Here is a 115,343-nt window from a genome sequence, read left to right on the forward strand (position 1 = left end):
GTACTTCGGGTCTTTGTGGAAACAGGAGGATGCGCTGAATCTGTGCCACGAACAGATAAGCCAATTTGAAAGCAGACTTTGAGCAGAAAGTTGAACATATATCTGGCCGACCTGCGGCATAACTACCTCGGTTATGTCTCTTCTGATGCCATGCCGCTTGGTATCGGCTACATGAAATCGGTCATGGATTATCGGTTGTCTGACCACACCAGTCGCTTATTCGCTTATCCGGATAAACTTGAGGCAGCAATAAATGAGGCTGCTCCAGACGTTCTCATGCTCACCAATTATACATGGAATGAGGCACTATCCATGAGTTTTGCGGAATATGCAAGGCAGAAAAACACAGATTGCCTGATCATTGTCGGTGGGCCGAATATTCCAATTGAAACAGAACGCAGAATTGCCTTTCTGCAATCGCATCCTTACGTTGACCTGTACGCGCTTGGCGAAGGCGATTTCTTTGCCACTGAACTGGTTACCCGATATGTCGAGTGTGGTTTTGACAGGGAAAAACTTTTGTCTCAAGAGATCCATTCATCTGCCTACAAGCAAAATGGCAAATACGTTTGCACGGAAATAAAACCACGTAGCAAGAATTTGGATGACATTCCTTCTCCATGGCTCACGGGCATTTTGGATGAGTTCTTTGATGGAAAACTCGTTCCGCTTTTGGAAACCAACCGTGGTTGTCCTTTCTCCTGTGCTTTCTGTGTTCAAGGAACCAAATGGTATCAGAAGGTGAACGAATTCTGTTTGGAACGGCTTGAAAAGGAGATCCATTATATCGCCAAGAAGATCTCTACCGATTTTCCGCAACAGAAAGTGCTACGCATTGCAGATCCGAACTTCGGCATGTTCAACCGTGATGTGGACATAGCTGGCTACTTGGGCGAAACGCAGATCAAGTACAATTATCCGTTGCTTATCGATGCCACCACAGGCAAGAATCGCGCTGACAACATCATCAAAACCATGGAGAAAGTGAATGGAGCCTTGGTACTTTACCAAGCCGTTCAGTCTTTGGATGATGAGGTTTTGGAGAATATTCAGCGCTCAAACATCAAACTCGAAGCCTACGAGCAGTTACAAGTTTACATCAAAGGTCGCGGCATGAAATCCAGTTCGGATCTCATTCTGGGGCTGCCTGGCGAATCATTGAAAAAGCATCTCAGTTCGTTGGAAAAATTGATCAATGCCAAAACAGACAAGCTGAACAATTTTCAGGCAATGCTGCTTAAGGGATCAAACCTGGAAACCTTTGCTACACGCAGCAAGTACGATTTCCAGACCATGTTCCGCCTGTTGCCAAAAAGCTATGGGAAATATGCTGGCCGATTGGTATTCGATACGGAAGAGATAGTGGTAGCGAACAAGGATTTGACCTTTGATGATTACCTGACCGCCCGCAAGCATCATTTGGTCATCAATATCTTCTGGAATTTCACCCGTTTCGAAGGTTTTATCAAGGTGGCTGAAAGCTTCGGATTTACACCTTGGCAATGGCTCGAAAGTGTTGTCAGAACGGTTAACAATTCAAACTTGCTATCAGAGGTTTACGATGGATTTCTTTCCGAAACCAGATCGGAACTGTTCGAATCGGAGGAAGAATTACAGGAATTCTACAGCGACAAGACCAACTTCGAAAAACTGAACAGAGGCGAGCTTGGTGACAACCTCATTTACAAATACAGAACACTTGCGCTGTTCTACTATTGGAATGAAGTGGTTGAAACTGCATTTACATCAACCCTAAGACTGCTTGAAGATAAAGCGGTTGATCCGCAACTTGCAGAACTTCTCAACCAATACAGAAAGCATATTCGGTTTGCCTATGTTTCAGGCAAATCTCCCGAGCAGATACTGGAAGATCATACCGAAACGTTTGACTTTGACATTGATCATTGGACCAGAGATGACTATAACGTATCCGATGTAAACCTTTATAAACTGAAGCAGCCAAAGGCTATTTCATTCCAACTTTCAACTTCCAATCGGAGTAATTTGGAGGATACATTCAAGATATGGTCGTTCGACCCAAGGTCCTTTTCCATGTTTATCAGACGTATACACAACGATTGGCTGAAACGCGAGGTTACGGACACCAGCACTTGTGAGGTCTGAAAAAGTACGATCTTTACTGACTATGAAAAAGGTGAAAGTGTTCTTGGCCGACCTTCGGCATGTGCGTGATGGCGTTCTGTTTGCCGATACGATGCCGTTGGGAATTGCCTATATGAAAGCGGTAATCGATAGAGACCTTTCAGACCAAGTAGAGTGTCAGATCTTCGCTTATCCGGATGTGTTCCGCGAAGCCGTTATCAACGAGAACCCCGATGTGGTAATGGTTACCAACTACATGTGGAATGAGGCCTTGAGCCTATGGTACTTGAAATTGGTTAAAGAGCGAAATCCCCAGGCGCTAACTGTTATGGGCGGACCCAATATTGCTATTGAGGAAGAACGCCAGATTGAATTCGTTTCCAGCAATCCACAAATAGACATTTATGCCATTGGAGAAGGAGATTTTCTTGCCCGCGACATTGTAAAGCTGTTCATTGAAAATGATTGTAACGCGGATAAATTGAAGGACTCCGGTTCTCTCTCGCATTGTGTTTACCGAAGTTCGGATGGCGTGAAATTGGGAAACGTGAATCCGCGCAGCAAGGAATTGGATGAGATTCCATCGCCTTGGCTCAATGGCATCATGGATAAGTTTTTCGACAATAAACTTTCTCCGCTTTACGAGACAAACCGTGGCTGCCCGTTCACTTGCACGTTCTGCGTACAGGGAACCCGCTACTACACGAAGGTGAGCCATTTTGGACTGAACCGTGTGCGAGAAGAACTATTTTACATTGCCGATAGGATCAAAAGCCACAGCCCGAATGTGAAGATTCTTCGTATTGCCGATCCGAATTTCGGCATGTACGAACGTGATGTTGACATTTCACGCTACATGGGCGAAACGCAGAAGCTTTATGATTATCCGATGTTCATAGATGCCACTACGGGAAAGAACAAGCCCGAACGCATTATTGAGGCAATGGAACAGGTTAGCGGTGCCATGATCATGTGGCAATCGGTTCAGTCGTTGGATGACACGGTTCTTACCAATGTGAAACGCAAGAACATCAAGCTGAGCACATACAACGATATCAATGTTTATCTGAAAGGAAGAGGACTTCGTTCCCAGGCCGATCTGATCTTATGTCTTCCAGGAGAATCGTTGGAATCTCACAGAAAGGCACTGGAAGGGCTTACAAATTCTGGTGTTCTACGGTTCAATAATTTCCAGGCCATGCTTCTGAAGGGTTCAGAAATGGAAACCGTAAAATCCAGAAAGGAATTCGGTTTTGAAGCCAAACACAGATTGATTCAGAAGAACTTCAGCATTCATCATGGAGAAAAGGTTTTTGAAACTGAGGAGATCATCATTTCAAGCGACACGTTCTCTTTTGAAGAGTACATCATTGCCAGAAAGTACCATCTTATCATTAATCTGTTCTTGAATGAACTTCGGTTTGAGAAACTGTTGCATCTATTCGATTCACAGAAAATTCCTCGTTGGAGTTGGATTCAGAGGATGTATGAAATGATCGATGATGATCCGTTCGTAAAGGATGTCTTCGATCAGTTTGCTCAAGATACAGAAAATGAGCTTTTCGACAGCGTTGAAGAGCTGACGGCCTTTTACAGCGAACCAGAAAACTATGCAAAGCTGGAGCGCGGAGAAATTGGTGATAACGTCATTCACAAGTATCGTGTCATTTCCAACTACCATAACTGGAAAGACATCTGTGATTTCGCCTATCGCGCAGCTTACGACCTCATCAACAACCAAGAACAAGGGTTGTCAGAAGAAGAGGGATTCGATGTTTTTTGGAATGACCTTAAAACGTATCAGTACCACTCTAGTGCCCACGGCAAAACCAGAGAAGAAATTCTTAGCGGTTCAACTGCAAGTTTCACTTACGATGTTCACAGATGGATGGTTGATGATATGGAAAAGGCGTTTGGGAAGTATCGTAACGGACTGGCCATCAACTACAACTTTGCGCTTTCTGCCAGCAACAAAAAGAACTTGGAGGCCTCTCTCAACAGATGGAACACCGATCTTGTGGGCATGTCGCTAATGATCAGAAAGATCAAGCAACATTGGCTTGAGAAAGAGCCCAGCAAAGCCTCTTCTGAGATCGAGTCTGAAAACGCATTCGATCATGTGGTTGGTTAAGGCTATTGCCGCATGCTGAAATTTTCGATCAATTCTTAATCCGAGAATCACTATTATGCTCCCATGGAAGTTCTAAACCGACTACGCAACTATGGGACTAAGGATTTCTATGGACTGATTGGGTTTCTCTTCTTTGGGTATTTCCTATTGCTATCCATTGTATTCTACAAGGAGTGTATTGTCCATCAGGATTACGCGTGGGAACTGACCTGGATACTCAACGGAAATGGGCTAACCCCGGTTTACTTCAGATGGGGTGCCATACCATGGAGAATCTTTTTCATAATCGGACCATCCCTGGACTTATCCCTGAAAACAATTCTGATACTCAGTTCAGTCTGGTTCGTTTTCAGCAAATTCCTTACTTGGCTTGTATGCCATTTCTATTTCAGGAATCCAATCGCAGGGTTACTGGTTATAATTAGCATTCTCTTCAGCCATTCGGAAGGATTTTTCGCACAAAACCTACAGGTTTATAACGCTTCAGTCTATTTCTGCCTCCTCTTTGCTGTAGTAACCGATGGTTTCAGAATAAAAAACGGTTGGCTCAAAATCGGTGTCATTTCCCTGTTGTTGATCTTGATAAAAGGAACCCACATTGCCGTCTTGATTGGTAGTGCCCCACTAATGCTGATTTATCTATTGGATGAATTCTCGCTCAAAAAGCTTGTCCCGCTTTTCTGTGTGACCGTATTTGTGGTCATTTCTCAGTTTTGGTTTCCGGCTCCTTATGAAGGAAACCACATGTCATCCATGTTAATGGCGTTCCGAAACGCGAGAATATCTGACATGGGCGGCATCCTCATGTATCTGGGCACACAGACGGTGGGGCTCGTTTATCTGATCCCATTGATGATGCTCATCGACACCGTCAGATTATGCATCGCTTCTCAGAGACTGCTGTTTCTGGTCATCTATCTGATCATAGCGACTACATTTGGGCTGCTCATCATGTACAAACTGATAACATACGATGCAGATTATCCATTATCAAACGAAGTCGAATTTTACATTGAAGGTGCCTTCTACAGTCTGATTTTGATGTTTGCAAGCGTCTTTCTGTACCTCAACCAGACATCGGTCGATCTTTTAAAACTTCCACAAATTCAAGCTGCCGTAGTTTTTTCGGTCCTGTTCTATTCCTCCAATATCACCAAGGCAGGTATTGAACATTACGAATACAACATCTATGAAACCGAACTTATGGAGGAACTTTCGGGAAAATTCGATGAATCAATTTTCATTATTGATGAAAAGTACATACCTGCCAGATTCTCCAAAATCGATATGAACATTGAGTTTGAGACACTTGTCAAAAGCAATGTCGAACTGGGTCACTCTGTAGTTCTAATTGTTACAGCTCATCCGGATACATTCCAATTAAGCGAGGTCGGCCCTGAGTTTATCATAAGCCTATCTTGTCTGGAGAAAGAGAACCAGATCAACCCCAAAATGAATACAGACAAATACTTGTACAAATCTTTTGCACCCAACACACACTTCGAATCTCTGAACACAGATTATTTTCATTTCGAGAACTTCAGACATAGAACCGTACCACAAGAATTTCTTGCACGCTTCAACGCAAACTATGGCTTTGCAATTTCCGAATACTGAAAATGAAAGAAAAATCCATACCTGAAAATACCTGTGTTTGTCTACCAACTTATAACGAAGCTGAAAGTGTTAAGGCAGTAGTGGAGAACATTCGGCAAACCGGTTATTCAAGTCTGCTTTTCATAGTTGACGGGTTCTCCACGGACGGAACGTTGGAAATAGCCCGCAATCTGCAAGTCCCTGTTTTTCACAGACCTCGTTCCGGAAAGGGCTCTGCTCTTCGAATGGCTCTTGAAATTGCCCATGAGCAACAAAAGGAACACCTTATTTATCTCGATTGTGACCAAACCTATGATGCTGCTGACCTCAGAAAATTTCTGGCTGTGGCGGAGGATGCAGATCTAATCATCGGTAAAAGACCTCCCAATCTTATACGTCCTTTCTTCCGAAGACTGGGCAACCGAATCGCAACGTCAATCGTGAATCTTAATGGAATAGATAAAATTGAAGATACTTTAACGGGATTCAAATGCCTTCGGGTAAGTAAATTCAGGACACTGTTAAATGAAGATGGATTTGTTGTGGATGCGTTAATATGCGTCCTTGCTTTACATTACAAAATGCGCATTCTTCATCTTCCAATAAGATTTAGTGAGCGAGTCGGTAAGAGCAAAATAGGGATATGGATTGGACTTAGGGAACTGGTAAAACTGATACACGCAGTTGTGAGGATCAAGCTGGGACTTACCAAACCATGAGCCTCAAATAACAACAGCAGATACTGACGTTCGTCATTCCCAAGGCGGAGTCAAATCATGAACTTCGGCATGAAAGAATTCATTGGCCGTACAACGCACGAACGAGGGAGCATACGTGGTCGGTCATATAAAAGATAGTAGCTTTACAGCTGTACGGGACAACAGTAGGGTCAAGATTTGCCAAACGCGTAGAATTACCATGTTGAATACAAAAAGTTGATTTTCCATGCAATATTACAAATGAGATAGGGAATGACATCCGCCAAACTTAAAAACAACAAACACTTTGACAAGCTGAGTACAAAAGGGGTTGTCAAGATTCCATTTCTTACGGAAAACGAATTGCAACAGCTTACTGAGTTGTACAATCAAACGCATGGTAAAGCTGCCCCTCCTACGCTTTACGATGGTATTCACATGACCATTTGGCATCACGACACCAAGTATAAACTTGATGTCAACAAAGGCATTCGTGAAATTATTGAAGCAGCATGTGAAAGGACCTTTGAAAACTATCGGGCGGTTTCGCAACAATTCATAGTAAAAATGAACGGAAGCGAGACAACATTCCCCGTACATCAGGACTGGAGCATTGTGGATGAGGGTCGATACCGTTCATTCAATCTATGGATTCCCTTGAATGATGTGGATGAGACAAATGGGGCAATGTGGATCATTGAAGGGTCGCATAACATTGAAAGAAAAATCAGAGGGGCGGGCTACCTCTTTCCCAACTATATTCAAATACTTGACCAACTAAAACCCTATATGACGACCTATAGTATGACAGCGGGGGAAGGTCTACTGTTTTATCACAACACAATTCATGGCTCTCCGTTCAACGCAGCTGTTACACCACGGATTGTTGCACAAGTTGCCATCATTCCGAAGGAAGCACCGATGAATATCTACTTTCAAAAAGGCCCTGGTCACCAATTGGAGGTGCATCAACCAGCGGATGATTTCACTTTTTATTATCAAAAGATCAGGGAAGAATCAGAATCTCGTCCTCCAACGGATCATCCGGTCGAGATACGTCAGGGAATTGAAGTTAAACCAGTATTGCTCGAAGAGGTGCTGAATGCGATCGGTGAAACGGTTAAGCATAACGATAGTTAGTTACTGACGCATCATTGGCCACCACATACTGTCATAACGTGTTTCGCGCTGCTGTCTTCAACAGAATCAATGGTGGTTTGATTGCAAGGTGAGTTTGAAGTCGATCGGCAAATAAATACGTTATCCATTTCCAGATTTCAGAAAACCTGCTCATTAAATCTGCCTTTCGCAAATTGCCCGGTTTCTCATCAGTTGCGAGATTCGACAAATCCACGGTCCTTCATGTCAAAAGTCAGGGTTCAGGTAAATCCAAATAGCGACATTCGTCAGTTGGTGTACGGCATCGGAGAAAGAAATGAGAGAGATCATTATAGACAATAAGACGCAAAGAAATCTAAGAGACCTTGGCGTTGGGATTATTGACGGTCCATTACGATTTCCTACGACCGAACTTCGAGCAGCCTTCCAAAGGCTGCATCCAGAATTGAATGAAATGATGCGAAGCACATATTATGTCTCCATGTTCGGTAATGGAAAGACGTACTACCGAACGGTACATAATACGTTCCATGCAATACTGAAACCCTACTTGGATCAAATATTTGAACATTACAAGGTACCTGTCATAGTTGCTCAGGTCAAAGGGGTCGGTTCTTCCTCCGCTGTTAACATTCATCAAGACCTTACCATTGTTGACGAGTCCAATTACCGCAGTTATGTTCTATGGATTCCATTGGAGGATTCATCAGATACTAACGGAACTCTCTCCTTCTTGGAAGGAAGTCATCGGGTATTCCGGAATTACCGGGTACATACGGCCCACTACATGTTCGAAGAATCGGAACATTACATTATTGAACATGCAAGAAAATTTCTGGTCGAAGAGGGCGGTGCACTGCTGTTCGACCCTGCAACAATTCACTTTTCGGGATTGAACACATCTGGTAAACCCAGACTATCATTGGGAATGGAAATTGTGGATAGTTCGGCTCCATTGGAGATACTTTATGACAGCCCAGATGCTGACATTGGCAATATGGACATTTACCGTGTTCCAGAAAACTTTTGGTTGCAGTATGAGTGTTTTGAACGTGAACGCGAACTCCCACCCTCTTTCGGTGAGAAAATTGGAATGAAGACAGGTATCAGGGTGCATCCTTACAGCCATCGTGAGTTCTTAGAACTATACAGCCCCATTAAACCATGAATACCCCGATAGCCATATTGCAGGATGACCGCCTACAGACGCGCCTCAATGAGGATGGTTACATAGTTGTTGATTTATTGAACGAGGGAGAACTCTCACAACTTAGGGAACTCTTCCATTTCCAGAATAGTGGTAGAGATGATATTCCGCTCGACGTTCTTTATACATGCGAACACAACCCTGACCGAGGATACAGGGTGGAGATGAATAACCGCATAAAGGAAATAATCGACCCTACGTTAGCTCGTGTTTTCAAAGATGTCCGCAGTACGGTTTACACCTTTCAGATAAAAGGCATTGGGCCGAATTCGGAACTCATGGTTCATCAGGATTGGAATTTTGCGCGGGCCGATGAAGGCTTCAGAACATATACCTTTTGGGTACCACTTGTCAATAGTACGGAGTCAAATGGCACTCTTTCTGTCCTTCCTGGCTCACACATTAGATTTGACTGTATACGCGGTGCTGGAATAGTTACGCCAATCATGGGACATGAAAAGGAGATCTTACCCAACCTTTTACCGCTAACAGTCCATGCTGGACAGCTGGTTCTATTTGACAGTGCTCTTGTACACGCCTCTGCCTCAAATCTTAGCAGAGACATCCGAGTGTCCGTCATGACCAATATTTTTGCTTCCAAAGCTGAAACGTATCTTTATTTCCCCAACAAGGAAAGGGGAAAAGTAGATGAATACCGGGTTCCCATCGACTTTTTCCTCCGTTACAGTAATTACCGAAATGAGTTTTACCAACCGCCTGTATTCGGAGTACTTGTCCGTACTACTGCAAATCCAATGAGCGAATTCTCAAGTATTATAGCTGCCACAACATTCACCACACCCAACACCGGTTCCAAAGTGATCCGAGTGTTTAAAAAACTGATCAATGAAATTCTTTGAGTATTCGAATTACGATTATGTCGGTTGGAACAGACCTGAGCATACAATCGTACGATCCAAGGAGCTGGGCAAGCAGATATTTGAGCAGGGCTATGCAGTTGTTGAGGATTTCATTGAGGCCGGCCAGCGAAAGGAATTGTTGAATTTTTTCTCAGAGAACCATTCTATCGAGGTTTTGAACGGAGGCTTTTTTGTAAGTATCTACTCAAAAAATCTCGAATACAGGAGCAAAGTACATCATTACCTGCTAGATCAGCTATCCGGTAAATTTGACCTTCTCTTGCACGGACACAAGTACACCTGTTTTAATTACGCAGCCAAATATCGAGGCGAAGCAGGTGAACTATTCGTTCATCAGGACATGGCCCAAGTAGATGAGTCCAAATACTCTCAAGTGGGAATTTGGATCCCATTGGTCGATGTAAATATTGAAAACGGCACATTGGGAATTCTTCCATACAGTCATTTTTCCATTCCCCCACACAGATCACTGTACCATCAGCTTCCATACAGCAAAATTTACGATAGGGTTCACAGCTATATGCAACCGCTTAACATCAAGGCGGGTGACCTTCTGCTTTTTGACATCAGACTTCTGCATAACTCATTCATAAATCTAACAGATAATCCGCGAATCAGTATTGCAGCGAGTGCTGTGCCTGAAAAAGCCCCTTTTTGCATGGCGTACCGAGACGAAAGGCAACCTGAGAACAAGGAGTATGAATTGCTTGAACTGGAAGATGACTTCTATTTGACATTCAAGGATTTCAAAAGTGAGAAGATCGGTAAGCCGGGAAGAAGTACGGGGATTTTTGTAACCATAGATGAAGTTTTTGTGCTACCTGAAGAGTTCGATCTTTTCTGTAATTATCACAACTTAAAACCTACTGGGGCCGACCGTTATAAAAAAGGTATGAACACCTATCCGATTCAGGAACCCGACCACAAAGAACCAATTCGGAAAAAGGATGACCCTGCTTCTGAAAAATTTGGCTTTTTTCAAAAATTGAAACAATTAATCGTAAGATGATAGCATGAAAGAAAGACCACTGATACATGCTCCAATAATGAAGGATCCTGAATTGGAGCGACAACTGAATATTGACGGGGTAGTGGTGATGCGCGATTTCCTGGACAAAAATGCGGTCAAGGAGCTTTTTGATTATAATACTGCCAATCAGCCCGAGTTTACACATAACTCCATCATCAATTCTGTTTGGCATTCTCACGATCAGGAATATAAGGCGAGAACAATAGAAAAAATAATTGATATCTACACCCCGTTCTGCGAAAAGTACTTTGACAACTATAATATTTTCGGTGGTTCGTTTGTCATAAAACTGCCTAATGGTGGCGGGGTAAGCTGTCCTCATGTTGACTTTGGCATTGTGAATGAAGAGGTTTACAGATCGTTCAACCTATGGATTCCCCTTGTTCCGACAACCGATGATAACGGAGCTTTGAAAGTACTCAAGGGAAGTCACAGAATGAAGCAGTTGTTCCGAGGACCCAATATTCCCGATCAGACGGTTGACATCAGAGATTGGCTTTGGCAGAATATGGAGACTTATGAATTGAACCCTGGTGATGCCATTCTTTATGACCATCGGGCCATACATGGTTCAAACCCGAACAACACAGAGATTCCTCGGGTGGCCACCTCCTGTGCCATGACCAATGCGGGGGCTGAAATGGTACTTTACTTTTGGGATGAGACCAAACGGGCGGTTGTGGGTTATGTGACTGAACCGGAATATCTGCTGACACATAACCACGAACAGTTGCCAACAGATCTCGAGATCGTGGGGGAGTGGGGCTATAGCTTAGACCAAGTTACATTGAATGACCTGGGCATTATACCTGCACCTACCGGGTTATTCGATAGGTTGATGGCACTCATCAGGTGAGCCGCGTAAGTTAACTTGAAAGCAAACCCTAAGACCAGACCTGAACTTCCATATCATCATGGGTAAAGCCCATGAAACCACCAACAGTTATCCGTCCAGCGTGGCCTTTCACCTCATCCACCATGTGCCAGATTGGGCCACCGGCAAATGTCAGAAAATCTCCAGGCTCCAATCTGATGGTCATACGGTCAATGCCATACTCGGAACAGTCCACTACCTTGCCATTTTCGTCTGTAAACGTGTACATCTGTTCGAACTCCTTCTTATGTTGCCCCTCGGACCATTCCCTTGCAAACAGAATCAGGTCACTTGACTCGGAGGGCTGAACCACATAAAAGTAGCTGAGTTGATCATAGGAGCCCACGTTATCGTCAATGAATTCATAGAACTTATTGTGCTGACCATGAAACAGATTGCCGCAATGAACCTCCAATGCTCCCGTTAGTGGCTTGAGCAGACGAAGTCCATAAGGTATACAGGAGCCACCGAGTTCTTGCATTTCTGGACAGGAAACCCTGCGCCCTCCGGCCATATTGCTCAAGAGTTGGAATAGACGCTCTTCTATGTCGACACCACATTTCGATTCGAAACCGTCCCGTACTTTCTTGGTCTGCTCAAAATAGGTCTTGGGGTCTGGAATTTCATTTCCCAAACTAGAAAAGGGCTTTGGATAAACATAACCTTTAGAATGGTAGTGCACTTCCTTAACACCGCTCACCATGCTCCTTGTAAAGCTATCTATCTTGGAAACCTCATCAGTAGTGAGAGCTCCCTTCACAATAATACCATCGATTTCCCTTTCCTGTACCTGTTTCAACCCATTAGGGTAATCAGCAACACCATTCAATGTGATGGTTCGGAAATCGTATAGGTCAGGGACTTCACGCCCCTTAATCTTAAACATTCGCCTCATAAATCCGTTCATGCCTGAAATTAAATTATTCTATTCGTATTCTATTCCAATCAAAGTTCTTTATGATCGGTGATGGTATGGTAGACCACCTTTCCTTCAACATCCATTCATCCAACACAACAGTAAATGCCAATATGGAATGATAAGTGCTAATTGGATGCCCGTCTAATCCACATATTACTGAAAGATAATACCTCCCCGTATTCAGGAAATTACCTGGAATGATTGTCGTCTCTTCGTATTTGCCCCTTGGCATTTCCGCCACGCGCATTTTCCTATCGAACAATGGAGAAGAGGCCATAAACATTACATCGTTCAGATCGAACAATTTCCAAATAAAAGTAAGCCTCCCTCTATCCAATAATTTTGTGTAGTTAATTTTTATAACTATCTCATTACTATGAAGAAACTCAGTACTGGATGAACTACCGTTTTTTAGAAGTTGCAAATCATCGATTGAAAAATATTCATTGACCTGAGGAACCAACGGAGCACTATTTTCAATCTTTTGGCCAGGCCTGACAACTATCCAACTATTGTCAATCAACTTTGGTTGATTGGGATAACTGGAAAGATATGAAAGAATCACATTTCGAATATTGAAACTGTCCATTTTCACTTCCTTGTCCAAATAGATAACCCGATCGCAGAAATTTTCAATATCATTGAGATTATGACTGACCAATACTACTGTTTTACTCCTGTTTCGGTACTCTGCCATACGGTCAAGTGACCTCCTTTTAAAGGATGCGTCCCCCACGCTAAGCACCTCATCAAGCAAAAGAATATCTGTTTCCAGCTGCATGTAGATAGAGAAGGCCAATCTCAGATACATGCCGCTACTGTAGTGTTTTACAGGTTTGCTCATGTGTTCACCCAGTTGGCTGAACTCCATAATCTCTGAAACTCCTCGTTCTATTTCCTTCCTTGACTTGCCCATCAACTGTCCAGCGAAAAAGATATTCTCAAACCCTGTCAGGTCAGGATGAAGCCCCATGCCAATTTCCAAAATAGAAGAAACGCTTCCATTCAGAATCACACTTCCCGAATCGGGTCTTAAAACTCCCGAAAGTATTTTGAAAAGGGTGCTTTTTCCAGCACCATTAGGTCCTATTATCCCAACATTCTCACCTTTCCTGATCGTAAAACTGACCGATTTAAACACAGTCGTACCTCCGAAACACTTGGAAAGGTCAACCGCTTCAATGGCCACTGTAGCATCATCATTGTTCGTATTCGTATGCATGAATGCTTGAACCTGTCACCAGTTTGCTTATTCGGAAAAACCATCGCAATATCGCCAAATATTGTAGCCAAACAAAAGCGTTGAACCTATCTCTATCGAACGCTAGTCATCGCAAAAGTCGTTGTATCGCAACTTAACAAATACCAAAGTGCTTTCGGGAACGTGATCATTGAACTCAACCTGATCAGCTGTCATCAAGTAACCGGGTGCATGCAGCGAAGTTGAAGATACACGAACCAAGGCAGGAAGAATTTATCGATTTGCCAAACTGGTCAAAGTGGCTACATTTGAGCAGATTAATCAACCTTGAACTTTATGAAAACTCCTATCACCTCATGTCTGATTCTGGCGGTCATTTTTTCTTCTTGCAATGAACATTCTATGAACAATGGGTCAGATCAGTCGGCCGCAAATGTTGATTCCACGTTAAAGGATTCCCTCTTGGATTTTGAATTCTCTGCTGCACCAGACCTTGTTGATGAACGTGATGGTCGAACTTATAAGACAGTGAAAATCGGAAATCAAGTTTGGATGGCTGAAAATCTTCGATATAATGTTGGAGAAGGAAGCTACTGCTATGACGATAAAGAAGAAAATTGCGAAGAATATGGTCGACTGTATACATGGGCTACTGCAATGGGTGGTAATGCTAAAGAAGGCAGTCAGGGCGTCTGTCCTCACGGCTGGCATATACCAAGCAACCAAGATTGGGATATTCTAATTGCAACGGTAGGTGGTGAAACAGCAGGTAATCTCTTTAAGACGGGTGGCAAATTAGGATTCAATGGTGATCTTACCGGGGGAAGAATGGCTCTGCCTGATGGGGATCACAAATATATCAAGGAGGGAACGGACGTTTGCTTTTGGAGTTCTGAGTCTGACAGCTCCGGTGCGTTCGATAGAAACTTGAGTAATCGAGATGATATTATCTCAAAACGACATTATCCCAAAAACTATGGCTTCTGTGTTCGATGTATACAAGATAAGGAACTTTAGCCTTTTTTGGGTATTTCTCGCTCTGTTATTTACAATTGGCTGTACAAAAAACAGTGAACAAAAGAAAGAAACTACAGTTCATAAGTTTTTTGTGGCCAGATACTCGATAAACAGGGTGAAACTGGATCGCATCTATTGTCAAAAGTTGGAAAAACATGGCTTCTACTTTGATAGTTTGAACTCCGAAAATCTACTTCTGTATGCTGGTCCATTGAATGATTCTACCGGAATGGCCGTTTACAAGGCTGAAAAGGCCGAAACAGTTGAAGAATGGATTCAAAAAGATCCTGCGGTAATTGAACAATTGCTGTTTTACACCTTGCAACCCTGGGACGTGGTCATAGGTCGCACTCAACTTCTTAAAACACATAAAAACTGATGCTGGAATAAATTGTACCCAGCTTCTCGACCTTACTTACGTGAATGAGACAACGTAAGATGTTAGGAAATTATAAGTCCTCTTCCTTCTTTCCATGCACTTTCATGTACATGAGGTTCTGAAGAAAATACTTGTCCAGCCCATTACTCAGGTCAAATTCAGGTTTGATGCAGAACACCTCGAAAAAATCAACTGGAAACACGTAATCATCCCAACTCTCAATCAAGGCTATTCCGGTCAGCTCCTGAAATTCGTTTGAAATCGTCAGGTTTTCAAATTCACCTAATGGAAGGTCGATGGTTTTGAATTTGGAAAGAATCCAGCCTTGCTTGCGTAAATGGGCAAGTACCTCATATAGATCAGCAATATTGTAACGATACGACTCGTTGATCTTCTTGATCTCGCGCTCGATCTTCGCAGCATGTTCGGGCAACAACGGCTCTCTTCTGAACAGATCCTTGATGTAAAGCAGACCTCCATTTTTCAAAACCTTCCAAGCTGAATCGATCGCCTTGTGGTGATACGGAGAGTGACCGAATGATTCAAGAAAGTAAACCACATCGAAACCGTCAGCCCCGATCACGTTTTTCAGGTCGTGATAATCTCCATTGTAGACAAAAACCTTGTCCTCAACACCAGCATCCTTGATTCGCTTTTTGGCAGCGTCAAACTGTTCTTTACTGATGGTTACAGCGTGAACTTCCACGCCTGCGTTCTTTGCAAAGTAAATGGCTGGACCACAAACTCCACAACCCGCATCCACCACCTTCATCCCTTCCTTCAATCCCATAACCTCGATCTGATAATCGAGGAGTTTATCCACGTTATGTGTTCGGAAAGCCTGAATCACATCTCCGTACACCTGAAGGAATTTATCGTTGTATGTGTTATAAAAATCACCCACATCCGTAGCAGAATGGGTAGGTCGGTGTCTTTCAACAGCCGTTGATTCCGTCTTCTTCTTGAATAAATTCTTAAGCATGCATTCAGTTTAACATCCGTCTGAACCAGTTAACTATCCCTTGTTTCTCCTTCGAAGCAAACTGCTCAGCAGGTCTTTCTTCAATACAGGCCAAGGTAAAAAACTCTTCATCGTTCAATTGTTGCGGTTTGAAGTCCAATGTTCGAACTTTCCTTAATGTTCCTGGCCCGACCTTGGCTTCGGGAGTATTATAAAAATCGTTCTCACCAACATATTCTTCCACTACTCCATCATTATTCCAATAAAATCGCATTTCCGGGTCTTTGGAAATGAGGCTGTGCGTGGCAGCAATTCTCACCTTATCCGTTGTGTTAGGTTTTGAAGCGTGCCCCAACGCATGGTCGAAAACAATGGCTTCGCCAGCTTTGAGGTGCACGGGTTTCATGTGTTTCCAGACCGTGTCGTAAATTTTTCCGAACACGCTATCAATGGAAATATGACGGTAGCCGCGAACATATTCATGGCTCTTCGGAAGCACGTACATGCACCCATTTTCCTCAGAAACGTCATCCAGCGGAACCCAAATGGTGAACGAACGGTAGCGTGATTCATCCACAATGCTCCAATCCTGATGCGGCTGGAGCGGTTCAGTCTGATGTGGCGGTTTTGAAATGAACGTTCCGCCAAGCGTCATTCCATTTTCAATGTGCTCATTGATTGCCCGCTTGAAAATCTGCTGAATGGCATCGCTTATCTGATGGATCTGGGCATCATTCTTAAAGTGGGCTGAAACATAAAGCCCCTCCACTTCATCTTGGGAATGATGTTCCCAGAAAAGTTCCTTTAGCTGATCAATTTCCTTCATATTGAGAAAAGGCAAGGTGATGTAGCCTTCTTCAAAAAGCCGCTGATTGAGAACAGAATCTCTGAAAATCGGTTCGTGATCGATCATCAATTGCCTGAAGTGATTCTGAAATGGATCTCGCGAAGGATGTTCATCGGAGTATAGGTTTGCCAGAATGAACGGCTGTCTATTTCCTGTTCAGGCTGAACCAAAACCTCTTCCACAACTGGTTCAGATTTTGGCATTTCCTTTCCAATGAATCGATAGAATTCAGCCTCCTCCACTGTAGGAAAATCATATTCCAACTCAGCCACTTTTTTCAGACCATTCGGGCCTTCGAAAATGTTCTGCGTCATGAAGAATTCCACATTGCTTTCGTACTGCTCGATGGTTCCATCGTTGTTCCAATAGAAGTACATCTGCGCTTCGGCTGGCATTACACCGCTGGCGCAGGCAATACGCTTTTCATCCGTTCTGTTGGCCTTTGAAGCGTGGAGCAATGAGTGGTCGTATATCAATGCTTCGCCCGCTTTCATGTAAAGGGGCTTCATGTTCTCCCAAACAAGGTCATGCACCTTTCGATAAGCACAATCGATGCTTGAGTGGCGATAACCCCGAACCCAATCATGGCTTTTCGGTAGCACCTCAATTGCTCCATTTTCTTCGGTAAGATCAACCAACGGAATCCAAAGGTTGAATGAGCGGAATTCGTTCTCATCCACAATGTTCCAATCCTGATGCGGTTGGAGTTTGCTGTCATCATCTTTCGACTTGGAAATGAACGAAGCACCAAGCAAATTGCAGTTATTGAATACCTCATCGCAATGCGGTTGCAACACGTTCGAAATGGCCGCGCTCATCTTCTTTCTGAAATCCGAATCTTGGTGATGTGCTGTAGCATAAAAAGGAGCGTGCTGTTCGGGATGCGCTTCTTCAAAAACCTGTTTCAGCGAAAGAACCTCCTCATCACTCAGAAATGGAATGACCACATAACCCCGTTCGGCCAACTGTTTGTCCAGTTGGGAATCCTTCAAATATTGGCGATTCTGTTTCACTAATTGGTAAGTCTGCTTTTGATCTCGCTCAGAATATTGCCAGGTGTGTAGGTCTCCCAAAAAGTTCTCGTGTCAACTTCCTCATGAGCTTCTACTGGTACGGACTCCGTTTCCAGAATTTCCTCACCTGCAAACTTGGCCAGCAATCGTTCCATTTCCTTTTTATCTGGCTGCGGAAGTTTGTATTCAATGGTCCTGACCTTCTTTCCGTGTTTTGGTGGAAGGAAAATATCGGTGCCAAAATCATCGAACATGATCAGGAAATTCTCGTCCATTTCATAAACATCCAATTCAGGTCTGGCAGCCGCTCTATCGTAATAATAGAACATCATTGGAGCACCTTTTGTCTTGATGCCCGAAGTAATGGCCTTTCTGATCTTGCCAGAACGGTTCGGTGGCGAGTAATGGATCAGACTCTGATTGAGAATAACAGCCTCGCCAGCCTTCGCATTCATCGGAACCAATTTCTCTCTTACGAGGTCATCATTCCCATTGAAAAAGAAATCCAATGTTGGTGCACGATGAACCGGAAAGTTAGAATACTGTGAACCAGGCAGTACCATCAGCGTACCATTGTTCTCATCCGTATCGCACAGCGGAACCCAACAGTTCAGCGCAACATACTTTTCCTCATCCACAATGGTCCAATCCTGATGAAGAACAAGGTCTGAATTCTCAGATGGCATCTTGAACAGGAACGAACCACCGAAAGGTGTGTAATCCTTAAAGATCCGCTCGTAGCTATCGTGAAAAACACGTTTGAAATAATCGGAGGCTTTCTGCTTGTATTCTATATCTGGCGAGTAGCTGCCAGAAATAAAACCCTCATTTGGAAGTTCGGGATGAAGTTCATCGAACAACTCATCCAACTCTTTGATCTGCGCTTCATTCAGGAATGGAACTTTCACAAAGCCGTTCTCATCAAATTGCTCCTGTAGTTCAGGGTCTTTGAAAATCTCTGGAACCTTTCGCGGTTTGCCGTAAGCTTTCTCCAGGTCTTCTACCGTAAGTCGCTTAAAATGGTAATCGAATTTGCCGAGGCTCTTCCCGATCTTCGGACGGTCGTAAATGTTGTCTCCAAACTGCTCGAAATCGGTCATGAAGGATTCGTCCTGTTCAAACAGTTCGATTTTCTCCGAATCTTCTTCCTTGTTGTAGTAAGCCGTTCTGAACCGTGCATCCTTGTGAGTGAAATAGATGTTGGTCACCACGCGTCTCTCATCAGAAAAATTGGGTGGCGAATAATGAATAATACTCTGATCGAAGATGACCGCTTCGCCCGCTTTGAGGTAAAGTGGCGTCATGAAATCAACGATCTCCTTCGTTACACCCTGATAAATATTCGGCACCGTTGCTCCACGATAGGTCGGATACATCCGATGGCTTTTTGGCAGCGCGTAAATGGCTCCGTTCGTATCGGTAAGATCCACCAACGGACACCAGATATTTATACCCGTGAACTCCGTTTCATCCACCAATGTCATGTCCTGATGCACACACATTTCGCTATCAGGACCTGGATATTTTACAATGAAACTGCCGCAGACCACCTTCTGATCCTGAAGCACATTGGAAATGGTTCTGTTGCCTATTCTGCGTATTTCCTCATCGGCTTTCTGACGGTAATTCTTGTCTTGCGAGAACGTGCTTGGGTAGAATCCTTTCTCATCTACTGGATGCAGATCATCGTACAATTTGTTCAGCTCCGCAATCTCTTCTGGTGTGTAGAACTGAACCGTAACATAACCTCTTTCCTCAAAGGTTTTCTGCATTTCAGGGTCTTTGAAAACCCGCTTCATCTTGTCTGGAAAACTGAACATGGCTATGCTTTTCCCGTCAATCTGAATTTCACTTCTCGAATGATGTTCATGGGAGTGTACATCTCCCAGAACGTTCGACCATCTCCGTTTGAAATCGGCTCTGGTTGGCTTTCAACCACAGGCTCCGGTTCCGGCTGCTTTTCTTCCTGTTGTGGTTGCTGAACAAACAGCTTGGTCATAGTTTCTACCAACGGAGCATTGAACTTATTTCCCGCACTTTCCATCAGTTCCCGCATTTCTGCTTCGGAGAGGTTTTCCCACTCGTACTTCATCTCGCCAAGCAGTTCGTAACCCTCAATGTTCTTGCCTGCATCATACATTTTCGAAAGACCGAGATTATCGTACTTGAGGAAAAACCCAGGATCGATCTTGTATTTGAGAAGCGTATCCTCTGTACCCGGTTTCAGATAATAATGTCGGATTTCTGCTTCCGCTTGCGTGAAACCAAGACCAACCGCCAAGCGTGCCGAATCGGTCGTATTCGGAGGTGAAGCATGGAACGTTCGGTTATCGAAGATCAGCGCCTCTCCAGCCTTCATTTCCAGCAATTCCAAGTACGGGAAAATGGTGTACATGTGGCGTTTTAGCGGTGTCTCCACCTGTGGCGATGGCGAAGGGCGCACGTTCGTAAAAAAACGGTTGCTCCCTTTGATCACACCGATACAGCCGTTTTCCATATTCACATCCTGCAAAGGAATCCAACACGTAACCGAACAATGCTTTTTCTCATCTTCTACAAACGACCAATCTTGATGCGGTGGCACAACGCCTTGCGGATTCGGCTCTTTGATGACGAATGACGCTGTAAACACCTGCGCACCGGTCAGATTGCCCTCCACTTTTGGCATGGCGATCTCCTTGATGCGATTGACCATGTTCGTGACCAATTGCTTGTCCGCATTGTCCATTCCCACATGGAAACCGTAGCCTTTCTCATCCTTGAGGTTGAGTTCTTTGTGCAATGCGATGAGCTGATCGATCTGCTCCTGCTCCAATGCAGGAATCTTCACAAATCCATTCTTCTCAAAATGCTCCTGTAACTCTGGATCTTTGAAAAGTGGAACCATCTGCGATTTCGGTTTGCCGAGTTGTTCTTCTACTTCAGCCATGGTCATATCTTTTATTTGATAATCAAATTCTTCTGCGAACTCACCAATAAGTGGTTCATTTCTAATTTCAGGATACTTGATGAACATGTCATCAGGCATGTTGTACTTCTTCACTTTGCCATCTTCTGTACCGTAATACATGAACAGATCCACAGCTTTTGGCACTAACCCGAACGTAACGGCAACACGCGGATCTTGCGAAAGATTGGCTGGTGATGCATGCATCAGTGCATGATTGAATAGAATCGCTTCTCCGGCTTTTAGCGGAACATCGATCAAATATGCTCTGAGTTCTTTTCTGATTCCCTCAAAATCAACCGGCAAAGAAGGACTTCTCAGTTGGCTGTTCAGTTTATGACTTCCCGGAATGACCTGAAGACAACCGTTTTGAGTGGTCGTGTCTTGAAGCGGCATCCAGAATGTATACGAACCGAATTTCGATTCATCCACAACCGTCCAATCCTGATGAATGGGCATTTCCGAATATTCACCAGGTTGCTTTACCAGAAAACTGGAACCAAGTGGTTTGAATTCAGAGAGTAATTGCTGCAAACTTGAATCGAGAACCTCGCCAACAGAATCACTCAGTTCTTTTTTGAAGTCGGTATCTGAGAGAAACGAAGACGACCAGAAAGGGCTGCTTTCATCCGCAGGAACCCGTTGAAACAGCTTCTGCAATTGTCCTATTTGCTCCGAGGAACATAGAGAAACAACCACATACCCATCCCTTTCGAGACGCGCAGCCAGGTCGCTATCCTTCAAAAAGTCGATCATGAAAAAACGGCTTTCATTCGTTGCATGAATGATGGTTTCTCATCATAGCGCGGTCCGTTCAACTTCTTCTTGAACTCTTCGTAGGTCAGGTCTTTCTGAACATATGGTACTTCTCCGATCTTCTTGAATTCCGTGGGCTGTTTCCATGGATTGAACTCCATGAAGAAATCCTGCTCCACTTCAAGCACATTTACGGTCTTGTTGTCAACTGCTTGGTTCATGTGAAAATGAATGGCTGGCTCTTCTTCCGGAATCAAAATCAATTGTATGGCAATTCGTAGATCGTTGGTGGTGTTCGGATAGGAATAATGAACAATGCTGTCATCGAGAATAATAGCCTCGCCCGCTTTGATGTCGCATGTAACCAGGTCGTTTTTGATGATATCATCTTTGATTCCCTCCAACTCCCATGGCACCATTGGTCCACGATGCTGTCCGAAACGCTTGTGCGAACCGGGCACAACCTCCAATGCTCCGTTTCCTCTATGACTATCCACCAACGGACACCAAATGGAAACGGTACAACACTTTTTCTCATCGGCAAACGCCCAATTCTCATGCAACGGCACTTCGCCCGTTTGTTCTTCCTTGCGGATGTAATTGGCAATGATCGGCTTGTAATCGGCCAGCAGTTTCTCGTAGTGCGGACGGAAAACCTCGTCAATGATCTTCAGCACTTCGCGCTTGTGATCAGGATTTCGGTCAATGAATGTGAAATCGTACGTGATGGTATAATCCATATCCAACCCTGCATCCTTAGGTGAAACGTGACCTCCGCTGGTTTTCAAAACCTCAAAGAACTTATCCCACAGGTATTTCACCTCTTCCTTTTTCAAGAAAGGGACATGAACGTATCCGTTCTTCTGGAATTCCTTTTCCAGATTTTCATCTCTTAGTACAGGTCTCATTATACGAGTTCAGCTATTTTATCTTCGACACGCTTAAAGTATAGTAGGCCAATAAGCAGTACAATGACCGAAATCATCAATCCTGTAAGAGCCATCACATTCATTTCTTCTCCGAACAATGACCATCGCATCATTTCAATGAGCGAAGCCATTGGATTGAGATAAATTAATTCGGAATATTCTGCCGGAATCAGCGACACAGGGTAAAAGACCGGTGTGAACCAGATTCCAAAATTGACAAGGAATGGAATAATGTGGTGAAGATCCCTGTAACGTAACGTGGCAGCCGCAAGTATTAAACTCACACCCAATCCCAAAACGGCTGTAAAGCAAAGGACAAATGGCACGGCTAACATTCGAAGCGAAAACGGTATTCCTGACCAGGCCATCATAGGAATAATGAGCAGCAGTGTGAGCCCTACCTCTACAAATGCCACCAACACCTTTGATGCCGGGAGAATGAGTTTTGGAAACGACAACTTTCTAATAAGATCCTGATTGTTCATCAGACTTGTGCTGCCATGACTGAAAATATAAATGAACAGGTTCCAGCATAGCACTCCACCGAATACGAACAATGCATACGGATAACCAACATTCACATCCAAAAGCAAACCGAAGAATAGACTGAAAACGATAACGGCCGTCAGTGGTTGCAAAAAGGACCAAGCAATGCCCAGCGCGGTCTGCGCGTATTTGATCTTCAGATCGCGCTTGGCCAAGGTCACAATCAATCCTCGATACTTCCATATATTGCGGAAATACTCCGAAAAACTTGGAGCTTCGGCAGTTATTACCGTACGTTTCGACATCTATTCACAAAGAAACGAAACTTAGCCATGCATTTTTTCGGATAAGGTCAAATCGCGTTCTTTGAGTACTCATCAATGCCATTGATAGCTCATATCATCAACATTTTTCACCCATCGGAAAACTCCGACCTTAAACTTGCGCAGGAGGTTACTGTCGCCTCAATGGCAAGGGCTCGAAACATATGTCGCCAACCTAATGCCATTGAACTCCTATCGGCTCAAACAGAGGATGACCGAAAAATGGTCCCTTTTGAATTTAAAGCCACAGCCGATCTGGACCGTGACGTGACGGACATTCATCCGTTTGAGAAGCAGATGCATTTGCCTCTTTTGTTTGACATTCTGAACCGGGCTTATAGCGAATCAGACGCGGATTACATCATCTATTCAAATGTTGATATCGGTGTTCAACCTCATTTCTACGAGACGGTTCTGGAACTCATTGATCAGGGATTCGATGCATTTATGATCAACCGTAGGAGAATACCCGCCAAATTCCATTCGGTGGAAGAAATGGAGCAGATGTTTGCCGAAAAAGGACTGAAACATCCAGGATTCGACTGTTTCGTATTCAAGCGAGAACTGTTCCCAAAATTCTCGCTCGAAAATGTCTGCATCGGAGTTCCGTATGTTGAAATGACCTTATCTCAGAATCTGTTCTGCTTCGCGCAAAATCCTAAGGTTTTCACCGATGAATTTCTCACTTTCCACATCGGGATGGAGATCTTCAAGGGTCGGGCACCAAAGGAATATTTGAAATACAACGGCAACCAGTTTTGGAACGCAATGAGTAAGATCGAGAATCAACTCGATTCAAGAAAATGGACCTTTGGGCGGCTTTGGTTCCCTTTTCGGATAATCTATTGGGGATTGCATCCATGCTTCCCAATACGATTAGCACTGAAATTGGAACCTCGAAGGTGGAAATTCAATCAAGTTTCGGACTGAAGTATCTGCTTTGTTCCAGCAGCCCTTTCAATAAATCGCTTTGGAGCGAATTGAGATCCGCTACATTCTGAACAACGGTACCTGAACCGAACATTTTTGCCGATTGGGCCCGCAAATGCTCCGTAGCCTGTTCAAAATCATTTTCATTGACGGTGTAATACTGAAAATCGGAGGGTTGATCAGGCTGTAGTTTATATCCCAGCTTCAAATTAAATGAGATGGCAAAGCTGTTTCCACTCCGGATCTTCGCCTTCAATCGCTTAAGCCCTAAAGCATAGAATGCCATTTCCATCATGAACAGAATGGCCAGCATGGGCTGAGGCATTTCCAAGTAACTCGGTTCTCCCACAAAAATGCCAGCTTCCCCTTCAGCTAAACTGATATCGATATCTTTTATATGAATAAGTCCAATAGGATATTTGTGGGTTCTGATAACCCAGTAAAGGTTGCGCTCACTGTCCAGTTTGGTGAACCATTGTTCTTGATCCTCACGCGTCAATAATCCTTGGAACTGCATATTATTCCGAACATAATCCTGATTTCGCCACAACCGAACCATTTCCAAATGGTCAGGTCGTAATGATTCAAGTTGTATACCATAACGCTGTAGCCGCATTACAATCGGGTTTTTATGGAATACACAGGTTTTCGAATCCTATCTGCATAGATTCGGCTGATGTATGCACCAAGCACGCTCAAACAGATCATAATGAGTCCAGTTGCAAAGAACAAGGCGGTTATAATGGAGGCAAATCCTGCCTCGGCACCGAAAACCAGTTTCTGATAGATGTAGTAGATGCCGACACCGAAGCACACAAAGGCAATAAGAAATCCTGAGGCGCTCATCACTCTAAGAGGAAAATCCGTGTAGAAGAAAATGAGTTTCAATGCCAAGTAGATCAGACCGAAATAGGAATAGCCAGAACGACCTTCGGACCTTGATTCGTGAATCACTTCCACTTTTTCCACCTCGTCAGTATACCAATGAATGACCTGATTGAGAAAGAGTTGATCGTGGGTCTGCTTGTCCAGTTTACCTTTCAGTTCGGGAGAAATGAGTCGGAAGGAAGAGCCGATATCGGAACCATCCACCCAGTCAAAGATCTTTTTGATCAACCAAGACCCAGCTCTTTTGAATAGAGGATTATTCTGAGATGCCGTCACTCCAAAAACTATGGCAGCTGACGTTTCTTGCGCACAACCGATGAGTTTTTCGATTTCTTCTGGAGGAGTTTGCAGGTCATCGTCAATGGTAATGACCGAAGCCCCTTTGGCATGCGTGATACCACAGACCGTGGCAGCATTTTGTCCATAATTTCTACCCAAGCGAATGAGCGAAACCATTTCAGGATAAGCCGTCTTTATCGATTTCAACTCATTCCAACTCGTTTCCGGACCGCCATCCTCTACAAAAAGCACTTCAAAGCTCTTTCCGAGTTTGGTCAGGGTTTCAGCGGTGCGTTCGTACAGCGGACGCAACGTTTCCACCGAATTGTAAACCGGAACAACTACTGTTATGTCTATCTGTCGGCTCAAACTTGGATCATCGGCAGACAAGCCACCTTGTCTGTTTCCAAAATTACATTTCCCCACGACAGCCCAACACCGAATCCGGAAAGCATCAATCTGAGATGTTTTGATCTGAGCTGATCACTAAGCTGCGAAACCAAGGTGACAGGAACGGTTGCGCAACTTGTATTTCCATAATAGTGAAGTGAACTCGGGGTTTTGTCTTTGGAGAAACCAACCTTACGCGCGATGCTATCATTCAGAAATTGGTTGGCCTGATGAAGCACCAGATAATCGATGTCTTCGGGACTCTTTTCCATGGTGCTCATCAATTTACCGATCTCTGATGCAACCGTTGAAAGCCCGAACGTGAAAACCGCCTGACCGTTCATGGCCAGTTGGTTGAGGTTTCTCTGTACTCCTTCTGAAACTTCCTGCAGTCGCAGAGACTCTTCCGTTGTAGGATTTCTGAATCCACCGAACGGAACATGGATTGCTTCAAAATCCGCACCCTTCGAACCGATTCCGAAAGTCATTTTCGGAGCATTTTCGTCCAATTCAAAAGCAGTCGCACTCCCTGCATCCGCAAAAATCGGATAGATGGAATTGTCCTTCTTCGAAACCATTTTGGTGATCGTATCGCCAACCAGCATCAAGCCTTTTTGGATACCGAAAGAGTTCATCATCCCCACAATCACCGACATTCCATACACATAACCCGCACAGCCTTGATTCAAATCCAAACAGATGGAATTTTGCGGTAATCCAAGCTTGTTCTGTAGCTGTGTGGCAGTTCCTGGAACAATATGATCCGGTGTCTGTGTAACAAAAATCAGAATACCGATCTCAGAAGCACTCCAACCAAGTTCCTTCAACAATGGCTTTGCCGATGCTTCGCACAGATCCGCTGCTGTTACACCATCAGGCGCCACATGACGATAACGGATTCCAACTTGGTTGATGATCTCGTTCTTCGATTTTTCTGACAATGATGTGAGTTCGGCATTATCCTCCCGCTGTTTTGGGACCGCGGCCGCGATTCCCGCAAACCGAACATGATGTCCTTCAAAACCGGACATTTCAACCGTTTTTGGTGAGTTGGTAGAGGTCGCCAACCGTTTTTGCCTCTCTGAATTCCCGTTCAGGAATCGTCACTCCAAAATGCTCATCAATGGCAGCAATAACGATCAGCGCCTGCATGGACGACCACTCTTCCAGTTCTCGGAAAAGTGTATTCTGGTCAATATCACCCGCATCCTGAAAAAGCGAGCTGAAGACCTTTAGAAACTGTTCTGAACTTTCTGGCATCAATGAACTGTTGCTTAACGCGAATGTAGCAAACCGCGAATAGTTTTAGTTCAAGGAGATGTTGAACCGTTCGATATAATCTTTGAATCGTTCTTTGATGGCATCCACATCCAACCCGTAATGGTCAGCAGCGTACTTGTGTTTTCCACGGTCATCAGGCCGATCTGTTGTCAAGTATTCCCTCATCTTTTCCTCATCAACAGGAGTAAGTCCGAAATGCGATGTGATCCGGTTCACGGCTTCTATCGGTTCATTCAACAGGGTTCGGAAATTCACATCCAAAAACCGTTCGTCCCCTACCCGCTCACGAACAGCAAGACCGCGCTCAATTCCCTGCATGAATCGGTCTTCGATGTACGGCCCCATTTCCTTTGGGTCAAATTCTCCGTATAGCAATCGCCAATTCAGCGAAGCCAAACTACAGTAGCTCGGTATACTTCTGCTTGGATCTCGATGGGTCCAAATAATGCAGGCATCGGGGAACACTTCCAACAGCGCATCCAAATGCCACATGTGGTCGGGACACTTCAGAATCAACTGCTTGTCGGGAACGCGTGAAACCATGACCTGCAAGAACTTCTTGTACTCGCGGTATGCAGGCCGTAGGTCATGTTGCAACATCCATTCTCCGTAATCGGGCCAACGCCCCGTCATATCCCAGTTGGGAACCGCAAACTGCGGAATGAACAGCGACCAGCATTCTTCGAGAGAATCATGTCGAACTTCGTGGATGAATTTCATTTCGGGCACCACAAAATTTGCAACTGCAAGACGTGATCTTGTGATCCGCTGACGCTTTTTAACATCGGCCTTCGGGTCTGAATGAACAGGAATCGGGTTGGTGAGTTCCCAGAATTCCAACGCCCGTCTGTCCGCGCTCAAATGAAGCAGATTCTGCAAAAGCGTGGTTCCAGTTCTCGGAAATCCTACAATAAAAACGGGACGCTCGATCTTTACATCCTCCACTTCTGGATGACGCTTCAAGTGTTCTACCAAACGCAACCGATTGGAAAGTGCGTCAACTCCAAAGCCTGTAGATGTGAATTTCCCGAAATCAGTAACTGGCGAACGATTTACGGCCTTCACCAACTGGTGCATTCCCTCAACATGCATTCCCGAACCCGCATCCTTGAAACCAGTTCTTCGTTGGGCTTTCTTTGCAATGGAATCCACATCGAGTTTTCGGGGCGTGACCCCGAAGGGTTGCAGCCAACCGATAAGCACGTTAAGCACGCGCATCACAAAACTGTATGAATTATCTCTTACCCTCCGAGCCAAAATCTGATTGAATGGGCGCGCAAGGTATCGATTATGGCGATTTCAGAGGAATGAAAGAATCAATCGCTATCGGAGCAGCATTACCCTGCCCACATACTGGTGTTCATTGCCTTCCCAATCCGATATGAGGAATTTGTAAATGTACTGTCCAGCCTGCACCTGTTTTCCTTCATACGTTCCGTCCCAATGAAAATCCTTCTGGTTCGACTCAAATATCATATCGCCCCACCGATCGAATATCTGCATGTGATACTTGGTTCCGTAGGTTCCCTGACCGAAAAAGGAATCATTGAATCCATCATCGTTCGGGGTAAAAGCATCAGGAATATAGAAGGTGAAATATGGCTCAACCTTGACCGTATATGAAATGGTATCCAGACACCCAAACGTTGTTTCCACTATCAACCGAACTCTGTAGCTACCACTATCCGCATACGTATGCTGTGGATCTTGCACCGCTGCACCCTGTCCGTCACCGAAGGTCCAGTTCCAATCTACCACGTTGGCCGAACTCTCATCTGTAAATTCAAACAGCGGATTTATCATGGTGGCCAATTTTTCAGGATCGGAACTGAAAGATGCATTCGGTACGGGATGTACCGTGATCATATCTTGAACCAATGAAGAACTGACACACCCATTTGTACTGGTTACGGTCAGACTTACATCATAGATGAACGCCTGAAACGGGTCTGTGAAGTCTGGATCATAAACATAGAAAGGAGAAGGAACTTGAGGATAAGCAGAGGAATCTCCCAGATCCCACTGCCACTGAGAAAGGACATAGGGTGAAGGAATGGAAGAACCATCTGTGAACTGAACCCGAAGCGGTTCGCAACCCTCTTTCGGGTCAGCTTCGAACGAAACTTCTGGCAAAGGATAGACCTCCACGGTCTTGGTCTCGGTATCTGTGCAACCGTGATTGGTGGTCACCTCCAATTCCACTTGGTAAAAACCTGGATCGGAATAGACATATTGATAATTCGGGACCTGCGCGCTACTGCCATCACCGAGATCATAATGCCAAAGCACAAGTGCGTCATCAGAAAGAACAGGGGTTGATGATTCATCCGTCAAGACCAACGTATCATTGAGGCAATGCCCCAAATTGGCTTGATAATCAGCCGTGGGAAGCGGATGAACAAGTGCATCACCCAATGTGATAAGATCTTTACACCCAGCTTGATTGGTTACGGTAAGCGTAGCAGAATATGCTCCATACGATAGGTAGGTTATCTGAGGTGAAGCATTGGTAGAGCTTTGACCATCGCTGAATTGCCATGCCCATTGTGTGATGGGGTAAGCTCCATTTGCATCTGAAAGATCGGTGTATGAAATCGGAAGCAAATAACAGACACTGTCAAAAGCAAAGTTTGCGAGGGGTGAAGGATAGATCTCGATCGTGTCAACCATGGTAACCACACAATTGCTGTCGGAAGTTGTGGTCAATGAAACCTGATAGAAGCCATCCGCAGGATAGGTTTGATACGGTGGATCTGCGCCAGCGTAAATCTGACCATTTCCGAAATCCCATTGCCAGAGGACGATACTTCCCTGTGCAATAGAACTCTGATCGGTGAAGAGTGCGGAGTCCGTTTCACAGATGTTTTGAAATGTAAAATTCGGTTCTGGAAGTGCATGTACATAAACCGTTTCCGAAATCTGATCGGTGCATCCTTGCTGTGTTTCCACATTGAGTTGAACCGTGTACGCACCAAAATCAGCATACTGATAACCTGTCAGAACGGTATCACTCAGCGAATTCCCATCTCCCATTGTCCAATTGGAAGACAAAAGTTGTCCTGGCGATGGAACCGAACTCAACTCTTGAAATGGCATGATCTCATCATCGCACACATTCGACCATTGGAAAGCCGCTGTCGGGTTCGGAAAAACCTCCACCTGAAAGGAAGTGTCTGAATCGCATCCGTACTCACTTTCCATGTAAACCACTACATCGTAAACTCCGTAGTCTGTGTAAATGTGCGTTGGAGCGGAAACAGTGTAGGTGGTACCATCGCCAACATCCCAGTGTACAGAATCGATGATTCCATTGCTGATAGTTGAGTTGTTCTGAAAAGGAAATTGTTCATTTTCACAGTCATCTGCCACAGAAACATCAATGTCGGGTCTTACATGAACGGTAACCGTTTGCTCAATACTGTCAGAACAGCCAAACTGATCGACAACGGTAAGTTGTACCTGATGATCCCCCTCAGTGGCAAACAAATGGTTGACCGAAGATCCTGAAAGTGTACTCCCGTCATCAATATTCCAAGTCCAATTGTTGATATTCCAATCGCCATCTGTAGAAGTGTCAATCAACGGCATCGGGTCGTTTATACAATTGTTGGGAAGAGCAAAACCAGCCTGCGGAAGCACATAAGAATCAACATCCTGTACCAATGTATCTGAACAGCCAAAGTCCGTAGTGACCACCAACTCGACCGAGTAAGTGCTGGCGGCAGCATAGGTGTGGCTTGGATTCTGCTGCGAATCGGTGTTTGAATCACCAAAATCCCAAGAATAGCCGTTTATCGTGCCCTCATTGGCTATACTCTGCTCAATGAAATTGTTGGGTTGCCCGAAGCATGTGTCATTGAAAGAGAACGCTGCGGTCGGCTTATCATGAATTCGAATCTGGTGAGTTACTGTGTCAGAACATTGGAAATAATTGGTGACCACTAACTGAATGTCATAATACCCAGAGTCCGTATAGGTGTGCTGGGCCGATGCTCCGGCAGCTGTACCTCCGTCACCAAAATCCCATTGCCATTGCACGGGATAAATTGCTGAAGTATCATTAACTGTGATCGGCTGTTCATTGACACAGGCGTCTTCAAACTCAAACCCTGGAAGTGGTTTGGGTAGCACAAAAATTGTAACGGTATCAGCGTTGATGATCCCTCCACAATTTGCATTCAGGACAATATTGTAAAATCCAGGCTCACTGAAAGAGTAAACGGCTGTGTCGGCTCCGGCCAGGGAAGACACATTTGAACCCAAACTGTCTTCAATAAACCATTCTTGGGAACAGATCAATCCCACAGATGTCTGATTTATCAGATAAAGGGATTCACCTTGACAGATAACCGAGTCACTGATAATGAACTGAGGTTCGTTGACACAACTGAAACATACAAGCTCGTCATCAGGAACAATATCAATAACTGTAGGAGAATAATTGCCTGTGAATTGATTGACATCGTAAACGGTAAAGTTCAACGCGGCAATGGAGTAGTTGGCATCGACAATGTTTGCAGGTGGCGTTTGAAAGTTCGGGCAATTGACCAATCCTCCGACAGAATCGGTCTTAATGAACATGGGGTCGTAATAGAGCGCACCAAAGCTTGTAGTAAGCGTTGATAGCAAATATCCATTGTCGCTCGTTTGCTGAACCCCCCAACCCTTGTCGATTCCTGTACCACCATAGATCTTTGTCCAAAGCTGATTACCATTAGGATCGAAACGATTTACGATAATGTCATAATCGCCAAATCCCCAACTATTGGTCGTGCCACTCTGAACATAGCCACCATCATCCGTCTGGTTAATGAAATGGCATTTGTCAATTCCTCCGCCATAGATCCGCTTTCTCCAAATAAGGTTGCCCGCTTCAGTAAACTTGCTGATGGTCATATCCTGATCGGTCCCGAAACCACTCATGGTGGCGCTGAGAACAAAATCTCCCGATCCGATCTTTCCTGCAACATCCCAATCGATACCGTCATCTCCAGATGTGCCCAACTGTTTTGCCCACTGCAGGTTCCCATTTCCGTCCAATCGGGCAACAAACACATCTCTTCCACCATATGGTCCGACAAAATCTCCGATTGCGAGTATGTCACCATTTGGGAAGAACTCCACATAATTGCAGATACCATTGTTAAGGTCAAATTCCTTTTGCCAAATGATGTTTCCAGACAGATCGACCCGATACATGACCGGCCGATGAGCATTTCGAAAACCCGAAAAAAGAATATCACCGTTTGGGGCCTGCGCCACGCATCGACCATGATCACCTGCGCCAGCTCCGAACGTTTTGCTCCAAAGTAGATTTCCAGAACCATCGAGCCTCAAAAGCCAGTTATCGTAATCACCGGCACCACTACTTGCGCAGAGTCCGCCAACGGCATAACCACCGTCCGCCAATTGTGTCACGAATTTTCCACCGTCTTCATGTGGCCCACCATAACGTTTGTACCACTGCGTTTCGCCACACTCATCTATTTTGTGGAGGTACAGGTCACAGCTACCATGTCCACCGGCACCATCATCTTGCCCCGTACCGATCATACCTCCATCCGCTGTCTCAGTGAAGGACAGACCGAAATTCAAGCCATCTACTTTGGCCAATCGCATAAACGTTGAATTCTGCGCCAACCCAAATCGGGTCTCAACACACAAAAAGAGAATACATAGAAGGATTCTAATCCTCATTTCGGATGATGGCTTTTATCTCTGGTTCAGGATAACCGACCTTATGTACCACAACATCCCTTATTTGATCATCTCCAAGTTCTCCTCCCGATTTAAGATAGAGTGTACCGATGCTGTTCTCAGAATCAACATACACGCTATCCACACTTTCCAACTCTGTAAATCGCTCCTTGAACTTTGGCCCCAAGTGTGGACAATGAAGACCTCCGTGATCAATATGGATCTGTATCACTTCCTGACCCATTGCAGAGGAAATCATCAGGAAAACAAATAGTAGGGGTTGTATCAATTTCATTGTAGGAATAAAGGTAATAGATTGAAGATTAATCGCAGGCAATAATTGAAGGGCTTATTTTGCAGCCGGATGAAAAACCAGCAGGCCATCGCGGCCGGACATGAGGTAACGCTGGAAGTTGCCAAGGAAATTCTATTGGATGGTGGAAATGCTTTCGATGCCAGCATCGCAGCTGCCGTGGCCATGTTCATTACAGAACCGTGCATGGCCTCGGCAGGTGCCGGAGGATTTGCCATGTGTCATAAGGTCGGTGAGGCTCCGGTGATGCTCGATTTCTTTGCTCAGACACCTCAAGAGAAACCCATTCTCGAAAAACGCGACTTCTACCCTATTCATGTCAACTTTGGGATTGAAACAGAGACATTTCATGTCGGATTGGCCTCAGCTGCGGTTCCCGGAACCATTGCCGGCCTGTACACCATGCACCGGAAATTCGGAACCATGCCGATGGAAGTGCTTCTGCAACCCGCCATGGAACTTGCCAAGAAAGGCGTTGTACTGAACACATTCCAAGGCATCGACCTCGAATTGCTGGAGGTGATTTTCCTAGTAGATCCAACGGTGCGTGATGTCTTTTTCACGAACGACATTATCAAGAAAAAAGGAGAACTACTTCAACTTCCGCACTTTGGAAGTTTCTTGGATTTCCTGAAAGATGAAGGCGAGAAAGGATTCTACCGTGGCGAGATAAGCCAAACAGTAGCCAATGATTCCATTGAACGTGGCGGTTATCTGCGCAGACACGACTTCGAAAACTATTCTGCCAAATGGCGAAAGCCGCTTAATATTCCGTGGCACGATAAGGAGCTTTATCTACCCAACGGCCCCAGTTTGGGCGGTGCCATCATGGCGCTGATCTTCGGTTACTTGGATATTTTTGATGGCGACTGGGTGAAGACCATCTCGAAGGTAAAGAACCGCTACCAGCACCCGCGTGAGATCTCTAAACGGTTGGAAACCCTACACCCCGAACTGGACTTCCACATGGAAGGACCCGAAGTTTCCACCAAAGGCACCTCACACTTCAATGTGGTAGACAAATGGGGAAATGCAGTGAGTCTGACAACTTCGATGGGTGAAGGAAGCGGCTATTTCATTCCGGGAACGGACATGCAGTTGAACAACATGATGGGCGAATCCTTCCTCCTGCCCGGTGGCTTCCATTCTTGGACGCCCAATGTCCGTCTCAATTCCATGATGACACCGACTCTCGTGCTGGATGGAGAAGGGAAATTCCGCTACGCGGGAGGTTCTGGCGGTGCGGGAAGAATTCCATTCATGATCGCACAGGTGGTGAAAGCGCTATTCGATGAAAAGCTCAGTTTGGAAGAGGCCACACAGAAAGCACGCATCCATGTGCAGGAACGTGTACTGCATTTCGAGAAAGGCGCTTCACCGAACACTGAAGGTTTTGAACACATCAAAGAATGGGACTACGAATCGCTGTTTTTCGGTGGCGTTCATTCTATTTTCCGAGGGAATGACGACCACTTGGAAGCCGCTGGAGATTCGCGCAGATATGGCGTAGCCGATGTGTTTTAGACCTTTTACAAACTCAGCAAATGCTGAATATTCCGCTGCTTCTGTTCTTGAAAAAGTGCCTTTGCAGCTTCCGTAAAGTAATTATGTGAGGTCAGGAAATGAACCTGCGATTCGAGCCACTCTTCATCCGTGAACGTAGCCCCCTGAAACAACTCCTGTTCCTTCCGTAACTCATGGCCTTCTTCCATAAAATGGAGACTGCCCAAACCGCTCAGATCGGCATCACAGATAATCTGCTGCATCAGGTTGGAAGGCGTTTGCGGCATTTTAGTGGCCATCAGGCAATTGCAGATGACATCGATCCGTTCGGGCGAAACGCCCTCACCCGAAAGAAACTTTCTGGCAACAGCCGCACTCTTTTCTTCGTGATCATCCTTGCCAGAAACATAACCCGCATCATGAAACCACGCGGCAATAAGCAGTTCTTCCAACTGCGTATCCGTTACACCAGTTTTTTCCGCAATCTCCTTGCACGCTTTTACCACACGGATGGTGTGTCGCAGATCGTGAAACACATAACCATTCACCGACTGGTCTTTCAGAAGGTTGCGTACGTAGCGTTCAACTCTTTGAAGCAGTTCCGTCATTTTATTCGGATAATCCGTCCTTCCAATGGTTTCAAGGCGTTCAATTCAGGTTTGGATGCGGTGGAAAACGCAACTTCTCCATCAATTGTTTCCACCTTTTGTGGTCTTTCTGAAAAATTCAACAGCACAAGGAATTTATCACTACCCAGTTCTCGGTAATAGGCAAGAATGTTTGCCGTGCAGTTCCCTTCATCTATAGAAAGTGTTCCCTCTTTCAGAGCTGGATTTTCGTTTCTGAATTGAATGAGACGCTGGTAGAAATTCATCAACGAATTCGCGTCTTCCGATTCAACCTCCACATTCTTATCCTTAAAATTCTCATTCACAGGAAGCCACGGTTTTCCCGAAGTGAACCCCGCATTGGCTGTTGTGTCCCATTGCATGGGAGTTCTGCATTCATCGCGGTTGAGTGATTGTCCTGTCCAATTGACCATGAACTGCGGGATGCTCTTGTAGCGTTGCGCCAAGGGATCTAACCCCGTTTTGAGCGGAAGTGTGGGTTTCTCAATTCCCAATTCCTCACCGTAATACGTAAATGGTATTCCTCGCACCGTGAATTGCAGCAATGCCATCAGTTTGGCCTTGCGGACATCATTTCCAAGCGGTGTGATGCTTCGCCTTCTATCATGATTACTGAACACATAAGTTGGCACAAACGGTTCGGGAAAATTCTCTTCGAAATGCGCAATGGTCTTCCGCCACTTTTTGGCTTTGAATGGTGTGGAAAGCGTTTGAAAAAGGAAAATGGTGTGCAAACCATTTTTGCCTTCATAAGAGCAGAATTTCTTGGTGGTCTCCACATCTCCGAACACCTCACCGACCATGAAACGTTCTGGGTTCTGGAACGAATCCACCAACGCGCGGAGTTCGGTTGCAAAACGGAAACTTCCCTCTTGGTTCACATTATACTTCATCTTCTGAAAGAACCCATCAGGCGATTCTTCGGACGGAACAATCTTCAAACTCGCAGGGTTTTTCGTAAATGAAGTGTCTTCATAAATGGAGTTGAAAATATCCAGTCGAAAACCGTCAACACCTTTCGAAAGCCAGAAGCGCGCTACATCCAGCATCGCATTTTTCACTTCGAGGTTACTGTAATTCAGATCGGGTTGGAATTCCAAAAACGAAGCCCAATAGAACTGCTTTCTCCCTTCGTGCCAATGCCAACCGCTGCCGCCAATGGTGGCTTTCCAGTTGTTCGGTGGTTTACGACCATCCTTTCCTCTTCCATCCTTCCACACGTACCAATCCGCTTTCGGATTGTCCTTGCTTGAAGCCGATTCCTTGAACCAATCATGCTCCTCAGAGGTGTGATTCATCACCAGATCGAACACGACCTTCATATCTCGTGCATGAATCTCATCAATCAATTTGAGACACGTTTCCATGTCGCCATACTCAGGCGCAATACTCCTATAATCGCTGATGTCGTAGCCAAAATCCCGTTGTGGACTTTTGAAGAAAGGCGAGATCCAGATGGTTTCGAAACCAAGATCCTTTACATGATCCAGTTTCTGCATGATGCCTTTCAGATCGCCCAAACCATCTCCATCGGTATCATAGAATGAACGCGGATAGATCTGGTAAACCGTTGTCGATTTCCACGAAACGGACCCATTGTTCTGTGCGAAGCCCGAATACCAACTGCATGTAAATAACCATAAGGTTGGGAGGAACTGTTTCATCAAACGCAAGAAACAAAAAAGCCCGACCTGTGTGGTCAGGCAATTTGTTCGTGGAGCCGGAGGGATTCACTTCGACCTTGCTCAGTGTAAACTTCTCACCCCTCCGTTCAGTGGAGCCGGAGGGATTCGAACCCTCGTCCAAACAACAGACCTGTGGGCCTTCTACATGTTTATTCTCAACTTAATTGTCGGGGCCGCTCTGGCAAGAGACAACCGAAACGGCCCTTATCCTCTAAGGTTTTCGTCCGTGGGCCGAGAAAACCCTTGGCTTATTCCTACCTGATGATGCCTCATAAGTTGCACTGTAGGACACTGTTGCAACCGAGACAGCTACTGCGTAATTCTAAATTAGGCAGCGAGCGCGAAGTTAGATTCGCCTATTATTGTTTAGAAAGATTGTTCACGGATGGTCTTCCCAACACCCGACATGCTTACCTCACCGACCTTGCTGCTGTCAAAACCTGTCGGCCCCAGAAATAAAGAACGGACCACAAAAGTAGCCATTCCCATCCCTACACATTCCATACCTCAATGCTATAACTGAAATATTGTCAGGTAGGCTTCATCTTACCTCTGGCAATATGTAGTGACTTTTCGCTGGTCACTTATCACTGGTCACTATTTTCGCAGCATGAAATTCGGCATCATCAGAGAAGGCAAAACGCCACCAGACAAACGCACACCATTCATTCCCTCGCATTGCGAGCAATTGGTAGAAGCGTATGGCCATACGCCCCTACAGGTCTTTGTTCAAAGGAGTCCCATCCGTTGCTTTTCCGATGAACTGTACCAAGAAGCGGGAGCAACCTTGGTTGATGATGTCAGCGATTGCGATGTCATTTTTGGGGTGAAGGAAGTTCCGTACGACATACTGGCTGAAGGAAAGACCATGCTGTTCTTCTCCCATACGATCAAGAAACAACCTTACAACCGAACGCTTCTACAGGAAATCTTGAAAAGGAGGGTCCGTCTTATCGATTACGAAACTCTCACCTACTCCAACGGTGTTCGCGTGCTTGGTTTTGGCCGCTATGCGGGAATAGTTGGTGCTTACAATGCACTCATCGCTTACGGAAAACGGAACGCAACTTTTGACATGAAACCCGCTTACCAGTGCGAGGACATGAAGGAAATGGGGCGCGAATTACAGAACGTTCAACTCGGAAATGCCAAGATCATCATTTCAGGTGGCGGAAAAGTGGCCAACGGTGCCAAGGAAACCATGGCACAAGCCAACATTCGCGAAGTTTCCATTTCTGAATTTCTGAATGAGGAATTCAACGAACCTGTTTACTGCAATGCCGACATTCTGGATTACCACGAAAAGGATGGAAAACCACCTGTGGATTTTGCGGAATTCGTGAAAGACAGCACGGTTTGGGAAAACACGTTCATCAAATTTTTGAAGGTGGCTGACATCTTTATTTCAGCACATTTTTGGGACAACAAGAGTGCGCATTTCTTCACTGAAGAGGATGTGAAGCAAGATGATTTCAAAACCCGTGTTATAGCTGATATTACTTGCGACATCAAGGGTTCTGTTCCAACTACGCTTCGCGCCTCCACAATCGAAGATCCCGTGTACGGCTACAACCGATTTTCGGGAGAAGAAGCAAAACCTTACGCTGATGACAGCATTACCATTATGGCTGTTGACAACCTTCCGTGTGAGGTTCCAAAGGATGCATCCTCAGGTTTTGGTCAGGATCTTATTGATAAGGTTGTTCCGTTGTTTTTCGGCAATGACCCTGAGAAAATCCTTGAACGCGCCACAATTGCACGAGACGGAAAACTGACTGAACGGTTCAGCTATTTGCAGGATTACGTTGATGGCAAGTCGTGATGTCATGCTGAACTTGTTTCAGCATCTTACAAGACCCTGAAATAAATTCAGGGTGACGATTACGAATTCTTCAACCCAGCAATAACCGCTTCTGGGTTTTCAGCCTTGAAAACCGAACTACCTGCAACCAACGCATTGGCTCCAGCGGCAACAAGCTTCGGAGCGTTCTCCAAATTCACACCGCCATCAACTTCAATAATAAGGTCAGGATTCAACTCATTGGCCATTTCGCGCAGCTTGCCAACCTTGGCATACGTATGCTCAATGAACTTCTGTCCGCCAAAACCCGGATTTACAGACATGATGAGCACCATATCCAACTCTGGCAGAACGTTTTCCAACGAATTGATGGATGTGTGCGGATTGAGCGAAACAGCCGCTTTCATGCCCAATTCCTTAATGGCTCCGATGGTTCTGTGAAGGTGCGTGCACGCTTCATAATGAACTGTCAATACATCCGCTCCCAGATCCTTGAAATACTGCAGGTAACGGTCTGGATCAACGATCATCAAATGCACATCGAACGGCTTCTTGCAGATCTTCTTCAGCGGCTTCATCACGGGCTCACCGAAGGAAATATTCGGAACGAAAACGCCATCCATCACGTCCACATGAAGCCAATCGGCCTCGCTGCGGTTTATCATTTCAATCTCTTCACCCAATCGGGTAAAATCTGCTGCTAAAAGCGATGGTGCTACAATGGGCATTTCGATGTGTTTGATTGCGAAGTAAAACAAAAAAGCCCCGCAATTGCGGGGCTTTCAGGTTAGTTTTTGCTTGGTTCTTCCTTTCGCTCAGGCTTCGGAAGCAACACCTTTCGAGATAGTTTCAGTTTGCCTGTCTTCTCATCGATCGCGATCAACTTCACGTCAACCATGTCGCCTTCTTTCAGCGCATCTTCCACTTTTTCCAAACGCTTCCACTCAATTTCTGAGATGTGAAGCAATCCGTCTTTCCCTGGCATGATCTCAATGAATGCTCCAAATGGTTGAATGTTCTTCACTTTTCCGTGATAAACCTCGCCTACTTCTGGAACAGCTGTGATGGCTTTGATACGTCCCACAGCAGCATCGATCGATTGCTTATTGTCCGCCATGATCTGGATGTGTCCTTTGCCATCGATCTCTTCGATATTGATCGTGGCGCCAGTAACCTCCTGCATCTCTTGGATGATCTTACCTCCAGGTCCGATCACCGCACCGATCATATCCTTAGGAATGACCATGGAAACGATACGTGGCGCATGATCTTTCATTTCTGGCTTAGCCGCTGCGATGGTCTTGTTCATCTCGTTCAAGATGTGCGCACGACCATCTTTCGCTTGGTGCAATGCCTCGGCAAGCACTTCATAAGGAAGTCCATCCACTTTCATGTCCATCTGAACAGCCGTGATCCCGTCTTTGGTACCAGCTACTTTGAAGTCCATATCTCCTAAGAAATCCTCATCTCCGAGAATGTCTGAAAGGATGGCGTATTTGCCTTCGTCATAGATCAATCCCATGGCGATACCCGAAACACCGCTCTTGATCGGAACACCAGCATCCATCAACGCCAACGAACCAGCGCAAACAGTTGCCATGGAAGACGAACCGTTCGATTCAAGAATCTCCGAAACAACTCTTGTGGTGTAAGGGAAATCAGATGGCATGGCCTTTTTCAATGCGCGCTCTGCCAAGTTTCCGTGACCGATCTCTCTACGTCCAACTCCTCTAAGGAAACGAGCCTCACCCGTTGAGAATGGAGGGAAGTTGTAGTGTAGATAGAAGTTATCGAAACCTTCGTGCGTTACACTATCCACACGCTGTTCATCCAATTTACCACCAAGGGTAACGGTTGTCAATGACTGCGTTTCGCCCCGTGTGAATATGGAAGAACCGTGAGTTGATGGCAAGTAATCGATCTCTGTCCAAATTGGGCGGATATCGGTTGTCTTTCTTCCATCCAAACGAACTCTTTCGTTCAATACGCAATCGCGAACGGCACGCTTCTGCGCGTACTTAAAGTAACCTCCCAACAATGGAAGAAGTGTTTCCTTCTCTTCGTCAGAAAGTGTCTCAACGAATTTCTCTTTGATCTCGCTCAACGCAGCCGAACGCTCCTGCTTGGCAGAACCAGACTTCGCCATTTCGTAGATCAATGGGTAGCAGAAATCGTAAACCTTCTGCTTGAAATCCGCATCGTTGGTCTCGTGATTGTACTCACGCTTCACCTTCGACTTCTCAACTTTAGCAGCAAGGTCAAGCTGTGCTTGGATCTGCTTCTTGATGGCCTCATGACCAACCTTGATGGCTTCCAACATCTGCTCTTCTGAGCATTCGTTCATTTCGCCCTCAACCATGTTGATGTCTGTTGCAGTACCTGCAATGATCATATCCATATCGGCACCAGCAAGCTGCGATTTTGATGGATTTACCACATACTGTCCGTTGATCAACGCAACGCGTACTTCCGAGATCGGACCTCCGAATGGAATGTCAGAAACGGCCAATGCAGCACTTGCAGCAAAACCAGCCAATGCATCAGGCATGATGTTCTCATCGTGCGAGATCAATTGAATGATCATCTGTGTTTCTGAATGGTAATCCGATGGGAACATCGGACGCAAAGCGCGGTCAACCAAACGGCTTACCAAGATCTCTGAGTTCGATGGACGTGCCTCTCTTTTAAAGAATCCGCCTGGGAATTTTCCCGCAGCGTAATATTTCTCAAGATAATCTACCGATAGCGGTAGGAAATCTGTTCCTTCTCTTGCTTCTGTGGCCGATACAACTGTGGCCATCAACATGCAGTTTCCTGCACGGACAATTACCGAACCATCGGCCTGCTTGGCCAACTTTCCGGTTTCAAGGGTAATGGTTACGCCATTACCTACATCTACTGTTTGTTTAATTGCTTCTGGAATCATCTTTTCCTCTTTTTACTTCTGTTTTTATTCTTCTTTTCTCTCTTGTTTACTTACATCTTGTGTTGGTTTCAGAACCAAACCTCCAAATACGCGAAAAGGCAATTCGAGATTGCCTTTTCACATATTCTATCGTTTTCAATACGATTATTTTCTGATGTTCAACTCCTTGATCAGCGCACGATATTTCTCAATATCCTTGTTCTTCAAGTAGTCAAGCAGCTTACGTCTTTTACCTACAAGGTCAAGCAAAGCCTTCTGTGTTCCGAAATCCTTACGGTTGTTTTTCAGGTGATCTGTAAGGTGATTGATGCGGTGCGTGAACAACGCGATCTGCCCTTCTGTGCTACCTGTATTGGTATCAGCACCACCGTGCTTTTTGAAAATATCCTTCTTAACTTCTGATGTCAAATACATCGCTTCTGATTATGGTCGTACAAAATTCGAGGCGCAAAGATAGAAAATGGTTTTGTTTCCACAATCAGCCCCAATGCAAGTTTTTTAGTGTCGATTTTTGGGGCGTTCCCCCGCACATAACGCTTCGCGATCATGTGCGCGGTCGGGCTGTACGCTATATCTTTTTTACCTGCGGACAAAAAAGGATGCCGCTTCCATCCCTAACGCTGGGCGCAGCCTCAATCCCGAAGCAACTGAAGCACATGCACCAGTTTCTCCTTCAAATCTTTGCGCTCAATGATCATATCCAAGAACCCGTGCTCCAATAGGAATTCAGATGTCTGAAACCCTTCAGGCAATTCCTTTCCAATAGTTTCCTTGATCACGCGTGGCCCCGCAAAACCGATCAATGCACCAGGTTCGGCCACGTTCAGATCGCCAAGCATGGCATAAGAAGCAGTAACACCTCCAGTGGTCGGATCCGTCATTAACGAAATGTAAGGCAATTTGGCATCTGCCAATTGCGCCAGTTTCGCAGAGGTTTTTGCCAACTGCATCAAACTCAACGCAGCTTCCATCATCCGTGCACCGCCCGATTTGGAAATGATCAACAGCGGAGCTTTTTCCTCAATGCAGCGGTCAACTGCGCGAGCGATCTTCTCTCCCACAACCGAACCCATCGATCCGCCAATGAAATTGAAATCCATACAGGCAATGATGATCTTCTCGCCTTCCATCAATCCAATAGCTGTTCTGATGGCATCGTTCAATCCTGTCTTTTCCGTGGTCTCCTCCAAGCGGGTGGTGTACGGCTTGCTGTCCACAAACCCCAACGGGTCGGCCGATTTCAACTGTTCGTTGAAAATCTCAAACCGCCCATCATCAAACAGGAGATGGAAATACTCGCGGGAACCGATACGCTGATGATGCCCGCAATTGCTGCAAACCCAAAGATTCTCCTCGTTATCGCTGGCCGAAATAATGGCACCACAGGCCTTCCCAGGACACTTCACCCAAAGTCCTTCAGGAGTCTCCTTCTTGTTCTTGGTAGAAGTGGTTATGCCCTCTTTTATGCGCTTGAACCAGCTCATGCTACGGGAGGATGGATTTAGAGATTGAACGAAGCTACGAGAATTATCGCGTAGCGCGAAAAGAGCGATCAGGCAAGTGTGATCTTATCATCCAAGTAAACATCCTGAATGGTGTTCAGCAATTCAACACCCTCAGTCATCGGTTTTTGGAACGCTTTACGACCAGAGATCAATCCATGGCCGCCAGCACGTTTGTTGATAACGGCCGTTTCAACCGCCTCAGCAAGGTCTGTTGCACCAGAAGATGCACCACCAGAATTGATCAATCCAACTTTGCCCATGTAGCAGTTGGCTGCCTGATAACGACAAAGATCGATCGGATGATCCGAACTCAATTCAGAGTAAACCTTTGGATGTGTTTTACCGAAACCGATGGCGTTGAAACCACCGTTGTTTGTAGGTAGCTTTTGCTTGATGATGTCGGCCTGAATGGTCACACCAATGTGGTTTGCCTGACCAGTAAGATCTGCAGCAGTATGGTAATCCACACCATCTTTCTTAAATGCAGGATTACGCAGGTAGCACCAAAGCACCGTGGCCATTCCCAACTCATGGGCATATTCAAAAGCCTTCGCCACTTCCTGAATCTGACGGTCACTTTCCTCTGAGCCGAAATAGATGGTAGCACCAACGGCTTTCGCGCCCATGTTCCAAGCACTTTCAATGGTCCCAAACATGATCTGATCGAACGTGTTCGGATAGGTCATCAACTCATTGTGGTTGATCTTTACAATGAACGGGATCTGGTGCGCATACTTTCTTGAGCAAGCAGCCAGAACACCATAGGTTGAAGCAACCGCGTTGCAACCTCCTTCAATGGCCAACTTCACAATATTCTCTGGATCGAAATAGATCGGATTTGGCGCGAAACTCGCAGCAGCGGAATGCTCTATTCCCTGATCTACAGGAAGAATGGAAACATATCCTGTTCCGCCCAAACGGCCGTGGCCGTAAATGGACTGCATGCTTCCCAACACCTGATTGCTTCTGTTGGTATCACCGAAAACGCGTCCTACGAAATCGCCACTTGGTTTGGTGAGCATTTCGGCAGGAATCGTTGTGCTTTTGTGGTTCAGCAGGCTGTCCGCCTTATCTCCTAACAGGTCAACAATCTTATCGTAAGCCATGGTATGATTCTTTTTTTGAGCGTGCGAATTTAAGAATTTCTATAGCCCACGAACGGATGCCATCAGAACGGATAACCGATACCCAGATTCAGGTTCACATCCGACCATTTGAAGTACTTGATGGCCCAACGGTCGTTCACAGGGCGGCCAGGATCATGGAACGGGGTGGCCGCATCCAAACGGATGATGAAGAAGCTGAAGTCCAAGCGCAGACCGACACCCGCGCCAAGCGCCAATTCCTTGTAAAAATCCTTGAATTGAAAGAGACCGCCAGGACGGTCCTCGTCCTTCTTGATGAGCCAAACGTTGCCCGCATCGGCAAAGAGAGCACCTTTGAACCAACGGTAAATATCAAAACGATATTCCAAGTTCAATTCGAGCTTGATGTCTCCGAACTGATCCTGAAGGTTCAACGAATCGGGTAGCGCACCTGGACCGAGCGAACGGGCAGACCAAGCACGGATGCCGTTGGCACCACCACCAAAGAAGGCGCTTTCAAAAGGTAACGCTCCGAGGTTCTGTAATGGAAGTCCCAACCCTTGATCGACCCTGAAAACCATCTGACTGAAATTGCTCACCTGCCAATATTTACGGTAATCGACCTCATACTTGAGATACTGCGCAAACGGCACGTTGAAAATTCGGTAGCTGTTATTCGTGTCGGTTTTTGCCTGAACGGCCGCAAATGCACCTCGCAATATGTTTCCCGAACTCTCCAGTTTCAGTCTGAAATAGCTGAAGTTGCCCTTCTTGTTCACCTGCTGATTGGAGAACGTATACGTGTAATTGGTGGTTGTGGTAAGGTGAGAACTGAACGTATTGAGCAGCAGCTTATCCTTGAGGCTATGCAATCGTGTGACGAATGCGTCCGCCTCATTCGAGATCTTCACAAAGTTGACCTCAATGGGGTTCAATGTGTGATTGGCGAACTGATTCTGCCGCCATTGGTAACCGAACTTGGCGTTGAAGATGGAACGGGTGTAGTCAGGTCGCTGCTGGAAGTTGTAACCTACGGAAATCAGCGATTTTGGATCGCCATATCGGATAATACGCGTGGGCTTGAACGGCACCAGCATCTTTGGAAAAATAAGGCTGATCTCAGGTTTCACCTCGATGGTGTTGAAAGGAAGCACACGATTGATGTTGTTGGTCTGGATATTACTTCCCACCACCTGCGTTTCCAAACCTCCCGATAGTTTGAACTGCAGGATCTCCGCTCCACGGAACACATTCTTGTTACTGTAAATAAATGAACCAGAAACACCGAGATTTCCTTCCGTGTTGGTTCCTTGCAACGAGATGGAATAACCCTGTCGCAAGCTTGGCGTCAGATTAATATGAACGTCCAGCACATGGCTGCCATCATCCTCAATATCATCGGTGTAGAGAATATTGATGAATTTGAAGGCACGCAGACTTGAAAGATAGCTGTAGGTCAGTTCTCCCCGCTTCACGCGATACAGGTCACCTGTTTTAAAGAAGATCTTGTCCAACAGCATTTCGGGGCGATGCTTGAATTTTCCCCTGTAAATGAAATGCACACCATTGTAAATGAGCGTGTCATAATCGATGCTGCGCGAAAGTTTCTGATCAAAATCCGTATTCACATAAATATCGCGGATGGTGTACGTATGGTGTCCTTTCGTCTTCTCCCTCGTTGTGTCTGAAACCACCGGATCGGCAATATCCAACTCCACATCCACCTGATGATCGCCTACGGCAGAATCGACCCTGAAACGCACGTATTCATCCGAGAACGCGTAGTAACCGTTGCTCTTGAGATTCCGCTCAATCCGATCCCGCTCTTCCTGAAACTTGTCCACATCATAGGTCATTCCCGAACGTAGCACGCGTTCGCGGCCACGGGTCGGACGGGAAAGTCGCGCCAATCTTGGATCCGTGATGTTGTATTTGATGTCGCGCAGCTTGTAAACTGGGCCACTTTTGATCGTGTAATACACTTTGGCCATTTTCCGCTTATCGTTGAAGATGGTCGTGTCCGTTACCTGCGCTCGGAAATGACCTTTTCCACGAAGAAAGATCTCCAACTGCTCGGAAGATTTCACAACCGAAAGATGGTCATAGATCACAGGCTCCTCGCCTACTTCTTCCAGCCATTCCCAAAAAGACCTGCGTCTGTCTTTCGGTTCCTTTCCCTTTTTCCTGCGCCTCTCGTTCCGCTTTTCGTTCTTCTCTTCGAGGATGGCCACGCGTTCATTCAACTTCTTCTGATTCACGAGGTTGTAAACCTGCAAGTGGAAGCGGTAAAAACGGAAGATCTTTCTGTTAGGCTTCTGGCGCAGAAACCCTTCCAGATCGCTTTTATCCACGGACTTACTGTCGTTGTGAATGACATTCTTCACCAAGAGATACTCGCCATCGGCCAACTTTCGGGTAGGCGAACAGGAGGCTGCCATGACAGCGATGGCCAGAAATAAATACTGTAATTGGCTCTTGATGGTCAATATTATTTTGAATTTCTGACCTTTAGGCAAAGTTAGGATAGCTTCTTTACGAACCGCAAACATCACACCAGCCCTTGGCACTCTCTGCATCTGAAATCAAGCAAATTCGGGCTTTACAGCAGAAAAAATTCAGGAAAGAGACCAACCGATTTGTGGTTGAGGGCGTGAAAACCGTTGCCGAACTGCTGGCTTCCGAATTTGAAGTTGACGCGATCTATACGACTGAACCTGATGTTTATTCGGAGAATGACCACCACGTCATTTCCATTTCTGCAAAGGAACTGGAACGCATTTCTGGATTGAAGTCTCCGAACAAGGTTTTGGCTGTGGCCGAAATTCCACCTTCAAAACCAATGAACTGGGAGCAACCATTGATGGTGATGTTGGACAGTATTCGCGACCCTGGAAACTTGGGAACCACCATTCGCACCGCGCGGTGGTTCGGTGTAAACACCATTGTTTGTTCGGAAGATTGCGCGGATGTCTGGGACCGAAAAGTCGTACAGAGTACGATGGGTGCACTCTTTCACGTTGAAGTTGTCTACACCGATCTTGAACATGCGATGACCGAAGCCCAACAGAACGGATTTGAGATTCTCGGAGCGGCCATGAATGGAAATTCCATTTACGAGGTTGGGAAAATGGACAAAACTGCGCTTCTCATAGGAAGTGAATCACACGGAATCCGAAAAGAGCTCATGGAAAAGTGCAACCAACTGATCACGATTCCGAATAGGGAAGATCATCAGCGCGTGGAATCATTAAATGCGGCTGTGGCCACGTCCATCATTCTTTCGGAGCTGACGCGAAAAGCATGAAAACGGATAAGGTCATATTGGGAATCGACCCTGGAACAGTCGTGATGGGCTATGGTCTCGTTCATATTCAGGGCAATGAAATGAAAGTGCTGAGCATGGGCGTCATCAAACTCGACAAGTTCCAAGATCATCCGACCCGCTTGAAAAAAATCTTTGACCGAACGGTGGAGATCATCCGAGAATACAAACCAGACGAAATGGCCATCGAAGCTCCATTCTTCGGAAAGAATGTTCAGTCGATGCTGAAACTTGGGCGGGCGCAAGGAGTTGCTATCGCTGCAGCATTGTCACTCAACATTCCCATTTCTGAGTATTCTCCACGAAAGATAAAGCAATCGATAACGGGCAACGGAAATGCCAGCAAGGAGCAGGTAAGCGGCATGCTTCAGACCCTGCTCAACACCAAAATGGACGACTTTCCACTGGATGCTACGGACGGGCTGGCAGCAGCAATCTGCCACCATTTCAATTCGAAAGGGCGTTCTTCCAGTTCAAAAAGTTATTCGGGTTGGGCGGCCTTTCTGAAGGAAAACCCAGAGAGAAAGGGTTAGTTAATGGCTGCTGCGATCTTGGAGGCCAATTCTGAGAATTCCTCTTGCGACAGTTGAAGTTTCGGCTTCGCGAAATTCATGTCATTCAAGGCGTTGATGGGAATGAGATGCACGTGCGCATGCGGAACTTCGAGACCTATGACGGTCACTCCCATTCGTTCGCACGGAACAACAGACTCAATGGCCAATGCAACTTTCTTCGCAAATGCCATCAACTCCAAATAGAGTTCATCTTCTACATCAAACAGGTAATCCACTTCCTTTTTCGGAACAACCAACGTGTGTCCTTTTGCAAGCGGATTGATATCGAGAAACGCAAAGCAGGTTTCCGATTCGGCCACTTTGTAGCAGGGAATCTCACCATTGATGATGCGCGTGAAGATGCTGTCCATTATCTACTGATCTCCAGAATCTCGAATTTTACCATTCCGTTTGGAATCTGAATCTCAGCCACTTCATCCTTCTTCTTGCCCAACAGCCCTTTACCGATTGGCGATTCGACCGAGATCTTCTTGGCCTTCAGATCGGCCTCATTCTCTGGTACGATCGTGTATTCCAATTCCATTCCGTTGGCCACGTTCTTCAGTTTTACTTTGCTCAGTATCAGAACCTTATCCGTATCCAATTTCGATTCATCAATGACAACCGCGTCACCTAATGTCGCTTCCATCTTGGAGATCTTCAATTCCAAAAGTCCCTGTGCTTCCTTGGCTGCATCATATTCTGCATTCTCCGATAGGTCACCTTTATCCCGTGCTTCGGCTATCTGTTGCGAAATGGCTGGACGCTCCACTCTTTTCAGGTGATCCAGCTCCTTTTTCAATTTGTCAAGCCCCTCTTGTGTCAAATATGTACTCATGACCGCGTTTTTAATAGCTGTATATAAAACAAAAGAATCCCGAATGCTTCGGGATCCTTTGTTCGAAGGTATGAAATTTTACTTAGAGTGCGAGTCTGATGCCAATGGAATGAACACCAGAGAATGGATTGGTAAGGCGGTATGAATAATCGATACCGAGTTTGGTTTTCTTTTCCGTTCCTTTCTTTCCAATACCAACCTCTACCGTTGCACCAGCTGTTGGGCCGACCAAAGCAGAGGCTGCAATATCCTTTCCTCCACGACCGAACTGCGCTACATACCCGCCACGGAGCATGAAAATCTCCTTAAATGAATACTCCAGACCAACACTTACTTGGTCTTTAGAAAAGCTGTTCGAAGTAAAATTGGCAGCGCCCGTCACTCGGTTCATCAACTTGCTATCTCTCCAATGATAGGTAACGCCAATGTTCAACGAAGATGGCATCTCATACTTTGCAGCACGATATTCCAGCGTCATCGTATTATCGCTTCCTGGAAGACTCCCACGAAGCGAATGTCCATCACCGCTATACTTCATTGGCGGACCAACATTCTTGAGTGAGATACCGAACTGAAGATTGTCTTTGTTCTTTTCCTTGTCGCGATTACCAAGGGTTGTGGTGTAAGAAACACCTGCATCAAAGGCAACACCTGATGCATGAAGGTTTGCGATGTTCTCGTTGATGATTCGAACAGTAATACCTCCATTGATACTATTTGAGAAGTTCTTGGCATACGAAACACCGATGTTCAAATAGTTGGGAGAAAAGGTACCGGCACCACCATCAGGAAGATCGGTGGTTGTGATATCGATCTGACCAAAGCTCATGTTCATGATCCCGATACCAAGCACGCCAGCGTCTCCGACCTTTTGAGAAAGACCGAACGCATTGATCATCGTTCCGGAACCGACCAACCATTGGGTATTGCTGAAAAGCACCTCCGTCTTGGTGGTAAACGCCATACCTGCCACGTTAAGGTATTGTGCTTCCAGCCCTCTAACAGCAGCGGTGTTTGCACTCGCGAAACCTGAACTCCTCGCCCAAGGGTTTATAAGCAGCTCGGTCGCACCTGCCTGACCAGCACGGTCAGCATTCCCTGCAAAAACATGCAAGGAAACCAATCCTGAAAGCAGGGCGATGAAACTTGGTCTTAAAACTCTTCTCATATCTCTTTTCTTCAATAGGATCAATGACAATTTTTAGAATGCGTTGAGGTCCAATTGTCTGATAGAACCGAACCAACGGATAACCTTCTCGCCTATGCCAGGGGCATCGATGTGAATCAGGTAGACACCGCTCGCAACTGGAATACGCTTATGGTTGTTCAAGTCCCAATCAAGCGAAGTGATAGGAGAATCTTTCTTGAACTGACGCACAAGTATTCCGTTTACCGTATAAATGCTTACCGTACACGTTTTAGGCAGATTCACGATCTTGACAATGTTCTGCAATTGTGACTGCTCGTAATCTGAGTGAGCATAATACGGGTTCGGAACTGCACGAATAAGATCCAGCGCACTTTTCGCAGTTGGGTTATCGTCCACAACCGTAGCAAAATCTGCGGTGGAGAATGTATACATCGGCAAATTGTCATTCTCTGGTTGCGCCACAGACCACCCGGGAGAGAAATTCTGACGATAAGGCTTCGTAACCCTTATCTCTATGTTCACCACATTCTCAAACAATGTTGAATTCTGAGCCAACAGCGGCATGCCAACCCACATGGCATCTTTGAACACCCTTCGTTTTGCTGGGTCGCCAGGATTGTAGTCATTCTCGGACAGTTTTCCGAAAATGTATGCTCCTTCATCGTATGCCGGGACATCATCAGTAGGGCTGTCTCCATTATGTCCGAAAACATAGATGTAATGTCCTCCACCGAAGATCGGATTCACGAACGGATTGGCCAGATCGGGATCGAAGTTCCCATCGAACAATTGATCTGTTGGATTCCAAAGCATGTCTGCCCCATTGTTCTGCTGAAGCCATGAGTCTTCACTGAAGGCCATGTTCAAGCGTTCTCCAGTTTCCACATTGATCGCAAATCCTGGGAACCATCCCATACCCTTGGTGCCCGAACCATCAGGTTTTCCATCCTTGTCTACCGATGGGCTCATACGCAGATTGAAACGCTTGGCATCACCAATTGTCGGAACAAAGTCGTCTCCGATCTCCAATACCGGGCAGCGCGTCCACTTAGATTTATCTGACGTGATCTCTATATCAACACTTGCCAAGTTCTCCAACTTGTTCAACGACTTGAATTTGCTCCAAGTTGGCGACATGACACTATCAGCGTGACTGGCCAATTTCCAAGGTGCCCAAGTACCGTTGAGGACTTTCTCATATACCTGATTCTTGTCTCCCAGGTAATCGGTTCCAGAAACACTTCCGCTTCGAATCCAGTTCAGCGGGCTTGTTCCATCCACATCCGAAATTCCTGTGAGCCAGAAATTGGTTCCCGAATAAGATATTCTACCGGCAATCAGTCCATTTCCTGCATCTTCATTTCCGGGATCGATACTCTGCTCAAGGAACACAGAAAGTCCCCATTCTGGAATCAATTGCTCATTTCCATTGGACATGCCGACAGGTTTGTCCGCATAGACAATGGTCGAATTTCCAATTTGCGGACAATCATCTCCTACACATTCCAAAGACCAATAAGCATCCGACAAGTCATCTGTTCCGGTCGTATCAAGCATCTTGAACACAAAGTCTGCATTAGGCAGATTCTTCGGATCGATGACCTTGATGTCAACCGGCCCCTGTCCGGACTCATAGGTTATCTGCTGAACTCGACCTTCAGAACTCTCGACAATGTCAAGTACGCTTTCTCTAATGAGAGACACGTCTCGTCCTCCATTTCCTTGTCCTTCGACACGGGTTAGCCTTGGTCCATCGCCATACTGTGCAGAAAGTACCATACCATTTTCCTCTGGCTCTGTCTTGTGTGGAATACCAACTGCAGCCTCAATGGCACTACCATACGCATTCTTTCTACCCGCCAAGTATGGTTTTTTCTGTCCATCGATCTGAAGCGGATTGTTCTGATCGTAAGGCTTATAGTTATTGTAAGAATAAGCCACGGCCATGTAGTAGTACTTCTTGTGATTGATCAGCTGACGGTCTCCCGTTGCAAACTGGTCTTGTGTGATATTAAACGAATGTTGAATCCCTGCATTTGCCCCATTCACCATTTCAACAGGAATACTTGCATTCAGCTCATCTGAGAATGTGAAATTCACCAGCTGCGCAATTGGCGCACCATTCAATTGTGACTCGTAGTTTTCAATATCGCATTGTGCGACCAACCTCGCAACATCTGGATTTGTCAACTCAGAAGAGGAAACGCTTGCATCCTTCAATTGGAAGATCTGATATCCTTCGAAGTGGTAAACGTTCAATCCCGAATCCGCCCAAACTGGTGGAATGAACGGATCGACCTGGGCATAGTCCTCGTTGGCATTATTGGAAGCTGCAGGATTAGTGAGGGTAAGCACCAATTCACGGTCAAGCTCTACAATTCCTAACTCAGGTGCATCAGGACCATCTATAAGCACAAAACAGTTGTCAAAAAGCGACTGTGCCTTATCGTCTACTACACGTAACTTTTCTACCGATTGGAAGGGGTCGCTTGCATTGGAGGCACGTGCCCAAACAACGCCTACGGTAATATTATTTGAGGCACCAGGTTCCAAAGTAAACGGACCTGCCGATTGCATAAAACGTCTGTCATAGGGAACATTGCCTGCGGTCTGCTCGGTCCAAATAGGTTGAGGCGCACCTCCGGTTCCCCAACCACATGGATCTGAATCGCCAGGGAACATATAACCTGCCAATACCCCTACATCACAACCACCGGAGGGGTGACCAGTCATTCCATAACACATCGGAGCTCCGTCTTTCCAGATACCACGCATGTAATTATAATGGTCAGCAGCAGTCCGTGGATCTTGCTGAGCCGGGTTGCCCTGTCCTGAATTATTATGGTAGATAAACCGTCTCATACCATAGCGTTCGTTATCTACATAACCATCGCCATAACCTACACCAATTCCGCCATAAACGATTCCGCCTTCACTGATGGCCTGATTCACTTCGCAATTGTTGTACAGCGGGTTATCCAAACCATCACGGTCCTGATAAGGTCCTTGAAAGAAATCCACACCAACCGCAGGTGGGTTAGCACCGTACTGCTGTGGGCCACCGGTACCATCAACGGCATAACCATTGTAACAGTAGCCAAGACCACGCTGCACATCGCATCCCACATAATCATCCTGAGCGAAGCCAAGGTCAGGATCCACCCACTGCGCAAAATAGGTATTGGTCAACGTAAAAGAACCGCGGTTGATCAGCTCATAGTTGTAAAAGGTCATGTCATTGATCTCATCATTTGTTGCAAAAGCAAACGCCTGACCTCGGATCTCCATGCCGATAGGATTTGCACCTGTCTCGGTATGAATGTTACCCTTATCATTGAACACCCACCAAAGCGTTTCATCACCGAATAGCTTCACTTGCGGGTCGATAAGACAGTTGAAATTGGTCGGATTCAGATCGTAGTACGGATAGTCACCTCCATCTTCCGGGTTGTAATTACCGCTTCCATCGGCATCGTAATATGGTGCCAAGTTGTAATCCTGCCCCAAGCTGAGATCTCCATGTGCTGGCCAATCAAGGATAGATTGCGGAATGATGTACCCTGCATAATCAGTAGCATCGCAATTCGGGTCATTGGTACACAGATACCATGCGACAAATGCATCAACCTCAGATCTGGTGATCTGGAAGAACTTATCGTATTTGGCACATGTCGCTGGATCCACATCGGCAGTTAGCGTGTTCAGCGGGCCTGGCCAAAAATCGAATCCGTCCTGACGGAAACGCATGGCGGCCACTTTCAACTGACCGTTTACGTCAACTCCACCCATCCAAAGTGAACCTGCGTAAAGTGAGTGAACGCCTCCGCCTTTGGGAACCTCGTAGCGGGCATTACCAATAAGGTCCCACCACATGTCTCCTCCTGTGTGTATCATACACTTGACGTTATTCAGGTCCAGTGTTATTGATGATGCAGGTGGCGCACATTCAGCGGCAACTCCCTCCGAACCGGAGGTCTTGTTACTGGAATTCTCCAGTCCCTTTGTCTTTTCAGCAAACGTCATGCTGGTCGATCCCACGACCAGTACCGCTGCCAATAAAATTCTTACTTGTGTTAACATGACCATAATTTTTTTATCCGAATCAGAAGTTTAATATGAATCCTAAACGCACTCTTCGCGGAAGCGAATAATTGCCTGGATTATTGACTGCCACTGCGTACAGGTCACGGAATGATTGTTCGTTGGTTTGAGCTGCTATGGAAGACTGGAACTCAGCTGCTGCCAAGTATCCGTCATCCTCTGGGTTACCGGTCTTACGATAAACCGAAAGTATGTTCTTGGTGTTGAGCAGGTTCTGGAAGTCAACATACACGTTGAGATTAGAACTTTTTGCCTTCTTACCTACTTTGCCTTTTGTCCAGTTGATAGTTATGTCCTTATCAACACGCATGTCTATCCTGAACTGCCAAGGTTTGTTGGAACCGTTCACAGACCCAGCGAGGAATGGAGTGGATCCACCCAAAACCGCTGCAGTCGTATTGGACTGACGTGAATACGGATTACCTGAACCGGCTCTGATAACCGCGTTAACTCCAAATCCCTGTAACCAGTTAATTGTTTTGCCATTCTTGGTTATCGACTTTGGTCCAGTATACTTATCTCCCATGAAGAAACGATAGTCAAAGTTCAATACTATATTATGCCTTTGATCGAAATCCAACGGTTGAATGACCCTGAGGTTAGGAAAACCAGAGTTGACCAGATTGATGCCTGTGTTCACGTTTGACCCCGTACCATCTGCGAATTGCAAGGTATAGGCTAATGTCAATCTAATATTCTTGGTTCTTCTGAGGTCGTATGATACAGTCAATCCCTTCACCGTTCCAAAATCAATATTTCCGTACGTCAGGTATGTTTTCGGATAAGCCTCCGAAATACGGATCGTAGCGATCTGATTTCGCATCTCACGGTAGAATCCATTCAACTGAATGGCTGAGTTTTTCCCAATCTGCTGCTTGAAACCTACAGAATATTCAATGGTCATCGAAGGTTTCAGATCAGGGTTGTTGATCGGAGTCGTACCGGTCCTGTTCTTCAGGTAGAGGTAATCAATCAAATTTAGTCGGTTTCCGGTCAAAGGTCGTTGGGTCAGCACGTCATAGTTCGCATAGAAAAGTGAGTTGTCAGAAATTGGGAATGAGAACGAGATACGCGGCATCACATTCACCTGCGGTTGGTAATCTTTAAATGCCCCGGATGAAATGGTTTCCTGATTTGGATCCACCAGATACGGGGCAATACCGGTTCCAGCACGCAATGTTGATGGATCTGTGATCTCAACCCCCTGCGCGTTGTACCAGACCGCGCCTTCACGATAGCCGACAATCGCTGTAGGATTCTTGATGTCATTTACATAAACGACCGCGTCACTGGCGATATTACTTGGATGTGTAACCGCCTCGCCATTCATGGTAGTGACCTGTCCAGCCGTGTACGCTTCATAAAGCAGATATGGGTCTTTGAGAACCTTTTGGTTCGCGTCATACCTATCCACACGAACACCAACACGGAAGATAAGATCCTTGAATGTGAACTCATCCTGAATATACCCAGCCATGTAGATCGGGTTGAATGCCGCCACCCTACGGGTAAAGTTTCCGTATTCGTCCTTCTCGTTGAAGAAATCATCGAACGTTGGCTTCGACTTGATCTTCTTACCTGTATAGTCATAACCGTAATATGACACAAGACTGTTGCCGTTGTTTAGGAGTTCGCTTGCGCTGAACCAATTCACCTTGAAGAAATCAGGGTCATAAGAGTCGATATCGATCCAATCTGTTCCTTTCGGGTCCAATCCCAAAGCCTTTCGGATGTTATAATCAACGTAGTACTGCCCAGTATTATGCTCGGGATGGTCAGGATCGGTTACAACCAAATGGTTGTACGAAATCGTATCTGTGTAATTGCCATTGGAATCAAAATGAACAATCGGGTTATTAAGATCCAGAACATCTTGGAAGTGGTTGTTTACATACTGCCTTGCAAGCGTCCACATGGAGTATGGTGCGTATCCAATATACGAATCCGAACGTTGTTCATATTCGAATCCAAGCATAATAGAATGGTTTTTAATATCGAACGACCCTGTTCCCATAACCCGGAACTGCGTTTGATCAAGAATACTGTAACTATTGAACTGCGTACCAGTATTGTCCCAAATGTTATAAACCTGTCGTGGAAAGTCACCATTCCTGATGGCACCTCGGTCTTGCAAAATCTGAGTCAGGTTCTCATACTTTCCTGTCTTTTCAGGATTCTGCGCATAATACTGAGCAGTATAAGCAGAGAGATATGGATTAATGTCCGTTGCTTGGAAAGTCACCATGGTATCACGGTCCGGACCTTGGATGAATCCGGGCAGACCTGTTGTATTATCCACACCGAAACTATAAGCATCTTCTTTGTATGTAGTGAACTTACCTACATATCCATAACGGAAAAGATTGGCTTTATGGTCGGCATCCTGAGTCTTCTGACGAACACTTGAGTAGTCAGCCTGAATGCTGTAATAAGCGTTAGTGATCCCCGTCTTCTTGACCTCTCCGTCTGCGTTTGGCTTGGGAGTGAACCGCTGTGTAAAACGACCATACACCCTCCATGTCTGGTTGATCACCTGTCCATTGTTGTCAGAATTGAACATGGAACCAGAGTAGCTGTAGTTCATGTAATCGTTGAAATCAAGGTTACCACCGACCTTCAACGTTACGTTTCCAGGCAGGTAAAAGTCCAAATTACCGGATGCTACGACACTTCTTCGTGCCACGTTCTTGCGCTGAGCAGTCCATTGGAGATCACTCTTGCGGATCAACTCTGAACGAAGTAATGAGGCTCCCTGTGCCGACTGAACGATCGGATCTGTTCGAAGATCCTTCAAGACGTCATCCTTCACGTAGTACGAACCAATAGCCGATGGACGTGGATCCTTCTGGTAATTGATCTCCGTGGCCAAGAAATACCCCATAATTGGTTTCTTCTTCTTACCTTCTGGATCTGTCTTGTCCTTGATACTTATAAGCGGTCCGGAAATGTTTGCGGCAATCAGATGATACCCTTGAGGGTCGAACAAGTAGTGGTTCTTGTTGTCATACTTTGCTCCAATGGAACTCAACGCTTCAATACCACCATAGGTAACACGCGAAGCACCTTTGGTCGTAATGGAAATCACGCCACCCGTTGCATCACCGTACTGAGCCGGAATACCACCAGTTACCACACTTACCTGTTCGTAAGCTGCCTGAGGCAGATTAACATTGCCACGAACCTTAACCCCATCTATATAGGTGTTGGTTGCACCATCGCGCGAACCTTTGATACTACCCACCTGACCGTCATTGTCCTGCACAGCCGCTGCTGTGGTAACTGCCGCAACATAACCACGATTGGCCATTTTCGTGATTGTTTCTCCACTGATCGTCACAGATGACCCTGCATCTTTTTTAATCAACGGATCTTTGTACTCACTGACCACCACCTGATCTAATTGAACTCCAGTTGTCATGGAAATATTCAAGAAAGTTTGGCCTGCACCAGTAATAGAAATACCACGTTCTTCGTGAGAAGCGTATCCAACCGCTGAGACAATCAAAGTGTAGTTGTTCCCAGGTTTCACCGCCTTAATCTTGTACTTTCCATCAATATCCGCAGAAGTGCCGGCAACCTGTTCTCCGGCTTCCATCAATACCACATTGGCGAACGGAATAGAATTATTCTTTTCGTCCTGCACAATTCCTTCAATACCTCCGGTACCTACCTGGGCCCGAACGATGGTAAATGCACTGACTACGAGTACGCTAAGTAGTAGAAGTCTTTTTGTCATTCCTTTTACATTTCAGTTACGCTCCGCAAAAAGCGCGGCTAAAGTAGCAAAGATCAATTCGTGTGTCAAAATTTGTTAAACAATTGTTAAAGCGTGTTAATCAAACTCATTTCTGAGGTTTTTGGCATGCTGGCAATTGAAGTTTCAAACACCACACTCACGTATTATTCCTTTCTCTTTTTCACCGACCATTTTTTGGGTCTGTTCAGTCGTTTAGATTTCTTTTTCGTTTCCTTCATCCGCTTGCGCGTTTCCTTGTCCTGACCGTTCCAATGCCGCTTCACCGCCTTCTCGTGCGCTTCCTTCTCTTCCTTTTTCAAGGCGTCCTGTTTCTTTTCTGTCTCTTTCTGTGCCTTGGTGGCAGCGGATTGAGCAAAAGCTGCATTGGTAAGTACTGATAAGAAGATGATGACGGCAAGTCGAACAAGAATTTTCATGGTCGGCAAAAATGAATTTCGTGTAATATCTGAATGTATCTGAGTTGACACAAAGCCGCTCTCGCAGAATCGGCAAAGGCCGCCAAGATAATTGAATACAATAAACCCTGCCGAAGGTGGTTTTAACCAATTACCTTTGCAGCATGCGACCGATCAAACAGATCACATTGGTTTTCATCATGCTTTCGGCAGGTCTTTTCTCATGCCAGAAAAACAACCGAAGCGGCATTCCGTATGTGCCTGTTAATTACCAATTGACGGTTTCCAACCCAGAATTTTCCAAACTGCTTGCGGTTGGAGGCTGGGTCTACATCAACGGTGGTTCACGTGGAATTATCGTTTACCGTTATTCTCCAGATGAGTTCCGTGCTTACGACCGCCATTGCACATGGCAGATCCAAGACAATTGCCAAGTTAGCGTTGACAACTCGGATGTGACCATTGTAGACACCGATTGCTGCCATTCAAAGTTCCTCATCATAGATGGAGGTCCCATTGAAGGCAAAGCCGTTATCGGCCTTCAGCAATACAACACCAACTTTGACGGCAACACGCTTTACATCTTCAATTGATGATCGTTGTAACGGGTGCCGCGGGTTTTATCGGAAGTTGTCTTTTGGCAGGCCTTCGCGATGCTGGCTATACTGACCTTGTTGCTGTAGATGATTTCAGCAATGAGGCCAAGAACAAGAACCTTGCAGGCAAAGAACTGAGTGCCAAGGTCGATAGAACTGAATTCTTCGATTGGATCGAAGAGAACCATCGGTTCATTCAGATCATCTTCCATTTGGGAGCACGAACCGATACCACCGAATTCGACCACCGGATCTTCGAAAAGTGGAATGTCAATTACTCAAAGCAGGTCTGGGATCTGTGTGTCGAATTCGGCCTTCCTCTGATATATGCTTCGTCTGCAGCGACCTACGGCTTGGGCGAACTGGGATTTGAGGACAATCATTCCGTGATACAAAACCTCAAGCCCCTGAACCCTTACGGAGAGTCGAAGAACGAATTCGATCGTTGGGCCGTTGACCAGAGAACCAAACCACACTTCTGGGCAGGGCTGAAATTTTTCAACGTTTACGGCCCCAACGAATATCATAAAGGAAGAATGGCATCTGTTGTCTTCCACGCCTTCAACCAGATCGGTCGTACGGGCGGCATGAAACTCTTCCGTTCTCACAACCCCGATTATCGGGATGGTGAGCAACTACGCGACTTCATTTATGTGAAGGACGTAGTTTCTGTTTGCATCTATCTCATGGAAACGAGAAACCATTCGGGCATCTACAACCTTGGTACAGGTGAGGCCAGAACTTTTCTCGACCTGACCAAAGCCACATTCAAGGCCATGGGCAAGGAGGAGAACATCGGTTTCATCGATACGCCTGAGGACATCAGAGACAAGTACCAGTATTTTACGGAAGCCAACATGACCAAACTACGGACCATCGGTTACAACCGCCCCTTCCGAAGTTTGGAAGACGGCATTGCCGATTATGTTGGCAACTATCTGTTACCTGGCAAGTATCTCTGAGTTAGAAGAAACGGGATTACAGTCTATTCTTCTTATCAGTATGTCAAAGAACGAGGTGTACGCAATAATTTATTTCTTGATGACCCTTCTCACCTCCACCCTGTTTCCAAGGTCGAGACGCACCAGGTACATGCCTGTCTGATATTTGGAGAAATCGAGTTTCTGTGAATTGAGACCTGGTTGGAACACTTGCTGATCCACCAATCTTCCGAGCGGATCGTAGATCTGCACAGGAATGGCAGTTCTCACCGTAAATTCAAAATCGAATACCAGATCGGTCTGCACGGGATTCGGTTTGATGACGAAACCTCCATCATCACTCGGTGGAACGCCACCACCTTCTCCTCCGCTGCCTTCTCCACCATCACCGCCATCACCACCATCGCCACCTTTAAACTGTGGAGACTGAATAGTTTGCGGATGAAGTGTCTTGGACACGGAACTGACCTTGGCGGCATTCTGTCCGTAGATGTTTCCCTTATCAATGAGAATCCACACCATTACCATGATGACAACGGCTGAGATCTTCAGCAATCTGCTTACCGCCCGTTCTCCGTCTGAGTCTTTGTAAATCTTGTTCATGACAATTGTTTTAAATGGTTCAACTTCTTGTTTTTCTCATTCGCTGAGCTAAAGTTAGGTAGGCTCTGGAGGCTGGTCAAACCACGTAAGTGGCCATTCTATACACCTCAAAACGACTGTAATCCCGTTTTTCATAATTGTATACTATTCATTATCAATTCGTTACCTCGAATAATCCTTAACAATTCCATTACATTTCTAAGGCATTTCAACAATTCGGCCTTTTATTACACATCAAAGCTCTAAAAGACACTCCCCAAACTCTTTAATTACACGTCTAAAACCTCAGAAATAGACGTTAACTTAAAGTTAGATAAAACAATTGAGCGATGAAAGCATCTTTTTATACTCAACTCAGGGCGTTCTACACAAAAGAACTTGCATGGAGGCACCATCGAAAGAAATGGTCGGTGCGTTATTAATTACGCCTCTAAGCAATTTTCGAGCTACAAATTCATTAATTTAAATTACATGTCTAAGACATCTTCAGATAAGGTTTTTCAACTGATAAAGTCGCTCAGCAAAGCTGAAAAGCGGTACTTTAAAGTTTACACCTCTAAGCAGGCTGGCGACAAGAACAATCACCAACTTCTCTTCGATGCCATTGACAGGTTTGATGAGTATGATGAAGACCAGGTGAAGAAGGTTTTGAAGAACCCGACCTTGGTTCGGTCGCTGCCCATTGCCAAAACACGTCTTTATGATGTGATCCTGCGCGCGCTGGATGCTTACCATTCTAACAGTTCTATCGATGCGCAGCTGAAACGCACATTGCATTGCGCAGAGATCCTCTATAAGAAGAGTTTGTATCAGCAAAGTCAGAAACTATTGGACAGCGCGAAGACGCTCGCCTATAAATATGATAAACACACCTCGCTACTTGAGATCTTCATGTGGGAAAAGCTCCTAATTGAAAAGGACAATTACGAGCACGTGGGCGATGAGGAGCTGGAGGCGATGATGGAAGAGAATACCCGCATCACCAAACTGATTGAGGTTTACAACGATTTCTGGGGAATCAAGAGCCGTCTGTTCAATATTCTGAACAAACGTGGCAAGGCCAGAACCACTGAAGGTTTGGAAAAATTGAAATCAATTATTGATGATACGCTTCTGAACCGTGAGCCCGAACACATCTTCTACCAATCAGAATACCTCTACAATCATATTTATAGTGCATACTATTTTGGAGTGGGTGATTACGCCAATTCGTTCAAGTATCTGAAAGCGAATGTGGATCACATTGAGGCCAACTTGGACAAATTCCAAGAGGAACCGAATATCTATTTCTCTATTCTGACCAATATCGTTTACGTGGCCAGCCAGCTGAAAGACTTTGAGGCCGTTTTCTTCTATCTGAAGAAGCTGCGCGAATTGCCTGAAACGATGGAAATTAAGAACAATGAGGATCTGGAGATCAAACTCTTTTCCAGCGCCAACAGCATTGAGTTGACCATTTACTTCCTAACAGGCGAATTTGAAAAGGGGCTGGATCTGATCCCGCAGATCGAGAACGGACTGATGCTCTACGAGAACAAGTTGAACAGCGTTCGGAAAGCGTTCTTCTACTTCAATATTGCCATCATTTACTTTGGTGCCAAGAAGTACAACGATGCGCTGAAGTGGACAAACCGACTGCTGAATGACATCGACATCAGCAAGAGTTTGGACATCTACTGTTTCGGACAGTTGCTCAATCTGCTCATTCACATTGAGTTGAACAACAAGAATCTGCTACCTTATGCATTGCGTTCTGCCCAGCGTTACCTGAACACGCGTAACCGCTATTTTAAATTCGAATCATCGTTCTTGGACCTGATCGGACGACTGTTGAAATCGCCCGACCGCGTTTCGGAAAATGAACAGTACGAGGTTTTCCTTGAACAGATGAAGGATCTGCAAGATGATCCGCTGGAAAGCAGCGCGTTCGAATACTTCGATTTCATTTCGTGGGCCGAGGCGAAATCAAAAGGAAAGGACTTTGGAGAAATTGTACGCGAGAAGGCCGATCTGCCACAAGTGTGATCAAAGATTGTCGCGAAGCTCAATCAAAAAGCTGCGTATCTCTTTCAATCGCTCCACAATCTCTTCGTTCTGAATCGTGTCACCTTTATTCTCGCGAAGCTTCTTTTTGGCGCCATCAAGCGTAAAACCGCGCTCTTTCACCAAATGATAGATCACCTTCAGGTTGTCCACATCTTTCTGCGTGAACAGGCGGTTTCCCTTCTTGTTCTTCTTGGGTTTGAGAATATCGAACTCTTTCTCCCAAAAACGGATGAGCGATGCATTCACATCGAACATCTTGGCCACTTCGCCAATGGAATAGTACAATTTGGTTATGGGCCGTTCCTTGTAAGGCATAACCGTATCAGTCGAAAGATTGGTTGGCTTTGGACGAAAGTTCGATGACCTTCTCGTACTCTTCAGGGCTTAGATCGTTGAAGAAGAAATTCATCGGATTGATCTTCTCCCCGTTCTTGATCACCTCGTAATGCAAGTGCGGAGCCGTGCTCGTCCCCGTACTTCCTACATAGCCGATAACATCGCCACGCTTCACCTTCTCGCCCTTGCGCACCTTGAACTTGCTCATGTGACCATAAAGCGTTTCATAACCGAAACCATGGTCGATGATGATATGATTTCCGTAGCCGCGGCCTTTGGAAATTACGTCTTCCACAACGCCATCGCCTGTCGCATAGATCTCCGTTCCGCGCGGAGCGGTAAAATCAATTCCTGTATGGAAATGGCGCACCTTATATATGGGATGAATCCGCCAGTTGAAACCAGATGCCACACGCGTCAACTTCTCGTTGGAAACAGGCTGAATGGCAGGAATACTCGCCAGCATCGCCTCCTTGTTCTTCGCCAAGGCGATCACCTCATCGAATGAACGCGACTGCACGACCAATTTCTTGGTGAGTCCGTCCAACCGCTCGGTTGTCGCTATCACAATATCCGAATTGGCCAACTGCTCCAGTTCCTTATAGCGGTTGACGCCACCGAAACCAGCCTCACGGACCGAATGCGGAATCGGCTCCGCTTCGAAGATCACGCGGTAAATGTCATCGTCCTTTTCCTGCAATTCCGCCAGCACTTGATCGACTCGCGCCATGCGGTTATTGAGCAATTTGTACTGCAACTCCAACTGTGCGATCTCACGCTTCAGCTGCTTCTCTTTCGGACTGTCAAAAAAAGTAGTGAAGAGAACGATAACGATGAAGGCAAACACGGAAGCACCGGCCACATAACCCAGCACGCGAAGCAGGATCTGCTTCGTTCCCACCTCTACCTTTCGGTACGTGAGTGTACGTTTATCAAACTGGAATTTGACCTTAGACATTCCCTTCCGATCCTTAATTTTGGCCGCGTTTTCTGCACGCAAGCCGTGCGAATTTAAGAAAATTGCTCAACGCACTATCTTACAAGAACTTAAGGGCAAGAACCTGAAACATAGATCAAACCACGCATGACCAGCAACGAGATCCGCCAGAAATTCCTCGACTTTTTCGAAGCAAAACAGCACCGAATTGTGCCGTCTGCGCCCATGGTTGTGAAGGACGACCCAACGCTGATGTTCACCAATGCGGGCATGAACCAGTTCAAGGATATTTTCCTCGGAAACAGAACTGCGAAAGATGTGCGCGTGGCCGATACACAAAAGTGTCTGCGCGTGTCGGGCAAGCACAACGATCTGGAGGAAGTGGGCGTGGACACCTATCACCACACCATGTTCGAAATGCTCGGCAACTGGAGTTTCGGAGATTACTTCAAGAAGGAAGCAATAGAATGGGCCTGGGAGCTTTTGGTGGATGTTTACGGTCTTGATCCAGAGCGGCTGTACGCCACCGTTTTTGAAGGCGATGCATCGGACAATCTGGAAGCAGACACCGAAGCGGAAGACCTTTGGAAGCAGTTCCTTCCTGCTGATAGAATTCTTCGCGCCAGCAAAAAGGACAATTTCTGGGAAATGGGCGACCAAGGTCCGTGCGGTCCATGCTCCGAAATCCATGTGGATCTGCGCTCAGCCGAAGAACGAAACGCAAAACCTGGAAGAGAATTGGTGAATGCCGATCATCCGCAGGTTGTAGAGATCTGGAACCTGGTTTTCATTCAGTTCAACCGAAAGGCTGATGGCTCGCTGGAAAGCCTTCCCGCCAAACACGTGGACACAGGAATGGGATTTGAACGCCTCTGCATGGCGCTTCAAGGAAAAACATCGAACTATGACACCGATGTTTTCGGACCGATGATCTCGAAAGTTTCGGAATTGAGCGGTGTGAAATACACTTCCTCCAATAGCCAAACAGATATTGCCATCCGTGTCATTTCCGATCACATTCGTGCGGTTTCGTTTGCCATTTGTGATGGGCAGATCCCTGGAAATTCTGGTGCAGGTTACGTCATCAAACGCATTTTGCGTAGAGCCATCCGCTACGGTTACAGCTTTCTCGGTTTCAAAGAAGGGTTCATGCACCAATTGGTCGGAACTTTGGCCGATCAAATGGGCGATGCATTCCCTGAGCTGAAGAAGCAGCAGGAACTTGTAACACGCGTTATCCAAGAAGAAGAAACCTCCTTTCTGCGAACGTTGGAGAAAGGTATCGACCGATTCAACAATTACGTTTCGGGACTGAAAAGTAAAACCATTGATGGTGCTTTCGCCTTCGAACTCTACGATACGTTCGGCTTTCCGATCGATCTTACCGAACTCATGGCACGCGAAAAAGGCCTTTCGGTCGATCTTCAAGGGTTTGAAGCTGGTTTGAACGAGCAGAAAGAGCGTTCGCGTGCGGCAACAGCCACCGAAAGCTCCGATTGGACGGTTCTGCGTCAGGATGACCGCGAGGAATTTGTGGGGTATGATCTTCTGGAAACCGAGGTCTTCATTACACGCTACCGAAAGGTTTCTGCCAAAGGCAAGGAGTTCTACCAACTCGTATTCAATATCACGCCATTTTATGCAGAAAGTGGTGGTCAGGTAGGCGATACTGGTTTCATCGAAGCGAATGGAGAAAAGACCTTCATCTTCGACACGAAGAAAGAAAACGATCTTATCGTTCATTTCTGCGAGAAGCTTCCGACCGATCCGAAAGCAACTTTTAAAGCAGTTGTAAATGCGTCAAAACGAAAAGCGACTGCCCTCAATCATTCGGCCACTCACCTGCTGCATGCTGTGCTCCGCGAAGTGTTGGGTGACCACGTTGAACAGAAAGGTTCGTTGGTGAATGCCGACCACTTACGTTTCGACTTCTCGCATTTCAGTAAAGTTTCTGAGGATGAACTGGCAGCGATTGAAACGAAGATCAACGCCAAGATCCGTGAGAACATTTCGTTGGATGAAAAACGGAATGTGCCCATCAATTCAGCAAAGGAAATGGGCGCAATGGCGCTTTTCGGGGAGAAGTATGGCGACCTGGTCCGTGTCATTACATTCGATAAGGATTTCTCTGTGGAGCTGTGTGGTGGAACCCACGTGAAAGCAACGGGCGATATCGGTCTTCTGAAAATCGTTTCCGAAGGTTCTGTTGCTGCGGGAATCCGAAGAATTGAAGCGGTAACAGGACAAAGAGCGTTTGAGGAATTGAACTCAGCTTACGAACAGGTTAATGAATTGAAGAATCTGCTGAAATCAAAGGACGCGTTGAAGGGAGTTCAGCAACTTCAAACACAGTTAAAAGAACTCCAGCAAAAGATAGAAAGCCTGAATGCGCAGGCTGCAGCTGGACTGAAAGATGAACTTCTTGCTAAAGCGGTGGATAAAGGTGATTTCAGATTGATCGCTGAGAAGATCGATCTGGATGATTCTTCCGCAATCAAAAACCTATGCTTCGACCTGAAAAAGGAAAATGGTCTGGTTGCGCTTCTTGGTGTTATTTCAAACGGAAAACCAGGACTTCACTTGGTGATCAGCCAAGATCTCGTGGACTCGAAAGGTTGGAAAGCAGGAGAACTTATCAGACCGCTGGCCGCGTTGATCAAAGGTGGCGGTGGCGGTCAACCAACGTATGCATCAGCAGGTGGAAGCGATGCGAATGGATTGGCCAAAGCGTTTGACCAAGTGTCAACTATCTTGAAATAAGACAGTCTTACCAACCGATCTCGGAGAACAGAACCTCTTGCTGGTACTTCTGTTTTCCATGCTGGCTGAATTCGGTGAAGGTGAGTTTCTGACCTTCCCAATCAAATTCTATGAAACCGAAATTGTGGCGGCCGTAGCGGGATTTTCCAAGACGATACGGATTCTGGTTCAAACCCATCACGTTATTTCCGTGAGTCAGACCGCTTGAAGTGAAATCGTAGATCGGATAACTGATCTGATCGTATTTGCGTTTTGATGTTTCCGTAAAATGAACATCACCGCTAAGGAAAACCACGCCTTTCACTCCAGTTTCTCCAATGAGTTTGATCATACGTTCATGCGACTTCGGGAACTTGGCCCAGTTCTCAAATGAAGGAACTTCGGCCACAAATTGAATGCTTGACCCAATGACATTGATCTTTGCATCGGAGTTTTTCAATTCATCTTCCAACCACTTCCATTGTTCCTCGCCCAACATATCTGTTTCAGGTCCAGGGTCTTCTCGATTGAAGCGCGTGTCCAACAGAATGAACTTCACTTTTCGTTCACCTGAACTGTATTCGAAACTGTTGTAGATCCCTTGTCGCTTCCAACGGGGGTCATCCTCTTTCGCTCCGAAAAAATCCAGAAAAATTTTTCTGCTCTCCTCTTTCTGAGGAAAATCCTTACCAATATTATTTGCCCCGAAATCATGATCATCCCACGTTCCAATGGTCGGACACGCTTCTTTAAGCAGATTGTAATTCGGGTTGGCCTGCATCATGGCATATCGCTCAGCCAAACTCTTTCCTGAATTGCCAATGTCTCCATAGACAATGTCACCGAGCCACACCCAAAGCTGCGGTTTCTTTGACACCACGCTTTTCCAGATGTTCTGTTTGGTGAACTGAAAGCTGCACGAACCGAAGGCAAAACGATCTATCTCCTGTGCCTTTCCAACAAAAGTGGATAGAAATACTGCGAGAAAAAGGATATTTTTCATGCGAACAAATGTCGATTTAATTGTTTTAAATCACCGTAAAGTTTAGGCTAAATGAAACTCGTTTTTGCTTCCCTGCTGGTTCTCGCCTGTTTTGTTCCGATGGCGCAGAATCTACCGATCGGACATCAATCCATCACTTACAATGATCCTTCGCGAAGCAACCGCGCCATTGCGTGCGAGGTTTATTATCCAGGAACTGCTTCTGGCGACAACGTGGCGGTTGCGGCAGGTGAATTTCCGTTGGTGGTGGTCGGACACGGGTTTTCCATGGCTGTTTCCGCCTATCAGAACTGGTGGGAAGAATTTGTTCCGAAAGGATACATCTTTGTGCTCCCAACAACCGAAGGCGGTCTTTTCACGGTGAGCCATGGGGATTTTGGAATGGATCTCGCTTTCGTGGCGGAACAGATGCAGGCCGCGAACACAAACTCCAATTCGGCTTTCTACGGAAAAGTGAAACCACGGACGGCCATCATGGGCCATAGCATGGGCGGTGGAGCCACCATTCTTGCGGCAGCCAACAATACCAACATCGATTGCATTGTGGGATTGGCACCTGCCGAAACCACGCCTTCAGCAGCCAGCGCAGGAGCGAATGTGAGCGTGCCAGCACTCATTCTTCACGGCAATCAAGATCAGGTTACGCCCGAAGCGGATCACGCGCTGCTCATCTACAACGGACTGGCCTCGTCATGTAAATATTATGCGCGATTGACCGAAGGCTGCCATTGCTTTTATGCCAACTACAATATTTTCTGCGCCACGGGCGAGACGAACATTGGGACGCTTACCAGAGAGCAACAACAGCAATTGAGCTATGGTCTGGTCGGTCCGTGGCTCGATTATTTCCTCATGGACAATTGCCCTGCGTATGATGATTTTCTGACGGAACTGAATACGAATTCTGACCTCGGAACAAACCTGCTCGATTGCGCCAATGATGCCCCAATTATTACGGAAAACAGCGGCACACTTTCGAGCGACAGCCAAACCAATTACCAATGGTATTTGAATGGAACTGCCATCCCGAATGCAGACCAGCAGACCTACTCCTACGCTCAATCTGGCACGTATCAGGTTGGCACCACCAATTTGGGAAATTGCCCAACACTTTCGAACGAAATCCAAGTTCAGATCACAGGAATTGTAGAACCGACCATTGGAATTACCCGACAGGTGAATGACCGGATCTCTTTCCGATCAACGGTCGTTTTGCATAATGCACGGGCTGATTGGTTCGATCTTTCGGGTAGAATAATAGGCAATGAGGCCATTGCAAATGTTGGCAACAATGGGCTGTTCACGTTGACCAAACCACAGGTGGAAGGCGTGAAATTGCTTCGGGTAAGTAGCGATGAGACCATAAAAACGTGGCGACTTTTCTGATCGGAAAAGCGGAATTACCACTTTACGAATTGCTCCACATCATTCTTCATGATCTCTTTCCCTGAAAGGATAATGAGCCGCTCAACCACGTTGCGCAGTTCACGGATGTTTCCTGTCCAATCGTAGTCTTGAAGTTCTTTTAACGCATCTGCTTGAATGCGCTTTTTTGCAACGCCCTGCTCATCGCAGATCACGCCAAGAAAATGGTCAACGAGCAATGGAATATCATTCCTGCGGTCGTTCAATGCAGGAACCTGAATCAGAATCACACCCAAACGGTGGTACAGGTCTTCGCGAAAATTCCCAGCCTCGATCTCTTTTTTCAGGTCCTTGTTGGTGGCTGCAACCACACGAACATCTACCTGAATTTCCTTCTCTCCTCCCACTCTGGTGATCTTGTTCTCCTGCAACGCACGCAGCACTTTAGCTTGCGCTGAAAGACTCATATCACCGATCTCATCCAAGAAGAGCGTTCCACCTGTAGCTGTTTCGAAGTTTCCTTTCTTCTGTTTGATGGCTGATGTGAATGCTCCCTTCTCATGGCCGAATAGTTCACTTTCGATCAACTCAGATGGAATGGCCGCACAGTTCACCTCCACCAACGGCCCATCCGAACGACCGCTTTTCTCATGCAAGGCACGAGCTACCAACTCTTTCCCTGTTCCATTCGGGCCTGTAATAAGAACGCGCGCATCCGTTGGCGCTACCTTCTCGATCATATCCTTCACTTTGGCGATGCCTTCCGACTCACCGATCATCTCGTAGCTTTTGCTCACCTTCTTGCGAAGCTTCTTCGTCTCGGCCACGATCTCAGTTCTGTCCAACGCATTGCGCACAGAAACCAGTAAACGATTCAGATCCAATGGCTTGGGAATGTAATCGTAAGCTCCTTTCTTCAGCAGGTCAACTGCTGTTTCAATATCTCCGTGACCTGAGATCATCACCACTGGCGTATCTGGCGCCAACAGCAGAATTCGATCCAGCACTTCACCACCATCCATCTTCGGCATTTTGATGTCGCAAAGGATTACATCAAACTTGCCGCCTTTCACTTTCACCACACCCGAAAGACCGTCTTCGGCCTCATCTACCTCAAACTTCTCGTATTCAAGAATTTCTCGAATGGCATTGCGGATACTTCTCTCGTCATCAATGATCAGAACCTTAGGCATAGCGGTGAGTTTTAAGTGTCTTCAAAAATAGAAAGCAGCTCGGGTCAGATGCGATCTTCCATCACTTGATGAAGCACGCCTTCTTTCAATGCGTAGCTTGATAGCAACAACCTTTCCAAACCGTTCAATGAAAGAATCCATTGCACCATGTAAGATGCCAAATGAATGGTATCAACACGCATTTCCACAAGGCCTGGAATTGCTTTTCGCGTTTCGTAATCGCAAGTTATCAATCGATCATGCAGTTGTTTCAGTTCATTCAGATCCAACTCTTCGCTTACAACAGAACTGGCCAGTTTTGGTGTTCCCTTTTCCGCCCAGATCATTTCAATGAAACTATCGAAACTGCCAGAAGAACCGATCAAGGTCTTCACGCCAAACTTTCGACAATTCCGTAGAAGTTCTGGAAGTTGTTCCGAAAACAACTCATCCAAATTCCGGAAATCTGATTTCTGCAAAGGATCATTCGGTTCGAGCATTTGCAGCACGCGCGAAATACCCAATCGGTAACTCTTCATCCACAGAACACCCGTTCTGTCGGCTATGATGAATTCGGTACTTCCGCCACCAATGTCCATGATCAGCATCGGCTCATCACCAAAGGGAATTGCCAGATTCACACCTTCATAGATCAGGCGTGCTTCTTCCATTCCATCGATCACCTTGATGTCCAAACCGAGTTCGGATTTCACCTCCGCAACAAACTCAGCCCCGTTGGAAGTACTTCTGACCCCTGATGTAGCGAAGGCCAACGTCTTCTCGCAGTTGTGCTGCTTGATAATTTCCAGATACTCCGCCAACGCGCTTTTGGCACGCTGAATCGGCTCAGGAAGCAGTTTACCCGCGATCATGGCACCTTCCCCGATCTTGACCGCGATTTTGGTATTGAAAACGGTCTGGTAATGACCCGCTGGCAGCACATCCACTATAAGAAGATTGAAGGTGTTCGTACCGAGATCGATGACAGCTACTCGCATATCTACCCCTCCTGACCTCCCCAAGGGAGAGGAAATCCACAATCATTTACCACACCACTATCCGCAAGAGTAACTTCCACGCAGCAGCTGCTCTCCTTTTGGGAAATGCCCTTTGGGCAGAAGGGTTTTAGTGATAACGGATCCATTTCCAAAGTTCTTTGTAGGAGATCTTTTTCCCGTACATCAGAATTCCCGTGCGGTAAATGCGCCCGGCCAACCATGTGGTGGCAACAAAGCCGATGACAAGCAAGCTCATCGAAAGAGCAAGTTCCCCTAATGGTACGCCTCCGAAAGGTATGCGAACCATCATGATGATAGGTGAGGTGAATGGAATCATTGAGAGCCACATAGCCAGTGTTCCATCTGGATTATTGATCACTACCTGAGACATCAAAAATGAAAAAATGATCGGGATGGTGATCGGCAGCATGAACTGCTGGGTATCTGCCTCATTGTCCACGGCCGAACCCACTGCGGCAAAAAGCGCGCTGTAGATCAAGTATCCACCCAAAAAGTAGAAGACGAAGCAACCGATAAGATACGCAAATGGAATGCCATCAACTTTAGACAAAAACTCCTTTGCCGCATTAACATTCAATTCAGCACTTGATTCATCAGTCGCCACATTTGGTGTAAGTGTTTGATTTCTCGAAAGCACTTCCTCTAAATTTACACCCGAATTCTCCTCCATCAGTTGTCTTTCCACAAACACAACGGTTCCCGAATAGAAGGCGGTCGATAACGCGACCCAGAGTACAAATTGAGTTAACCCAACCAGCGCGATTCCAATAATTTTACCCATCATCAACTCAAACGGTTTGACGGATGAGATGATAACCTCAATGATGCGATTGGTCTTTTCCTCAATAACTCCCCGCATTACTTGAACGCCATACAAGAATATGAACATATAGATGAGAATACCGCTGAACATGCCAATGGCCATGCTTCGCTCCCTACTTTGATTCTTCTCCCCTATCTCATCGATTTTCAACGTAGCCAAACTAACGTGAGCTTCTTTCTTGACCCTTTCAATGGTCTCCATGTTCACCCCCAAACCCGAAAGCTTAATCTGTGACAAGGAGTTTTCAAGCGAGTTCTCGATATATCGAATCACCTGCAAACTTGGCTGCTTTTCATAGATCAATTTGACTCCGTTTGTCGTGTTGAGAATCAAAGGATGGATGTACAGCACCGCATCAAAATCATCGGAACCTAATAATTCAGATTTAGCACTATCCAACCTTAACGAAGCCTCTGGTAACTTGAAATGAATGTTCTCTGTGTCCTCCAATTTCATGTGAAGCGGAGGCAGATCACTGAAAAGATGACTCTCATCGATCACAAGAATCGTGGTATCCTCATCTTCATTAAGTGCTATCCAGATGGGTACAATGAACATGGCGGCCATCAACACAGGGCCGAGAATCGTCATGATGACGAATGACTTCTTGCGTACGCGGGTCAGGTATTCGCGCTGAATAATGAGTCCGATCTTGCTCATGCCGCTGCACCTTCTTTATTGTATTTCTCCACCGCCTGAATAAAAATATCGTTCATGCTCGGAATGATCTCGTGGAAACCTCTCACCTCAACTGCCCGCATGATATTTCCGAGCAATTGGTTGGTCGTTCCGCCATTCACCAACTGGACCGTAGCATCCATGTGGTCGCCTTCTGGTCCGTGGCTCAACAGTTCACCGTAGGTACCTAACGAACTTCCAAGTTGCATCATCGAACCTTTGAAATCGATGTTGTAAGTCTGCGTTCGGAAACGGTTTCTGATCTCGCTCACCTCGCCATCCAATATCACACGTGAGTTGTTGATCAACGCAATGTGGTCACACAACTCCTCCACCGAACCCATGTTGTGGGTGGAGAAAATGATGGTTGTGCCTTTCTTTTTCAGTTCGAGGATCTCAGATTTGATGAGATTGGTATTGATCGGGTCGAAACCGCTGAACGGCTCATCAAGAATCAAAAGTTTCGGTTCGTGAAGTACCGTTACAATGAACTGCACCTTTTGGGCCATTCCTTTCGAAAGCTCTTCCACTTTCTTGTTCCACCAAGCCTCGATCTCGAACTTCTCGAACCAATATTTGAGTTTGGTCAGCGCTTCTTTCTTTGAAAGTCCCTTCAGCTGGCAGAGATAAAGTGCCTGTTCCCCCACCTTCATCTTCTTGTAAAGGCCACGCTCTTCAGGCAAGTAACCGATCTCTTGCAGGTGTTTTTGCTGAAGACGTTCGCCACCGAACCAAAGACTTCCCGTATCGGGACCCGTAATTTGGTTGATGATGCGGATAAACGTGGTTTTCCCTGCACCGTTCGGGCCAAGAAGCCCAAAAATGGAACCTTCGGGAACACTGATGCTGATGTCCTCTATGGCCACATGACCTGCGTAGGCCTTGCTTACATTTTCAGCATGAAAAATTGGAGTGTTGCTCAAAACTGTAGTGAGTTCTTAGTTGTGAAAGTAGTCTTTCATTTTGTCAAAGAAACTCTTTTCGCCCTTGGCGGGATCGGGTCTGAAGTTCTCCGAGTTCCGCAACTGTTCAAGCATCGATTTCTCTTCTTTACTGAGTTTTTTCGGAATCCAAACATTGGTATGGACCAGAATATCGCCCTTTGTTCCGTAATCGAGGTCAGGCAACCCTTTTCCTCGCAGACGAAGTAGCTTTCCACTCTGCGTTCCTGCATCCACTTTGATTCGCGCTTTACCGTCAATGGTCGGAACTTCGGCTGTTGTTCCCAAAGCGGCATCAATAAAACTGATGTACAGTTCGTAGTGAAGATTGCTGCCATCGCGTTTCAGCAGTGGATGTTCCTCTTCTTCCACAAGAACGATCAGGTCTCCAGGAACGCCACCTTTTGCACCAGCATTTCCCTTGCCACGCACGGAAAGTTGCATCTCATTTCCGACACCTGCTGGAATTTTCACCTCGATGACCTCTTCGCCTTTCACAATTCCATCTCCGTAGCAAGCGGTACACTTGTGCGCAATCGTACTTCCTTGTCCGTTACACGATGGACAGGTTGATGACGTCTGCATCTGACCCAAAGGCGTGTTCATCACACGCGTAACCTGACCGCGACCACCACATGTTTGACAGGTGCTCATTTGGCCGTCCTCGGCTCCCGTTCCGCTGCACTTTTTACAGCTCACGTACTTGTTCACCTTCAATTTTTTGGTCACACCGTTGGCAACCTCATCCAAGGTCAATTTTACGCGCACGCGAAGATTGGAACCACGGTGAACCCGCGTTCTGCGGCCACCGCCACCACCACCGAATCCGCCTCCGAAGTGCCCTCCAAAAATATCTCCGAACTGGCTAAAGATGTCGTCCATGGACATGCCGCCTCCACCGAAGCCACCACCGAAACCACCACCCGCTGCGCCACCCATTCCGGCATGGCCGAACTGATCGTAGCGGGCTTTCTTGTCGGCATTGCTGAGCACTTCGTACGCCTCAGCAGCTTCCTTGAACTTTTCTTCTGCCTCTGTATCCCCCGGATTTTTATCTGGGTGATACTTCACAGCCATCTTCCGATAGGCCTTTTTTATTTCTGCGGCATCGGCATTCTTGCCAACGCCCAACACTTCGTAATAATCTCTTTTCGCCATTCTTCTTCCTATTACGAACCTACCACCACTTTGGCAAATCGGATCACCTTATCGTTGAGGAAGTAACCCTTCTCCACTTCATCGATCACTTTTCCCTTCATGTCATCGGATGGTGCTGGAAACTGCGTGACGGCCTCATGGAATTCCGGGTCGAATGTCTCTCCTTTGCTCTCCATCGGCTTCAGGCCCTTGTTGCCCAATTCCCTGACCAATTTGTGGTAGATGAGTTCCATTCCTTCTTTCACGCTTGGAACATCCGTGGCATTCTCCATGTTCGCGCGGGCACGCTCAAAATCATCGATGATCGGCAGCATCAGTTTGAAAACATCTTCCCCAGCGGATCTCATCAGATCTAAACGCTCCTTGGCTGTTCTTCTTCGGAAGTTCTCAAACTCCGAATACATCCGAAGATATTTATCATTCAGTTCGTTGTATTTCGCCTGAAGTTCCTGCAACGGATCTTTCGCTTCTTCTGGCTGGTTTTCTTCTAAGGTAGTATCTGAGTTTTCCTCAGCAGCTTTTACTTCCTCATTCTCCAATTCGGTCGCTTCCGTTTCCTTCTTCTTGCTCATAGGTTCAAATTTGTTCAACCGCCTTTATCAAATAGCCTGCCTTGGTTGTTCTTGGGACAAATTGGCAGACAAACCGTCAGTTTACGCGGCCGCAAAAGTAAAAAAGGCAGGATGCTCTCCCGCCTTTGTCAATTTTATTCGATTCAGGAATCAGTTCCCAAGCAGCTTCTGAAGCTCTGCGTGAAGATTGGCACCACGCAGATTCCTGGCGATGATAACGCCTTCCTCATCGAGCAGGAAGTTACCTGGTATGGAGTTCACTCCATAGGTTGCTGCACCCGCGCTGTTCCAACCGCCAAGGTCGCTCACATTCGTCCAATCAAGACCATCTTGCTGAATGGCGTTCACCCACGCTTCTTTATTCTTGTCAAGTGAAACTCCGTAGATCTCGAAACCTTTATGATTGAACTTTTCATAAGCGTTCACCACGTTTGGGTTTTCAATCCTACACGGACGACACCAAGAAGCCCAGAAATCGACCAGAACCACTTTTCCGCGCAGCGAGGAAAGGCTTATTTCTTTCCCATCAGGATTTTTGAATTTTAGTTCAGGGGCAATATCGCCAATGTTCAATCCCACCTTCTTTTCCTGAACAACGGTCTTGCCTTTGTCATCGTTTCCAGCTAATACCATAGCGGTACTGATCAGCAAACCAAAAGCGGCCAAGAATCCTATCTTTTTCATTTTCAATATTTTGTGCAAAGTTAAAATTGGAAATTCATTTTCAGCTTGGTCGGAAGTCAACAACCATACCGAATTTTAGTTGGCTGGTTATGTTAAAGAGCGTACCACATCAACTTGTCAACTTAACAAACGCCACCAACTAAAGTCTTTTAATGTTCGCCCCGATCGCATTCAGTCGCGTATCGATATTCTGATAACCACGATCGATCTGCTCAATATTGTGAATGAGGCTCTTTCCTTCAGCCGACAAGGCCGCAATCAGCAATGAAACCCCTGCGCGGATGTCCGGGCTTGTCATCTGAATTCCGCGCAGCGGAACTTGATGGTCCATACCGATTACCGTAGCACGGTGTGGATCGCAAAGAATGATCTTCGCTCCCATGTCAATCAATTTATCCACGAAGAATAGGCGGCTCTCAAACATCTTCTGATGAATAAGCACGCTTCCTTTTGCCTGCGTAGCAACCACAAGTACGATGCTCAAAAGGTCTGGTGTGAAACCTGGCCAAGGCGCATCTGCAACCGTCAAAATGGAACCATCGATAAAAGATTCGATCTCATAATGTTCCTGCGATGGAATGTACAGGTCATCGCCTTTCAATTCCATCTGAATTCCCAACCGCTCGAAAATGGTCGGGATGATTCCCAGATCGGGATAACTCACATCCTTGATCGTGATCTCGGAACGCGTCATGGCTGCCAAACCGATGAATGAACCGATCTCGATCATATCTGGCAGACAACGATGATCTGTACCTCCTAAAGACTCAACTCCATCAATAACCAGAAGATTGGAACCAACACCCGAGATCTTCGCTCCCATTCTGTTGAGCATTTTGCATAGCTGCTGCAAGTACGGCTCGCAAGCCGCATTGTAAATGGTCGTTCGGCCTTTGGCCAGAACCGCTGCCATTACAATATTGGCCGTTCCAGTTACCGAAGCTTCATCAAGCAGCATATAGCAACCTTGCAAATTGGAAGCTTCTACTTTGTAGAACTGCTCCTCTGCCATGTACACGAACTTGGCTCCCAACTTTTGAAAACCAATGAAATGTGTGTCGAGTCTTCTTCTTCCGATCTTGTCTCCGCCCGGCTGCGGAATATATCCTTTGCCGAAACGCGCCAGCATTGGACCAACTACCATGATGGATCCGCGTAAGCCCGAACCTTTTTTCTTGAAATCCTCCGAATGGAGATATTCAAGGTTCACATCATCTGCCTGAAACTCATAGGTGTCTTCATTCAACTGATTGACCTTCACATTCATATCTCGAAGCAGATCGATCAACTTGTTGACATCCCTAATGTTGGGAATATTGGAAATAGTGACCTTCTCAGGTGTGAGGAGAACAGCACAAAGAATCTGTAAGGCTTCGTTCTTGGCGCCCTGTGGAATCAGTTCACCACTCAGTCTATTACCGCCAATAATCTCAAATGAAGCCATTATCCGTTGCGTCTTCTGTTGTTATTCTTCTTACGCTTGCGCCCTTTGCGCTGTCGATTGTTATTATTGTTGCGCTGAGTGGTATCGATCAATTCTTTGGCCAACGACAGCTCTGTTCCCTCTGGCAACGTGATTTTGCCACCTGAAAGTTCTCGAAGATCTTTGATGATCACTCGGTCATCTACCGAATCGCGGTTCCAGTTGAGATAAGAGCGCTTCATGATGTCTGCGACAGCCACACCCATTTTGATGCGTTCTTCCTCATTTTGCTCCTCGGCAACCTTGGCGATCATGTGCTCCAAAATTCTACCGTAGTGGCGATATGATATCTCACTGTCCGGATATGGAATTCGGTCTGGGCCTGTTTCAAAATCCTCACGAAGTGGTTTTGGGAATGGAGAATCAACATCCAATTGAAAATCCGAAATGATGAACATGTGATCCCATAGCTTATGCGTCAGATCCTCATTCGCTCTCAGGTATGGATTTACCTGTCCCATCACTTTAATAATGGAATTTGCCGCCCGATTCCGTTCCTCACGGTTCTCGATTGTCTTTGCAAACTCGATCATCTTCTGAATGTTGCGGCCATACTCGGGAATCTGCATCGTTTCCCGTGCCGTGTTGTATTCCATCTGCAATCCTTCCTCCAAATTCATGTATGTGCGTTTAATGCGTGCAAATTATAAAAGCCCCCTCAATCCCCCAAAGGGGGAAATTCCTTGCTTATCGCTGACCTTCCGGAAATAGAATTGGAAGGGAACCAATATGAAAAATCCGCGATGTTCTGAACACCACGGATTTTTATTCTGAATAGAAGATCAGAAAACTTCTTAGTAGCGATAGTAATCTGGTTTGTAAGGTCCATCCACCGTTACACCGATGTACTTGGCCTGCTCTTCGCTCAGCTCTTCCAACTCAACACCGATCTTGGCCAAATGCAATCTTGCCACTTTCTCATCCAAATGTTTTGGAAGCATGTAAACCTTGTTTTCGTAAGCCGAAGCGTTTGTCCAAAGCTCCAACTGAGCCAACGTTTGGTTTGTGAATGAGTTTGACATTACGAACGATGGGTGACCAGTAGCGCAACCCAAGTTCACCAAACGACCTTCGGCCAGAACGATGATGTCGTTTCCATCTACATTATAAAGATCGACCTGCGGTTTGATGACATCTTTGGTCTGACCGTAATTCTTGTTCAACCAAGCCATGTCAATTTCGTTATCGAAGTGACCGATGTTGCAAACGATGGTCTTGTCTTTCATCGCTTTGAAACTCTCACCCGTGATGATGTCTTTGTTTCCAGTAGCGGTAACCACAATATCAGCACGAGGAACAGCATTTGCCATGCTCTTCACTTCGTAGCCATCCATTGCCGCTTGAAGCGCACAGATAGGATCGATCTCTGTAACGATAACACGAACGCCTGCTCCACGCAATGAAGCGGCAGAACCTTTACCAACATCTCCGTAACCGGCAACAACGGCAACTTTACCTGCAAGCATAATGTCTGTTGCTCTGCGGATGGCATCTACCAACGACTCTTTACAACCGTATTTGTTATCGAATTTCGACTTGGTAACCGAATCGTTGATGTTGATGGCAGGAAGTGGAAGTGTTCCATTCTTCATTCGCTCATACAATCTGTGAACACCCGTGGTAGTTTCCTCAGAGATTCCACCGATCTCTTTCACCAATTCCGGGTAGCGGTCAAGTACCATGTTGGTAAGGTCGCCACCATCATCAAGTATCATGTTCAATGGCTGTCCATCTTCAAACGCGAAAAGCGTTTGCTCAATACACCAATCGAATTCCTCTTCGTTCATTCCCTTCCATGCAAAAACTGGAATACCGGCAGCAGCAATGGCAGCAGCGGCATGGTCCTGAGTTGAGAAGATGTTGCAAGAAGACCAAGTGACATCCGCACCCAATTCAACCAACGTTTCGATAAGAACTGCTGTTTGGATTGTCATGTGCAGACAACCCGCAATGCGTGCTCCTTTCAATGGTTTGCTTGGGCCATATTCTTCGCGAAGCGACATGAGACCAGGCATTTCTGCCTCAGCCAAACGGATTTCTTTTCTTCCCCACTCTGCGAGGGAAATGTCTCTGACCTTGTACTTCAATTGTTCTGTTGTATTGCTCATTGCGTTTGTTTGCTTTAAAACGGGCGGCAAAGGTACGATATAGCTTAGAATTAGCCAATTACGTCTATTGCTTCACCACCTTTCGTATTGTTGCTCTGCCATCCTCTGTTTTCACTTTCAAAAAGTAATTTCCTGCGGAAAGACCCGACACATCCAATGTAGTGCTTCCAGCGTTCTGCGTAATCTTCATTTCTACCAACTGTCCACGCGAATCGAACATGGAAATGAAAGCATTTGTTCCGCCTGCAACCGTCAAATTATTCGAACACGGATTCGGATAAATATCGATGTTAGCTTCGCCTGAACTGGAAAGACCTGTCACCATGCCTTGCCCTTCCACCACTTCCAGCATCTGATTGGCAGTCACATTACGATAACGGTCCAGCCCGCCACCGTACCAGATCACATCCACAGAATCAACCATTGTGTTCTGTGCCAAACCGAAATGGGCCACTTGCCAATGTTGGGAACTGAAGCTGCTTTCACCACCTATCTCGCGCATGTACGATTGCCCGTTCACATAAATAATCACTTTTGTTCCAATACCGTTGGTGTTGTTCTGCACACCCACTGCTTTTACCTGTAGCCAGTTCTGCTGTGGTGAATCATTCCTGTAAAGAAAACTCTTGCTTGTTCCACCGATGGAATCGGTAATGCCAACGAACACATCGAGGTCGCCATCCTTATCATAGTCGCAATACGCTAATGCCCGGGAAACATACGTATCGGCAACTCCTGTCTCAAAGGAAACATCCGTGAAGTTTCCAAAACCATCATTGATGTACAATTTATTTGAGTCGAGAGCGGGATGCGGATAATCGTAAGAAAGCGATCCATTGGCTATCATCACATCCTCATCCATATCATTGTCAATATCGAGAAATCCGACTCCCCATCCGACCTTCCAATGGCGCATGCTCATGTCCTGTAACCAAACAGAATCGTTATGCAATCCTACATTCACAAGTTCATCTTCGTAGCCTGATAGCGAGCTCACCATGAATTTATCGTCTCGGATATTGGTGGTGTAATAATCGAAAACGCCATCGGCATTCACGTCCGTTCGGGCAACACCCATTCCGTTCATTTCCATGTCGAGACCCAAACTATGGCTCACCTCTACAAATGGAACCGATGGCCCATCGTTTCTGAACATTCGGTTTGGTGATTTACCAACAAAAAAACCGAAGTCATTTGACACAAAAAGGTCGGGATCGTGATCGTTGTCAAAATCGGTAACTATAACCCCAAGGCCACAACCGCTTGTATCATCAATACCGACCAAACTCGCTTTAGAAGTGAACGTTCCATCTGCATTGTTCTCATAGTAGAAATTTGCCTCAGAATCTACTGTTGCCAGACCATTTACCAACGTCATATTCATATAACGTGACCAATTGCAAACAAACAGATCGAGCCAACCGTCCATGTTCAGATCACCGAAGGTTGAAGAAAAACTGTTTGCCGTATCTTCCTTACCAGCCCATTCAATGACGTGTGCAAATGTTCCATCTCCATTATTCATGAAGAGATAGTTTGGATGCGTGCGAAAAGTGGTAACGAAAATGTCATTCCAACCATCCCGATTGAAATCACCTGTAGTGACTCCATCCGTGTTGGCTGAGGCAACGACAGAAATACCAGAAGCAGATGTCTGATCCGAAAAAGTACCATCACCGTTATTTCTGTAAAGTGCATCTGCTCCACTTCCTCCAGTTAGATAGAGGTCGTACCACCCGTCATTATTGTAATCGAACCAGGCCGCGCCACCTTGTCCAGACATATCGTTGTCGCAAAGAACAGCATGATGATAAATGCCAACGCTTTGAGAAACCTCAGTAAGCACCTGTGAATTAACATTTGAACCGACCTGAAGAGCGGTGAGTACGAGTATCAGTTTTTTCATTTAAAGAACCGAAAGACTATCTAAAGATAGTTATCGTTCCCATTTTGGCGAATTCCTTACCTGTGTACCAAGTAAGATGAATTTGATAGGAATATGCACCTTCCTGAACGGGTTTACCAGATTCCCTGTGTGTACCATCCCAATACTCGGTCACATCATTGGTTTCCCAGACAAGTTTGCCCCAACGGTCGAAAATCTGAATATGCCAATCGACTATTCCTTTCTCCTTTATCTCAAAGACATCGTTGATGCCATCGTCATTGGGCGTAAATGCAGTTTGAATGAAGAAGGTCTCCTGTTCCCAAACTCTGAAGGGAATTGTGATGGTATCAGGACATCCGATCTCTCTCATTACGATCAATTGCACGTCAAACAGCCCTGAATCTTGGAAGATGCCCACCGCATCAAGGATACTGTCAACAGTATATCCATTGCCAAAATCCCAGAAGGAGTATTCGGGTACGATATTCAAACTGGTATTCCAGAATTGCATGGTCGTATCCGGTAATTGCAAAGCCACGCTGTCAGGATAGAAGTCTGCGATCGGATGCGCCCTTACCTCAACAAAAACCTTGGCTGAATCCACGCATCCGAACCGATTGGAAACAGTCTGCGTCACCACATACCAACCTGGTTCATCAAACGTGTAATCAAATTCATCATTTATATCTCCTTGCTGCGGAATGGTAACATCCTTGTCTGAGAAGTGATATTCCCAAGCATCAATATTTACATCAAAATGAGATGAATCGTGAATCGTGATGGGAAGATCCGTACAGACTATAGTGTCCATCCCAAACCCAGCAATTGGAGATGCGTGGACCAGAATAGTGACCGGAGTTGCCTGTGCTTGGCAGCCATCTTCCGAGAAAACGGTCAGGTTGACGATATAGGTTCCTGAATCATTGAATGCATGAAATGGGTTTTGAAGATCGCTTGTATTGAAGGTTCCGGAATTCCCATCTCCAAAATCCCATTGCCAAGATGCAGCATTCACAGAATTGTCATAAAACCGAAGATCGGAGGAATCGCAAACCTCTGTAGGCGAAACATTGAAACCTGCAACTGGTATCACCCATGGGGTTATCATGTTAGGTACAACCACTGTATCGGTAAAAACCGTATTCGAAGCGGCTAAGGTCACAGTATACGGGCCAGTTCCAGTGAAGGTGTGCGTAGGATTTTGCAAAGACGAAGTATCGCCATCTCCGAAATCCCAGTACCATGTTACAGGATTCCCCTGAGATGTATCTGTAAATGCGACCTCTGTAGAGCCACATTGTGAATCTTCCGTGTAAGTAAAACCACCATAAACATATGGAGGCAGAATGATGTCTACAGGAACATTGCAGATGGCAGAACAGCCAAAAGTATCTGTAACCTCCACACTTGCGCTGTAGGTTCCCGTACTTCCGTAAAGATGCGAAGGGCTTTGATCGGTAGCCGAGCCACCATCACCGAACTGCCAGAAATACTCAAATGGGGGTGTAGCAGCGGTTACATCTGCATTGAAGCCAGTCTCTGCTCCCAGATAACTGTTAGTGACATTGCTGCAATCGATAACCGGATTGAGATGAACGATGACCGTGATTACATCCGAAGTGACCGTTGGCACGGTCGGGCATGGATATGAGCTGGTCATGGTCACTTTGACCTGATCGCCATCACTAATAAAGTTGGGTGTGAAAGATGTTCCTGTTCCGCTTGATGCCCCATTGACAAACCACTCGAACGTGGGGCTGCTGCCGCCAGCGTAAGGAACTGCTCCGAAGGTGATGGATTCACCCTCACATATCTCTGTAGATGTGGCTGTGATGAAAACATCCGGCTCTACCACAGGCATCACCACAACGTAGTGGGTATCTGGCTTTGCCCAACCGCAACATGGAGACTGGGTCTGCAACGTGACCATGTATGTGCCTACATCGTTGTAGGTGTGCGAAGGAGCACCCTGGCTACTTGTGTTCTGATTCCCTGAGTTCGGATCCCCGAAATCCCATCTAAAACCAAGCACGTTGAAACTTGTAGGCCAAGTGCTTGAAAAATTCACAACGTCACCTGGGCAAATGGTGTCTTGCGCTTGAATTGTTGGAAGATACGGTGTTCCATCAATGAAAATGTTGACAAAACCCGAATGAAAATAAGGCACACCGTTGGAGACCATTGTCAGATCCTGAGCTCCCATGGTTGTGTATTGAACACTTGTACTCTGACCTACGGTGTTCTGTGGAACGGTGGTACCTTCGTAGAACCACTCTATGATTCCATTTGCATTGGTGGTAAAATTGATGTCAGAGTAGGTGCAAGCAGTTGACTCCATCAGAACATCAGGCTCAACGTTGGCCGCCAGACTCGATTGGGTCACCTGTATTCCTATTGGTTCCTGATATAAAGGAAGGCTTTCTCCTGGAGCTCCGTTTCCTCCATTTCCTCCTCTTCCACCTCGAGAACCAACTCCACCGGCCCCACCCCTTGAACACGGTCCGGCATTTCCATCCTGTTGCTCACCTCCTGGTCCTCCTTGTCCCCCTAAACCGCCAAGTCCTCCAGGGTAACCTCCCATTCCTGCAACACCTGGAAGACCGGACTCCAAAACACAATCATTAAGACTTCCCCCAACGCCATTGTTGGTAATGTAAATTCCGAAAGAACCACCTCCGCCACCTCCGCTGGTTGCTCCGTGGCCACCTTCTCCACCTTCACCACCTCCGCCTCCACCAGCACCGGTACCTGGATTAGCGAAAGGCAGCACTCCTACTCCTGCAGAACCTGATCCACCTCCACCTCCGCCTCCGGAACCAGGCTCACCATTCTGACCATAGGTTCCATGGCCTGGCACAAAAAAACCTCCCGCGTGAGAGGAAACACCATCTAGACCATCGGCTCCATCAGCACCATCTTGTGAGGCATTGATACCTGCAGTTCCGTTGGCAGTTCCACCACTGTTGCAATCACCAAATGTGCTACATGGATCGTTTATGAGATATCTGAATCTCAACCCTGGCATTCCTCCAGCTCCTGCATACAGTCCTGTACCTGCTTGTCCTGGAAACCCATCTTTTCCGTTTGCATTGGAAAACAGGGAAAAACCTTCTCCTTCCGGACCTCCATTTCCTCCATCACCGCCAGCAGCAATTCCGCCAGACCATCCGTTCCCGCCAGCTCCCCCTGCATTCGGCTGATTGGAACAATTGGCTCCATTCTGTCCTGGTTGTCCGTCTTGACCGACCAAACCATCTCCCCCTGGCACTCCTTCAATTCCATCACCACCGTTACCTGCCGTAACACGAATCCTATCCAAGGTATATTGAGAACAGCCGTTGAGATAGATTCCGCAGGTTGAACTACTTGGTTCAACTGCATCATCAACAATGACAGAAAGATCATGAAGATGAAAATCCGAAATATCGATGGCCGCCAAGGCGAAGATACTTACCGATGAAGGTGCCGTGGCATCTCTGTGGAAGATGGTCGGTATGTTATTGGATTTGACCCAAGTGGACGGATCATATGAACCATCGATCGTGACCCCATTAACAAGAAACAGCGTATCGGAAAGTGGATAGGTTCCTTGCGCCATACGGATCTGATTGAGCCCGGGACCAACCATTGACATGGCATTTTGAATGTTGGTTGGTGCGGCTTTGGTACCGCTTCCAGAACCATTGGGGGTAACATAAATGATATTGCACTCTTGAGCAGCAGCCCCTAAAGAACCCGCAATCATCAATAACGCTATCAGGAAATTCCTCGCCTTTATCATCTTCTTGAAATCACCAACGGAAGCGAGTGAGTCTCGTCTCCCGAACGTAATTGAATGACGTATGTTCCCGCAGAAAGTTGTTCTATGTCCACGTCAAATCTGTTGGAACCAACGCTAACCTTCAAGACTCGCCCCATGACAACCTTGCCCATAGGGTCGATCACATTGAATGAGACTGTAGACCTTTCCTTTGAGTCTATCAAGATGTTGAACCGCTCTGATGTTGGATTTGGGAAAATCACAGGTCGCAACTGAGACCTCAGTTCTGAAATGCCAACATTTACTGAGGAGGGCAAAGTGATCGAATCGATGCAGCCATAGTTGTTACTTACGACCAAAGTGACATAGTAAGAACCATTGGAGCTGTAAACATGAACAGGGCTTTGATCCGTACTGGTATTATCTGAACCTGAGGATGGATCTCCGAAATCCCAATACCAACTATCCGCAAAAAGTGAATTATCAGAGAAATGTACCGTATCGCTACCTGTTTGCGGATTTACCTCATAGCTATAGAAATTTGCAACCGGTGTGGGGTTTACAACCACTTGGTCATATACCACGGCTGAGTCATTTCCGTTTCCTGCATAGATCCAAAGTGCCACATCGTACGTTCCTGCAGTTTGATACGTATGAACAGGGTTCTCCACAGAAGAACCGCTTCCATCCCCGAAACTCCAAAAATTGGTGACCGCATTCTCACTTTGGTTTGTAAAATGAACTTCCAATGGCGCACAACCGACCAATGTATCGACCGAAAATGCTGCAGAAATACTTGGAGAGATGGTCATAAAAGTTTGACATGAAACCGAGCAGCCCAATGAGTCATAAACATCTACTGTTGCGGTGTAAGTACCTGGGTTCTGATATACGTGCTGAACCGTGTCCCCGAACCCAAGAAGACCGTCTCCGAACGACCAATAGAAACTGAAAGGAGCCAATCCTCCAAATGTAACCTCTGATGTGAAAAATGTAGGCTCCCCTGACAGAAAAGAGTCAGCTGCGCAAGTTATCTGTGGAGCCGGAACAACGGTGACGGGAATGGTATTCGACATGGCCGTTTGACCGGCAGCACAACCTAATGAAGAAGTTACTGTACAAGAGACCACGTCACCGTCAGCAAGTTGATCTGTGGTAAGAACAGGGGCATCAGCTCCTATGGGGCTACCATTCACATTCCACTGATAGGAAGGGGACTGACCAACATTCTGAGCCGAAGCGGTGAAGGTGACCTGTGAACCCACACAAACTGTATTGGTCGTGTCTGCAAACTGCGTCTGTACCGAAATTGCCGGTGGAATGATCGAATCAACAACAATCATGACAGTATCCGTGAATGACTGTCCACAGCATTCGGTTTCTGTGGTAAGTGTAAGCTGATATACACCTGCTGAATCCCAGGAAACTCCTAATAGATCATAATAATTGGGACCGTTGTAAATAACCGTGTCTCCTTCTATATTGACCAATTCCCAGATGTAGTTATTTGCCGAAATGGAGCTATTGAAATCTGACACGTCTCCAACGCATAGCTGGGTAGACCCCGTTTGGATCTGCGGATTGAGAGGAGGCACCTCTGAGTAAATGTCCACAAAATCCGTGTAGGTGAATGCAATTCCGTTTACCAACAGCGTGAATGTCTTGAATCCGGGAGTGGAAAAAGTGGCAACCACTTCCTGTCCAAAGGCCGTTGAAGGATTTGCTCCTGAGCCAAAGAACCACTGAATGGTTCCGGAAATGTCGGTACTGAACCTGACGGGAGAATTCGTGCAGCCTCCAAGTTCCACATTAACTGTAGGTTGAGAAAGACCATAAATATTTTGCAGAACCAACGGTTGACCACCGGGATGCTGATACAATTCACTCGAAATCCCATTGGATCCAGCACCTCCATCACCTCCTTTACCTCCATGGCCTCCTTCACCTCCATCTCCACCAGCTCCTATATGACAAGCGGTAAATTTCGCTCCACCCTCACCTCCATGCCCTCCTTGGCCACCATTTCCACCAATTCCACCAAGACCGCCAACCCCAGGAAATCCACTGGCCAGCTCACAGTCTTTTAACACTCCGTTGAAACCATTGTCCCAAGCAAAAATTGCGAATGAACCACCTCCGCCTTGGCCACCACCACCTGCGGTTCCTCCGCCTCCGCCCTCACCGCCACCACCGCCACCGGCACCGGTTCCATTGCTATTACTTGGAATAGTATCATCAATAGGCCACGGAATGTACGTGTAGAGCTGGCCTCCATAAGAACCACCTCCACCACCGCCTCCGCCTCCGGAGCCGTTTTCACCATCTGTGCCATCAGACCCTACTCCCGGAGTAAAAAATCCTCCTGTGAGACTGTAAGTCCCGACCACACCCGGGATCCCGTCCAGTCCATCCGCTCCATTATCTCCATACTGCCCGTTATTTGAGGGAGTCTGGTCGCAAGAAGTAGAAACTATTGATGTGAAATTACCCATCCCACCGTTTCCACCACTGCCAAATCCGAGACCTGAACCATCCTGCCCCAGATAGCCTGTAAACGCCTGTCCTCCACTCGGCCAAACATAGGTTCCACGTTCTCCACCGTTCCCACCATCTCCGCCAGCAAAGCTCCCTGGAAATGAACAGCAGCCACCGCTGCCGCCCTGTCTATTTCCTGAAGAATGCTCATGGCCAGCCTCTCCCTCTTGGCCGTTCACTCCAATGGCTCCAAGTGTTCCAAAGGAACCTGCCACTCCATTTCCACCATTACCGGAAATGACAGAACACCTCACGATCTGATAGTCTGAGCAATTATTGAGATAAACCCCATAGGTGGTAACACCTTGACCAAAACCATTGTCTGTCCGAATGGTCAGGTCCTGAATCCGGAACCCTGATTTACCAATGCATTCAATAGCTATAAGCCGCGGAGGCGACATTTGAGGGTTTGACGGGTCTCGGTAGATGGTACTAATGGCCGAATTGTCTTTCACCCATTGCGAGTTAAACCCTCCTATGAGCTGCGCGTTATTCGGAATTTGAAGAGCTGCAGTAAGAACATACGTACCACCTTGGATGTAAACCTTATTGGCATTGCCGCCCAACATTCCGATTCCTGTCAGAAGGTCGGTAGGGTCATTCGCAGTTCCTGCGGAAGAAGGAAGCCCTGTAACCGAAACATAGATGACATCGGAGTAGTTGGTACTTCCAAGCCCGCTACAGGTTTGACCCTGTGCAGAGAACGACCAAAGAAACGCCATCAGGATAGGCAGTTTCATCAAGAAACTTTGAAGGCTATTTTTCAAATTCAATCTACGCATAGAAAATGCTGCCGCAAGATCGGCATTGGTTCGAGTTTATCCAAACAATGAATGGAGTGGATTTACAAACCTTTCAACGGCTTAAGAACACAAGGGTTGCTCAACACCCAAGTCAAAGTCCAACATTTGTCTTCCGAGTTCCTTTTGGGCAAATTCCATCAACTTGGTAAGAAACCACCGCCATTCCGTAAGTTTGCAATCCGAAACATGGTACTTGACCGTTTGCATAGCGCCAAAGCCGAAGGAACACGTTTGTTCTCATTGTTGATCGACCCCGACAAAACCGAGGGAACCGATCTTGAGCGAACGGCCATCAATGCTCAACACGCGGGTGTAGATCTACTTTTCGTGGGCGGCAGTCTTCTGGTCAACGACCGATTGTTCGACACCGTTCAGATCATCAAGGCCAACTGCGATATTCCTGTGGTGCTTTTCCCTGGCGATAATATGCAAGTGGTTCCGAATGCAGATGCCATTCTTTTGCTGTCGGTGATTTCTGGAAGAAATGCTGAGATGCTGATCGGCAAACACGTGGTGGCCGCACCAAGATTGAAGAACAGCGGGCTGGAGATCATCCCAACGGGATACATGCTTATTGACAGCGGCAAACCGACCACCGCTTCTTACATGAGCAACACCAATCCGTTGCCACATGACAAGGATGATATTGCAGCCTGCACGGCCATGGCAGGCGAAATGCTCGGCATGAAAACCATTTTCATGGATGGTGGCAGCGGTGCATTCAATGCTGTTTCTGAAAGCATGGTGAAACGCGTGGCACAGCACGTGGATGTTCCGTTAATTATTGGTGGCGGACTGAAAACCCCCGAAATGGCCAAAGCGCGTTTCGATGCAGGTGCAACGGTTGTAGTGGTTGGCAATGCCATCGAACAAAATGGCTCATTGCTTGCCGAAATGGCAAGTGCCAAATTCTGAGAAATGAAAGTTACACTTGAAATTACGATGTATCCGTTGACCGATGGGTATAAAGAACCTATCAAGGATTTTCTGCGGGAACTGAACAAATGCCAACGAATTGAGGTGATCACCAATGGTGTAAGCACGCAGGTTTTCGGAGAATACGATGATGTAATGGCCGCGTATACCTCTTCGCTCAAACCGACCTTCCAATCGGAATTGACCGTTGCGGTGGTCTCAAAGCTCATCAACACACATTTGCCGCCCGACCGCTGGGACACATCGCAATGGACCTGAGCCGTTGAATTCACTCCAACGCATCTTCGAACCGCGTTTTTGGTCCACCGACCGAATTGTTGAAGCCGTTGCGGTCATTGCCAGTTTCCTCTACACCTTCCTGTACATCAAAGAAAGTGCTTGGTGCTGGCCGTTCGCATTCATAGGTTCTGCGCTTTTCACCTACCTGTGCTACGCACGAAGGATTCTGGCGGAAAGCTTTCTCCAGTTCTTTTATGTGCTGATGGCAGTCTACGGCTACATGACCATGGGAAACCAATGGCAGGCCAATGTTTGGAGTTGGCAGAGCCATCTCATTTGGATTGCCATCGGTACGGTCGGCATGTTCATTTCCGCCTTCTTGCTGAAGAGATTCACAACCGCGCAAATGCCGCTCGAAGACAGCTTCACCACGGTTTTCAGCCTGATCGCCACATGGATCATGGTGAATTATGTACACGAGAATTACCTGTATTGGATCGTTATCGACCTTGTTTCGGTGCATCTGTATTGGAAGAGGAAGCTTTACTTCGGTTCCGCGCTTTTTGTAGCATACACCATTTTGGTCACCGCAGGTTATTTCAGATGGATGTGAGGATGGGTGCGAATTACGAATTGATGCGAATATGACGAATCGGGATTCTTTGAGTAGGAAAATCGGTATCGTTGCGCTTGTCGGACCCGAAAGCACAGGTAAAACCACGCTGGCGCAAGAATTAGCGGTTCATTACAATGGAAGTTTCGTGCCTGAATTTTCGCGTGAATTTTTGGAAGCACGGGATGGAAAGTACACTCAGGCCGACCTCCTCACCATTGCCAAAGGACAGCTTGGCCTTGAAAATGAGGCCATCCAAAACGGAAAAGAACCTATTTTCTGCGATACCGATGTCGTAGTGGTAATGGTCTGGCACGAGTTCAAATACAATGAAAAAAGCGCAGCTCTTGAAGCACTTTTCAAGCAACAGCCAAAACGAAAATATCTGCTCACCTATCCCGACCTTCCTTGGCAGAATGATCCGCTGCGCGAAAATCCGAATGACCTCAACGCTCTTTTCGAACTCTATGACGCCACATTGAACAGGCTGGACGTTGATTATTCCGTAGTGAAAGGAACTGGTTCTGCCCGGTTGGAAAATGCAATTGACCTTTCAGAATCAAGTTTCACAGAGATAGATCCATAAACCAAAACTCGCATAAACACCTTCGGAAGCACTTAATCAATCATTTTCCCATTTGGCCAAATAAGGGTCATAGGAACAGCGCAATGGTTTGGACAAGTCATCATCTACATCAGAAACAAATGCACGGCAATCAGTACAGATATAGCGGAACTCACAATCCTTGCACACTAAAATTTGATCTTTGGTCATTTTCCCAAATCGTTTGAACTCCTCAATCTTGAGGATGGAGTCAAAGCGTGTAGAATGGGCATTCCCGAACGAATGCCCCATTGATGGGCAATTCTTAATATTTCCATGTACATCCACGGAAATTTTCCCATTCAAACAGGAGTTAAAGTGTTTTGCTTCTGAAAACAAATCTCTGTTGACCACAAATCCATCTGGATGAATAAATCCGCAATGGTCTGAAGATGTGATCCTATTTGTGATCTGGTAAACAGGACACTCTTCTCGTTCGTTTGATAGCAGTTGGTTTGAGTAAGCCGAATGAATGATGATCTTTACCAATGCTGGAAATTTCCGGGACAACACCCTTCCTATTTGGGTGTTTTCATGACCAATGTTTGCAATTATCAATTCTACATCCGTAAATCCTTCACTCTGGGCATGACCAAGGATCGTTTCAATCTCTACGGTAGGAATCATCTCGAAAAAGCGCAATTGTAACGCTTGACAGTTTAGTTCCGATAACTGCTTTAGAATATATTCAAACGGATGTCGCGAATTGCTGTCCGAGTCTATTATGGCATGAGTGACCGGGCTCGGTGATTCCCATTGAAATTGCATTTGGGGGAACACGCGACTTTCCTCCTCCGTACACCAAAAGCCGTATTCCCGGCTTTCCAAGACCTTCAGTTGCTCCAACAACTTTACTCCATTTGGCTTCTGAGAAATTCGTTGAATGTCATTAGAACTCAAAAACCTTCCGTCCGTTATTTCTTCGAACAATTCATTTGAGATAAACACATATTCGGAACGCTGGAGGTCGCAGACAATGGCGCGAACCGCACCCTTCACAGGAACGCAGCACGCGAACAACCGGAACCCTTTCTGCACTTCATCCTTCATTGTTGAAGGGATTCCAATGCGTAAAATCCAATGTATTTGAGTACCTCCTGATAAATTGTCCTGTCAATTGATTCCTTTTTCCTGAACTGTCACTTTCTATGGTTCGGAACACTGGTTCATCTTTCATGTCGACAGCAAATGAATAGAGCATGCAGTAGGAGACACTTGTCCTGTCTTGTCGTTCGCTCAATATCAATTCAAACTCAGGTATCATTCTCGGTCTATCAGATATTCTGCAATTGTCTTTTCAATCGGGAACTCACAATCTGTACTTAAAGCATCAAACTGACCGATCGGGTTCACTTCCAAGAAGTAGTATTGGTCATCCTCAGACAGAACCATGTCTATCAGCCCGAAATTCAGGTTGAGACCACCCATCAGGTTAAACAACTTTGCAGAAATGGTTTCCGGAAGCTCGAATGGTACAACCCTGTTCGGGAGTGAATGGTCATACTGCCTGAAATCCGTACGTGTCTTTGGATTATTCTGTGAGAAGATGGCACCACAGAAAATCCTGTTTCCAACAACACAGATTCTCAGATCCACTTTTTTCCGAACCTCTTGTTGGAATAGAGACGGGCCAATGTGTTCCGGTAGATTCCCTATTGAATCCGCAGTTACTTTCAGAGTGGGGTGGGCATAATGCTTGTCATCTCGCTTGAAATTGAAACTGTTGTAAATGGCCTTGCTTATCATGCCTTCATGGCATTCCTCAAAAAAGGATGCGATATCCTTCCGTGTGTTCAGTATGCGTGTTTCAGGTATGATTAGTTCAGCAGTTTTTGCTTTTTCAAGTACCATCAATTTGTTGGTCTCGTACCGAAACGGATTGCCCAAGTGTCGTTTGGTCATCAATAGTCCGTTTATCCAACTATTTATGGATGTCCATTCCCATCGTAGAAAAGCTGTGGCAGACCTTCCGAGATCAGTATTCTCGAATTCAGTCTTAGATTGTTGTTCTACATCTACGAGATCTCCGCCACGGAACCATACTGAATGGATTTCAGATAATGTAACCTTTATATTACTGCTTTTAAGAACGATTTCTGAATACCTACCGGCAATGTTGGCGCTGCAAAATCTTAAATTCTTCTCAGCATGAAATGGTATTCTTACATGTTCAGCCCCAAAATGACTGAGCCAATCAATGACCTTGTTGGTGCTATGGTCATACGGTTGGGATAGGAGAACTATCAATGTGCTTATAGTGAGAATTCATTCCAATCACTAATTCCTACTAATTATTTTTTGATTTGGAATAATCAATCCAATCACCTCGATTCCAAATACTGCGTGAAGCCACTTTGCCAGATGTAAATGAGATTACCCTTCTAACTGTTCTCAGATTCTCATCCCAGTAAAACTCAATATAAGTGCGATATGCCATAAACATGTTTTTTCCAAGATATGAGATGTCTCTAAACGTCACGCTTGTCCTAAACTCTTCAACTCTGACAAGCGTATCTATTCGGGCAGAGTGATGTTGAAAGTCGAGATTGGATATTGCTTTTTTAATGTCATCTATATTGGCAAACCTACTATTGATTAAGCGTGAAGTGTCCAACACGAACAACATTAACGTTGAGTCCTCCATATTGCCATATATCAAAGCGTTATGAACTTTAAAGGCTTCTATCCTATGATCTTCAAATAATTCGCTGCTTCTGTAGAAATCAACCAAGTCATTGGGCTGGGTAAAACCTGCACAATTCAACATGAATACAAGTATTATGCAGGTTGAAATGTTCCTAATCATAGCCACAACCTGGTCCTTCAGTAGGAGGCGCGCCTTCGCCTGAAAAGGTTCTACACCAACCATGGGATGTGTAGAACCTTGTGTCACTTCCCTTGTTGGAAGTACCTTCAGTATGCCACTTGGTATTGGGTTTTCGTTCACGTCCGATAGGTCTTCCAATGTGTGACATGTCTCCCCCGCCAATCATCATTTCACTGCCTCCGCCATTACAATTACATTCTTCTATTCGCACCGATGAACCCAAAATTCCAACATTCTTCGGCACCCACCCGAACACCACTTTTCCGGCAACCACAGCCAGACTGCCGATGAGGGCAGAAAGAAACACCAATGACGTGGACATGGAATCGGTCGCGTTGACCTGATAATAGTCGAACTGCGCCCCGAACATGGCCGCATCGACCCAATAGGGAATGTTCGATGTGTCAATGGCCGAATTGGTGGTCAGATAAGGGCTCCAGGACCCGGATGTGGCGATCTGGTCTCCCCAATACTCCGCATCTGCCTCTCCAAGTGCCAATACCATCTGCAGACGGCCGGCATTGCCCTTGAGATGGGAGGCCGCCCCTGATGCATCGAACAGGCGGTCGAACTGATTGCCCAACGACACGGCCGGCACTCTCTGTAGGGAGCTGAGAAAGGGAGAAGAGCCCCCATTGTCGATATAGCCGTTGATGGCATTGGCGATGGAGGCACGTGTGGTATTCTCGCCTTCTGCGCTTGAAAGCTCCGTATAGACAGTTGACATGTAATCATATACGGCATCAATCAGATCATCAATGGTCACACTACCGGGACCTCCGGCACCGATGGATGTGATGATGGCATCAAGCCCGTCCTTATGCTGCTGCGCCAAGGTGGCGTACGGGTTCACGTAATCTATCTTTGAATCGCTCATGGTTGTTTCTGTTTTGTTGAGTGAAGTTCGGGAAATATTTTTCGGAATTCCAACTTTCGGGGGGGGGTAAGTTTTCAACGATCAATCAACAGGTGGCTGTTCATTTCCTGTGATTCCCGAAAGACACAGAACTCTCTGCACAACGCCATCATTCGAAAATTCTCTGTGCAATAAACTCTGCATATTTGATGCATGAGTTTCTCATCAGCTATTGAAAAAGCCTTCCGAGCGCTACTTCCCGCCCCGTTCACCATTGCGGTGGTTCTGACCATTATTACCATGTTGTTGGCATTCGGATTCACATCCTCAGAGGCCACAGGTTTCAATCGGGTTATTGAGGTTTTCGGGTTTTGGGAGAACGGCATTTGGAACAGCGGGCTCATGGTATTTGCTATGCAGATGATGCTGATCCTGGTGCTCGGACATACGCTTGCGTTGACCAAACCTGTCGATGCTATCATCAGCTACGCCACACGATTCTGCACCAACTCGGCCAATGCCGCAGCGATTGTTACGCTGCTTACGGTACTTGTTGCACTGTTCAATTGGGGACTTGGACTGATCTTCGGAGCGATTCTGGCAAGGAAAGTCGGGGAACATGCGGTACAGAAAGACATCGACCTGAACTATCCGTTAATCGGTGCTGCGGGTTATTCTGGGTTGATGGTCTGGCATGGAGGCATTTCGGGATCGGCACCGATTAAAGTGGCTGAGAAAGGGCACATTCATTCATTGATGGAAGGAATCGTCTCACCCGAGCAATTGCAACTCCTTCCCGACCCTGTTTCATTTTCGGAAACCGTTTTTGGGAACATGAATCTCGTTGCCATTCTACTTGTGATCATTGTCCTTCCCACATTCATGTATTGGATGGGAAAACGCGCATCCATCGGTAGTTATCTGCCCATTTCCAAACCCGATCTGAAACTGGAATCGGTGGATGTTTCGGGTGCTGAAAAACTGGATCACTCCAAGTATTTCGGTCTTGCCATCGGTGCGGTCATAACCATTTATTGCATGTATCAGGCTGCTCATATTTTCCCCGAAAAGGGTTTCGGTTTCATCACCCCGAATTACATCAACCTGCTGCTGCTCGGTCTCGGATTGTTGCTGCACAGAAGTTTTTTCCGATTCCTGAAAGCCATTGATCAAGCCATTGGTGGTGCTTCTGGAATACTGATTCAATTCCCGCTCTATTTCGGCATCATGGGCATTATGAACAGTTCCGGGCTGGTGCAGCTGTTCTCAGATTTTTTCGTGAACATTTCCAACCAGACCACCTTCCCGATCTTCACGCTTATCAGCGCGGGAATCGTGAATATTTTCGTTCCGAGCGGTGGCGGACAATGGGGTGTTCAGGGACCGATCATCCTTCAGGCTGCTTCCGAATTGGGTGTGAGCATTCCCAAAAGCATCATGGCATTGGCCTACGGTGATCAACTCACAAACATGCTTCAACCTTTCTGGGCATTGCCTCTCCTCGGAATCACCGGGCTGAAAGCCAAAGAAATACTGCCATATTCCGTTGCATTGATGGGTGTTGGAGGAGTTCTGTTTATCACGGTTTTATTTATTTTTTAATTGCACAGAGATAATATTGAGTTTTGGAGACACACAGAGACAGTTTTCTTTCGGTGATTCATTTCCTCTGCGCATCTCTTTTTCTCAAAGAATCTCTGTGTAAAACCACCATATAATGAGAAGCGAAGATGGACTCACAGGATTGATCATCGGTGCGGCAATTGAAGTTCACCGAGAATTGGGTCCGGGACTTTTGGAGTCCGTTTATCAATCATGTTTGGTGATGGAGTTGAAAGAACTCGGACTCAAAGTGGAAACAGAAATCCCCATGCCTGTTATTTACAAGGGAATGGAATTGGATCAAGGATATAGAATCGACCTATTGGTCGAAAATGAGGTTGTCGTTGAACTGAAAATCGTAGAAAAACTTACCGATGTTCACACCGCCCAGATTCTGACCTACATGCGGCTGGGCAAGTATCCAAAAGGACTTTTGATCAACTTCAACATGAAACTTCTCAAAAACGGAATCAAACGCTTCGTCATCTAAAAACCTCTCTGTGCATCTCTATTTCTCAAACAATCCCTCTGTGTAAGAAATCCTAATTCCGTGCAAGGAAACCGACTCACCAACTTCTTGAAAACCCTTGGCCCGGGGATTCTATTTGCCAGCACGGCCATCGGTGTTTCGCACTTGGTGCAGAGCACGCGGGCGGGAGCCAATTTCGGGTTTGCACTGGTCGGATTCATCATAGCGGCCAACCTATTTAAATACCCGTTTTTCGAATTTGGAAGTCGCTACGCCAATGCCACAGGAGAAAGCCTGATCGATGGCTACAAGCGCATCGGCAAGTGGATGCTTTGGCTCTATTTCCTCATCACCATCATCAGCATGTTGTTTGTTTCAGCAGCCGTTGGAGCGGTCACTTCGGGTTTCCTTCAGAACCTTTTCGGAATCACCTCGTGGGGAATTTACGCCACCATCGCGCTATTTTCCGTGTGCATTCTCATACTCGCCAGCGGACAGTACGGTCTTCTTGACAAACTCACCAAGATCATCGGTTCGGTGCTGTTGCTATCCACGGTTTTTGCATTTGTGCTTGCGCTGAACAAAGGCCCGAATCCGCAACTGCCAGATTTTGTTCCTCCCAGCATTTGGGATGAAGGCAGCATGCTTTTCATAATTGCATTGATGGGCTGGATGCCAACAGCGGTAGACCTCAGCGCCTGGAACAGTCTGTGGACGTTGGAGCGCATCAAGGAAACAGGCTATCGCCCTAGCATGAAGGAAACTCTGGCCGATTTCAATCTCGGTTACATCGTTTCGGCTGTGCTGTCGCTTTGCTTCGTTACGCTTGGTGCGAATATGCTTTACGGAACGGGAACCGAACTACCCGACAGCAGCGGTGCTTTTGCCAATGCGGTTGTTGGGCTTTACACCAATTACATCTGTGGCTGGAGTTATTTGATCATCGCAACCGCAGCGTTCAGCATCATGTTCGGAACATGCATTGCGGTTTTTGATGGCTTCGCCCGTAGTTTTGAACGGACGATCGAATTGCTTTTTCTTCCTGAAAAGAAAAATCTGAGTACGAAAAGAGCTTACAATTTGTCGCTGGCGGTCATCGGAATCGGAGCGTTTCTCATCATCTTCCTCCTTGGCAAACACATTAAAGTATTGGTTGATCTGGCCACGACCATCAGTTTTCTCATCGCACCGCTTATTGCCATCGTCAATTTCCGTTTGGTGACCGGAAATCAGATTCAGAAGAAAGACCAACCTGCTGTGTGGCTCAAAATGCTGAGCTGGGCAGGAATCGTGTTCCTGAGCGGGTTTGCAATATGGTTCTTGGCAATTAAGCTTGGAATCTATAATGTCTGAGATAGCCGACATCCACTGCCGTGATCTCCTTGATGAAGTGTTCTGGCTTTAAAATATTATCGCAGTAGGCGATCTCCACCTCTCTTTCACAATCGTGCACAAAAACATCACCCGACCCGACCAACTGTCTTCCTGCGTAGATGCTTTTCATTCGACCTGTGGTTCCTTCTCCCCAGCCTGTAGGCGCATCAACAAGAACAACATCCCATTTCTGGTCAGCAATATCTGAAGGGAATTGCATTGATAGCTTTTCCTGATTCTGAAGAAGCTCTTTCCATTGTTCGATCTTCGTATCATAGGCCACTAAGTAGGCTTCAATTCCTGCGATACGTTTTTTGATCTTACGTAACCAGAAATCATCGTCCTCAATAAAAACGGTTCTTCCACCAAGATTGGAATTCATCCAAAAAAGGCTGTCGTTTCCTACTCCAAAAATCAGAAGTTTCGAATCCGATTTCTTTCTTATCTCTTTCCGAATGGCCAACATCTGCTCAACTGTCAACTGGGTCCCCGTCAATCTCCTCATCAACTTTATGAGCCATGGCCAACCGGTGCGGCCAGCGAGTTTCGTTACCGTTTGCGCCAACCAGAAACTGAACTTTGCCCGAAACTGTTCCATCCTTCTTTTAACGAATCATTTGTAAGTGGAACGCTAAACTAAGCAGATTCTGAGGTTGCGAACGCATAAACTTTCTTCAGACCAAACTAATCGTAATTTTGCCGCCAATCGGGGGTGTCCGAAAATCGGGCTGAGATCATACCCTACAACTTGATCCAGGTAATGCTGGCGTAAGGAAGATGAAAACACAACTATTTACGGTGGCGCTATGCCTGTGCGCTTTACAAATGCGGGCCCAATCCATATCAGGAACAGTTTATTCTGCGGCTGACAGTTCGGCCATTCCGGGCGTGAATGTTTCGGTGAAGGGAACTTACAGCGGAACGTTTACCGACAGTGAAGGCAAATTCAACTTGCGGTACGGCAAAAGCGATTCGCTTACGCTGCTGCTGAGTTTCATCGGTTACGATGACAAGGAAATAAACACGGCCTCTGGAACGAATGAGCTACAATCGATCTACCTGAAACCGACATCTTACCAGAAAGATGAGGCGGTGGTGCTATCAACTCGCGCCAGCCACAACACGGCAACTGCTTACACGGATGTAGATGAAAAAACCATCAAAGAGCGGAATTATGGTCGCGACATTCCTTATGTGCTGCAACTGGAACCAAGCGTGGTGACCACCTCAGATGCCGGTGCTGGGGTCGGCTACACAGGAATACGAATCCGTGGTACAGATCCAACACGCATCAATGTGACTTTGAACGGTGTTCCTGTCAATGATTCTGAATCGCACGGAACATATTGGGTCGATTTTCCCGACCTCGCATCCAGTCTGAGCAATATTCAGGTGCAGCGGGGCGTGGGAACCAGCAGCAACGGAGGCTCGGCATTCGGTGCCAGCCTCAATATGCAAACAGGAACGCTCCACAAAAAGTGGTATGTCGATATCATCAACGGTTACGGCTCGTTCAACACGTGGCGACATACGATCGCGGGCGGCTCTGGACTGATCGCCAACAAGTTCACCATCGATGCCCGATTGAGCCGGATCTCATCAGACGGCTATGTAGACCGCGGAAGTTCCAGTCTTTGGTCACTCTACGCTTCGGCTGCGTACCATGGCAAAAAGACGTTGATTCGTTTCAACGTGCTTTCGGGGTTGGAAAAAACCTATCAGGCATGGTACGGAACACCCGAAGCGCGCATTACAGGCGACATTGGCCAGCTGAACGCCTACATAGAGCGGAATGACCTGTCTCATGCGGAAGCAGACAATCTCAGAAACAGCGACCGCAGGTACAACTATTACACGTACAAGAACCAGATCGACCATTACCGACAGGATCATTACCAACTGATCCTTTCGCACGAGTTCAACCAGCAATGGAATTTCAACCTGACGGGACATTATACCCGTGGTTACGGCTATTATGAAGAACAGAAATTGGGTGAGAATCTTTCTGATTATGGATTGCCATTTGTGATCCAGGGAAACGATACGACCAAAACTTCGGACATCATCCGCAGGCGTTGGCTCGACAACCATTTTTATGGTGCCACATTCAGTTTGAACTACAATTCTGGCAAACGGTTCTCGGCCACGTTCGGTGGCGGTTTCAATCAATATCTGGGTAAACATTATGGTGAAGTTGTAGGAACGGATTCCGATGCCTACGAGTCCATCCATCATCGTTATTACGAGAACAATGCTCGTAAGAACGACATCAATATTTATGTGAAGGCAACCTACTTCGTACATCCGAAAGTAAGCCTGTTTGCGGACCTTCAGCACCGGACCATTGAATACAGTTTCTATGGACCGTTCGCTTCCATTTTCGGAGATGTATCGATGCAGCAACAACTGTTGAACTGGCATTTCTTCAATCCGAAATTCGGCATCAACTACGAGATGAACAGCCGCAACCGTTTCTACACGTCCATTGCCATGGCCAACCGAGAGCCCGCACGAACCGATCTTGTGGAAAGTACGCAACTCACACGCCCGAAACACGAAACGCTCTACGATTGGGAATTGGGCTATCAGAGACGGTCGCGTACGTATTCGGTCGGCATCAATGCCTTTTGGATGATCTACCACAATCAGTTGGTACTGACAGGTGCCATCAATGATGTGGGTTCGTATACGCACCAGAATGTGGATTGGAGCGACCGCTACGGATTGGAGCTGACGGCCAATTGGAACATCATCAAAAACCTGAATATTTCAGGAAACTTCACTTGGAGTCAGAACAAGATCTGGGATTTCACAGAATATGTGGACGATTATGACAATGGTGGTCAGGTGGCCATTCATCATGGAACAACCGACATTGCCTTCTCACCGAATTATATTGCTGCGGGCAACCTTACCTACGAACCGATCAAGAAGCTCCGCGCATCATTCATCACCAAATATGTAGGCAAGCAGTTCTTGGACAATACATCAAATAGCGACCGCATGCTGAAAGGCTACGTTGTAAATAACGTTCAAGTGAGCTACAGCATCAGTTGGAAATTCTTCAAGGAGATCGGCTTGGGACTACAGTTGAACAACATCTTCAACCAATTGTATTCTTCCAACGGATATACATTCTCGTATATCTACGGAGGTCAAACCACCACGGAGAATTTCTACTATCCGCAAGCGGGTTTCAACTTTATGACGATGCTGACCCTGAAGTTCTGATCAGTACAGAACAATCTTGGAAGACAACTGCTGACCAGCTGAAGAAACCTTCACGAAATAGAGCCCTTCGGACAGACCGAGTGTTTGTTTATCCAAACTGATGCGCTGCCGACCGATCGAACAATTGGCGGACGATCGATAGACCTCTTGCCCCATTTCGTTCAGTAGAACCACCTGAAACTGGTCTCTTTCTGTTACATCAAATGCCAGATTGATGGTTCCATTCGTTGGATTCGGGTAAACCTTGAGCGGGTTCGGTGCTAAGCCATTCTGTTCTTCAATACCAGCGGTGAGCGGCTCCTCCACATACTGAATGTAAGTGACATACATCTCGTCTTCCGTTGTAAGACCGAAATAGATCGTATTCTGTCCTGGATTCGTAAACGTAGCTTCATGAATCAACCCATTGGTAAAATTCACTTCAAGCAGTTCATCATCAAACGTTCTGAAAGGCGGGTGCTGCCAATCGTAATATCCCTGATCGAAACTGTAGGTATCATCGTAATGACCATTATAAATGTTATCGCCCTTCGTTCCATCTGGGTTTCTCATCCAAACTTGAAAATCTTGCCCTGTTTTGTGCGTGTGCGCCATAATGGACCAGATATACCATGTATAGGTTGTATCCGTTTCGTACTGGGTGATCCTGTAAACCGAATCGGTGGTACCTGGAGGAATGACCAAGGCCGAAGGATCGTTACCTCCATAATACACGGGGCTTGATTTCATTTCCTCTTGAGCCGTGCCAGATGGTTGCGTATACACATTCATGTAGAACTCGCCCGCAAGAATGGAATCCGAACTGTAATTCGGCAAGTGATAGTTGAGGTCCAGGACCACATTCGCATTCCAGAAAAACGCTGCCCCTTCCGGAAGCACCACGTCTTGACTATTTGGCCATTGACCGATGATGTCTGCCGTGTAATAAACACCCGCTGCATCAAGAATACTGTTCACCGGTCTGAGGCCGGGAGCAAAATTCGTGTCTTGATTGGGGTAGTATCGATAAAGTGCCGTATGATGTCCGAAATCGTTGATCTCGATATTCACGCGGTTCACCTCGGTCGGATCCGTAAGGTCTGTGCTGTATTTGTAGAAAAACTCCCTCTCTTCAAGCGGAGCCAGAAAGAACGGTCCGTAATGGATCTGAATTCCTTCGGATGGGTCTGGAATGGGAAGCGGCTCCATTCGCGACATACCCATCGTTCCATTGTAGTAATCAGACAACAGCTGCGGATCGACATAATCAGAAACAGTATCAGCCCCAAATAGAATCCATTGACGCACCATTTCAATGTCCTCGTATGCAAGATGCGGGCTGTTCTGTGGCATCTGCGTTCCCATTGCCTGAACCAGATGACTGACCGGGTCAATATCCGCAGCGATCTTGGCGAAAAGGAAACTTCTTTCGGGGTAACCTGGATCTACCAGCTTCAAACCGGCACTTACCGCGGCAGGATTCACGGGTACAACTCCGGCCAGTTCTGCATAGACCTCCGCAACCGTTCCAGACAGGTTCAGCTGTCCGCTGGGATTTGACCCACTGTGACAACCGATCGTACAGTTATTGTTGAATATCGTCTTTACGCGTTCAAAGGACGTTTGCGAGAACGCCCCGTTTGCAAGAAAAAGTAAGCAGACTACGATTGAAACGGTTCGAATTTCAGAAGCAAAACTTCTCATGAAAGAATAATTTTTAATAAACGGAGGTTGAAATTACACTACGAGTAGCAAATGACAAGCAAGAGCAAAACTTTTGCATTACTTTGATTGCAACTAAAAACCATTGATCATGATAAAACATCTACTTCTTTTTTCGGCTTTAGCATTCACTTTTAGTGCAAGCCTTGCTCAAATTACCAATGGCGGTTTTGAAAACTGGACCTCTGGTCCGGGAAGCTGCGAAAGTCTGACGGATTGGGGAACCCTCAACGCAAACACCTACTTGGTCGGAATCTGCACTACTCAAAAAGAATCGTCCAATGTCCACGGAGGCAGTAACGCCCTTAAGTTAGTGACGCAGCACGTACAGATAACTTTGCCTCCAGTTGACGAGATGGCACCTGGAATCTGCACCAACGGTACCATCAACACGCAGACACAGGCCGTGGATGGAGGTGACCCGTTCACAGCAAGACCAACAGCATTTACGGGATGGTATAGGGCCGACCCCGTGAATTCAGATACATATTCGTTTTCTGCATTGTTGATCAACGAGACGACCGGTGATACCGTTGGCTCAGCTGAATGGAGTGGCAATACGGTTGTCTCATCATGGACTCAGTTCAGTGCTCCCGTGACCTACTATTCTGCTGATTCTCCGACTCTTGTTCAAATTCTTTTGCTGTCAAGCAATACGAATAACCCTCAAGAGAATAGCGTTGTGTATTTTGATGACCTTGATTACGAGACCATCACAGTTGGTATTGCCGAGGAGGATATTGCTGCAATTCAAGTTTATCCGAACCCCGTTGTTTCTGATGTCACTTTCAACCTTGGCAAACTCAACGGTGGAAAGCTCATCATCTCAAACATCATGGGACAACGAGTTTATGACCAGCAATTGAATGCATCTCAGAATGTCATCTCAATGGATCGATTCACAAACGGCACGTACATCTACCGTCTTACAGACCTTGATGGTGCTTTCCTCAAAACCGGAAAGATCATTCTGGCGCGATAATTCACACATGTTTGTTTTAAGGATGGGTAACTTGCGGCATGCGGGTTACCCATTTTCTTTCTCCTATAGGGACGCTTGAGATAACGGAAACGAACGGAGCGATTTCCAAGGTTCTTTTCATTGAGGGTGAACCGAGCATCTTTCATTCAAGCGAAATTTTAGACCGATGCGTTCAGCAACTTCAGGAGTATTTTGAAGGAACGAGAACGGTGTTCGATTTAATCCTGAACCCGGAAGGAACCGAATTTCAAAAGGCTGTTTGGATTGAATTGCAATCCATTCCGTTCGGGAAGACCATTTCTTACTTGCAGCTGGCCAAACGCCTCGGTGACCCGAAAGTGATCCGTGCAGCAGGAACAGCCAATGGGAAAAATCCGATCGCCATCATCATTCCGTGTCATCGGGTTATTGGTAGCGATGGAAGCCTGACAGGCTATGCAGGCGGTTTAAAACGGAAGCAATGGTTATTGGAACATGAAAGTTCTCAGGGAAATCTATTCAGTTAAACAAGGTTCTTCCCGCCTTAAGCCAATTTCAATTATCGGCCAATACAGAACTTAGATTTGTGGAATTCCCATTTCCTGTCTATTAAACTTCGTATTCGATTCTATTTCATCAATCAGGTAAGGGAATCCAACTAAATGCATGTGTGCTTTAATTTGCTGATCCTTGCTCCTGATTTTCAGTTCCAGACTGACCTTTCCAAAGGTGACAGACTCAATATCAACCCATTTCATCGTCTTTATCTTGCCGAGCATGGTGGTTTGTTCCAATTGATCCGGAGTAATCACCAATTTAAACACGATGCCTATTAGTAGCAACGGAATTCCAAGGCCGCTGGCCATTAGAAAAAGCATTAGAACAAATATGGTCTCATCAGGTTCACATGTCCATAATCCGTAAACTAAAACCGTGAGCCCGGCAATCGTAGCAAAACCTCCAATAATCGGGTACAAAACAGGAAGTCGAAGTATTTTATTTCCCTTCTTATCTTCCTTTGGCTTTTTCTTGGAAGCTGCGACCAATAACGCCATTACCAGCGTGACCGCTAAAGGAGTTATGGCGCTCGAAATATCCATTTAAAACGCAAGGTTCAAATAACCTTCTTCTTCAGATAGTAGGTATTGAGTTGCATGCCGTCTCCAACAGCTTCTGTGGCTGACTGAATGGTATAGCCATTGCTCAGAAAATCTGACAATGTTTGCTTCAGAACGAAGTCGCCATCACCATGATCGGCATCGGTCACTTCCACCTGATCGATCTTTCCTGCACCTTTCGAAACAAACACCACCGATTTGATATTGAAAAGCTCGTTCACGGGTTTCACCACTCGGATAATGGCCAGACTGTCGCTTTTGGATTCGGGGGCAGGGCCGCCATTCCACGAACCAAGCATCAACCAACCGAAAATCATACTTGAAATGATGAGGAAACTGCGTAATTGAGTTTTCATGACCGTGGAATTTGCGACTGAAATTAGGAAATGTATTTCCCAATATCAACAGCCCATCAATTCCCGCAATTACAATGTTGATCCATTTTCACCTCTACGTTCGGAAGCAGAATCTTAATGTCCTCCTGCTCCGCTGCTGTCATCACAATAACCCGAAGATCGATCTCCTGAAGCGCATACATTTCGGCCATTGAGCCAGGCAAACCCGTGATATTGTTGCTCCACATATCTATGTAGCGCAGCTTTTTCAGGTTCCCGATCTCCATAGGAAGTGTCACCAGTTCATTCTGACTGATGATGAGTTCCCGCAGGTCTTCCAACTGCCCGATCTCCGCTGGAAGCTCTTCAATTTTGTTCTTGTTGAGAATCAGCTTTTTAAGATTTTTTAACAGACCGAGTTCGGGAGGAATGGATTTCAGGCGGTTTCTGCTCAGATCCAACCATTGCAGGTTTGGAAACTCGGTGAACACTTCTGGAGGAACTTCCTTCAAGCGTTCTTTCAGTTTCAGGCTGTAGACGCTATCGTGCGGAGCGGCCAAAGCTTCCTCAAGCGTTGTGTATTGATAGACCTGAGTTTCAAGCGCATCCAACGTGTAATTCTGTCCAAATGAGTATTTGGAAAAAATGACGAATAGGATAAGCGACAAATACCTCATAATATCTTTTCAGCTTCATTCTTATCGATCAGCAATCGTTCCTTCAACTGATCGACCGAATCGAACTTCTGTTCATCTCGGATGCGGTCTTTCAACTGAAGTGTGATCTTCTGACCGTACAATTCTTCATTCAGTTCAAAAATATGAACCTCAATTCTTCTTGCTCCTCCATCAACGGTCGGGCGGGTGCCGATATTGAGCATGCCGTTGAATTTCCTTCCGCCCAATAAGACGTAGCAGGCATACACACCGTTGGCAGGAATGACCTTATTTCTATCCTCCACCTGAACATTTGCCGTTGGATACCCCAAGGTTCTTCCCAGTTTATCGCCATGGATCACCGTTCCAGACAATTCATACATGTACGAAAGGTATTTGGCAGCGGTGGCCACATCGCCATGGCTTAACGCTGCGCGGATCTTGGTGGAACTCACCGCCACATCGTCAACATCTTGAGCCGAAATTTCCTCCACCTGAAAACCATAGAGCGGCCCTGACTCGCGCAAATGCTCAAAGCTTCCTTCCCTGTTCCTTCCGAAATGATGGTCGTAACCGATGACCAGCACACTCGTCCCCAATTTCTCCACCAGAATATCACGGATGAAATCGATGGAAGTTGTCCGCGAAAATTCGCGTGTAAATGGATGAATGATGAGGTTCTGAACTCCAGCCTCTTCCAACAGTTTTATCTTCTCATCCAACGTGGTAATGAGTTCCAAACCGTGGTCATCTGGAAACAGTACCATGCGCGGATGCGGATGGAAGGTCAGCAGCACACTTTCGCCATCGATCTTACGGGCAATCTCATTGATGCGGGCAATGATCTTGCGATGCCCGATGTGTACACCATCAAACGTTCCTGTGGTCACAACAGCACCGTTCACTTTCTCAAACTCCTCAATGGAATGATAGACCTTCACGCGTTTTTCCTCACTTCGATGGGCGACAAAAATATCCATTTACACGGGCTATAGGTGTCATTTTTGTACTCAAAAAGCACATCTCAACATGCTTGTCAACAAATTTTAAACACCCCTTGTCACCCTGATTTAAATGACCTACTTTCGCAGCCGAAAATTTCGAGCATATACCTCTGAATCAAAGCTAAAGTAAATGTCAGTTCAAACCGGTAAAGTAGCCCAGATCATCGGTCCAGTATTGGACGTGAGTTTCACCGAGGGTGGAGAGCTTCCAAAGATCATGGATGCCCTTGAAGTAACACGTCCTGACGGACAAGTAGTAACGCTTGAGTGCCAGCAGCACATCGGTGAAGACACCGTTCGTGCCATTGCGATGGACTCAACAGACGGTTTGAGCCGCGGAACGGAAGTTCGCGCACTTGGCGCACCGATCACCATGCCTATCGGTGATCAGATCTTCGGTCGTCTTTTCAACGTGGTTGGAGACCCGATCGATGGAATGGCCGATTGCGATAAGAAAGGCGGTTACCCGATTCACAAACTTCCACCTAAGTTCGAAGACCTTTCAACTTCTACAGAAGTACTTTTCACAGGTATCAAAGTAATCGACCTTATTGAGCCTTATGCAAAAGGTGGTAAGATCGGTCTTTTCGGTGGTGCCGGTGTTGGTAAAACCGTATTGATCCAGGAGTTGATCAACAACATCGCCAAAGGACACGGAGGTCTTTCTGTATTTGCAGGTGTTGGTGAAAGAACACGTGAAGGAAACGACCTTCTTCGTGAGATGATCGAAGCAGGAATTATCGATTATGGTGATGCATTCCGTCACAGCATGGAAGAAGGCGGTTGGGATCTTTCCAAGGTCGATCATGAGAAATTGAAGAAGTCGAAAGCGACTTTCGTTTTCGGTCAGATGAACGAGCCTCCAGGTGCACGTGCGCGTGTGGCGCTTTCAGGATTGACAATTGCGGAGTACTTCCGTGATGGTGATGAGAAATCAGGAGGTCGTGACATCCTTTTCTTCATCGATAACATCTTCCGATTTACACAGGCAGGTTCTGAGGTATCGGCACTTCTTGGTCGTATGCCATCTGCGGTAGGTTACCAGCCAACATTGGCAACTGAGATGGGATTGATGCAGGAGCGTATTACTTCAACTAAGCGTGGATCGATCACATCTGTACAGGCGGTTTACGTACCTGCGGATGACTTGACCGACCCTGCTCCAGCGACAACTTTCTCGCACTTGGATGCAACAACAGTACTTTCCCGTAAGATCGCTGAGTTGGGTATCTACCCAGCGGTTGACCCATTGGATTCAACTTCTCGAATTCTAACTCCAGCAGTCGTTGGTGCAAACCATTACGATACTGCTCAACGCGTGAAGGAAACGCTTCAGCGATACAAGGAACTTCAGGATATCATCGCCATTCTTGGTATGGACGAACTTTCTGAAGAGGACAAATTGGTTGTACACCGCGCAAGACGAGTTCAGCGTTTCCTTTCTCAGCCGTTCCACGTGGCCGAGCAGTTTACTGGTCTGAAAGGCGTTTTCGTAAGTATCGAAGACACCATCAAAGGCTTCAACATGATCATGGACGGTGAGGTGGATGAATATCCAGAAGCTGCATTCAACCTTGTTGGAACCATCGAAGAAGCGATTGAAAAAGGTAAGAAGTTGATGGCGGAAGCCTAAACGACACAAGTTATAGGTTATTGGTTATTCGTTATCGGTGATTAACTCAATAACTTAATAACGAATAACCCAATAACTATGACACTCGAAATCGTAACACCAGACGAAAAGGTTTTTGAAGGAGAAGCACGTCACGTGCAACTTCCTGGCAAAGAAGGTCTTTTCGGCATCTTGAACAACCACGCACCAATTGTTTCAACCTTGGTAAAAGGAAAGATAAAGGTAGAAGCCGTGGATGGTGATGTTCAGTACTTCGATATCGGTGGTGGTGTTGTGGAGATGAACAACAATAAGGTCATCGTTCTTGCAGAAAAGTAATCTTGCAAACAATAGAATTTCCCGAAACCCTGTTCGTTTGTGCGAACAGGGTTTTTTATTGTTGGTTACTCTGTTCGAAAAATTGGAACATTGATTGATAGAGGTGCGTAAGCAATCGTAATTTTCGAGGATGATGAGATTGAGAGTTCTGAGTTTACTGCTGGTTGTACTGGTCAGCGCTGCAAGTGTTGATGCACAGACCGCCAGACGAGTAAAATTCCCTTCTAAAGATGGTGTAACGATCACGGCCGACATGTATGAGGCCGACCCAAGTTACCCTTGGGTGGTGCTGTTCCATAAGGCACAATCGAGCCGTGGCGAGTTTCAACGCATTGCGCCAAAACTGAACAAACTGGAAGTGAACTGCATTGCCGTGGATCTGCGGTCAGGCAAAGAATCCAACTTCATTGTAAACGAGACCTTCGTGCTTGCCAAGGAAACTGGCTTGGGTACGGAATATCTTGATTCGGAACAGGATATGATCGCGGCCATCCAAAAGGCATTCATCATTGCCCGAAAGCCTGTGATCATTTTCGGCAGTTCGTACACGGCATCGCTTGCTATGAAACTCGGTCAGGAGATGTCACAGGTGGCGGCTGTTATCGCATTCAGTCCAGGAGAATATTTTGGCAACAAGTTGAATGTAATGGATGTGGCGCATCAACTCACCAAGCCAACTTTCATTGCTTGCAGTGCAGATGAGAAGAAGTATGTTAAACCGATTGCGGATGCGGTGCGAACAGACAAGAAGATATTCTTTGCTCCACCGAAGGGAGGCGCTCATGGGGCCGCCTGTTTAGATAAAGGCACCGAGGGTGAAACCGAATACTGGATCCAGATGATCAACTTCATCCAAACGGTGAAGAAAGAATATTGACCCGTAGAGACGCGATTTATCGCGTCTCTATTTATCGCGGCTTCATTCATCCCATCTTTCTAAGACCATCATCACGAGACGCGATGAATTGCGTCTCTACCGCAATTTAGGATTGCTCTGATGACGGTCTGCATCGCGGGCCGTTTTCTTTTCAAGGTTCTTCTTGAGTGCCTCAGTTAGATCTACACCCGTCTGATTGGCCAGACACAACAGCACGAAAAGCACATCAGCCATTTCATCCCCAAGGTCCTTGTCTTTGTCACTTTCCTTTTCCGACTGTTCTCCGTAACGTCTGGCAATGATGCGCGCCACTTCGCCCACCTCCTCGGTGAGCATGGCCATGTTCGTCAATTCATTGAAATAGCGGACACCTGTGGTGTTGATCCATTGGTCAACGGTTCGTTGGGCCTGTTCGATGGTCATGTTTCTGTTATTCTGTTGACAAAGAAAGAAAACAACCCATGATGACTCGATCTGAACCTGTAACTTAGGACTCCTCAATGCGGACACCACGTCAATTCATCCTTTTTTTCGCGCTTGCCGCAATGTTCTTTGGCTGTTCCAAAGACCCGGAACTCGTTCCCGACAATAATGCCCCGTACTATGCTGAGGTTTCGGATCTGCTGATAGAGAATTACATCAACCGTGTGTTTATCGATCAGATCGGGCGCGAACCGCTGGATGCAGAGATGAACTCGAACCGAGAGACCTTGAAAGCTGCCGATCTGAGTTTTGAAGCGCGTGAGGCGATGATCCTGAAACTGCAATCGAACACGGATTTCATTGAAGGCGACATTTCTTACAAGCATGCTTACTACAACCGTTTGTATGAGCAATGCAAGGCGCGTTTCATCGAAGCTGCCTCCAATGCAGAGATCCATGCAGTGATGGGGCCAATAGCCGGTGGAATTCTACCCGATTCATTGAACGGAAACTGGGAAGGTGTTTACGACAGGCACGAACAGGTGGCCAAACTTCAGGCAATACTCGATTCCGAATCCGACTATTTCAATGGTGATATTGAGATCAAAGACATGTGTGCGGCCATGATCAACAATGCTGTTTATGACGAGATCAACATGAACACGTTCAATTTCGTGAACGCCAGTTTCGACAACCTCTTCTTCCGCTATCCTACACAGGCGGAATTCTATGCCGGGTTCAACATGATCGAATACAATCAACCGGCAACCATTCTTGGGAAACCGGGTCAGAACAAGAACGAATATGTTGACATTCTGGTGAACTCCCGCGAGTTCTATGAAGGATTGATCGTGTGGTCGTATAAAGTACTGTTGGCACGCGATCCATCAACCGCAGAAACAAATGATCTGATGGTTGATCTTTTTGTGGATCACGACCTCCAGAAGGTTCAGCGCGCCATTATGGTGACGGATGAGTATGCACACTTTGAGCAGTAGGAAATGATGAAATTTAAACAGTCGATAGTTTATGGTCCATGGTCGGTAGTCCACGGTCTGCGGACTATGGTCTATGGACTATGGACCATGGCACGCAATAGCCGCCTCGATCATTCTGTTTTTCGGCTTGCACTGTTCCTTTTCACCCTTACCACAGCAGGCTGCCAGAAAGACAAACTCTATGAGGTCAACGAAGAGACGATCCTTCCTCCGAATGCGAACAAGACAAAACTGAAGTCCGATCAGCAGTACATCGCCATTCTTTACGCCAACCTTTTTCAGACGGCACTTTCAAGCGACAATCTATTTGAGGCAAGCGAATGCGTACTTGCCTTTGGCGACAAAGACCTGGTGCACGAAGTGCTCATCAGCAATTACATGAATTCGGGTGGCGTGATCCTGCCGAGTGAACAGGAAATGCGTGCGGACCTTGATGGTTTCATCACCGAAACATACAATCGGTTCCTTGTGCGCAACCCGACCGAGGCTGAGCGGCAGTTCTTCAAGAATTACATCAGCACACACCCCAATGTGAAGCCCGAACTGGTTTATTTCTCATTCGCCCTTTCTAACGAATACCAATACTATTGAAAGATGAAGAGTCCACAGTCCATGGTCCACGGACCACAGTACAAGGCGACAGGCCCGTATTCCATGTACATCGGACCATGGTCTATGGACTATCGACCGTGGTCTAACATAATTCGTAACCATATATGAAAAGGAGAGGATTCATCAAAAAAGCAGCAGCGGCCACGGCCGGAGCATTTGCTGCGCCTTACATTCTCCCTTCGGGAAGGTTGTTCGCGGCCACGGGTTCGCAAATGGCGGAACATGTGGTTATGGTGATGTTTGCAGGTGGGGTGCGCCAGCAGGAAAGCATTGAACAGACCTACTTGGCGCAAAGCCAGCAAATTCAGGTGGAAGGAAACATCATGTTCAACATGCTTGACGGAGCACCACCAACGCAGAAGGTCGTGTTCGGAACAAACGGAAATCTGACCGGAGACACGCCCATTCCGCAGATTCTGGGTTCCACCATTCAACAGCAGGGAACGCTTTTCAAGGAAGTGCGCAGCAGCCACGCAGGGCATTACGGAGGCATGAACGCCCTTCTGCAAGGCAATACGCTCTATTCGCAAGGCCTGCGCCAGAAACCGATCAATCCGACCATTTTCGAATACACGCGCAGGCATTTGGGTGCGCCTGCATCAAAAGTTTGGTTCGTGGGCAACGGCATCGGCAATTCCACTCCGCTCATGAATTACAGTCATCATGCAGATTATGGGGCGCAGTATGGTGCCAATTTTCTTGCTCCGAGCATCACATTCGGAAGTCAATCTCCCGGTCAGGAACATCTCTCCAACGCCAAGGTGTATCACCCTGAAGAAGAACTCGACCCGATCTACCAAATGAAGTACTTCCTCGATAACAATTTTGAGAATGTTGGAGGAACGATCGACACCATTTACAACACGGAGGAAGAAAAGCAGAGCATCAAACTCTTCCTTCGGGAGATGTACAATTTGGGAGGAAATATTGCCAAGCCACCTGTTGACGACAACAACGACCTGAACACGGTCGCCTACACGGTGGAAGTGATGAAGTGGTTCAAACCGACCTTGACCGTGGTGAATCTTGGCGTGGTTGACACGTGCCACAGCAATTACACAGGTTATCTGGCTGCGCTCCACCGAGCAGACCATGCGGTCGGTCATCTGTGGAATCAGATACAGCAGATTCCGGAAATGGCCGGAAACACCATTATGCTGGTAACGCCAGAATGCGGTCGCAACCTGACGCCTAATCCGATAAAAGACACGAACGACTGGTATGCTTTTGACCATTCAGATGCCAACACACAGCGGGTTTTCACGCAGATGGTCGGGCCGAACGTACCTGCCAATCTGGTTCGTGGTGGCGTTGGAAACCAAATAGGCGAAACGGCCGACAACTGTCCGACCATTGCGGAAATACTCGGTTTTAAAGATGATGTGATGAACAGCGGATTGATCTCATCCACCGCACAATCATTGTTTGATAGGATATGAGAATGAAGCTCGAAAATAATCCTCCGCCTCGTTCCTCGGCACCTCCTTTAAAAGGAGGATTGGCCCTCTTGTTCCACCTAAGGCGTATGGCTCGAAAGTGGAGCTTGCGGAACATTTGGAGACGGGGGATTTCGCAATTCAGCACCTCCTTGTTTCTTTATCTCTTTTCTCTTCTCATCCTTTCCATCTCCAGTTGCACCAAGGATGAGAAGAATCCGTTCGATGACCCGAACAATCTTCCGCCAGAGGACACCACCAATATCGAGAACATCGACCCGACCAGTTTTGTAGGCTTGCATCAGAACATCTTCAAACCGACCTGTGCCAATTCGGGCTGCCACGATGGAACCTTCGAACCTGATTTCCGCACCATCGAAAGTGCCTACAACACGTTGGTCTATGCACCTGTGGTGAAGAACAATCCGGCAGGAACTTACCAGTACCGCGTGAAACCTGGCAGCCTTTCAGAATCCATCATCTGGCTACGCCTGAATGAGGACATTGACGGCATTTCGGGCATCATGCCGTTGGATGCCTACTACAATCCTGAATCGGAATGGAACGCCACCAAAGCCGAACATCTGAGCAACCTCAGCACATGGATCATGAACGGAGCAAAGGACATGTTCGGAAACGCCCCAACCGTAAATGATCAACAACCGGGTATTTCGGGCATTTATGCGGAGGCTGATGGAGTACCATGCAACGGGGCCGACAGAATTGAAGTGCCTATCGGTTCTCAGAATGTGAACGTTTGGTTCTCCGTTCACGACAAGGAAACAGCCCTTTCCGATTTCCCTTACACCAAGGTAAAGATGAGTGGGAGGATCGATCAGTTCGATTCGACAGCAACCGTGTACGATCTACAGTTACTTGGCTCGCCCGAAACGCATCAGAACTTTCTTGGTGAGGCGGATGACTTCCAACACAAGTTCAGCTTCAATGTCGGTTCGTTCCCCGCCAATCTTGATACGACCTTTTATCTGCGTGTGTACCTGAAAGACCCCGTTCAGCCCGACACGACCGAAATTCCGCAGGACGGCAGCATGCTCTACATCAAAAAGTATTTCTCGTGGAAGTTCGTCAACTGATCATAGCGCTGTTGGCAGTTGCCTTCCTTGCATCTTGCAAGCAGGAACATTCAGACATCCCCGAGATCTCTGACCTGACCGTGGAGCCGATGAATGTGGCGGAATTCACCGATACGGTCATCATCAGTTTCAATTACTACGATTACAACGGTGACCTCGGCCACCCAGATCCCAACGTGGCGTCATTAAGCGTAAAGGACAGTCGCTTGCAATACGAAGACCTCTACCATGTGCAGCCGCTGGCACCTGTGGATGCAAAAGTGCCGATAGAAGGACGGCTTTCCGTTCGGTTGAACAACCTTTTCATTCTGGGAAATGACTCCATTGAAAAACTTCAGTTTGAAGTAAAGATCCAAGACAGGGCTGGCAACTGGAGTAAGTTGGTTGAAAGCGACACCATTACTGTTTACCGCCCTTGAATTCGGAGCGGAAAAGTTCAATTATGAACATGACCTCAGCCACAGATTCTCAGATTTTCGCAGGTCCCTCAGAGCAGGTATCCGAAAAAATGATGTGGTCAGTGTTGAGGCTTCTGCTCGTTTTTTCATTTTTCATCTTTCACCTTTCATCTTTTTCACAGACCACCTACCCGCTTGTTGGCAATATCACTACAAACGATTGCGAAGGTTATTTTACCGATAGCAATGGTGGATTGAACGGGGAAGATTACACGCATGGCGAGGATTACACCTTCACCATCTGCGTACCGAATGCGATCAGCATTGAAATGACCTTTTTCGAGTTCTGCTCTGAGCAGGGATTCGACATCATGACCTTTTATGATGGTCCGAACACGAGTTCGCCACAGAT

96 protein-coding genes, 1 other RNA gene, 1 pseudogene and 1 riboswitch (2 of these 99 cut by a window edge) are annotated in these 115,343 nt (G+C 46.4%); of the genes and pseudogenes, 40 read left to right on the forward strand and 58 right to left on the reverse strand.

The annotated features are described in order from the left end of the window. The 10 genes from rfbG to GC178_03445 all read left to right on the forward strand — a co-directional run. Positions 1–82, forward strand: partial view of a CDP-glucose 4,6-dehydratase gene (rfbG, locus tag GC178_03400; GenBank protein MBI1286603.1) — the end only. 995 nt of this gene lie to the left of the window's left edge; only the last 82 of its 1,077 coding nucleotides appear in the window; its start codon lies beyond the left edge, outside the window; its stop codon occupies positions 80–82. Further along, entirely contained in the window at positions 79–2,124 is a 2,046-nt protein-coding gene (locus GC178_03405; GenBank protein MBI1286604.1) for a hypothetical protein, read from the forward strand. The genes rfbG and GC178_03405 overlap by 4 nt, the downstream gene beginning before the upstream one ends. A gap of 22 nt (positions 2,125–2,146) precedes the next feature. Next, entirely contained in the window at positions 2,147–4,234 is a 2,088-nt protein-coding gene (locus GC178_03410) for a hypothetical protein (GenBank protein ID MBI1286605.1), read from the forward strand. A gap of 63 nt (positions 4,235–4,297) precedes the next feature. After that, positions 4,298–5,851, forward strand: a complete 1,554-nt coding sequence (locus tag GC178_03415) for a hypothetical protein (protein ID MBI1286606.1) — start codon at positions 4,298–4,300, stop codon at positions 5,849–5,851. Between the two features lie 2 nt (positions 5,852–5,853). Next, positions 5,854–6,549: a glycosyltransferase gene (locus GC178_03420; protein MBI1286607.1), complete on the forward strand. Its 696-nt coding sequence runs from the start codon at positions 5,854–5,856 to the stop codon at positions 6,547–6,549. A gap of 252 nt (positions 6,550–6,801) precedes the next feature. Beyond that, positions 6,802–7,668 (forward strand): hypothetical protein, encoded by an 867-nt coding sequence (locus GC178_03425; protein MBI1286608.1) that lies wholly within the window; start codon positions 6,802–6,804, stop codon positions 7,666–7,668. A 295-nt stretch (positions 7,669–7,963) separates the two neighbouring features. Beyond that, positions 7,964–8,815 carry a hypothetical protein gene (locus tag GC178_03430; protein MBI1286609.1) on the forward strand — a complete coding sequence of 284 codons (852 nt, stop codon included), beginning with the start codon at positions 7,964–7,966 and terminating at the stop codon, positions 8,813–8,815. Next, positions 8,812–9,714, forward strand: a complete 903-nt coding sequence (locus GC178_03435; GenBank protein MBI1286610.1) for a hypothetical protein — start codon at positions 8,812–8,814, stop codon at positions 9,712–9,714. Before GC178_03430 ends, GC178_03435 begins: the two co-directional genes overlap by 4 nt. Beyond that, positions 9,701–10,744 carry a hypothetical protein gene (locus GC178_03440; GenBank protein MBI1286611.1) on the forward strand — a complete coding sequence of 348 codons (1,044 nt, stop codon included), beginning with the start codon at positions 9,701–9,703 and terminating at the stop codon, positions 10,742–10,744. Before GC178_03435 ends, GC178_03440 begins: the two co-directional genes overlap by 14 nt. A 4-nt stretch (positions 10,745–10,748) precedes the next feature. After that, positions 10,749–11,621, forward strand: coding sequence for a hypothetical protein (locus GC178_03445; GenBank protein ID MBI1286612.1), 873 nt, complete (start codon positions 10,749–10,751; stop codon positions 11,619–11,621). Positions 11,622–11,649: 28 nt separating this feature from the next. On the opposite strand, the gene GC178_03450 is transcribed toward GC178_03445, so the two are convergent. Beyond that, positions 11,650–12,525, reverse strand: a complete 876-nt coding sequence (locus GC178_03450) for a hypothetical protein (protein ID MBI1286613.1) — start codon at positions 12,523–12,525, stop codon at positions 11,650–11,652. A 34-nt stretch (positions 12,526–12,559) separates the two neighbouring features. Then, complete coding sequence (locus GC178_03455; GenBank protein MBI1286614.1) at positions 12,560–13,780, reverse strand: ATP-binding cassette domain-containing protein; 1,221 nt, start codon at positions 13,778–13,780, stop codon at positions 12,560–12,562. A gap of 315 nt (positions 13,781–14,095) precedes the next feature. Here GC178_03455 and GC178_03460 point away from each other — a divergent pair, with 315 nt between their 5' ends. Then, on the forward strand, positions 14,096–14,776 hold the full coding sequence (locus tag GC178_03460) for a hypothetical protein (GenBank protein ID MBI1286615.1): 681 nt from the start codon (positions 14,096–14,098) through the stop codon (positions 14,774–14,776). A 449-nt stretch (positions 14,777–15,225) separates the two neighbouring features. On the opposite strand, the gene GC178_03465 is transcribed toward GC178_03460, so the two are convergent. The 7 genes from GC178_03465 to GC178_03495 are packed head-to-tail and all read right to left on the reverse strand — an operon-like array spanning position 15,226 to position 23,399. Further along, the gene (locus tag GC178_03465; protein MBI1286616.1) at positions 15,226–16,137 is read right to left on the reverse strand and encodes a methyltransferase domain-containing protein; all 912 of its coding nucleotides are present in this window, start codon (positions 16,135–16,137) and stop codon (positions 15,226–15,228) included. 4 nt (positions 16,138–16,141) lie between these two features. After that, a complete protein-coding gene (locus GC178_03470; protein MBI1286617.1) occupies positions 16,142–17,029 on the reverse strand; it encodes a hypothetical protein in 888 nt (295 codons plus the stop codon). Beyond that, entirely contained in the window at positions 17,029–18,036 is a 1,008-nt protein-coding gene (locus GC178_03475) for a hypothetical protein (protein ID MBI1286618.1), read from the reverse strand. Before GC178_03475 ends, GC178_03470 begins: the two co-directional genes overlap by 1 nt. Beyond that, on the reverse strand, positions 17,976–19,796 hold the full coding sequence (locus GC178_03480) for a hypothetical protein (GenBank protein ID MBI1286619.1): 1,821 nt from the start codon (positions 19,794–19,796) through the stop codon (positions 17,976–17,978). Before GC178_03480 ends, GC178_03475 begins: the two co-directional genes overlap by 61 nt. A gap of 2 nt (positions 19,797–19,798) precedes the next feature. Then, positions 19,799–21,679 (reverse strand): hypothetical protein, encoded by a 1,881-nt coding sequence (locus GC178_03485; GenBank protein ID MBI1286620.1) that lies wholly within the window; start codon positions 21,677–21,679, stop codon positions 19,799–19,801. Further along, on the reverse strand, positions 21,676–22,587 hold the full coding sequence (locus GC178_03490; protein ID MBI1286621.1) for a hypothetical protein: 912 nt from the start codon (positions 22,585–22,587) through the stop codon (positions 21,676–21,678). The genes GC178_03485 and GC178_03490 overlap by 4 nt, the downstream gene beginning before the upstream one ends. After that, positions 22,587–23,399, reverse strand: coding sequence for an ABC transporter permease (locus tag GC178_03495; GenBank protein MBI1286622.1), 813 nt, complete (start codon positions 23,397–23,399; stop codon positions 22,587–22,589). The genes GC178_03490 and GC178_03495 overlap by 1 nt, the downstream gene beginning before the upstream one ends. 240 nt (positions 23,400–23,639) lie before the next feature. Here GC178_03495 and GC178_03500 point away from each other — a divergent pair, with 240 nt between their 5' ends. Beyond that, positions 23,640–24,347 carry a hypothetical protein gene (locus GC178_03500; GenBank protein MBI1286623.1) on the forward strand — a complete coding sequence of 236 codons (708 nt, stop codon included), beginning with the start codon at positions 23,640–23,642 and terminating at the stop codon, positions 24,345–24,347. Here the strand turns inward: GC178_03500 and GC178_03505 are convergent. The 7 genes from GC178_03505 to GC178_03535 all read right to left on the reverse strand — a co-directional run bounded on the left by GC178_03505 (position 24,328) and on the right by GC178_03535 (position 33,141). Further along, entirely contained in the window at positions 24,328–24,963 is a 636-nt protein-coding gene (locus GC178_03505; protein ID MBI1286624.1) for a GNAT family N-acetyltransferase, read from the reverse strand. The two genes, GC178_03500 and GC178_03505, sit on opposite strands and share 20 nt — an antisense overlap. Continuing rightward, on the reverse strand, positions 24,963–25,988 hold the full coding sequence (locus tag GC178_03510) for a glycosyltransferase (GenBank protein ID MBI1286625.1): 1,026 nt from the start codon (positions 25,986–25,988) through the stop codon (positions 24,963–24,965). The genes GC178_03505 and GC178_03510 overlap by 1 nt, the downstream gene beginning before the upstream one ends. Beyond that, entirely contained in the window at positions 25,880–26,935 is a 1,056-nt protein-coding gene (locus GC178_03515; protein MBI1286626.1) for a ketoacyl-ACP synthase III, read from the reverse strand. The genes GC178_03510 and GC178_03515 overlap by 109 nt, the downstream gene beginning before the upstream one ends. A 1-nt stretch (position 26,936) precedes the next feature. Next, complete coding sequence (locus GC178_03520) at positions 26,937–27,164, reverse strand: acyl carrier protein (protein MBI1286627.1); 228 nt, start codon at positions 27,162–27,164, stop codon at positions 26,937–26,939. A gap of 45 nt (positions 27,165–27,209) precedes the next feature. Continuing rightward, complete coding sequence (locus GC178_03525) at positions 27,210–28,403, reverse strand: hypothetical protein (GenBank protein MBI1286628.1); 1,194 nt, start codon at positions 28,401–28,403, stop codon at positions 27,210–27,212. Between the two features lie 105 nt (positions 28,404–28,508). After that, on the reverse strand, positions 28,509–32,882 hold the full coding sequence (locus GC178_03530) for a PKD domain-containing protein (protein MBI1286629.1): 4,374 nt from the start codon (positions 32,880–32,882) through the stop codon (positions 28,509–28,511). Beyond that, complete coding sequence (locus GC178_03535) at positions 32,872–33,141, reverse strand: hypothetical protein (GenBank protein MBI1286630.1); 270 nt, start codon at positions 33,139–33,141, stop codon at positions 32,872–32,874. Before GC178_03535 ends, GC178_03530 begins: the two co-directional genes overlap by 11 nt. A gap of 105 nt (positions 33,142–33,246) precedes the next feature. Between GC178_03535 and GC178_03540 the strand changes: the two genes are divergently transcribed. Next, positions 33,247–34,719 carry a gamma-glutamyltranspeptidase gene (locus tag GC178_03540; GenBank protein ID MBI1286631.1) on the forward strand — a complete coding sequence of 491 codons (1,473 nt, stop codon included), beginning with the start codon at positions 33,247–33,249 and terminating at the stop codon, positions 34,717–34,719. A 5-nt stretch (positions 34,720–34,724) separates the two neighbouring features. Here the strand turns inward: GC178_03540 and GC178_03545 are convergent, their stop codons facing one another. The 3 genes from GC178_03545 to ssrA all read right to left on the reverse strand — a co-directional run bounded on the left by GC178_03545 (position 34,725) and on the right by ssrA (position 37,463). Further along, positions 34,725–35,306, reverse strand: coding sequence for an HD domain-containing protein (locus GC178_03545; protein ID MBI1286632.1), 582 nt, complete (start codon positions 35,304–35,306; stop codon positions 34,725–34,727). After that, positions 35,303–36,991, reverse strand: coding sequence for a DUF3459 domain-containing protein (locus tag GC178_03550; protein ID MBI1286633.1), 1,689 nt, complete (start codon positions 36,989–36,991; stop codon positions 35,303–35,305). Before GC178_03550 ends, GC178_03545 begins: the two co-directional genes overlap by 4 nt. 108 nt (positions 36,992–37,099) lie before the next feature. Continuing rightward, positions 37,100–37,463: a transfer-messenger RNA gene (gene ssrA, locus GC178_03555) on the reverse strand. 159 nt (positions 37,464–37,622) lie between these two features. Between ssrA and GC178_03560 the strand changes: the two genes are divergently transcribed. Next, positions 37,623–38,834 carry an alanine dehydrogenase gene (locus GC178_03560; protein ID MBI1286634.1) on the forward strand — a complete coding sequence of 404 codons (1,212 nt, stop codon included), beginning with the start codon at positions 37,623–37,625 and terminating at the stop codon, positions 38,832–38,834. Between the two features lie 59 nt (positions 38,835–38,893). On the opposite strand, the gene GC178_03565 is transcribed toward GC178_03560, so the two are convergent. From GC178_03565 to GC178_03590, 6 genes are all read right to left on the reverse strand, one after another. Beyond that, positions 38,894–39,541 carry a ribulose-phosphate 3-epimerase gene (locus tag GC178_03565; protein ID MBI1286635.1) on the reverse strand — a complete coding sequence of 216 codons (648 nt, stop codon included), beginning with the start codon at positions 39,539–39,541 and terminating at the stop codon, positions 38,894–38,896. Positions 39,542–39,600: 59 nt separating this feature from the next. After that, positions 39,601–41,739, reverse strand: coding sequence for a polyribonucleotide nucleotidyltransferase (locus GC178_03570; protein ID MBI1286636.1), 2,139 nt, complete (start codon positions 41,737–41,739; stop codon positions 39,601–39,603). Between the two features lie 144 nt (positions 41,740–41,883). Then, the gene (rpsO, locus tag GC178_03575) at positions 41,884–42,153 is read right to left on the reverse strand and encodes a 30S ribosomal protein S15 (GenBank protein ID MBI1286637.1); all 270 of its coding nucleotides are present in this window, start codon (positions 42,151–42,153) and stop codon (positions 41,884–41,886) included. Positions 42,154–42,371: 218 nt separating this feature from the next. Further along, complete coding sequence (locus GC178_03580; GenBank protein MBI1286638.1) at positions 42,372–43,223, reverse strand: acetyl-CoA carboxylase carboxyltransferase subunit beta; 852 nt, start codon at positions 43,221–43,223, stop codon at positions 42,372–42,374. A gap of 68 nt (positions 43,224–43,291) precedes the next feature. Then, positions 43,292–44,350 carry a class I fructose-bisphosphate aldolase gene (locus GC178_03585; GenBank protein MBI1286639.1) on the reverse strand — a complete coding sequence of 353 codons (1,059 nt, stop codon included), beginning with the start codon at positions 44,348–44,350 and terminating at the stop codon, positions 43,292–43,294. A gap of 62 nt (positions 44,351–44,412) precedes the next feature. Next, the gene (locus GC178_03590; protein ID MBI1286640.1) at positions 44,413–46,905 is read right to left on the reverse strand and encodes a BamA/TamA family outer membrane protein; all 2,493 of its coding nucleotides are present in this window, start codon (positions 46,903–46,905) and stop codon (positions 44,413–44,415) included. Between GC178_03590 and GC178_03595 the strand changes: the two genes are divergently transcribed. Beyond that, complete coding sequence (locus GC178_03595) at positions 46,890–47,633, forward strand: RNA methyltransferase (protein MBI1286641.1); 744 nt, start codon at positions 46,890–46,892, stop codon at positions 47,631–47,633. The genes GC178_03590 and GC178_03595 overlap by 16 nt on opposite strands. Beyond that, on the forward strand, positions 47,630–48,184 hold the full coding sequence (gene ruvC / locus GC178_03600; protein MBI1286642.1) for a crossover junction endodeoxyribonuclease RuvC: 555 nt from the start codon (positions 47,630–47,632) through the stop codon (positions 48,182–48,184). Before GC178_03595 ends, ruvC begins: the two co-directional genes overlap by 4 nt. Here the strand turns inward: ruvC and GC178_03605 are convergent. The 6 genes from GC178_03605 to GC178_03630 all read right to left on the reverse strand — a co-directional run bounded on the left by GC178_03605 (position 48,181) and on the right by GC178_03630 (position 58,467). Further along, on the reverse strand, positions 48,181–48,576 hold the full coding sequence (locus tag GC178_03605; GenBank protein MBI1286643.1) for an HIT domain-containing protein: 396 nt from the start codon (positions 48,574–48,576) through the stop codon (positions 48,181–48,183). The genes ruvC and GC178_03605 overlap by 4 nt on opposite strands. Beyond that, positions 48,576–49,043 (reverse strand): transcription elongation factor GreA, encoded by a 468-nt coding sequence (gene greA / locus GC178_03610; GenBank protein ID MBI1286644.1) that lies wholly within the window; start codon positions 49,041–49,043, stop codon positions 48,576–48,578. Before greA ends, GC178_03605 begins: the two co-directional genes overlap by 1 nt. Positions 49,044–49,125: 82 nt before the next feature. Next, positions 49,126–50,211 carry a PorV/PorQ family protein gene (locus tag GC178_03615; GenBank protein MBI1286645.1) on the reverse strand — a complete coding sequence of 362 codons (1,086 nt, stop codon included), beginning with the start codon at positions 50,209–50,211 and terminating at the stop codon, positions 49,126–49,128. 33 nt (positions 50,212–50,244) lie between these two features. Next, on the reverse strand, positions 50,245–54,273 hold the full coding sequence (locus tag GC178_03620; GenBank protein ID MBI1286646.1) for a T9SS C-terminal target domain-containing protein: 4,029 nt from the start codon (positions 54,271–54,273) through the stop codon (positions 50,245–50,247). Positions 54,274–54,295: 22 nt separating this feature from the next. Beyond that, positions 54,296–58,030 carry a TonB-dependent receptor plug domain-containing protein gene (locus GC178_03625; GenBank protein MBI1286647.1) on the reverse strand — a complete coding sequence of 1,245 codons (3,735 nt, stop codon included), beginning with the start codon at positions 58,028–58,030 and terminating at the stop codon, positions 54,296–54,298. Positions 58,031–58,194: 164 nt separating this feature from the next. Further along, positions 58,195–58,467, reverse strand: coding sequence for a hypothetical protein (locus GC178_03630; GenBank protein ID MBI1286648.1), 273 nt, complete (start codon positions 58,465–58,467; stop codon positions 58,195–58,197). A 143-nt stretch (positions 58,468–58,610) separates the two neighbouring features. On the opposite strand from GC178_03630, the gene GC178_03635 reads away from it, so the two are divergent. Further along, positions 58,611–59,039: a hypothetical protein gene (locus tag GC178_03635; protein MBI1286649.1), complete on the forward strand. Its 429-nt coding sequence runs from the start codon at positions 58,611–58,613 to the stop codon at positions 59,037–59,039. Next, complete coding sequence (rfaD, locus tag GC178_03640; protein MBI1286650.1) at positions 59,039–60,004, forward strand: ADP-glyceromanno-heptose 6-epimerase; 966 nt, start codon at positions 59,039–59,041, stop codon at positions 60,002–60,004. Before GC178_03635 ends, rfaD begins: the two co-directional genes overlap by 1 nt. 69 nt (positions 60,005–60,073) lie before the next feature. On the opposite strand, the gene GC178_03645 is transcribed toward rfaD, so the two are convergent. Further along, positions 60,074–60,586: a T9SS type A sorting domain-containing protein gene (locus tag GC178_03645; GenBank protein MBI1286651.1), complete on the reverse strand. Its 513-nt coding sequence runs from the start codon at positions 60,584–60,586 to the stop codon at positions 60,074–60,076. Between the two features lie 471 nt (positions 60,587–61,057). Here GC178_03645 and GC178_03650 point away from each other — a divergent pair, with 471 nt between their 5' ends. Further along, complete coding sequence (locus GC178_03650; GenBank protein MBI1286652.1) at positions 61,058–62,611, forward strand: hypothetical protein; 1,554 nt, start codon at positions 61,058–61,060, stop codon at positions 62,609–62,611. On the opposite strand, the gene GC178_03655 is transcribed toward GC178_03650, so the two are convergent. Both GC178_03655 and GC178_03660 read right to left on the reverse strand, forming a co-directional pair. After that, positions 62,612–62,947, reverse strand: a complete 336-nt coding sequence (locus GC178_03655; protein ID MBI1286653.1) for a MerR family transcriptional regulator — start codon at positions 62,945–62,947, stop codon at positions 62,612–62,614. Positions 62,948–62,954: 7 nt separating this feature from the next. After that, positions 62,955–63,926, reverse strand: a complete 972-nt coding sequence (locus tag GC178_03660; protein MBI1286654.1) for a peptidoglycan DD-metalloendopeptidase family protein — start codon at positions 63,924–63,926, stop codon at positions 62,955–62,957. Positions 63,927–64,052: 126 nt separating this feature from the next. On the opposite strand from GC178_03660, the gene alaS reads away from it, so the two are divergent. Continuing rightward, entirely contained in the window at positions 64,053–66,665 is a 2,613-nt protein-coding gene (gene alaS, locus GC178_03665) for an alanine--tRNA ligase (protein ID MBI1286655.1), read from the forward strand. A gap of 7 nt (positions 66,666–66,672) precedes the next feature. On the opposite strand, the gene GC178_03670 is transcribed toward alaS, so the two are convergent. Continuing rightward, positions 66,673–67,647 (reverse strand): alkaline phosphatase family protein, encoded by a 975-nt coding sequence (locus GC178_03670; protein ID MBI1286656.1) that lies wholly within the window; start codon positions 67,645–67,647, stop codon positions 66,673–66,675. Between the two features lie 51 nt (positions 67,648–67,698). On the opposite strand from GC178_03670, the gene GC178_03675 reads away from it, so the two are divergent. Next, positions 67,699–69,033: a hypothetical protein gene (locus GC178_03675; GenBank protein MBI1286657.1), complete on the forward strand. Its 1,335-nt coding sequence runs from the start codon at positions 67,699–67,701 to the stop codon at positions 69,031–69,033. 14 nt (positions 69,034–69,047) lie between these two features. On the opposite strand, the gene GC178_03680 is transcribed toward GC178_03675, so the two are convergent. From GC178_03680 to GC178_03740, 13 genes are all read right to left on the reverse strand, one after another. Next, positions 69,048–70,205, reverse strand: coding sequence for a response regulator (locus GC178_03680; protein ID MBI1286658.1), 1,158 nt, complete (start codon positions 70,203–70,205; stop codon positions 69,048–69,050). Positions 70,206–70,249: 44 nt separating this feature from the next. After that, entirely contained in the window at positions 70,250–71,182 is a 933-nt protein-coding gene (locus GC178_03685) for a phosphatase (GenBank protein ID MBI1286659.1), read from the reverse strand. 127 nt (positions 71,183–71,309) lie between these two features. Next, positions 71,310–72,686, reverse strand: coding sequence for an ABC transporter permease (locus GC178_03690; GenBank protein MBI1286660.1), 1,377 nt, complete (start codon positions 72,684–72,686; stop codon positions 71,310–71,312). Then, positions 72,683–73,612 (reverse strand): ATP-binding cassette domain-containing protein, encoded by a 930-nt coding sequence (locus GC178_03695; protein ID MBI1286661.1) that lies wholly within the window; start codon positions 73,610–73,612, stop codon positions 72,683–72,685. The genes GC178_03690 and GC178_03695 overlap by 4 nt, the downstream gene beginning before the upstream one ends. 30 nt (positions 73,613–73,642) lie before the next feature. Further along, positions 73,643–74,803: a molecular chaperone DnaJ gene (gene dnaJ, locus GC178_03700; protein ID MBI1286662.1), complete on the reverse strand. Its 1,161-nt coding sequence runs from the start codon at positions 74,801–74,803 to the stop codon at positions 73,643–73,645. A gap of 11 nt (positions 74,804–74,814) precedes the next feature. Continuing rightward, on the reverse strand, positions 74,815–75,375 hold the full coding sequence (gene grpE, locus GC178_03705; protein MBI1286663.1) for a nucleotide exchange factor GrpE: 561 nt from the start codon (positions 75,373–75,375) through the stop codon (positions 74,815–74,817). 150 nt (positions 75,376–75,525) lie between these two features. Further along, positions 75,526–76,059 carry a redoxin domain-containing protein gene (locus GC178_03710; GenBank protein ID MBI1286664.1) on the reverse strand — a complete coding sequence of 178 codons (534 nt, stop codon included), beginning with the start codon at positions 76,057–76,059 and terminating at the stop codon, positions 75,526–75,528. A 139-nt stretch (positions 76,060–76,198) separates the two neighbouring features. Next, entirely contained in the window at positions 76,199–77,503 is a 1,305-nt protein-coding gene (gene murA, locus GC178_03715) for a UDP-N-acetylglucosamine 1-carboxyvinyltransferase (GenBank protein ID MBI1286665.1), read from the reverse strand. Further along, the gene (locus GC178_03720) at positions 77,503–78,138 is read right to left on the reverse strand and encodes a DUF4290 domain-containing protein (protein MBI1286666.1); all 636 of its coding nucleotides are present in this window, start codon (positions 78,136–78,138) and stop codon (positions 77,503–77,505) included. The genes murA and GC178_03720 overlap by 1 nt, the downstream gene beginning before the upstream one ends. Positions 78,139–78,336: 198 nt before the next feature. Beyond that, positions 78,337–79,650, reverse strand: coding sequence for an adenosylhomocysteinase (locus tag GC178_03725; GenBank protein ID MBI1286667.1), 1,314 nt, complete (start codon positions 79,648–79,650; stop codon positions 78,337–78,339). Positions 79,651–79,714: 64 nt separating this feature from the next. Continuing rightward, the gene (locus tag GC178_03730; GenBank protein MBI1286668.1) at positions 79,715–81,556 is read right to left on the reverse strand and encodes a T9SS type A sorting domain-containing protein; all 1,842 of its coding nucleotides are present in this window, start codon (positions 81,554–81,556) and stop codon (positions 79,715–79,717) included. A gap of 16 nt (positions 81,557–81,572) precedes the next feature. Then, positions 81,573–85,319 carry a PKD domain-containing protein gene (locus GC178_03735; protein MBI1286669.1) on the reverse strand — a complete coding sequence of 1,249 codons (3,747 nt, stop codon included), beginning with the start codon at positions 85,317–85,319 and terminating at the stop codon, positions 81,573–81,575. Further along, complete coding sequence (locus GC178_03740; protein MBI1286670.1) at positions 85,316–88,573, reverse strand: PKD domain-containing protein; 3,258 nt, start codon at positions 88,571–88,573, stop codon at positions 85,316–85,318. The genes GC178_03735 and GC178_03740 overlap by 4 nt, the downstream gene beginning before the upstream one ends. Before the next feature lie 249 nt (positions 88,574–88,822). Here GC178_03740 and GC178_03745 point away from each other — a divergent pair, with 249 nt between their 5' ends. From GC178_03745 to GC178_03760, 4 genes and pseudogenes are all read left to right on the forward strand, one after another. Next, positions 88,823–89,551, forward strand: a complete 729-nt coding sequence (locus GC178_03745; GenBank protein MBI1286671.1) for a geranylgeranylglyceryl/heptaprenylglyceryl phosphate synthase — start codon at positions 88,823–88,825, stop codon at positions 89,549–89,551. A 3-nt stretch (positions 89,552–89,554) separates the two neighbouring features. Continuing rightward, positions 89,555–89,743, forward strand: a pseudogene (locus GC178_03750) (hypothetical protein). 16 nt (positions 89,744–89,759) lie between these two features. Then, the gene (locus GC178_03755; GenBank protein ID MBI1286672.1) at positions 89,760–90,404 is read left to right on the forward strand and encodes a nicotinamide riboside transporter PnuC; all 645 of its coding nucleotides are present in this window, start codon (positions 89,760–89,762) and stop codon (positions 90,402–90,404) included. A 31-nt stretch (positions 90,405–90,435) separates the two neighbouring features. Then, positions 90,436–90,990, forward strand: a complete 555-nt coding sequence (locus GC178_03760) for an AAA family ATPase (protein MBI1286673.1) — start codon at positions 90,436–90,438, stop codon at positions 90,988–90,990. A 36-nt stretch (positions 90,991–91,026) separates the two neighbouring features. On the opposite strand, the gene gwsS is transcribed toward GC178_03760, so the two are convergent. The 3 genes from gwsS to GC178_03775 all read right to left on the reverse strand — a co-directional run bounded on the left by gwsS (position 91,027) and on the right by GC178_03775 (position 94,712). Continuing rightward, the gene (gwsS, locus tag GC178_03765) at positions 91,027–92,058 is read right to left on the reverse strand and encodes a grasp-with-spasm system SPASM domain peptide maturase (GenBank protein MBI1286674.1); all 1,032 of its coding nucleotides are present in this window, start codon (positions 92,056–92,058) and stop codon (positions 91,027–91,029) included. Positions 92,059–92,268: 210 nt separating this feature from the next. Next, positions 92,269–93,273, reverse strand: coding sequence for a grasp-with-spasm system ATP-grasp peptide maturase (gene gwsG, locus GC178_03770; GenBank protein ID MBI1286675.1), 1,005 nt, complete (start codon positions 93,271–93,273; stop codon positions 92,269–92,271). A gap of 533 nt (positions 93,274–93,806) precedes the next feature. Further along, entirely contained in the window at positions 93,807–94,712 is a 906-nt protein-coding gene (locus tag GC178_03775) for a hypothetical protein (GenBank protein ID MBI1286676.1), read from the reverse strand. Between the two features lie 192 nt (positions 94,713–94,904). Here GC178_03775 and GC178_03780 point away from each other — a divergent pair, with 192 nt between their 5' ends. The 3 genes from GC178_03780 to GC178_03790 all read left to right on the forward strand — a co-directional run bounded on the left by GC178_03780 (position 94,905) and on the right by GC178_03790 (position 98,115). Next, positions 94,905–96,293 carry a short-chain fatty acid transporter gene (locus GC178_03780; protein ID MBI1286677.1) on the forward strand — a complete coding sequence of 463 codons (1,389 nt, stop codon included), beginning with the start codon at positions 94,905–94,907 and terminating at the stop codon, positions 96,291–96,293. Positions 96,294–96,408: 115 nt separating this feature from the next. Continuing rightward, positions 96,409–96,783, forward strand: coding sequence for a GxxExxY protein (locus GC178_03785; GenBank protein ID MBI1286678.1), 375 nt, complete (start codon positions 96,409–96,411; stop codon positions 96,781–96,783). Between the two features lie 60 nt (positions 96,784–96,843). After that, positions 96,844–98,115 carry a divalent metal cation transporter gene (locus GC178_03790; protein MBI1286679.1) on the forward strand — a complete coding sequence of 424 codons (1,272 nt, stop codon included), beginning with the start codon at positions 96,844–96,846 and terminating at the stop codon, positions 98,113–98,115. On the opposite strand, the gene GC178_03795 is transcribed toward GC178_03790, so the two are convergent. Further along, positions 98,090–98,734, reverse strand: a complete 645-nt coding sequence (locus GC178_03795) for a hypothetical protein (protein ID MBI1286680.1) — start codon at positions 98,732–98,734, stop codon at positions 98,090–98,092. The genes GC178_03790 and GC178_03795 overlap by 26 nt on opposite strands. A 100-nt stretch (positions 98,735–98,834) precedes the next feature. After that, positions 98,835–98,928, forward strand: a riboswitch (TPP riboswitch). Between GC178_03795 and GC178_03800 the strand changes: the two genes are divergently transcribed. Next, positions 98,914–101,367 (forward strand): TonB-dependent receptor plug domain-containing protein, encoded by a 2,454-nt coding sequence (locus GC178_03800; protein ID MBI1286681.1) that lies wholly within the window; start codon positions 98,914–98,916, stop codon positions 101,365–101,367. (Overlaps the previous riboswitch by 15 nt.) On the opposite strand, the gene GC178_03805 is transcribed toward GC178_03800, so the two are convergent. Then, complete coding sequence (locus GC178_03805; GenBank protein ID MBI1286682.1) at positions 101,368–103,050, reverse strand: T9SS type A sorting domain-containing protein; 1,683 nt, start codon at positions 103,048–103,050, stop codon at positions 101,368–101,370. A gap of 109 nt (positions 103,051–103,159) precedes the next feature. Here GC178_03805 and GC178_03810 point away from each other — a divergent pair, with 109 nt between their 5' ends. After that, the gene (locus GC178_03810) at positions 103,160–104,050 is read left to right on the forward strand and encodes a T9SS type A sorting domain-containing protein (protein MBI1286683.1); all 891 of its coding nucleotides are present in this window, start codon (positions 103,160–103,162) and stop codon (positions 104,048–104,050) included. Between the two features lie 38 nt (positions 104,051–104,088). Continuing rightward, positions 104,089–104,556 (forward strand): methylated-DNA--[protein]-cysteine S-methyltransferase, encoded by a 468-nt coding sequence (locus GC178_03815; protein MBI1286684.1) that lies wholly within the window; start codon positions 104,089–104,091, stop codon positions 104,554–104,556. Positions 104,557–104,607: 51 nt separating this feature from the next. On the opposite strand, the gene GC178_03820 is transcribed toward GC178_03815, so the two are convergent. Genes GC178_03820 through GC178_03835 form a run of 4 tightly spaced genes read right to left on the reverse strand, consistent with a single transcriptional unit; the run spans position 104,608 to position 107,079 of the window. Next, entirely contained in the window at positions 104,608–105,129 is a 522-nt protein-coding gene (locus GC178_03820; protein MBI1286685.1) for a hypothetical protein, read from the reverse strand. A gap of 14 nt (positions 105,130–105,143) precedes the next feature. Beyond that, positions 105,144–105,503 (reverse strand): hypothetical protein, encoded by a 360-nt coding sequence (locus tag GC178_03825; protein ID MBI1286686.1) that lies wholly within the window; start codon positions 105,501–105,503, stop codon positions 105,144–105,146. A 56-nt stretch (positions 105,504–105,559) separates the two neighbouring features. Continuing rightward, on the reverse strand, positions 105,560–106,159 hold the full coding sequence (locus GC178_03830) for a hypothetical protein (GenBank protein MBI1286687.1): 600 nt from the start codon (positions 106,157–106,159) through the stop codon (positions 105,560–105,562). Next, positions 106,156–107,079, reverse strand: a complete 924-nt coding sequence (locus tag GC178_03835; GenBank protein MBI1286688.1) for a bifunctional riboflavin kinase/FAD synthetase — start codon at positions 107,077–107,079, stop codon at positions 106,156–106,158. The genes GC178_03830 and GC178_03835 overlap by 4 nt, the downstream gene beginning before the upstream one ends. Positions 107,080–107,272: 193 nt before the next feature. Here GC178_03835 and GC178_03840 point away from each other — a divergent pair, with 193 nt between their 5' ends. The 3 genes from GC178_03840 (at position 107,273) to GC178_03850 (ending at position 109,970) form a co-directional block, all read left to right on the forward strand. Beyond that, positions 107,273–108,775 carry a F0F1 ATP synthase subunit beta gene (locus tag GC178_03840; protein ID MBI1286689.1) on the forward strand — a complete coding sequence of 501 codons (1,503 nt, stop codon included), beginning with the start codon at positions 107,273–107,275 and terminating at the stop codon, positions 108,773–108,775. 78 nt (positions 108,776–108,853) lie between these two features. After that, positions 108,854–109,093 carry an ATP synthase F1 subunit epsilon gene (atpC, locus tag GC178_03845; GenBank protein MBI1286690.1) on the forward strand — a complete coding sequence of 80 codons (240 nt, stop codon included), beginning with the start codon at positions 108,854–108,856 and terminating at the stop codon, positions 109,091–109,093. A gap of 130 nt (positions 109,094–109,223) precedes the next feature. Next, entirely contained in the window at positions 109,224–109,970 is a 747-nt protein-coding gene (locus tag GC178_03850) for a hypothetical protein (protein MBI1286691.1), read from the forward strand. 96 nt (positions 109,971–110,066) lie between these two features. On the opposite strand, the gene GC178_03855 is transcribed toward GC178_03850, so the two are convergent. After that, a complete protein-coding gene (locus GC178_03855) occupies positions 110,067–110,393 on the reverse strand; it encodes a pyrophosphatase (protein MBI1286692.1) in 327 nt (108 codons plus the stop codon). Positions 110,394–110,470: 77 nt separating this feature from the next. Between GC178_03855 and GC178_03860 the strand changes: the two genes are divergently transcribed. The 6 genes from GC178_03860 to GC178_03885 form a co-directional block, all read left to right on the forward strand. Beyond that, the gene (locus tag GC178_03860) at positions 110,471–111,391 is read left to right on the forward strand and encodes a hypothetical protein (protein ID MBI1286693.1); all 921 of its coding nucleotides are present in this window, start codon (positions 110,471–110,473) and stop codon (positions 111,389–111,391) included. Between the two features lie 87 nt (positions 111,392–111,478). After that, entirely contained in the window at positions 111,479–111,982 is a 504-nt protein-coding gene (locus GC178_03865) for a hypothetical protein (GenBank protein MBI1286694.1), read from the forward strand. 125 nt (positions 111,983–112,107) lie between these two features. Then, a complete protein-coding gene (locus GC178_03870) occupies positions 112,108–113,442 on the forward strand; it encodes a hypothetical protein (GenBank protein ID MBI1286695.1) in 1,335 nt (444 codons plus the stop codon). Positions 113,443–113,591: 149 nt separating this feature from the next. Continuing rightward, positions 113,592–114,533, forward strand: a complete 942-nt coding sequence (locus tag GC178_03875) for a hypothetical protein (GenBank protein MBI1286696.1) — start codon at positions 113,592–113,594, stop codon at positions 114,531–114,533. Next, positions 114,515–114,952 (forward strand): hypothetical protein, encoded by a 438-nt coding sequence (locus tag GC178_03880; protein MBI1286697.1) that lies wholly within the window; start codon positions 114,515–114,517, stop codon positions 114,950–114,952. The genes GC178_03875 and GC178_03880 overlap by 19 nt, the downstream gene beginning before the upstream one ends. Positions 114,953–114,975: 23 nt before the next feature. Further along, positions 114,976–115,343 carry the 5' portion of a T9SS type B sorting domain-containing protein gene (locus tag GC178_03885; GenBank protein MBI1286698.1) on the forward strand. It continues 3,190 nt past the right edge of the window, so the window shows 368 of its 3,558 coding nt (coding positions 1–368); the start codon lies at positions 114,976–114,978; its stop codon lies off the right edge, out of view.

This window comes from Flavobacteriales bacterium (assembly GCA_016124845.1).
Lineage (GTDB): Bacteria > Bacteroidota > Bacteroidia > UBA10329 > UBA10329 > UBA10329.

What these genes read in the sequence shown, in the direction of transcription:
- GC178_03495 (MBI1286622.1), bottom strand. Translation starts at nt 23,399, where the DNA reads ATGTCGAAACGTACGGTAATAACTGCCGAAGCTCCAAGTTTTTCGGAG.
- GC178_03795 (MBI1286680.1), bottom strand. Translation starts at nt 98,734, where the DNA reads ATGGAACAGTTTCGGGCAAAGTTCAGTTTCTGGTTGGCGCAAACGGTA.
- GC178_03565 (MBI1286635.1), bottom strand. Translation starts at nt 39,541, where the DNA reads ATGCCCATTGTAGCACCATCGCTTTTAGCAGCAGATTTTACCCGATTG.
- GC178_03870 (MBI1286695.1), top strand. Translation starts at nt 112,108, where the DNA reads ATGAAAAGGAGAGGATTCATCAAAAAAGCAGCAGCGGCCACGGCCGGA.
- GC178_03605 (MBI1286643.1), bottom strand. Translation starts at nt 48,576, where the DNA reads ATGGACAGCATCTTCACGCGCATCATCAATGGTGAGATTCCCTGCTAC.
- GC178_03800 (MBI1286681.1), top strand. Translation starts at nt 98,914, where the DNA reads ATGAAAACACAACTATTTACGGTGGCGCTATGCCTGTGCGCTTTACAA.
- GC178_03815 (MBI1286684.1), top strand. Translation starts at nt 104,089, where the DNA reads ATGCGGGTTACCCATTTTCTTTCTCCTATAGGGACGCTTGAGATAACG.
- GC178_03520 (MBI1286627.1), bottom strand. Translation starts at nt 27,164, where the DNA reads ATGCCAGAAAGTTCAGAACAGTTTCTAAAGGTCTTCAGCTCGCTTTTT.
- GC178_03735 (MBI1286669.1), bottom strand. Translation starts at nt 85,319, where the DNA reads ATGATAAAGGCGAGGAATTTCCTGATAGCGTTATTGATGATTGCGGGT.
- alaS (MBI1286655.1), top strand. Translation starts at nt 64,053, where the DNA reads ATGACCAGCAACGAGATCCGCCAGAAATTCCTCGACTTTTTCGAAGCA.
- GC178_03515 (MBI1286626.1), bottom strand. Translation starts at nt 26,935, where the DNA reads ATGTCCGGTTTTGAAGGACATCATGTTCGGTTTGCGGGAATCGCGGCC.
- GC178_03840 (MBI1286689.1), top strand. Translation starts at nt 107,273, where the DNA reads ATGTCAGTTCAAACCGGTAAAGTAGCCCAGATCATCGGTCCAGTATTG.
- GC178_03685 (MBI1286659.1), bottom strand. Translation starts at nt 71,182, where the DNA reads ATGCGAGTAGCTGTCATCGATCTCGGTACGAACACCTTCAATCTTCTT.
- GC178_03465 (MBI1286616.1), bottom strand. Translation starts at nt 16,137, where the DNA reads ATGCTTAAGAATTTATTCAAGAAGAAGACGGAATCAACGGCTGTTGAA.
- GC178_03655 (MBI1286653.1), bottom strand. Translation starts at nt 62,947, where the DNA reads ATGCCTTACAAGGAACGGCCCATAACCAAATTGTACTATTCCATTGGC.
- GC178_03675 (MBI1286657.1), top strand. Translation starts at nt 67,699, where the DNA reads ATGAAACTCGTTTTTGCTTCCCTGCTGGTTCTCGCCTGTTTTGTTCCG.
- GC178_03540 (MBI1286631.1), top strand. Translation starts at nt 33,247, where the DNA reads ATGAAAAACCAGCAGGCCATCGCGGCCGGACATGAGGTAACGCTGGAA.
- dnaJ (MBI1286662.1), bottom strand. Translation starts at nt 74,803, where the DNA reads ATGGCGAAAAGAGATTATTACGAAGTGTTGGGCGTTGGCAAGAATGCC.
- GC178_03535 (MBI1286630.1), bottom strand. Translation starts at nt 33,141, where the DNA reads ATGATTTCCTCTGCAATGGGTCAGGAAGTGATACAGATCCATATTGAT.
- GC178_03670 (MBI1286656.1), bottom strand. Translation starts at nt 67,647, where the DNA reads ATGAAAAATATCCTTTTTCTCGCAGTATTTCTATCCACTTTTGTTGGA.
- GC178_03460 (MBI1286615.1), top strand. Translation starts at nt 14,096, where the DNA reads ATGAAAACTCCTATCACCTCATGTCTGATTCTGGCGGTCATTTTTTCT.
- GC178_03855 (MBI1286692.1), bottom strand. Translation starts at nt 110,393, where the DNA reads ATGACCATCGAACAGGCCCAACGAACCGTTGACCAATGGATCAACACC.
- GC178_03625 (MBI1286647.1), bottom strand. Translation starts at nt 58,030, where the DNA reads ATGACAAAAAGACTTCTACTACTTAGCGTACTCGTAGTCAGTGCATTT.
- rfaD (MBI1286650.1), top strand. Translation starts at nt 59,039, where the DNA reads ATGATCGTTGTAACGGGTGCCGCGGGTTTTATCGGAAGTTGTCTTTTG.
- GC178_03530 (MBI1286629.1), bottom strand. Translation starts at nt 32,882, where the DNA reads ATGAGGATTAGAATCCTTCTATGTATTCTCTTTTTGTGTGTTGAGACC.
- GC178_03825 (MBI1286686.1), bottom strand. Translation starts at nt 105,503, where the DNA reads ATGAAAACTCAATTACGCAGTTTCCTCATCATTTCAAGTATGATTTTC.
- GC178_03730 (MBI1286668.1), bottom strand. Translation starts at nt 81,556, where the DNA reads ATGAAAAAACTGATACTCGTACTCACCGCTCTTCAGGTCGGTTCAAAT.
- GC178_03650 (MBI1286652.1), top strand. Translation starts at nt 61,058, where the DNA reads ATGTCTAAGACATCTTCAGATAAGGTTTTTCAACTGATAAAGTCGCTC.
- GC178_03580 (MBI1286638.1), bottom strand. Translation starts at nt 43,223, where the DNA reads ATGAGCTGGTTCAAGCGCATAAAAGAGGGCATAACCACTTCTACCAAG.
- GC178_03425 (MBI1286608.1), top strand. Translation starts at nt 6,802, where the DNA reads ATGACATCCGCCAAACTTAAAAACAACAAACACTTTGACAAGCTGAGT.
- GC178_03830 (MBI1286687.1), bottom strand. Translation starts at nt 106,159, where the DNA reads ATGAGGTATTTGTCGCTTATCCTATTCGTCATTTTTTCCAAATACTCA.
- GC178_03615 (MBI1286645.1), bottom strand. Translation starts at nt 50,211, where the DNA reads ATGAGAAGAGTTTTAAGACCAAGTTTCATCGCCCTGCTTTCAGGATTG.
- gwsS (MBI1286674.1), bottom strand. Translation starts at nt 92,058, where the DNA reads ATGAAGGATGAAGTGCAGAAAGGGTTCCGGTTGTTCGCGTGCTGCGTT.
- grpE (MBI1286663.1), bottom strand. Translation starts at nt 75,375, where the DNA reads ATGAGCAAGAAGAAGGAAACGGAAGCGACCGAATTGGAGAATGAGGAA.
- GC178_03805 (MBI1286682.1), bottom strand. Translation starts at nt 103,050, where the DNA reads ATGAGAAGTTTTGCTTCTGAAATTCGAACCGTTTCAATCGTAGTCTGC.
- GC178_03785 (MBI1286678.1), top strand. Translation starts at nt 96,409, where the DNA reads ATGAGAAGCGAAGATGGACTCACAGGATTGATCATCGGTGCGGCAATT.
- GC178_03525 (MBI1286628.1), bottom strand. Translation starts at nt 28,403, where the DNA reads ATGCGCGTGCTTAACGTGCTTATCGGTTGGCTGCAACCCTTCGGGGTC.
- GC178_03450 (MBI1286613.1), bottom strand. Translation starts at nt 12,525, where the DNA reads ATGTTTAAGATTAAGGGGCGTGAAGTCCCTGACCTATACGATTTCCGA.
- GC178_03435 (MBI1286610.1), top strand. Translation starts at nt 8,812, where the DNA reads ATGAATACCCCGATAGCCATATTGCAGGATGACCGCCTACAGACGCGC.
- GC178_03635 (MBI1286649.1), top strand. Translation starts at nt 58,611, where the DNA reads ATGCGACCGATCAAACAGATCACATTGGTTTTCATCATGCTTTCGGCA.
- GC178_03725 (MBI1286667.1), bottom strand. Translation starts at nt 79,650, where the DNA reads ATGAGCAATACAACAGAACAATTGAAGTACAAGGTCAGAGACATTTCC.
- rpsO (MBI1286637.1), bottom strand. Translation starts at nt 42,153, where the DNA reads ATGTATTTGACATCAGAAGTTAAGAAGGATATTTTCAAAAAGCACGGT.
- GC178_03820 (MBI1286685.1), bottom strand. Translation starts at nt 105,129, where the DNA reads ATGGATATTTCGAGCGCCATAACTCCTTTAGCGGTCACGCTGGTAATG.
- GC178_03660 (MBI1286654.1), bottom strand. Translation starts at nt 63,926, where the DNA reads ATGTCTAAGGTCAAATTCCAGTTTGATAAACGTACACTCACGTACCGA.
- GC178_03810 (MBI1286683.1), top strand. Translation starts at nt 103,160, where the DNA reads ATGATAAAACATCTACTTCTTTTTTCGGCTTTAGCATTCACTTTTAGT.
- GC178_03690 (MBI1286660.1), bottom strand. Translation starts at nt 72,686, where the DNA reads ATGAGCAAGATCGGACTCATTATTCAGCGCGAATACCTGACCCGCGTA.
- GC178_03710 (MBI1286664.1), bottom strand. Translation starts at nt 76,059, where the DNA reads ATGAAAAAGATAGGATTCTTGGCCGCTTTTGGTTTGCTGATCAGTACC.
- GC178_03430 (MBI1286609.1), top strand. Translation starts at nt 7,964, where the DNA reads ATGAGAGAGATCATTATAGACAATAAGACGCAAAGAAATCTAAGAGAC.
- greA (MBI1286644.1), bottom strand. Translation starts at nt 49,043, where the DNA reads ATGAGTACATATTTGACACAAGAGGGGCTTGACAAATTGAAAAAGGAG.
- GC178_03455 (MBI1286614.1), bottom strand. Translation starts at nt 13,780, where the DNA reads ATGCATACGAATACGAACAATGATGATGCTACAGTGGCCATTGAAGCG.
- GC178_03720 (MBI1286666.1), bottom strand. Translation starts at nt 78,138, where the DNA reads ATGGAATACAACACGGCACGGGAAACGATGCAGATTCCCGAGTATGGC.
- GC178_03415 (MBI1286606.1), top strand. Translation starts at nt 4,298, where the DNA reads ATGGAAGTTCTAAACCGACTACGCAACTATGGGACTAAGGATTTCTAT.
- GC178_03645 (MBI1286651.1), bottom strand. Translation starts at nt 60,586, where the DNA reads ATGAACAAGATTTACAAAGACTCAGACGGAGAACGGGCGGTAAGCAGA.
- murA (MBI1286665.1), bottom strand. Translation starts at nt 77,503, where the DNA reads ATGGCTTCATTTGAGATTATTGGCGGTAATAGACTGAGTGGTGAACTG.
- GC178_03500 (MBI1286623.1), top strand. Translation starts at nt 23,640, where the DNA reads ATGGTCCCTTTTGAATTTAAAGCCACAGCCGATCTGGACCGTGACGTG.
- GC178_03745 (MBI1286671.1), top strand. Translation starts at nt 88,823, where the DNA reads ATGGTACTTGACCGTTTGCATAGCGCCAAAGCCGAAGGAACACGTTTG.
- GC178_03860 (MBI1286693.1), top strand. Translation starts at nt 110,471, where the DNA reads ATGCGGACACCACGTCAATTCATCCTTTTTTTCGCGCTTGCCGCAATG.
- GC178_03545 (MBI1286632.1), bottom strand. Translation starts at nt 35,306, where the DNA reads ATGACGGAACTGCTTCAAAGAGTTGAACGCTACGTACGCAACCTTCTG.
- GC178_03420 (MBI1286607.1), top strand. Translation starts at nt 5,854, where the DNA reads ATGAAAGAAAAATCCATACCTGAAAATACCTGTGTTTGTCTACCAACT.
- GC178_03760 (MBI1286673.1), top strand. Translation starts at nt 90,436, where the DNA reads ATGACGAATCGGGATTCTTTGAGTAGGAAAATCGGTATCGTTGCGCTT.
- GC178_03480 (MBI1286619.1), bottom strand. Translation starts at nt 19,796, where the DNA reads ATGTTCAGTTTTCCAGACAAGATGAAGCGGGTTTTCAAAGACCCTGAA.
- GC178_03620 (MBI1286646.1), bottom strand. Translation starts at nt 54,273, where the DNA reads ATGTTAACACAAGTAAGAATTTTATTGGCAGCGGTACTGGTCGTGGGA.
- GC178_03410 (MBI1286605.1), top strand. Translation starts at nt 2,147, where the DNA reads ATGAAAAAGGTGAAAGTGTTCTTGGCCGACCTTCGGCATGTGCGTGAT.
- GC178_03780 (MBI1286677.1), top strand. Translation starts at nt 94,905, where the DNA reads ATGAGTTTCTCATCAGCTATTGAAAAAGCCTTCCGAGCGCTACTTCCC.
- GC178_03550 (MBI1286633.1), bottom strand. Translation starts at nt 36,991, where the DNA reads ATGAAACAGTTCCTCCCAACCTTATGGTTATTTACATGCAGTTGGTAT.
- GC178_03590 (MBI1286640.1), bottom strand. Translation starts at nt 46,905, where the DNA reads ATGCAGAGAGTGCCAAGGGCTGGTGTGATGTTTGCGGTTCGTAAAGAA.
- GC178_03440 (MBI1286611.1), top strand. Translation starts at nt 9,701, where the DNA reads ATGAAATTCTTTGAGTATTCGAATTACGATTATGTCGGTTGGAACAGA.
- GC178_03470 (MBI1286617.1), bottom strand. Translation starts at nt 17,029, where the DNA reads ATGATCGATCACGAACCGATTTTCAGAGATTCTGTTCTCAATCAGCGG.
- GC178_03850 (MBI1286691.1), top strand. Translation starts at nt 109,224, where the DNA reads ATGATGAGATTGAGAGTTCTGAGTTTACTGCTGGTTGTACTGGTCAGC.
- GC178_03865 (MBI1286694.1), top strand. Translation starts at nt 111,479, where the DNA reads ATGGCACGCAATAGCCGCCTCGATCATTCTGTTTTTCGGCTTGCACTG.
- GC178_03585 (MBI1286639.1), bottom strand. Translation starts at nt 44,350, where the DNA reads ATGGCTTACGATAAGATTGTTGACCTGTTAGGAGATAAGGCGGACAGC.
- ruvC (MBI1286642.1), top strand. Translation starts at nt 47,630, where the DNA reads ATGAAAACGGATAAGGTCATATTGGGAATCGACCCTGGAACAGTCGTG.
- GC178_03570 (MBI1286636.1), bottom strand. Translation starts at nt 41,739, where the DNA reads ATGATTCCAGAAGCAATTAAACAAACAGTAGATGTAGGTAATGGCGTA.
- atpC (MBI1286690.1), top strand. Translation starts at nt 108,854, where the DNA reads ATGACACTCGAAATCGTAACACCAGACGAAAAGGTTTTTGAAGGAGAA.
- GC178_03490 (MBI1286621.1), bottom strand. Translation starts at nt 22,587, where the DNA reads ATGAGACCTGTACTAAGAGATGAAAATCTGGAAAAGGAATTCCAGAAG.
- GC178_03505 (MBI1286624.1), bottom strand. Translation starts at nt 24,963, where the DNA reads ATGCGGCTACAGCGTTATGGTATACAACTTGAATCATTACGACCTGAC.
- GC178_03630 (MBI1286648.1), bottom strand. Translation starts at nt 58,467, where the DNA reads ATGAAAATTCTTGTTCGACTTGCCGTCATCATCTTCTTATCAGTACTT.
- GC178_03740 (MBI1286670.1), bottom strand. Translation starts at nt 88,573, where the DNA reads ATGAAACTGCCTATCCTGATGGCGTTTCTTTGGTCGTTCTCTGCACAG.
- GC178_03680 (MBI1286658.1), bottom strand. Translation starts at nt 70,205, where the DNA reads ATGCCTAAGGTTCTGATCATTGATGACGAGAGAAGTATCCGCAATGCC.
- GC178_03560 (MBI1286634.1), top strand. Translation starts at nt 37,623, where the DNA reads ATGAAATTCGGCATCATCAGAGAAGGCAAAACGCCACCAGACAAACGC.
- GC178_03775 (MBI1286676.1), bottom strand. Translation starts at nt 94,712, where the DNA reads ATGAGCGATTCAAAGATAGATTACGTGAACCCGTACGCCACCTTGGCG.
- GC178_03445 (MBI1286612.1), top strand. Translation starts at nt 10,749, where the DNA reads ATGAAAGAAAGACCACTGATACATGCTCCAATAATGAAGGATCCTGAA.
- GC178_03485 (MBI1286620.1), bottom strand. Translation starts at nt 21,679, where the DNA reads ATGATCGACTTTTTGAAGGATAGCGACCTGGCTGCGCGTCTCGAAAGG.